General features: G+C 56.7%; 86 protein-coding genes, 4 tRNA genes and 1 riboswitch (2 of these 91 cut by a window edge). Of the genes, 34 read left to right on the forward strand and 56 right to left on the reverse strand.

The annotated features are described in order from the left end of the window. Window positions 1-161 carry the 5' end (the start) of a DUF5074 domain-containing protein gene (locus AC1EKE_RS04840; protein WP_480308486.1) on the reverse strand. It extends 2,017 nt beyond the left edge of the window, so 161 of the gene's 2,178 nt are visible here — the first part of the coding sequence; the start codon lies at window positions 159-161; its stop codon lies beyond the left edge, outside the window. A 149-nt stretch (window positions 162-310) separates the two neighbouring features. Next, window positions 311-527, reverse strand: a riboswitch (cobalamin riboswitch). A 364-nt stretch (window positions 528-891) separates the two neighbouring features. Between AC1EKE_RS04840 and AC1EKE_RS04845 the strand changes: the two genes are divergently transcribed. Then, window positions 892-1,446, forward strand: coding sequence for a tyrosine-type recombinase/integrase (locus AC1EKE_RS04845; RefSeq protein WP_480308487.1), 555 nt, complete (start codon window positions 892-894; stop codon window positions 1,444-1,446). A gap of 8 nt (window positions 1,447-1,454) precedes the next feature. Here AC1EKE_RS04845 and AC1EKE_RS04850 read toward each other — a convergent pair whose 3' ends face one another. From AC1EKE_RS04850 to AC1EKE_RS04870, 5 genes are read right to left on the reverse strand one after another with little or no spacing between them, the layout of a single operon-like run. Beyond that, the gene (locus AC1EKE_RS04850) at window positions 1,455-2,258 is read right to left on the reverse strand and encodes a glycosyltransferase family 2 protein (protein WP_480308488.1); all 804 of its coding nucleotides are present in this window, start codon (window positions 2,256-2,258) and stop codon (window positions 1,455-1,457) included. Further along, complete coding sequence (locus AC1EKE_RS04855) at window positions 2,255-3,079, reverse strand: glycosyltransferase family 2 protein (protein WP_480308489.1); 825 nt, start codon at window positions 3,077-3,079, stop codon at window positions 2,255-2,257. The genes AC1EKE_RS04850 and AC1EKE_RS04855 overlap by 4 nt, the downstream gene beginning before the upstream one ends. Next, window positions 3,076-3,918 carry a glycosyltransferase family 2 protein gene (locus AC1EKE_RS04860; RefSeq protein ID WP_480308490.1) on the reverse strand — a complete coding sequence of 281 codons (843 nt, stop codon included), beginning with the start codon at window positions 3,916-3,918 and terminating at the stop codon, window positions 3,076-3,078. Before AC1EKE_RS04860 ends, AC1EKE_RS04855 begins: the two co-directional genes overlap by 4 nt. Beyond that, entirely contained in the window at window positions 3,915-4,745 is an 831-nt protein-coding gene (locus AC1EKE_RS04865) for a glycosyltransferase family 2 protein (protein ID WP_480308491.1), read from the reverse strand. The genes AC1EKE_RS04860 and AC1EKE_RS04865 overlap by 4 nt, the downstream gene beginning before the upstream one ends. A 1-nt stretch (window position 4,746) precedes the next feature. Next, window positions 4,747-5,883, reverse strand: a complete 1,137-nt coding sequence (locus AC1EKE_RS04870; protein WP_148130700.1) for a glycosyltransferase — start codon at window positions 5,881-5,883, stop codon at window positions 4,747-4,749. 385 nt (window positions 5,884-6,268) lie between these two features. On the opposite strand from AC1EKE_RS04870, the gene AC1EKE_RS04875 reads away from it, so the two are divergent. After that, window positions 6,269-7,225 carry a capsular polysaccharide synthesis protein gene (locus AC1EKE_RS04875; protein ID WP_070466676.1) on the forward strand — a complete coding sequence of 319 codons (957 nt, stop codon included), beginning with the start codon at window positions 6,269-6,271 and terminating at the stop codon, window positions 7,223-7,225. Between the two features lie 2 nt (window positions 7,226-7,227). Here the strand turns inward: AC1EKE_RS04875 and AC1EKE_RS04880 are convergent, their stop codons facing one another. Together AC1EKE_RS04880 and uvrA are read right to left on the reverse strand one after the other, a co-directional pair. Next, a complete protein-coding gene (locus AC1EKE_RS04880) occupies window positions 7,228-8,541 on the reverse strand; it encodes a bifunctional folylpolyglutamate synthase/dihydrofolate synthase (RefSeq protein ID WP_480308492.1) in 1,314 nt (437 codons plus the stop codon). 8 nt (window positions 8,542-8,549) lie between these two features. Beyond that, window positions 8,550-11,453, reverse strand: a complete 2,904-nt coding sequence (uvrA, locus tag AC1EKE_RS04885; RefSeq protein ID WP_480308493.1) for an excinuclease ABC subunit UvrA — start codon at window positions 11,451-11,453, stop codon at window positions 8,550-8,552. A 693-nt stretch (window positions 11,454-12,146) separates the two neighbouring features. Between uvrA and AC1EKE_RS04890 the strand changes: the two genes are divergently transcribed. Continuing rightward, window positions 12,147-12,734 carry a histidine phosphatase family protein gene (locus tag AC1EKE_RS04890; RefSeq protein ID WP_480308494.1) on the forward strand — a complete coding sequence of 196 codons (588 nt, stop codon included), beginning with the start codon at window positions 12,147-12,149 and terminating at the stop codon, window positions 12,732-12,734. A 41-nt stretch (window positions 12,735-12,775) separates the two neighbouring features. On the opposite strand, the gene AC1EKE_RS04895 is transcribed toward AC1EKE_RS04890, so the two are convergent. Then, window positions 12,776-12,922 (reverse strand): hypothetical protein, encoded by a 147-nt coding sequence (locus tag AC1EKE_RS04895; protein WP_480308495.1) that lies wholly within the window; start codon window positions 12,920-12,922, stop codon window positions 12,776-12,778. 101 nt (window positions 12,923-13,023) lie between these two features. Between AC1EKE_RS04895 and AC1EKE_RS04900 the strand changes: the two genes are divergently transcribed. Next, the gene (locus tag AC1EKE_RS04900; protein ID WP_480308496.1) at window positions 13,024-13,476 is read left to right on the forward strand and encodes a YkvA family protein; all 453 of its coding nucleotides are present in this window, start codon (window positions 13,024-13,026) and stop codon (window positions 13,474-13,476) included. Window positions 13,477-13,493: 17 nt separating this feature from the next. On the opposite strand, the gene AC1EKE_RS04905 is transcribed toward AC1EKE_RS04900, so the two are convergent. The 4 genes from AC1EKE_RS04905 to AC1EKE_RS04920 form a co-directional block, all read right to left on the reverse strand. Further along, on the reverse strand, window positions 13,494-13,922 hold the full coding sequence (locus AC1EKE_RS04905; RefSeq protein ID WP_480308497.1) for an A1S_2505 family phage non-structural protein: 429 nt from the start codon (window positions 13,920-13,922) through the stop codon (window positions 13,494-13,496). A 109-nt stretch (window positions 13,923-14,031) separates the two neighbouring features. Then, window positions 14,032-15,720, reverse strand: a complete 1,689-nt coding sequence (locus AC1EKE_RS04910; RefSeq protein WP_480308498.1) for a hypothetical protein — start codon at window positions 15,718-15,720, stop codon at window positions 14,032-14,034. Window positions 15,721-15,768: 48 nt separating this feature from the next. Further along, window positions 15,769-16,944, reverse strand: a complete 1,176-nt coding sequence (locus AC1EKE_RS04915) for a hypothetical protein (RefSeq protein WP_480308499.1) — start codon at window positions 16,942-16,944, stop codon at window positions 15,769-15,771. Window positions 16,945-17,126: 182 nt separating this feature from the next. After that, complete coding sequence (locus AC1EKE_RS04920) at window positions 17,127-19,499, reverse strand: TonB-dependent receptor (protein WP_480308500.1); 2,373 nt, start codon at window positions 19,497-19,499, stop codon at window positions 17,127-17,129. 184 nt (window positions 19,500-19,683) lie between these two features. Between AC1EKE_RS04920 and AC1EKE_RS04925 the strand changes: the two genes are divergently transcribed. From AC1EKE_RS04925 to AC1EKE_RS04960, 8 genes are all read left to right on the forward strand, one after another. Next, a complete protein-coding gene (locus AC1EKE_RS04925; RefSeq protein ID WP_480308501.1) occupies window positions 19,684-21,369 on the forward strand; it encodes an AMP-binding protein in 1,686 nt (561 codons plus the stop codon). A 9-nt stretch (window positions 21,370-21,378) separates the two neighbouring features. Next, window positions 21,379-22,104, forward strand: coding sequence for a lysophospholipid acyltransferase family protein (locus AC1EKE_RS04930; RefSeq protein ID WP_480308502.1), 726 nt, complete (start codon window positions 21,379-21,381; stop codon window positions 22,102-22,104). Window positions 22,105-22,340: 236 nt separating this feature from the next. Next, entirely contained in the window at window positions 22,341-23,660 is a 1,320-nt protein-coding gene (locus tag AC1EKE_RS04935; protein ID WP_480308503.1) for an autotransporter outer membrane beta-barrel domain-containing protein, read from the forward strand. 34 nt (window positions 23,661-23,694) lie between these two features. After that, window positions 23,695-24,879 carry an imelysin family protein gene (locus AC1EKE_RS04940; RefSeq protein WP_480308504.1) on the forward strand — a complete coding sequence of 395 codons (1,185 nt, stop codon included), beginning with the start codon at window positions 23,695-23,697 and terminating at the stop codon, window positions 24,877-24,879. Between the two features lie 9 nt (window positions 24,880-24,888). After that, a complete protein-coding gene (locus AC1EKE_RS04945; RefSeq protein WP_480308505.1) occupies window positions 24,889-26,265 on the forward strand; it encodes a di-heme oxidoreductase family protein in 1,377 nt (458 codons plus the stop codon). Window positions 26,266-26,284: 19 nt separating this feature from the next. Continuing rightward, complete coding sequence (locus AC1EKE_RS04950; protein ID WP_480308506.1) at window positions 26,285-28,393, forward strand: cytochrome c biogenesis protein; 2,109 nt, start codon at window positions 26,285-26,287, stop codon at window positions 28,391-28,393. A gap of 124 nt (window positions 28,394-28,517) precedes the next feature. After that, entirely contained in the window at window positions 28,518-30,185 is a 1,668-nt protein-coding gene (locus AC1EKE_RS04955; protein ID WP_480308507.1) for an AMP-binding protein, read from the forward strand. A gap of 1,175 nt (window positions 30,186-31,360) precedes the next feature. Continuing rightward, a complete protein-coding gene (locus AC1EKE_RS04960) occupies window positions 31,361-32,620 on the forward strand; it encodes an ATP-binding protein (protein ID WP_480308508.1) in 1,260 nt (419 codons plus the stop codon). Window positions 32,621-33,713: 1,093 nt separating this feature from the next. On the opposite strand, the gene AC1EKE_RS04965 is transcribed toward AC1EKE_RS04960, so the two are convergent. The 10 genes from AC1EKE_RS04965 to AC1EKE_RS05010 form a co-directional block, all read right to left on the reverse strand. Next, window positions 33,714-34,973 carry an SIR2 family protein gene (locus AC1EKE_RS04965; protein ID WP_480308509.1) on the reverse strand — a complete coding sequence of 420 codons (1,260 nt, stop codon included), beginning with the start codon at window positions 34,971-34,973 and terminating at the stop codon, window positions 33,714-33,716. A gap of 284 nt (window positions 34,974-35,257) precedes the next feature. Next, window positions 35,258-36,853 carry a RagB/SusD family nutrient uptake outer membrane protein gene (locus AC1EKE_RS04970; protein ID WP_480308510.1) on the reverse strand — a complete coding sequence of 532 codons (1,596 nt, stop codon included), beginning with the start codon at window positions 36,851-36,853 and terminating at the stop codon, window positions 35,258-35,260. Between the two features lie 23 nt (window positions 36,854-36,876). Continuing rightward, window positions 36,877-40,128, reverse strand: coding sequence for a SusC/RagA family TonB-linked outer membrane protein (locus AC1EKE_RS04975; RefSeq protein WP_480308511.1), 3,252 nt, complete (start codon window positions 40,126-40,128; stop codon window positions 36,877-36,879). A 502-nt stretch (window positions 40,129-40,630) separates the two neighbouring features. Then, window positions 40,631-41,974 (reverse strand): DUF4302 domain-containing protein, encoded by a 1,344-nt coding sequence (locus AC1EKE_RS04980; RefSeq protein ID WP_480308512.1) that lies wholly within the window; start codon window positions 41,972-41,974, stop codon window positions 40,631-40,633. 28 nt (window positions 41,975-42,002) lie between these two features. Then, a complete protein-coding gene (locus tag AC1EKE_RS04985; protein WP_480308513.1) occupies window positions 42,003-43,178 on the reverse strand; it encodes a substrate import-associated zinc metallohydrolase lipoprotein in 1,176 nt (391 codons plus the stop codon). 23 nt (window positions 43,179-43,201) lie between these two features. Further along, complete coding sequence (locus tag AC1EKE_RS04990) at window positions 43,202-44,797, reverse strand: RagB/SusD family nutrient uptake outer membrane protein (protein ID WP_480308514.1); 1,596 nt, start codon at window positions 44,795-44,797, stop codon at window positions 43,202-43,204. Between the two features lie 25 nt (window positions 44,798-44,822). Then, complete coding sequence (locus AC1EKE_RS04995; RefSeq protein WP_480308515.1) at window positions 44,823-48,164, reverse strand: SusC/RagA family TonB-linked outer membrane protein; 3,342 nt, start codon at window positions 48,162-48,164, stop codon at window positions 44,823-44,825. 782 nt (window positions 48,165-48,946) lie between these two features. Further along, on the reverse strand, window positions 48,947-51,427 hold the full coding sequence (locus AC1EKE_RS05000; RefSeq protein WP_480308516.1) for a S8 family serine peptidase: 2,481 nt from the start codon (window positions 51,425-51,427) through the stop codon (window positions 48,947-48,949). 4 nt (window positions 51,428-51,431) lie between these two features. After that, complete coding sequence (locus AC1EKE_RS05005; RefSeq protein ID WP_480308517.1) at window positions 51,432-53,138, reverse strand: BACON domain-containing protein; 1,707 nt, start codon at window positions 53,136-53,138, stop codon at window positions 51,432-51,434. A 30-nt stretch (window positions 53,139-53,168) separates the two neighbouring features. Continuing rightward, window positions 53,169-54,896 (reverse strand): BACON domain-containing protein, encoded by a 1,728-nt coding sequence (locus AC1EKE_RS05010; RefSeq protein WP_480308518.1) that lies wholly within the window; start codon window positions 54,894-54,896, stop codon window positions 53,169-53,171. A gap of 398 nt (window positions 54,897-55,294) precedes the next feature. Here AC1EKE_RS05010 and AC1EKE_RS05015 point away from each other — a divergent pair, with 398 nt between their 5' ends. After that, the gene (locus AC1EKE_RS05015; RefSeq protein ID WP_480308519.1) at window positions 55,295-55,708 is read left to right on the forward strand and encodes a transposase; all 414 of its coding nucleotides are present in this window, start codon (window positions 55,295-55,297) and stop codon (window positions 55,706-55,708) included. A gap of 8 nt (window positions 55,709-55,716) precedes the next feature. Beyond that, window positions 55,717-56,733 (forward strand): IS3 family transposase, encoded by a 1,017-nt coding sequence (locus AC1EKE_RS05020; RefSeq protein WP_480308520.1) that lies wholly within the window; start codon window positions 55,717-55,719, stop codon window positions 56,731-56,733. A gap of 979 nt (window positions 56,734-57,712) precedes the next feature. Here AC1EKE_RS05020 and AC1EKE_RS05025 read toward each other — a convergent pair. Genes AC1EKE_RS05025 through rsmA form a run of 4 tightly spaced genes read right to left on the reverse strand, consistent with a single transcriptional unit; the run spans window position 57,713 to window position 62,453 of the window. After that, window positions 57,713-58,690, reverse strand: a complete 978-nt coding sequence (locus AC1EKE_RS05025) for an NAD(P)-dependent oxidoreductase (protein ID WP_070466629.1) — start codon at window positions 58,688-58,690, stop codon at window positions 57,713-57,715. 40 nt (window positions 58,691-58,730) lie between these two features. Beyond that, window positions 58,731-60,269, reverse strand: coding sequence for a glycoside hydrolase family 10-like protein (locus tag AC1EKE_RS05030; RefSeq protein WP_480308521.1), 1,539 nt, complete (start codon window positions 60,267-60,269; stop codon window positions 58,731-58,733). A 10-nt stretch (window positions 60,270-60,279) separates the two neighbouring features. Further along, window positions 60,280-61,638, reverse strand: coding sequence for a magnesium transporter (gene mgtE, locus AC1EKE_RS05035; RefSeq protein WP_480308522.1), 1,359 nt, complete (start codon window positions 61,636-61,638; stop codon window positions 60,280-60,282). Further along, window positions 61,635-62,453 (reverse strand): 16S rRNA (adenine(1518)-N(6)/adenine(1519)-N(6))-dimethyltransferase RsmA, encoded by an 819-nt coding sequence (gene rsmA, locus AC1EKE_RS05040; protein ID WP_480308523.1) that lies wholly within the window; start codon window positions 62,451-62,453, stop codon window positions 61,635-61,637. The genes mgtE and rsmA overlap by 4 nt, the downstream gene beginning before the upstream one ends. Before the next feature lie 144 nt (window positions 62,454-62,597). Between rsmA and AC1EKE_RS05045 the strand changes: the two genes are divergently transcribed. The 3 genes from AC1EKE_RS05045 (at window position 62,598) to AC1EKE_RS05055 (ending at window position 66,103) form a co-directional block, all read left to right on the forward strand. Next, entirely contained in the window at window positions 62,598-63,608 is a 1,011-nt protein-coding gene (locus AC1EKE_RS05045; protein WP_480308524.1) for a lysylphosphatidylglycerol synthase transmembrane domain-containing protein, read from the forward strand. Next, the gene (gene hemH / locus AC1EKE_RS05050) at window positions 63,605-64,546 is read left to right on the forward strand and encodes a ferrochelatase (protein WP_480308525.1); all 942 of its coding nucleotides are present in this window, start codon (window positions 63,605-63,607) and stop codon (window positions 64,544-64,546) included. The genes AC1EKE_RS05045 and hemH overlap by 4 nt, the downstream gene beginning before the upstream one ends. 498 nt (window positions 64,547-65,044) lie before the next feature. After that, complete coding sequence (locus AC1EKE_RS05055; RefSeq protein WP_480308526.1) at window positions 65,045-66,103, forward strand: IS110 family RNA-guided transposase; 1,059 nt, start codon at window positions 65,045-65,047, stop codon at window positions 66,101-66,103. Between the two features lie 1,896 nt (window positions 66,104-67,999). Here the strand turns inward: AC1EKE_RS05055 and rpoC are convergent. From rpoC to AC1EKE_RS05175, 24 genes are all read right to left on the reverse strand, one after another. Continuing rightward, window positions 68,000-72,319 (reverse strand): DNA-directed RNA polymerase subunit beta', encoded by a 4,320-nt coding sequence (rpoC, locus tag AC1EKE_RS05060; protein ID WP_480308527.1) that lies wholly within the window; start codon window positions 72,317-72,319, stop codon window positions 68,000-68,002. 48 nt (window positions 72,320-72,367) lie between these two features. Beyond that, the gene (rpoB, locus tag AC1EKE_RS05065) at window positions 72,368-76,186 is read right to left on the reverse strand and encodes a DNA-directed RNA polymerase subunit beta (RefSeq protein WP_480308528.1); all 3,819 of its coding nucleotides are present in this window, start codon (window positions 76,184-76,186) and stop codon (window positions 72,368-72,370) included. Window positions 76,187-76,304: 118 nt separating this feature from the next. Next, window positions 76,305-76,682: a 50S ribosomal protein L7/L12 gene (gene rplL / locus AC1EKE_RS05070; RefSeq protein WP_480308529.1), complete on the reverse strand. Its 378-nt coding sequence runs from the start codon at window positions 76,680-76,682 to the stop codon at window positions 76,305-76,307. 185 nt (window positions 76,683-76,867) lie between these two features. Continuing rightward, window positions 76,868-77,416, reverse strand: coding sequence for a 50S ribosomal protein L10 (gene rplJ / locus AC1EKE_RS05075; RefSeq protein WP_480308530.1), 549 nt, complete (start codon window positions 77,414-77,416; stop codon window positions 76,868-76,870). Window positions 77,417-77,468: 52 nt separating this feature from the next. After that, the gene (gene rplA / locus AC1EKE_RS05080) at window positions 77,469-78,167 is read right to left on the reverse strand and encodes a 50S ribosomal protein L1 (RefSeq protein ID WP_296165184.1); all 699 of its coding nucleotides are present in this window, start codon (window positions 78,165-78,167) and stop codon (window positions 77,469-77,471) included. A 22-nt stretch (window positions 78,168-78,189) separates the two neighbouring features. Further along, window positions 78,190-78,636, reverse strand: coding sequence for a 50S ribosomal protein L11 (rplK, locus tag AC1EKE_RS05085; protein ID WP_296165183.1), 447 nt, complete (start codon window positions 78,634-78,636; stop codon window positions 78,190-78,192). A gap of 217 nt (window positions 78,637-78,853) precedes the next feature. Continuing rightward, on the reverse strand, window positions 78,854-79,429 hold the full coding sequence (gene nusG / locus AC1EKE_RS05090) for a transcription termination/antitermination protein NusG (RefSeq protein ID WP_480308531.1): 576 nt from the start codon (window positions 79,427-79,429) through the stop codon (window positions 78,854-78,856). Window positions 79,430-79,666: 237 nt separating this feature from the next. After that, window positions 79,667-79,888 (reverse strand): preprotein translocase subunit SecE, encoded by a 222-nt coding sequence (gene secE, locus AC1EKE_RS05095; RefSeq protein WP_296164787.1) that lies wholly within the window; start codon window positions 79,886-79,888, stop codon window positions 79,667-79,669. A gap of 35 nt (window positions 79,889-79,923) precedes the next feature. Beyond that, window positions 79,924-79,996, reverse strand: a tRNA-Trp gene (locus tag AC1EKE_RS05100). A gap of 88 nt (window positions 79,997-80,084) precedes the next feature. Continuing rightward, complete coding sequence (gene tuf, locus AC1EKE_RS05105) at window positions 80,085-81,359, reverse strand: elongation factor Tu (RefSeq protein ID WP_296164784.1); 1,275 nt, start codon at window positions 81,357-81,359, stop codon at window positions 80,085-80,087. A gap of 138 nt (window positions 81,360-81,497) precedes the next feature. After that, window positions 81,498-81,569: transfer RNA gene (locus tag AC1EKE_RS05110), tRNA-Thr, on the reverse strand. A gap of 41 nt (window positions 81,570-81,610) precedes the next feature. Next, a tRNA-Gly gene (locus tag AC1EKE_RS05115) sits at window positions 81,611-81,683 on the reverse strand. Between the two features lie 55 nt (window positions 81,684-81,738). Continuing rightward, window positions 81,739-81,820: transfer RNA gene (locus AC1EKE_RS05120), tRNA-Tyr, on the reverse strand. 639 nt (window positions 81,821-82,459) lie between these two features. Beyond that, window positions 82,460-83,587 (reverse strand): DUF4857 domain-containing protein, encoded by a 1,128-nt coding sequence (locus tag AC1EKE_RS05125; RefSeq protein ID WP_480308532.1) that lies wholly within the window; start codon window positions 83,585-83,587, stop codon window positions 82,460-82,462. After that, complete coding sequence (locus AC1EKE_RS05130; RefSeq protein ID WP_296164011.1) at window positions 83,584-84,252, reverse strand: hypothetical protein; 669 nt, start codon at window positions 84,250-84,252, stop codon at window positions 83,584-83,586. Before AC1EKE_RS05130 ends, AC1EKE_RS05125 begins: the two co-directional genes overlap by 4 nt. Before the next feature lie 7 nt (window positions 84,253-84,259). Next, window positions 84,260-85,150 carry an ABC transporter ATP-binding protein gene (locus tag AC1EKE_RS05135; protein WP_296164013.1) on the reverse strand — a complete coding sequence of 297 codons (891 nt, stop codon included), beginning with the start codon at window positions 85,148-85,150 and terminating at the stop codon, window positions 84,260-84,262. A gap of 4 nt (window positions 85,151-85,154) precedes the next feature. Further along, window positions 85,155-86,399 (reverse strand): DUF4876 domain-containing protein, encoded by a 1,245-nt coding sequence (locus AC1EKE_RS05140; protein WP_480308533.1) that lies wholly within the window; start codon window positions 86,397-86,399, stop codon window positions 85,155-85,157. 22 nt (window positions 86,400-86,421) lie between these two features. Beyond that, complete coding sequence (locus AC1EKE_RS05145; RefSeq protein ID WP_296164019.1) at window positions 86,422-87,639, reverse strand: DUF4876 domain-containing protein; 1,218 nt, start codon at window positions 87,637-87,639, stop codon at window positions 86,422-86,424. Between the two features lie 13 nt (window positions 87,640-87,652). Next, window positions 87,653-89,179: a DUF6850 family outer membrane beta-barrel protein gene (locus AC1EKE_RS05150; RefSeq protein ID WP_480308534.1), complete on the reverse strand. Its 1,527-nt coding sequence runs from the start codon at window positions 89,177-89,179 to the stop codon at window positions 87,653-87,655. Further along, a complete protein-coding gene (locus AC1EKE_RS05155; RefSeq protein WP_480308535.1) occupies window positions 89,176-89,544 on the reverse strand; it encodes a hypothetical protein in 369 nt (122 codons plus the stop codon). Before AC1EKE_RS05155 ends, AC1EKE_RS05150 begins: the two co-directional genes overlap by 4 nt. Next, entirely contained in the window at window positions 89,541-92,327 is a 2,787-nt protein-coding gene (locus tag AC1EKE_RS05160; protein ID WP_480308536.1) for a TonB-dependent receptor, read from the reverse strand. The genes AC1EKE_RS05155 and AC1EKE_RS05160 overlap by 4 nt, the downstream gene beginning before the upstream one ends. After that, the gene (locus AC1EKE_RS05165; RefSeq protein ID WP_480308537.1) at window positions 92,324-92,911 is read right to left on the reverse strand and encodes a PepSY-associated TM helix domain-containing protein; all 588 of its coding nucleotides are present in this window, start codon (window positions 92,909-92,911) and stop codon (window positions 92,324-92,326) included. Before AC1EKE_RS05165 ends, AC1EKE_RS05160 begins: the two co-directional genes overlap by 4 nt. Window positions 92,912-92,922: 11 nt before the next feature. Then, complete coding sequence (locus tag AC1EKE_RS05170) at window positions 92,923-93,510, reverse strand: hypothetical protein (protein WP_480308538.1); 588 nt, start codon at window positions 93,508-93,510, stop codon at window positions 92,923-92,925. 153 nt (window positions 93,511-93,663) lie between these two features. Further along, the gene (locus AC1EKE_RS05175) at window positions 93,664-94,032 is read right to left on the reverse strand and encodes a DMT family protein (protein WP_296119725.1); all 369 of its coding nucleotides are present in this window, start codon (window positions 94,030-94,032) and stop codon (window positions 93,664-93,666) included. 379 nt (window positions 94,033-94,411) lie between these two features. Between AC1EKE_RS05175 and AC1EKE_RS05180 the strand changes: the two genes are divergently transcribed. From AC1EKE_RS05180 to AC1EKE_RS05200, 5 genes are all read left to right on the forward strand, one after another. Then, on the forward strand, window positions 94,412-94,831 hold the full coding sequence (locus tag AC1EKE_RS05180) for a PadR family transcriptional regulator (protein WP_296159553.1): 420 nt from the start codon (window positions 94,412-94,414) through the stop codon (window positions 94,829-94,831). Window positions 94,832-94,861: 30 nt separating this feature from the next. Beyond that, the gene (locus AC1EKE_RS05185; protein ID WP_480308539.1) at window positions 94,862-95,959 is read left to right on the forward strand and encodes a PspC domain-containing protein; all 1,098 of its coding nucleotides are present in this window, start codon (window positions 94,862-94,864) and stop codon (window positions 95,957-95,959) included. A gap of 169 nt (window positions 95,960-96,128) precedes the next feature. Beyond that, on the forward strand, window positions 96,129-96,596 hold the full coding sequence (locus tag AC1EKE_RS05190; RefSeq protein ID WP_480308540.1) for a LexA family protein: 468 nt from the start codon (window positions 96,129-96,131) through the stop codon (window positions 96,594-96,596). 3 nt (window positions 96,597-96,599) lie between these two features. Beyond that, window positions 96,600-97,853: a Y-family DNA polymerase gene (locus tag AC1EKE_RS05195; protein WP_480308541.1), complete on the forward strand. Its 1,254-nt coding sequence runs from the start codon at window positions 96,600-96,602 to the stop codon at window positions 97,851-97,853. Between the two features lie 105 nt (window positions 97,854-97,958). After that, the gene (locus AC1EKE_RS05200; protein WP_480308542.1) at window positions 97,959-98,666 is read left to right on the forward strand and encodes a hypothetical protein; all 708 of its coding nucleotides are present in this window, start codon (window positions 97,959-97,961) and stop codon (window positions 98,664-98,666) included. Between the two features lie 16 nt (window positions 98,667-98,682). On the opposite strand, the gene AC1EKE_RS05205 is transcribed toward AC1EKE_RS05200, so the two are convergent. The 3 genes from AC1EKE_RS05205 to AC1EKE_RS05215 form a co-directional block, all read right to left on the reverse strand. Beyond that, complete coding sequence (locus AC1EKE_RS05205) at window positions 98,683-99,816, reverse strand: DNA recombination protein RmuC (RefSeq protein WP_480308543.1); 1,134 nt, start codon at window positions 99,814-99,816, stop codon at window positions 98,683-98,685. Then, window positions 99,813-100,361: a protein adenylyltransferase Fic gene (fic, locus tag AC1EKE_RS05210; protein ID WP_480308544.1), complete on the reverse strand. Its 549-nt coding sequence runs from the start codon at window positions 100,359-100,361 to the stop codon at window positions 99,813-99,815. Before fic ends, AC1EKE_RS05205 begins: the two co-directional genes overlap by 4 nt. Window positions 100,362-100,450: 89 nt before the next feature. Further along, the gene (locus tag AC1EKE_RS05215; RefSeq protein ID WP_480308545.1) at window positions 100,451-101,566 is read right to left on the reverse strand and encodes a hypothetical protein; all 1,116 of its coding nucleotides are present in this window, start codon (window positions 101,564-101,566) and stop codon (window positions 100,451-100,453) included. 544 nt (window positions 101,567-102,110) lie between these two features. Here AC1EKE_RS05215 and AC1EKE_RS05220 point away from each other — a divergent pair. The 10 genes from AC1EKE_RS05220 to AC1EKE_RS05265 all read left to right on the forward strand — a co-directional run bounded on the left by AC1EKE_RS05220 (window position 102,111) and on the right by AC1EKE_RS05265 (window position 112,336). Further along, on the forward strand, window positions 102,111-102,992 hold the full coding sequence (locus AC1EKE_RS05220; RefSeq protein WP_480308546.1) for a Fic family protein: 882 nt from the start codon (window positions 102,111-102,113) through the stop codon (window positions 102,990-102,992). A gap of 15 nt (window positions 102,993-103,007) precedes the next feature. Beyond that, entirely contained in the window at window positions 103,008-104,381 is a 1,374-nt protein-coding gene (gene creD / locus AC1EKE_RS05225; RefSeq protein ID WP_480308547.1) for a cell envelope integrity protein CreD, read from the forward strand. 186 nt (window positions 104,382-104,567) lie between these two features. Further along, window positions 104,568-104,957: an ISAon1 family transposase N-terminal region protein gene (locus tag AC1EKE_RS05230; protein ID WP_480308548.1), complete on the forward strand. Its 390-nt coding sequence runs from the start codon at window positions 104,568-104,570 to the stop codon at window positions 104,955-104,957. Continuing rightward, window positions 104,926-105,957 carry an ISL3 family transposase gene (locus AC1EKE_RS05235; RefSeq protein WP_480308549.1) on the forward strand — a complete coding sequence of 344 codons (1,032 nt, stop codon included), beginning with the start codon at window positions 104,926-104,928 and terminating at the stop codon, window positions 105,955-105,957. The genes AC1EKE_RS05230 and AC1EKE_RS05235 overlap by 32 nt, the downstream gene beginning before the upstream one ends. Window positions 105,958-106,082: 125 nt before the next feature. Continuing rightward, window positions 106,083-107,645 (forward strand): lipopolysaccharide biosynthesis protein, encoded by a 1,563-nt coding sequence (locus AC1EKE_RS05240; protein ID WP_480308550.1) that lies wholly within the window; start codon window positions 106,083-106,085, stop codon window positions 107,643-107,645. Further along, window positions 107,633-108,637 carry a nitroreductase family protein gene (locus AC1EKE_RS05245; protein ID WP_480308551.1) on the forward strand — a complete coding sequence of 335 codons (1,005 nt, stop codon included), beginning with the start codon at window positions 107,633-107,635 and terminating at the stop codon, window positions 108,635-108,637. The genes AC1EKE_RS05240 and AC1EKE_RS05245 overlap by 13 nt, the downstream gene beginning before the upstream one ends. 5 nt (window positions 108,638-108,642) lie before the next feature. Beyond that, the gene (locus AC1EKE_RS05250) at window positions 108,643-109,704 is read left to right on the forward strand and encodes a polysaccharide pyruvyl transferase family protein (RefSeq protein ID WP_480308552.1); all 1,062 of its coding nucleotides are present in this window, start codon (window positions 108,643-108,645) and stop codon (window positions 109,702-109,704) included. Next, window positions 109,701-110,678 (forward strand): glycosyltransferase family 2 protein, encoded by a 978-nt coding sequence (locus tag AC1EKE_RS05255; RefSeq protein WP_480308553.1) that lies wholly within the window; start codon window positions 109,701-109,703, stop codon window positions 110,676-110,678. Before AC1EKE_RS05250 ends, AC1EKE_RS05255 begins: the two co-directional genes overlap by 4 nt. 6 nt (window positions 110,679-110,684) lie before the next feature. Further along, on the forward strand, window positions 110,685-111,557 hold the full coding sequence (locus tag AC1EKE_RS05260; RefSeq protein WP_480308554.1) for a glycosyltransferase family 2 protein: 873 nt from the start codon (window positions 110,685-110,687) through the stop codon (window positions 111,555-111,557). Next, window positions 111,554-112,336, forward strand: a complete 783-nt coding sequence (locus tag AC1EKE_RS05265) for a glycosyltransferase family 32 protein (protein ID WP_480308555.1) — start codon at window positions 111,554-111,556, stop codon at window positions 112,334-112,336. The genes AC1EKE_RS05260 and AC1EKE_RS05265 overlap by 4 nt, the downstream gene beginning before the upstream one ends. Here the strand turns inward: AC1EKE_RS05265 and AC1EKE_RS05270 are convergent. Further along, window positions 112,259-112,936, reverse strand: coding sequence for an aminotransferase class IV (locus AC1EKE_RS05270; protein ID WP_480308556.1), 678 nt, complete (start codon window positions 112,934-112,936; stop codon window positions 112,259-112,261). The two genes, AC1EKE_RS05265 and AC1EKE_RS05270, sit on opposite strands and share 78 nt — an antisense overlap. Next, entirely contained in the window at window positions 112,933-113,913 is a 981-nt protein-coding gene (locus AC1EKE_RS05275; RefSeq protein WP_480308557.1) for an aminodeoxychorismate synthase component I, read from the reverse strand. The genes AC1EKE_RS05270 and AC1EKE_RS05275 overlap by 4 nt, the downstream gene beginning before the upstream one ends. A 43-nt stretch (window positions 113,914-113,956) precedes the next feature. On the opposite strand from AC1EKE_RS05275, the gene AC1EKE_RS05280 reads away from it, so the two are divergent. Next, window positions 113,957-114,520 carry an anthranilate synthase component II gene (locus AC1EKE_RS05280; RefSeq protein ID WP_480308558.1) on the forward strand — a complete coding sequence of 188 codons (564 nt, stop codon included), beginning with the start codon at window positions 113,957-113,959 and terminating at the stop codon, window positions 114,518-114,520. A gap of 131 nt (window positions 114,521-114,651) precedes the next feature. Further along, window positions 114,652-115,343, forward strand: partial view of a M3 family metallopeptidase gene (locus tag AC1EKE_RS05285; RefSeq protein ID WP_480308559.1) — the 5' end (the start) only. The gene runs 1,453 nt beyond the window's last position; 692 of the gene's 2,145 nt are visible here — the first part of the coding sequence; the start codon lies at window positions 114,652-114,654; the stop codon falls past the right edge of the window.

The following is a 115,343-nucleotide window of genomic DNA, read 5'->3' on the forward strand; positions in this document are numbered from 1 at the left end:
TCTACTACAGTCTGTGCAGATGTGATCTGATCTCTCAGCTGCTTGAGCTCTGTTTTGATCTTGTCGACCTCCTTCCAGAGACCGCTGTCGTCATAGGAGCAACCCAAGGCTATCACGAGGACAGCCAACAGCGACAAGACTCGACCTGTGTTTTTTGTCATACTCTACTCAGTAAGATGATATAAAAGTTAAATAAACTCCTCCTGTGTGGGGTGAGGATGTGGTCGGTGAGCGATTGAGTACAATCAGCACCCTCTACGTCAAAGCGGGAAAAACACACCGATGATGGAGCTCCTCATTCCCCGAAGCTCACATCTCATATACTCGTGGCAGGTCTTCCGGCTTGCTTCCTCCCCCCTCACATCCTTCCCATTACCATAGCGGCAACAGTGGATCTAATAGAGTGTGCGGGGAGCTTCATAGTGAAGCTTACGGCAGTGGGTCTGCTCAGGTTTTGCACCTGATTCCCTTTTCATCGTCTTACCCTTAGACACAAGGCAGACGACACCAAAGTATGTGTTCGCAATATTAGCTATTTTTTTCATTCCCCACAAATGAGATCCCAGAATAACAACCCATTGATGGCTCATCGTAGGTATAAGAGTACCAACTGATGTATTTAGAGATCCCCTCACCTCACTATTCCTCAGATGGGCGAATCTGCACGTGTGGCTAATGAAATGAGAGTAGGTGAGGTAGCCGATCTTACGGGGGAGTAACCGCAACTACACCTCCTCCCACACCTCTACTCATTTGAGGAAAGCTTTGACTTGTATTGACCACAGTCACCCGCCACAACTATCCACCGAGACGTACACAACTGTGCGCATAGCACGTAGGCAATAGTATTCTCTGTCAGAGCCGGTCCGGCGCCTGCCGGAGGTGCTGACGGTGGAGGAGATCGACCGGCTGATCGACAGCATCGACCTGAGTACGGCTCACGGCGTACGCAATGCCGCTATGCTGGAGTTACTCTACAGCTGCGGGCTGCGGGTCAGCGAGTGCTGCGAGCTAAAGTACGAGCACATCTTCCTCGAGCACAAGTACCTCCGCGTGATGGGGAAGGGGAGCAAGGAGCGGCTCATACCGATGTCCGACACGGCGGTGGCGCGGATAGAGGACTACATCCCGATCCGGCAGGAGATCCACGAGAAGCCCGGCTTCCGGGACTACCTCTTCCTGAGCCGTCTCGGGCGACCGCTCTCGAGGCAGATGGTATTCATGGTGATCAAGGAGCTGGCCAAGGAGGCCGGCATCCAGAAGCCCATCTCCCCGCACACCCTACGCCTCTCCTTTGCCACCCACCTGCTGGAGGGCGGTGCCTCCCTCTCCGCCATCCGGGATATGCTCGGGCATGCCGACATCGCCACGACGGAGATCTACACCCACGTCGAGCTGACCGGACTCCGCGACGAGATCCTCACCCACCATCCCCGCAATAAGTAATCCCCCCGTCAGCTCCGTCTTGGTGGAAAAAGGAGATAGCGGATCTTGCGAAGGAGATACGATAGACGCCCCACCTCCAGCCCAGGGATACGGAAGTGGTGGTCTCTCGCAAAGCGACGGATATCGGCTATCATCTCCTGCCGATCTGCCTGAACCGCCTTGTGTCGATCCGGATCTAGCAGGAGTGATCCCTCATTTCGCCTATAGAAATACTCCGCCCCGGGGACGGTGACGATGCGATCGGCGTAGTAGACCGCTCGGAAGGAGAATGGCAGATCCTCGCAGTATCGGCCGAGAGGGAAACTGAGCTCGTGATCTCGGATAAGATCGGTCCTGATCAGGTAGCGCCAGGCGTAGCCCCACTTGCCGACATAAGTAGCGCGCATCTTCTCCTCCACATCAGTGAAGACCCGCTCCTTGGTGAAGAGCTGTGTGTACTGTGGTGCGGCCTCATTGACCATACCGGCAAAAGCCATGTCGGCATCGTGTCGCTCCGCTGCCTCTACGAGTCGCTCGTAGAAGTGACTGCTGATTTGGTCATCTACGTCGAAGAAGTGGATGTACTTCCCCCTTGCCTCCCCGATCCCTCTGTTGCGGGTGTAGGAGCTGCCACCATTCTGCTCATTTCGGAGGACGGTCACCCCGGGATGGCGCGAAGCCCTCTCTACGGAGCCGTCACTGCTGCAGTCGTCGATGAAGAGCACCTCCAGCTCCTCATAGTCCTGCTCGTGGATGCAGTCGAGGCAGCGGTCGACATACTTCTCCCCATTATAGCAGGGGATGATGATCGTGACAAGTGGCTTGGTATTCATTGCTTGAGATCTTCTGTGAGATCGGTCTGACGAGAGGCAAAGAGCCTGCGACGGAGGTACTCGAGTCCGAAGCGGAGGAAGCCGCCATTCACCCCGGGGATGCGCTCCCCCTTCTCCTCCGCAAATCGGCGCACCTCCTCCCGAGACCGCTGCCTGTCTCTCCTTCGCCTCAGCTTATGAGCCTCGTCCCGGGTAGTCAGGATCGAGCCCTCGTTGCGGATGTAGAGATACTCGGCATCGATGGCAGTGGAGACGGCATCAGCGTAGTAGAATGCTCGGATGGTAAAGGGGATATCCTCCATAAGGCGTCCCTCGGGGAAGGTGATCCGGTGCTCCCGTAGCAGAGAGGTGCGGAAGAGGTAGAGCACCGAGTAGCCCCAGCGACCGGGATAGGTAATGCAGTACTTGGATCGCCCGGTATAGGTCTTGATCTGAGTGAAGCGCTGATTGTGGTAGTACCGCCCCTGGAAGACCGCCCCCCCGATCACGATATCCGCACCGGTAGCCTGTGCTGACTCTGCCATCCGGAGGTAGTAGTCGGAGCTGACCCGGTCGTCGACATCGAGGAAGTGGACGTACTGCCCATGCGCCAGCTGTATCCCCCGATTTCGGGTGTAGGCGAGGCCTCTATTTGACTCATTAGAGATCAATGTCACCTCCGTATATTCCGCAGCGAGGGCGGAGGAGTCATCCGTACTGCCGTCGTCGATCAGCAGCACCTCCAGGTCTCGGAAGCTCTGCCGCCGGATCGAGTCAAGGCAGCGATGCACATACTTTGCCCCATTGTAGCAGGGGATGATCACGGTGATGAGTGGAGTCATATATCTATGGATCTGAAGCGCTCGGGGAGTCTGACCACCCGTTTGCGACCGGGCATAAGCGGCTTATTCCAGGCAAAGAGGGGGCGAAAGAGTCTCTGTAGGCGGCGCGCCCTTCTCAGGATTCGATCTGCGTCAATAGGTGTGCGGGTGGAGGTGAAGTGAATGGTCCTCGCACGTCGGGAGAGGTGATTTCCCCAGTCCACACCCCGCTCGCCCTGCCGTGCTTTCACCATCTCGAGGTCGCAGTAACCGGCATGGATAAGGTAGAGATCGGGGAGGATGTGGAGGTTGTGCCCCCTCACTCTGTGGAAGCCGCTTCCCCAGTCGAGAGGGCGGGTGAGGATGCAGCTCTTAGTGTAGCGAGCGGTCAGCACGGCATAGCGACGCTGCTCGAGGAGGGAGCGATCGGGATCCAGAGGAGCCTCCTCGTCAAGCCGCTGTCCCAGGTCAAGTCCCAGAGCTGAAGCGTGGCTCTCCGGTCGGTGCTCCGAGAGGTACTCCCTCAGAGAGAGACCGGTCCGAGGGTCGGGCACGACGAATTCGTCACTATCGGTCCCGAGGATCAGATCGTACCCCTCATCGAGCAGACGATGAGCCAGCCTCGTCAGGAGTCCGATGCGATACTTATCGCCTGCCGAGCGAGAGAGAGACCGATGGGGCAGTTTCGTGATATGGACCTCCTCCAGCGTGTCGATCGGGATCTCCTGATCCTCTCCATCGAGGTAAATGAAGAGGTGATCGTACCCCAGCTCTCGCCCGTAGTAGCGGATCCATCGGGAGAGGAAGAAGGAGTCGTTACGCGCCATCGTCACGGCGGCTATCCGCATCGTGTCACTCATTGCGTCAGTCGCTCTGTCAGGTCGGTCTGACCACCGCGTAGGCGATTGGAGACCTTGTGCAGGAAGTAGGAGATGAGGTGGGAGTCTCGTCCCGGTCGGCGATGCACCCCGTGTGCAGCGAGGAAGGTCTTGACATCCTCCTCCGCAAGATCATATCCCTCGGCAAAGGCTCTCCTCACCTCCGGATCGTCCGACTCCGTCAGAGAGTCCGCCTCGTAGCGGTAGAGATACTCCGCCCGGGGAGCAGTCGCCACCTTATTGGCATAAAAGAGTGCCCGGACGGCAAAGGGCAGATCCTCCACGAGTCGTCCGACCGGGAATCGAAGATCCTCATGACGGCGAATAAAGTCGGTGCGGAAGAGGTATCTCCAGACCACACCTATCTTGCAGACATAGGTGACCCGAAGCTTGTCCATCGTCCCTGTGTAGACCCGAGGGGTGCGGAAGATCTGAGACTTCTCCGGCACATACTGGTAGACGAAGCTACAAGCGGTGACGTCTGCCCCGGTCTGCTCTGCGCGCCGAACCATCGCCTCATAGAAGTTGCTGCTCACCTCATCGTCGACGTCGAGGAAGTGGAGATACTTCCCCTTCGCCTCTTCGATGCCTCTGTTGCGTGTGTAGGAGACACCCCGATTGGTCTCGTTGCGCAGCAGTTTCACAAAGGGATACTTCGCCACCGCATCAGCCGTCTCATCCGTACTGGCGTCATCGATCAGTAGCACCTCCATGGGACTATAGCTCTGCCTCTCGAGGGCGGAGAGACAGCGCCCCACCACCTTTGCCCCATTATAGCAGGGGATCACCACAGTGACTAAGGGACTCATACTACTCTGATAAAATCTGTGTCAGGAAGCGCTCCCACTCATCGGTGATCGCATCTATGTCGTACCGGTGCGACCACTCTCTGCCGGCCCGCGACATCTCCTCCCGCCCGGCATCGTCCTCCATCAGTCGGGAGAGGCTCTCAGCGTATGCTCTGAGGTCAAAGGGGGGAACCATCACCCCCAGCCGCCCCTCATCGGTGACATCCCTGAAAGCGGCATAGCTGTCGAAGGCGATCGGCACCACGCCATACTGAAGCGCCTCGAGGATCACGAGGGGCAATCCCTCGTAGCTGCTCGAGGAGACCAGGACCGCAGAGCGGCTTAGGTAGGGCTGCGGGGAGCGCACGCCCTCGAAGTGGATCCTCTCCAGATGGAGTGTCTCCGCCCGCCTCCTCAGGTCACGCTCCACCCGCTCGTTTCCCCCTCCCACGATGTAAAGCGACCAGTCCGGGAAGCGATCCTGTATCATCCCCCACACATCCAGCAGGCGGTCGGTTCGCTTCTGACCGTAGTCGAAGCGTCCCACATAGAGGAGCATTTTCTCCTTAGGAAGCTCTGCCGGTATTTCGGTCGGGTCGTAGGTGTTGGGATTGGAGATACTGATCAGCTTGCCCTCCGAAGCGTTACCTACCAGGTCTCTAAAGATCGGTACATAGGAGGGCGAGAGAAGCACGATCGCATCGCCGACTCTCGAGATGAGCCGCCACTGTCGGAGAGCCTTGTGGCGCCGGAAGAGGTACTCCGCCCGGTGGAGGAAAGGAGGTGTCCGGCGCTTAAACTTGTACATCGTCGGATCGGTGTGGATCTCAAAGACAAGTCTTGCCCCCAGTCGGTCGGCCACCTCGGCGAGAAGCAGTGCCAGCCGACGGCGGTAGGCATTGTGGCAGACGATCACATCGACGTCGTGGACTCCGAAGTACTCCACCAATGCATCAAAGTTAGCCTTGGAGCGAATACGCTGCTTATCCGGCAGAAGGAGGTTCTCAAATCCCTCTACCGAGGGATAGCCCTCCTCCACGGCTGCCAGACAGACGTGGTGCCCCCGGGCGGTAAGCGCACGGGCAACTCGGGCACCGACCGCTTCGATCCCGCCCATGACCGTATTGAAGGTCCACCAATTGACAAACGCTATATTCAAAACTCTCTACTCTGACTTTTGGTGCAAGTTACTCATAATTACCGAGAGGGCATACGCCGAAGTTCCCCTCAGACCTGCGCCCCCAAACTAAACCCGGTAATAGTGATCACTAATACCGGGTTTAGAATTCACAGACCTCTATCCCGCTCGATACGATACTCCCCGGCGCCTGCATAGGGGATGAATGCGGGATATGTCGGGGGTGTGGTGTCAGAGAGGGGAACCGGCGGAAAAGTCCCTGCAGGATCGATCCGGCGCGTGATTAACGACGGCTCTCAAATGCGTCACCTCTCCTCTTGCCCCGGGATTACCGAGACCAAGAGAGAGATAACCCTTATATTTGCGGTGAAGTATCAGGCCAGCTACTCGCAAAGCCACCGGTGATATGAAGATAATAGACTATTTCAAGAGACTGAATCATCGTCGGCTGTCTCGCCGACAACCACGGAAGCATCAGAGGGCTGCCGCCGTCTGGTACGGACTGATAGACGATTACTACAAGGGGAAGGCTAAGCACTACGAGGTGATGCCGAAGCACCCGGAGTTGGTGGGGGAGAAGATCATCTGGCAGTACTGGGCACAGGGTCTCGACGAGAGTAAGCTCCCGGAGATGATCCGCCTCTGCTACGCCTCGGTGGATCAGCGCAGGGGAGACTACCGGGTGATCCGTCTCTCGGATGAGACGGTCAGCGAGTATATCGATCTCCCTCCGATCGTGGATCAGGTGCGGCAGTCCAATCCTGCGATGATGATCGCCTACTACTCAGATATACTGAGGCTGGCACTCCTCTCCGCTTACGGAGGCGTGTGGCTCGACTCGACGATCTTCATGGCCGGACCGTTTGAGCCTTACTATACGGAGCCGGAGTTCTTTATGTTTCAGAGAGATCCCTCGGAGCCGCTAAAGAAGTACTGGCGGGATCATCTGCCCTTTGCCTTCGACTGGCGAGAGGAGTATCGGACCAATGTGCAGAATGCGATCATCTTTGCGAAGCCACAGTCGGAGGTGATCGGCACGCTGCTGGATATCCTGATCCTCTACTGGGAGAGGAAGGAGGATCAGAAGTTTCCGGAAGTGTACTTATTCTTCCACATACTCTTCGACTGCCTGGTGGGGCGAGAGGATGGTCGGCTCCATGACCACAATTGCCGGAGGATCAGCGATACGAATGTGGAGATCCTGCAGCGGATGATGTTTGACGACTGGCCCGCCAAGTACGGCACGACGGAGGAGATCCTGGAGCGATACCACCTGCAGAAGATGACCTTCAAGGTCGATCACCCCACCTACCTCCACTTAGTGGAGCTCTTAGAGGAGTCCGGTCACATGCCTTACATTTAGACTTAGCGGGCGGTCTCGTCGGTGTCGGAGAGCAGGTCGGAGAGGACGAAGAAGCTGCCGCCGACGAAGAGCGTCCGGACAGAGTGCGCCCGGCAGTAGTCGATCGCTGCACGGTACGCCTCCCGCACATCCTCGATCACCAGCGCCGGCTCGATGCCGTGCGACCGCGCGTGCTCGGCAAAGTCCGCAGCGCTCATCGCGCGCTCCACATGAGCCCGAGTGCAGATGAGGTGCGTCTCCTTCGGCAGCCGCTCCAGCACGTGGTCGACATCCTTGTCGGCCGACATGCCCAGCACCACGGCCAGCCCCCCATCAGCAGCCCACGTCTCGAGCTGAGGACCGAGGTAAGCCCAGGCACCGATATTGTGCCCGGCATCGATGAAGATCCGCGGGTCGCTCTGCCGGATCATCTGTAGCCGACCGCTGAGACCGAAGTCCGCCACCCGGGCGACTCCCTCCCGGACCATCTCCGGGGTGATCCCATACCGATCGCGGATCAGCTTGATCGTCTCGAGGACGGTCCCGAGATTCTGCAGCTGGTATGCTCCCATGAGTGGCAGATCGATGGTGCCAAAGGTCTTTGTCTCCACACGGTACCCTACCCCCTCGATCTCCTCGTGCGACAGGATCTCATCCGACCGATCCGCCAGCGTGAGGGGCGCCTGCTCCTCAGCTGCCTTAGCCCGCACCACCTCCAGCACTGGCTCATCGATGCTCCGCCCCAGCACCACCGGGGTATGAGGCTTGATGATCCCCGCCTTCTCATGAGCGATCTCGCTGAGCGTGTTACCGAGGAATTGCATGTGATCCATGCTCACATTCGTGATCACGCTGACGAGGGGGCTGAGGACGTTGGTACTGTCAAGCCGACCGCCCATACCCACCTCCACCACGGCGATGTCCACCCTCTCATCCACAAAGTAGCGGAAGGCGAGCGCCGTGGTCAGCTCAAAGAACGACGGCTGCAGGTGGTCCCCCAGGTCGCGGAGAAATTGCTCCACAAATCGGGTGATGTACTCCTCCGGGATCATCTCCCCATTGATCCGAATCCGCTCCCGGTAGGTGACGATATGGGGCGAGGTGAAGAGCCCCACCCTCAGTCCGGCCGCCCTCAGCACGGAGGCGAGGAGGTAAGAGGTAGAGCCCTTACCATTGGTCCCCGCCACATGGAGAGCGGTCAGCTCCCGATCCGGACGGCCACAGGCGGAGAGGATCTCACGCGTCCGCTCCAGCCCCGGCTTATAGGCCCTTCCGCCCTCGATCTGATAGACCGGTAGTTGCTTAAATAGAAAGTCCAGTGTCTCCTCGTAAGTCATAGTACTGCTTATTGTTTCTTGGTCGTTGGTTTCTTAGTCTGGGGGCGCCGCTTCGTTACCGGGTGCTGGCGGTCGTAGAGCTGCCGGAGGTACTGCCCGGTGTAGGACTCCTTGCACTCCATCAGCTCCTCCGGTGTGCCGGCAAAGACGAGGTGTCCCCCCTCAAGACCACCCTCGGGTCCCAGGTCGATGACGTGATCGGCGAGCTTCACCACCTCCAGATTGTGCTCCACGATGACGACGGTGTGCCCCGCCTCCACCAGCCTCCGGAAGGTTCCCATCAGCGTCCGTATGTCGTGTATGTGGAGGCCGGTGGTCGGCTCGTCGAAGATGAAGAGGCTCTTCTCCGTCACCCCAGCGAGGTAGGAGGCGAGCTTGAGTCGCTGACTCTCACCGCCAGAGAGCGTCGACGACGACTGCCCCAGATGGACGTACCCCAGCCCCACATCGCTCAGCACCTGCAGCCCCTGCAGGATGGAGGAGACCTCCTTAGCCTCCTCCGTGAGGGGGGTGAAGAAGTCGATGGCCTCCTCGACCGTCATCTCGAGGAAGTCGTAGATATTCTTGTCGTGGAAGGTCACCTCAAGGATGTCGTCCTTGAAGCGCTTGCCGTGGCACTCCTCGCAGAGGAGCCGCATATCGGCCATAAACTGCATCTCCACGGTGACGTAGCCCTCGCCCTGACAATTTTCGCACCGACCGCCCTCGCGATTGAAGGAGAAGTCTCCCGGTCCGAAGCCCATCTGCCGAGCCAGCGGCTGCTGCCCCATCAGCGACCGCAGGTCGTCGTAGAGGCCGATGTAGGTGGCGGGGTTGGAGCGCGAGCTGAGGCCCAGCGCATCCTGATCCACATACTCCACCCTGTCGACGGCATTGAGGTCCCCTCTCAGCCCCTTCATCTCCAGCTTGACACCGGAGAGCCCATAGAGCAAGTACTTGCTCATCCCCTCGTAGAGCAGGTCCTTCATCAGCGTACTCTTGCCGGAGCCGCTCACCCCGGTGACCACGGTGATCACCCCGAGGGGGATGGAGACATCGATATTCTTCAGATTGTGCCGATAGGCGCCCTTGATGTCGATAGTGTGGGAGAAGGGGTGCCGCTCCTCCGGCCACGGGATCATCATCCGCCCCGTCATGTACTCCACCGTCAGGCTCTTGCTCTTACGTGCCGGCAGTTCCGCAGGGCTCCCCTCATAGACGATCTCTCCGCCGAGCCGTCCCGCCAGCGGTCCCAGGTCGACGAGGTGGTCCGCCGCGCGAATCATCTCCTCATCGTGCTCCACGACGACCACGGTATTGCCGGCATCGGTGAGTCTCTTGACGATGTCGATCAGTAGGTGGCTGTCCCTCGCATGAAGTCCTATCGAGGGCTCGTCAAGTACATAGAGCGCACCGATGAGTCCACCACCGAGCGAGGTGGCAAGGTTGATCCGCTGACTCTCGCCCCCGGAGAGGGTCCCCGAGACGCGGTCGAGGGTCAGGTACCCGAGGCCGATGTCGACTAAGAGCCGCACCCTGCGGCGGAGCTCATCGAGCAAGCGCGCGCCCACCTTCACATCCTCCTCCGGCAGTTCGAGCGCATCCAGCCAGTCTGCCAGCTGGCTCACCGGCATCTCCACGAGGTCGCCGATGTCCTTGCCGCCCACCTTGACATAAAACGCCTCCTTCCGCAGCCGCCGGCCCTGACAGTCGGGACAGAGCGACCGACCCCGATAGCGTGCCAGCATGATCCGGAAGTGCATCTTGTGCTGATTTTCTCGCAGGAAGTCAAAGAAGTCATCGATCCCCCGGACCCCTCTCCCGCCATGCCAGAGGAGATTTTTCTCCTCTCTCGTCAGTTCGTGGTAGGGGGTGTCGAGGGGAAATCCCCGATCCCCTGCCTGGGTCATAAAGCGCTTCTGCCAGCGAGACATCTTGGGTCCGTGCCAGCACTGGACACACCCCTCACGGACGGAGAGGGACTTGTCGGGCACCACGAGGTCCTCATCGATCCCCATCACCATGCTGAAGCCCTCACAGGTGGGGCAGGCACCGATGGAGCTATTGAAGCTAAAGAGCTTGTCCGTCGGCTCCTCGAAAACGATCCCGTCCGCCTCGAAGCGGTCGCTGAATGAGCGCGCCCCGCCTCTCCAGACGATCCGACAGTCGCCATGCCCCTCAAAGAACGCAGTCTCCACCGAGTCTCCTACCCGACCCCGGGCAGCATCGGCATCACTCTCCACCCGCAGGCGGTCGATCACCAGAAGCATCTCACCGAGCTGCCGGGCGGAGGGGAGCTCTTCCTTCCCCTCTACGAGATCATTGATCCGCTGGACCTCGTCCCCGACCAGCACGCGCGAGTAGCCATTGGCCCTCAGGATGGCGAGGTGGTCCATCGGCGACCGGTCGCCGGGGATGAGGAGCGGGGCGCAGATCATGTAGGGCGTGCCCTCGCCGAGGGACTGGATAAAGTCGACCACGTCCTCTGTCGTCTCACGCTTCACCTCCTCCCCACTAATGGGGCTGAAGGTGTGCCCCACCCGGGCGAAGAACATCCTCAGGTAGTCGTAGATCTCCGACGAGGTGCCGACGGTGGAGCGGGGGGTCCTATTGGGGATCCGTTGCTCGATCGCGATGGCGGGCGGGATGCCGAGGATATAGTCCACCTCGGGCTTGGCCATCTTAGCGACAAACTGTCGGGCGTAGACACTCAGGCTCTCGACGTAGCGCCTCTGACCCTCCGCGTAGAGGGTGTCAAAGACGAGCGAACTCTTTCCCGAGCCACTCAGACCGGTGAATATGGTGTAGTGGTCCCTCGGGATCGAGAGGGAGACATTCTTCAGGTTATTGACCCGGACGCCATGCGCCACGATATACTCCTCGGTGTCGGTGGGGTCTGTCTGAGGGTCTTCGTGTAAAGTCTTTTTCGCCATAGATGATGCTGCTGGTGAGGCACCGACATCAGCCGGGACCTCCGTAGGTCATTAGCCTGTAAAGGTACCCATTTTTGCCGACCCCCACCCACCCCTTGAGCTCTTGCCTCAGGGGTGACGTTTTTGGATTTGCCCGAGGTCTCCCGGGTAAAAAGACGAGCACGCCTGTCGGGGTGCTCTCCCTGCCGACCTCCTTAGGGTCATCGGACAGGAGCGCATGTGAAGACCGCTACATAGGCGACTCTCCCGCAACCGAAGGATGCACGCTCCATAGGCATCGGTCGAGGCACGAAGTGCCGATGACCGATGTATAAACGTACACATCATCCCTCGCCCCCTTGCGGGTCGCCGGCATTGGAGATGTGTGCTCGGCGACCCACAAGGGGTCGAGGTGGTAGGCTGGGGCTCTGTACATCGGTCACCGCTTCGCGGATGACCGATGCCTATGGAGCGAGCACCCCTGTCGGGGTGCATCGTTCACCACTCTTCACAATGAGTGGATAGGCTTCTGTACCGCTCAAATGCGTCACCCCTGGCTCTTGCCTGTGGCGAAAAACTAATACCGATATTAGTCGAGCCTAATATCGGTATTAGTTTTCTCTTTTACCGGTATTAGATTTCGCTCTCCTCAGGGCGGTGCGGCAGAAATCGTTAACTTTGTCATCCACAGATGACAATTTAGGAAGAGAATCCATGAGAGAGACCAAGATAGACTTCATCCGCCATACCCGCCTACACAACGTAGACGGCTCCTTCTGCTACGGAGCATCCGACCTGGATGTGGCAGAGAGCTTCCGGGAGGAGGCGGAGAGCGTGAGGCGCGCCCTCGAGGGACGTACGTACGATGCCACCTTCACCAGCCCGCTCAAGCGTGCCCGCAAGCTCGCCGCTTACTGCGGCTACGAGACAGCGACGATAGATCCTCGGCTGGCGGAGCGAAACTTTGGCGAGTGGGAGATGAGACCTTGGGATGAGCTCTACAGTGAGATCCGCCGACAGCCCGACCTGCTCCTCCTCGAGGAGCGAAATCCCGAGCTGGTGACGCCTCCGGGGGGTGAGAGCATCGACGAGATGCGTCGCCGAGTCACGGACCTCGTAGAGGAGGTCTGCCTCCATCCGGAGTGGGAGCGGGTCGCCTTCTTCTGCCACGGTGGCGTGATCAATATGGGACGGTGGATCAAGGGGGTGATCGACTTCTCTGACCTCTTCATCGACCTACCTCACTACGGCAGCATCACCACCCTGAGCTTTACGCCCGAGGAGCTTGCGCATACCGAGTAAGCGACACTTTTGGTACCTTTACATCACAGATAACCAATCAATCAATGGGGAGAGATGAGTAATAGATCCACAAGACCCTGCCCGGTAGGCGGCAGCACCGACTGCTCCACGGCACGACCATTCTTCATCGGTATGATCGTCGGTATCGCCGTACCCTGCACTGTGACACTGCTGGTCGATCGGTGCATACGGCGATCTCGGGAGAGTTGCCCGCCTGTGTGCGAGCGACATATGATGTATGACGACGGCTCTCTGGAGCCCGAGCTATTATCAGAGAGATGACTACGAAATGAAAAAGAGAAAGTTCCTCACCCTCGGCGGACTCATTGCCATCGCAAGGAAGCAGATGGGCAGGATGTCCGTAGAGGATATAAAGAGGTATGGAAAGCACTTTAGCGAGCTCGGACTCAAGGATAAGGTCCAGGAGGTGGCACGCCTCGCCGGCGAGCAGATCCTGCTCCCTGTGCTGCGCCTATGGTATGTCTTCCGCGCCGACAGCACCCCGGCGGTCCGCAAGGCGTACATCGCAGGTGCGCTGGGATACTTCATCCTGCCGGTCGACCTGCTCCCCGATGCGCTGGGGCTCCTTGGCTTCTCCGATGACCTCGGCGTGGTGCTGATGATCACGAAGTGGGTCAGCGAGCTGATCACACCCGAGATCGAGGCGCAGGCGCAGGCGACCTACCGCAAGCTTACCCCCTGCCTCCACTCAGCCGACACCCATTTAGTCACCCGCGAGTAGATCCTCCGACCGAGGAGCTACTCACTGTCTACCTCCTGCCGGCTAAAGGCTCGAGGGAGTATCAGGTTGTCCGGCAGCTGAGACTCGTCCCCGATGGACTGCCAAAGCAGACGTCGCACCGTCGCCGGCTCCCACCCGGCTATGCCGCATCCGATGAGAGTGAGGTAAAAGGTGTTACGCGGGTGCTGCCGCACGTATGCGATGAAGCGCCTGAGGCTCTCTCTGAGCTGCTCCTCAGTGACCCGATGGTGGGTAGCATCAAGCGTCGGGATGGCGTAGGTCCTCCCCGAGGGTCCCTCACCCATCCCCCACTCAGCCCCGAAGCGCTCAAAGGCCTGCAGCGCTGCCCCACCGCCGTGATGGCCGAGGACATTGGAGCCAAAGACAAAGACCTCATCCGGACCGAGGGCGGTGATCAGGTCAGGGGTATATCTCACACGATTCATAGGCTACAATTCTTTTTAGGGTAAAAAAAAAGAGCGCACTACGCTGGTCATCAGGACCACACGTAATGCGCTCTTTGCGTTTGTTTGCGACTTGGACTAAAATAGGGGATCAGAAGCGGAACGTGAGTGAAGCGACCATACGATTGGTCACCGTGCTCATCGCTGCGCCCTCAGAGGAGATGCCGGGAGCCACCTTCTGACCCGACTGATCCATCACCTCGCCCGCGCCGGGGAAGGGGAAGACCCGCTCGCTTGCCTTGCCCCTCACGTAAGCGAGGTCAAGGGTGGTCCTACCGAAGAGTCGGCAACCGACGCCGGCAGAGATGGTCTGGTAGCTATCCCGCAGCACCGCGTCGGTGATCGCACCGCTCGCGATATAGTCGTAGTCCATCACATTGCCCTCTTGGGGGCGGATGCCCTCCGACTTGAGCCCCCCATCGGAGTAACTGTAGCCGGCACGCAGGTAGAAGCCGCTCACAGGGCGGATCTCCAGACCGACGCGGTGGGTCATCTGACTGCCGTAGTCCTCCTTGAGGAACTGGTTGGCATCCTGGAAGTCACTTCCCTGCAGGCGAGCAGAGCCGAGGTCGCGCCAGTTGAAGTCGTACGTCACCATACCATAGCCACCGAGGAAGACCATCGCGCTGGCGGTCAGGTCACCGGGAAGCACAAGGTCGTAGGTATTGGTCATGTCGTCCGAGCCATTGGTGTAGAGCGGCTCCAGCTCCCCTTTGCTATTGGTCCTATTATTATTGTACCACTGGGTCGTGGTGGAGAAAACCTCATTGTAGCGACCAAATTGCGGGGTGTTGTAGGAGATGCCGACACGACCGAAGTCGCCCACGGCAGCCATCAGACCAAACGTGGCACCGACAGTACCGCCGGAGACGGTCAGGCTATTGCCGAGCTCGGTATAGTAGACCTGGTCCTCGACATTATACTTAGGCTTGTAGGTGTAGTGGAAGTCCTCCCGATACATAGACGACCGTGCGTAGGTCGACGATGTAGTCCGGAGGGTGGCTCCGAAGTAGACCTTGTCAGCCCAGCTGCCACCGATGGTGAAGTCGTACATCTTTCGCGCCCCCTTCTCCGAGACATTGAGCCGTCCGGCGTCCGGCTTGAGGTACGTCACATTGGACTCGGCATACTTGTCGTGAGCAAAGGGATCAATCGCTGCATAGGTAGCGGGGACGTAGACATTGTCATAGCCCGGTCTCGTCTCAATAAAGCCTCCGTTGTACGCCATCGTGCCGAGGAAGTAGGGCGAGCTCGCCATATTTTCCAAGGTCTTGTAGGGCGCACCGAAGAGGGTCGCCTTATTGGCGATATACTCCGAGAGGCTGTACTCAGGATTGACGGACCTCATCTCGTAGTCCCGGTCGTAGTCGTAGAGGGAGCTCATCGAGGCACCCATAACCACTCTCCAGTCAGACGTAGCGAGGTAGGGATTAGAGATCGGGAAGATGAAGCTGAGGTGGTCGAGGTTGCCGACCCACTTGCTCATATCGGCTCCCTCCTTATCCTGCCAGTTGGTGGAGCTCTTGACGTGACCGACATTGAAGCCAAAGGTCACCTCGCTCGAGCGGTAGAGCCCGATGCCGGCAGGATTGACGGAGACCGCTGTAGGATCAGCGCCCAAGGCCCCGACGGCATTGCTCATACCCTGAGCACGCGCCGTACCGTAGGTCTCCCGCATACTATTGCGGTAGGCATCGGTTGGAGCCTGCGCCTTGGCGACACTCACCCCGAGCAGGAGCGAGGTCGCTAGGAGGGGAAGGGCTATCTTATTGCGTGACATTGTAGTATAATCTATGCTGATGAGAGGGGGGAAGGAGTCCCCTGATGATTAGCGGCGACCGCCTCCGGTGCCATTATTGCGCGTAGTGGTCGTCGTGGTCGTCGTGGAGCGAGACGGCGTATAAGAGCGGGACGGCGTGCTGTAGGTGCTACGTGAGGTATTGTAGCTGCTGTTGCTTGAGCCGCTATTCCACCGCGAGGTGGTGCGATTGGTCGAGTTAGTTCCCCTATTGCTATAGGTATTCGCCCGAGTGGTACCGATAGTGGGACGGCGACCGCCATTGACGTAACGGGAGTTATTGGAGCGGGTATAGCTTACCCCATTGCCGCCATTGCTCCAGCGGGACACATTGCCCTGACCGAGAGCGCGACCATAAGTGGCGGCGTGACGGTCGTAGTAGCTCTCCGTGCGACGTGCACCGGGCGTGTAGCGACGAGAGAAGTCCCTGCTGTACCAGCCATCGTAGTAGCCACCCCAGTAACCACCGCCATAGTAGCCGTAGTCGTAGGGATAGTAGCGATAGTAAGGTCTCGACCACGTGTAGCCAAAGCTATAGTAGCCACCCCAGGGGGAGTACCACGGATCATACCAGGGGTCATACCACCCGGGGTAAGACCAGCGGCCGGCGTACCACGGGTCGTAGTAGCCTCGACCATAGACCCCGCCATACCAGGGATAGTAGTAAGAGGAGTACGCACCACCCCAGCCATAGCCTCTATAGCCACCATACCAAGGGTCGGTATTGATGGTGATGTAGACACTATTGTTGCGATCCCATCCTCTGCCGTAGTAGCTCTGAGTCCACGGGTCGTACTCATAGTCATCCATGACGTACACCCTCTGCACGTCATCGAGGACGATGCGACCATCATCCTCTCCATTGAAGCGTCTCATCCGGGCAGCGTACTTGCCACCATTGCGAGGCGTATCCAGGTTGTCCAGATTACGCTCCATATCCTCGACCGTGACCCTCATGTCACGGCGGTTATACCAGTCTGTAGCCCGATCCCGGGCCTGCAGCTGAGCATCGCGTATGGAGTCGCGCTTAGCCTGGCGCTGTCTCTCCAAAGCCATCTCGCGGGCGTATGCCTTCTTAGCCTGCTGACGTGCTACCCGAGCCTTAGAGGGGGTCAGGTACGCATCGTCCTGCGCTTGTCCGACATAACCCACAGAGACCGCCGCCAGCATTAGCGCGGCAGTTAGTATCCGATGTAAAGCTTTCATATCGCGTCGTTAGTCTAATAAGTTATACTCACCATCTCTTCTGTGGACAAGAGTGTCATGGGATACTCGATCCCATCTGCAAGGTACGAAAAAGTATGATACTTTGCTCCATACCGCACACTCCCTATCTACTACTTGGATCAAATTGTGAGCCAATAGTTTAACCACGCCCGCTCTACAGCTCAGAGACTGATCGAGAGATCTACTCCGAAGGTGAGTGGAGCACCCTTCTGGAAGAGATCCTGACCGAAGAAGCTGAAGTAGAAGGGGTGGTACTCCGTATTGAGCAGGTTGCGGCCCCAGAGGGTGACGTCGACAAGACCGAGCTGGACACCAGCGCGTGCTCCGAGGAGGGAGTAGAAGTCCTCCCGTACCGTATTCTCCGGATCACGGTAGATCGGTCCGACACCGCTGTACTCCACGGAGGCGTGTACCGCCTTGAGGACGCGGCGGTCGAGTCCCTTGTGGTAGCTCAGGAGCGCGGAGGCGGTGTTCTGTGGCATATAGGGGACAAAGTTGCCTGCCATATCTACCTTCTTCTTCTCGCCGGTGGGGCTAGTCACGCTCGCATGCCAGACCTCAAACTTCGAGGCGGCATATCCGTAGGAGGCTGAGGCACGCAGACCCGGGAGGATCTGCCACGCGGCGGTCACCTCCACACCGGTACTGCGACTGCGTCCCGCATTGTCCACATACCGACCGGCACTGGTGGTGACGAAGCGGGTGATCTGCTGATTGGAGATCCGGGTGTCAAAGACAGTGGTGGTCAGGAGGAGGCGGTTCTCGAAGAGCCGAGCCCGGAAGCCCACCTCATAATTGATCCCATACTCCGGCTCGTAGGCGGCAGACTTGGGGTCGGATGGTACGATCGGCAGATTGTCCACGTCGATCGGAGCAGGGCGCCCCGGCTTGGCCCCGGGCTTCGGCATCAGGCTGGCAAAGGCGGCCTGCATAGCCGTCTGAGTCATCACCTGATCGCTGTATCCGCCCGTCTTGTACCCGCGAGAGACAGTGATGAAGGCATTGAAGTCATCAGTCAGATCGTAGCTCAGTGCCAGCTTAGGCAGAGCGACGAGGAAAGTCTGGGAGCCGTGATCCTTCACTCGCCCACCGATCGGCTGGGGCATGCGCATCACCTTGCCCCCGCGGTTCATCTCCATGATGACCTTCGAGGCGAAGTCACTGTCGTAGTCAAAGCCCTGATGCTCGAGGTCGACCCGCAGCCCGGCGGTCAGTGTGAGGTGAGGGATGAGGAAGTCATTGATGCTACCCTCCACGTACGCGGCAACGCCGTAGTCCTTCTTCCAAGACTGATTGTTATTCAGCGCCATCTCCGTGTCAGCAAGCAGCTTACCCGGCATCTTGATCCCCTTCTTCGCCATCATCGCCATAGCGCGATTGAGCTGGGGCTGCACCAGCTTCTGCAGTCCATCAGGGTAAATCTCCACCGGGGAGAGGTGGTCCGAGTAGAGGTAAAAGGCTGAGAGCCCCGTGGTCCAGTGGAAGCGACCCTCCCCTTTTGACTTCAGTGCCATCTCCAGCGTCGTGGCAAGCTGCTTCTCCCGCTGATTGACCGAGAAAACGTCCGCCGGGCTGTAGTCCTGATCCATATGGATCTTGCCGTGGAGGTACTCCACGCCTCCGGTCACATGGAGGTCTGCCTCGTCCCCGGCATAGGTATAGCTAATCCGCTCCTGAGTGGAGAAGCGCTTGTAGGTCCCGGGGCGATTGATATTAGGTGCCATCACCTTACCCGTCTCGGGATCCTTAGGGGCGTAGGGGAAGGCGCCCTGGTCCACTCCGTCGGCATTGGCTGAGAGGATCAGTGCATGAGGTCCCCTTCGCCACTCACCGCGTATGGTCCCGCCTCCCGTGAGGGAGCGGTCGGACTTCTTCCCATCGTACTGATTAGTGTAGTAGCCGCTGAGGTACTGGACATATCCGCCCACAGTCAGTCCCCACTCCGGCGAGAGCAGCGTGCGGTAGATCGCCTGTCCTCGCCCGGTCATATAGCTCCCCCCACGGAGCAGTACCTCCAGCCCTTGCTTCTCAAAGGGGCTGACCGTCCTCACGTGGATGTTGCCGGCCATCGAGTTGCGCCCATAGGTGGAGCTCTGGCTGGCAGACATGACGCGTATCGATGCGGCATCGAGGATGTCTTTCTTCAGCGTCTGAGTAAGCGTCGGCACTCCATCGATGTAGAGGGAGGCAGCGGAGGAGCCACTACGCGAACCGATCCCTCTGTAGTAGATCGGGGCATTGTATCCCGAGCCGTAGTCCGGGATATAGAGTCCGGGGACCAGCGCCGTCAGGTCGGTCATATTCTGCAGGTGAAACTCCCGCATCACCGTCGGTGTGATCATCGTGACACCGCCCGGCACACGCCAGAGCTCATTTGCCTCCTTTACTAGAGGGGTCTGCGCATAGACTCGCACCTCCTCCAGCTGCCTCGTCTCGAGGCTGTCTACAGGCACCTCGTCCCGATCGATAGGGGTTACGGCAAGAGCGGCCTGAGAGACCGCCAGGAGGGACAGAGTGTAGATGAGTTGTTTCATGGGTAGATATTTACCAGCATTGTCAAAATTAAACTCTATTTCAGACTGCAAATATAGGCAAAAAATAAGAGTCCCAAACCACCCAAAGCGCCTGTAAATCGGGGGCAATATGATTAAAAAGTTTCTGTACTTTTGTACGCAGCAGAGCTATCTGCGCATTTTCCCATCACAAGTGAGATAAGATATGATCGAGAAGCCCTTGGTAAAGTTCTTCGAGGAGGCATTCCGTAAGCACTGGATCCGCCCGGCACTCTGCAACTACGACTCCGGGACCATCTATAGCTACGCCGATGTGGCGCGCGGGGTGGCGAAGGTCCACCTCCTCCTCGAGGCCTCCGGCGTGACGAAGGGGGATCATGTGGCGCTGCTGGGCGAGGACAGTGCTGAGTGGTGCGTTGTCTGGCTCGGTGTCGTCACCTATGGGGCGGTGCTGGTACCGATACTGCCCGCCTTTACCCCCGAGGATACGATGCACCTCGTGGACCACTCCGACTCTGTGGTGATCTTCGTCGGACCGGAGCATATCTCCTCACTTGATCCTAAGAAGCTGAAGGCGATCCGCGCCACCTACCGGCTCGATACGCTCGCCCCGCTCCCCGACTACACGTCGGTCAAGGAGTGCCGGGCCCTCGATGCTGACCGGCTGATGGCGGAGCGCTACCCGGATGGCTTCCGCAGGAGTGACGTGGTCTACGACAAGGTGTCCAATAGCGACTTCGTCCTCCTCAGCTACACCTCGGGCACCTCAGGCTTCAGTAAGGGCGTGATGCTCTCGGCAAATAACCTTGCCGCCAATATCAATATCACCCACACGAGGGGCGTCTTCCGCCCCGGTCAGCAGATGCTCAGCTTCCTGCCGCTGGCGCATGCGTATGCGCTGATGTTTGACTTCCTCTCCCCGCTCACCAGCGGCGCTCAGATCTACATCCTCCGCTACAAGCCCACCCCCACGATCCTGATCAAGGCCCTGCAGGAGGTGCGGCCTCAGGTGGTCCTCTCCGTGCCCCTCGTCCTGGAGAAGATCTACAAGAGCATCATCCTCAAGAAGATCAACGCCTACTCCCACGCCGTCAAGACGATCATCGGCATCCCTGTGCTCAACCTCCTCGTCTACAATCGCATCGGAAAGATTATGATCGACACCATGGGCGGGCGGGTCGAGCAATTCATCGTCGGGGGAGCGGCGATCAATGACCAGGTGGAGAAGTTTGTCCTCAATACCGGCTTCCCCCTCACGGTCGGCTACGGCATCACCGAGTGTGCGCCACTCATCAGCTACGTCCCTCCGCGAGAGCACAAGTACAGCAGCTGCGGCAAGGTGCTCCCCGAGATCGAGCAGGTACGCATCAGTCCGGTGGAGGGGAGCTTCCAGAGCGACTCCTCCGGCCACGAGGTGGGCGAAGTGCAGGTGCGCGGGGAGAATGTCTGCCTCGGGTATTATAAGAATGAGGAGGCGACCAAGGCACTCTTCACCCCCGACGGCTGGATGCACACGGGCGACCTCGGCTTCATTGATGCCAATGGCTACATCTACCTCCGCGGGCGGAGCAAGGCGATGCTACTGACGGCAAATGGGCAAAATATCTTCCCCGAGGAGATCGAGTCGCTCTACGGCTCCAGCCCCCTTGTCTCGGAGTGTGTGGTGGTGCAGCGCGACTCCAAGCTCGTCGCCATCGTCGTCCCCGACTACGATGCACTCAAGGCCGATGGGAAGGTAAAGGAGAAGGAGATCGCCGAGGTGATGAATACCCTCCGCGATATGATCAATCAGCGGCTGCCGATGTACGAGCAGGTAAGTGCCGTGGAGCTGAGGGAGGAGCCCTTCGAGAAGACTCCGAAGCAGAGTATCAAGCGCTACCTTATCAAGTAACTTTCCGTTATGAATCCACTACTTAAGCCCCTCTGGGCGATCTACTACTGGCTGCTATTTGTCCCGATATTCGTCCTCGCCACGATCCTCACGTCGATCCTCACGGTGCTCGGCTCCGCACTTGGCTGGAGGCGGGGAGCCACTTACCTCCCCTCCCGCATCTGGAGCAAGCTCACGATGACCCTCCTCTTCTCGCCCGTCACGGTGCGGGGTAAGGAAAACATCCCCGACGAGGCGGTCCTCGTGGCGCCCAATCACATGAGCGCCCTCGATGTCTTTGTCATGGGGGGGTATCTCCACATGCCGTGCCGCTGGGTGCTCAAGGCACCGATCCGCAAGATCCCCTTCGTCGGCTGGGCGTGCGAGAGGATCGGCTTCATCTTCGTCGACCACACCCCGAGTGGGGCACGGAGGGTGATTGATGATGCCAAGGCGACGATTGCCGAGGACTTCAGCATCCTGATCTTCCCAGAGGGGACACGCTCCACGACCGGACGGGTGGGACGCCTGCGTAAGGGCGTCGCCAGCATCGCCCTCTCCACCGGTACGCCCGTGCTACCGGTGACGATAGACGGCACCTTTGAGGCACTGCCCAAGGACCACTACTTCGTCCACCCCCTCCGCATCACGATGACGATCCATCCGCTTATCCGCACCTCCGGCTACAGTGAGGATGCCGAGGGGATGATCCGCCTCACCGATGACCTCGCCACCGCCATCAAGAGCGGCATGTAGCACCGGCTTACAGCCCCGCCTTATACCCTCCGCCACTCCCCGGGTCGTACCCTGAGGAGTGGCGGAGGTGTCTTTCCTACAGCCCCCTACCCTGATCTGAGTAATTGGTGCCGGAAAGGTACTCGGCAGTGGGTATTTTCCTTCGCTTTACGAAAAACGAGGGACTCTATTTCGTATTTTTGCCCCGCTGAGGAGGACTGGTTCACTCCTTTTATGTTATTAGTTCGAAAGTAGATATGAGAGCAATCACCAAAGTCATCATTGCCGGCATCGTCCTCGCGCTCCTCGGAGGCACTAATGTGGTGGCACAGGAGCGAGTCGAGCAGGATCGGGTCTTCCCAAGGACGGGCATCCACGGGAAGGATCTGCTGGATCGCCTCACCCTGTCTGGGTATGGCACGGTCAATTACCAGAATTATCTCACCAAGGAGCGCGACCCATACCTCAAGGATCGCCTCGACCAGGAGCGCTTCGCTCTCTATCTCAAGCTCCGCTTTACGGATCGGATCCGGATGAGCAGCGAGATCGAGTTTGAGCACGGTGGTACCGGTGCCACGATGGAATTTGACGCACTGGAGGAGGCCGGTGAGTACGAGATGGAGATCGAGCAAGGCGGAGAGGTAAAGCTGGAGCACCTCTACCTCGACTTCCTCACCCACGAGATGGCCAATCTCCGTGTCGGCCGCTTCAAGCTCCATATGGGGCTCGCCAGCAGCCTTGACCGACCCAATAAGTACTTCACCGTACTTCGTCCTGAGGGCGAGGATGCGATGATCCCCCTTGGCTGGTACGAGACGGGCGTGATGCTCTTCGGAGGCTTTTTCCACAATAGACTCACCTACGAGCTGGCTGTCAGCTCCGGTCTCGACTCCAGTGGTTTCTCAAGCCGCAACTGGGTCAAGAGGGGGTATCAGACCCGCTTCGAGATGCCGGTGGCTGAGGCGCTCGCCTACTCGCTCCGTATGGACTACCACTTCGGTCGCTTAGGGGAGTCCTTTGTCGGCTTCTCCGCCTATGCGGGAAATACGAATCCCAATCGCCCCCGATACGACATGGAGAATGTGAAGGGCTGGCTCAAGGTCGCCGGTGCTCACCTGGCGGTCAATGAGGGCAACTGGCGCTTCCATAGCTCCCTGCTCTGGGGCGACTTGCAAAATTCGGACAACATCTCCTTCAAGAACGCCCACCTCTCCAAGCACCTCAATGCCAAGCGCACCGCTGTCGGCAAGCAGGCTCTCTCCGTCTCGGCAGAGCTGGGGTACAATATCCTCCCGCTGATTAATCGAGAGACGAAGCAGAGGCTCTACCCCTTCGTCCGGTACGACTACTACGACACGATGTTCCGCACCTCGGGCGATGTGATCAAGCTCGATATGTGGAGCCGCAGCGTCATCACCGCGGGGCTCAATTGGATGATCACTCCCGGTCTCGTCGCCAAGGCCCAGTACACCGACCGCACCTATGGGGACAATTACGTCGACCCGGTCTCCAAGCAGGACATGGGGCGTAAGACCAAGGAGCGGGAGTTGCTGGTCGGCCTCGGTTTCTCTTTCTAATTGCAAAATCAATAAATTATTACATACCCATATTATGCGTTTTTCTAACATCTTTAAGGCAGGTCTCTGCCTGTCCCTGATGAGCACCTCACTGCTGCTCTCCTCATGCGATGGTGACAAGCCCAAAAATCCTGAGAAGCAGTACGACACCTCCTCGGTGATCGCCAATACCATCGACATCGTTACTGTCCGCTCCTTTGCTGACCTCACCGCTGAGGTTACCGCTCTTGACAAGGCTTGCATGGAGCTGAAGAAGAGCCCCACGCAGGCCAATCTAGACAAGGCGCGGGAGCTGTGGAAGGTGGCCCGCAAGACATGGGAGCAGACAGAGGCCTTCGGCTTCGGTCCCGTCGGCGAGCTGGACCAGGACAATAAGATCTCTGAGGGGGAGGATAATTACCCCCTCGACATCGATCCCAATATGGATACCTGGCCGGTCGATGTCAGCCTGATGAACCAGACCATCGCCTCCAATGAGCCGATCACTAAGGAGACCATCGAGAAGCACAATGAGACCCGCGGTTTCCACCTCCTGGAGTTCATCCTGTGGGGTCCGCAGAAGAGCCCCTTCACCATCGAGAAGCTCCAGGGCAATCCCCGTCTCCTGGAGTACCTCGTTGCCGGATCCAACGATATGAAGAGCGTCTGCGACAAGCTGACCACCAAGTGGCCCGCCTTTGCCAAGATGATCAAGGCGGCCGGTAAGGGCAGCAAGGCCTACCCCACCACCAAAGCAGCCATCGAGGAGATGGTAACCGGCATGCAGGACATCGTCGACGAGGTGGGGAAGGAGAAGATCGAGTTCCCCCTCAATGGAGGTGGCCCCACCGGCAGCGTAGAGGGCGGCGATACCAACAAGGACGGCAAGCCCCACTTCGAGAAGGAGGAGTCCCCCTTCTCCAATAACTCGCTACAGGACTTCCAGGACAATCTCCAGAGTGTCTACAACCTCTACACCTGCAGCTACAAGGGTCAGTCCGGCGCATCTATCTCCGACCTGATCGTCAATGTCTTCAAGAAGCCTGAGCTGGATAAGAAGTTTAAGGCTCAGATCATCAAGGCCCAGACGGCGCTCAAGAACCTCCCCGGCACCTTCACCGAATGCATCGAGCACCATCGTCCTGAGGTGAAGAGTGCTCAGGCAGAGGTGATCAAGCTCTCCGAGATCCTCGAGAAGGAGATCGCACCGCTCGTCAGCGACTCTCAGGGCGAGATCTAAGCGATGACCATGGGTACAAAAGAGTGGATAGCCATCGCCTGCGGAGCGCTGACCCTCACCCTTGCGGGGTGTCGTCAGGAGCCGGCGGTGGAGCCCGACCCCTACGACATCGTCGCCCACCTGCGTCCGGGCGGTGCTGCCTCGACCAACATGTCCTCCAGCAAGGCCTACGGACAGCCGGTCGATGGGATGACGGAGGAGCAGACCCGGAAGTTTGATCACGGCGACTACATCTTCGAGCACCAGTTTGTGCCGAGCGGAGACGTCATGTCCGGCCTCGGACCGCTGTACAATAATCACACCTGCGCCCAGTGCCACCCCAACGAAGGTCGCGCCCCCTTCCCTCGCAATCTCAATCAGCCGAGCGGCTTCTTCCTCCGCATCAGTAGCGGCAACGATCCTGTTTACGGGCACATCCCTGTCCCCGGCTTCGGCGCCCAGCTCCAGCAGCTCGCCATAGACGGGGTGAAGCCCGAGGCGAAGTTTCACGTCGAGTGGTCGGAGAAGGTAGAGGTCTACGACGATGGGACCAAGGTGGTCCTCCACCGTCCGACGTTCTCCATCTCTGACACCCGCATCCCCCTGCCTGCCTACTATATGCTCTCGCCCCGTATCGGTATGCCGACATACGGTCTGGGACTGCTGGAGGCGATCCCCGAGGAGGAGATCCTCTCTCATGCAGACGAGTACGACAAGGACAATGACGGCATCTCCGGCAAGCCCAATTATGTCTGGGATAATGAGTATAAGAAGGTGCGCATCGGTCGCTTCGGATGGAAGGCCAATACCTCCTCCGTCATGGAGCAGACCTGTCAGGCCTTTGTCAACGACATGGGCCTCACCAACCGCCTCTACCCCGTGGAGGAGGACTGGGATCGGCAGGGCGACGGTGATCCGACCACCTACGAGGTGCCGGACGATGTGTTGGATGCGGTGGTCTTCTACGGCAGGACGCTCGCCGTCCCTGCGCCGAGGGGGCTCGATCGCCCTATGGTGAAGAAGGGGTACAAGCTCTTCGACGAGATCGGCTGCGCCAAGTGCCACGTCCCCACGATGCACACCGGTCAGACCGATGTGGCGGCACTCTCCGGTCAGACCATCTACTGCTACACCGATATGCTGCTGCACGACATGGGCGAGGACTTGGCGGATCAGCGTCCCGACCACCTGGCCGACGGTCATGAGTGGAAGACCCGACCGTTGTGGGGCATCGGCCTCACTTATCCGGTCAATAGGTACGAGTTTTACCTCCACGACGGTCGCGCCCGCAGTCTGGAGCAGGCGATCCTCTGGCATGGCGGGGAGGCTGACCATGTCAAGCGGAAGTTTAAGGCGCTCTCCAAGGACGATAGAGACGCCGTCCTCGCTTTCCTAAGAGCACTCTGATTTGAGTAGAGACTTACAAATGAAATGGAGGAGAAGAGCCGGTGGGGTCACATTTGCCCTGCTCGCTCTTCTCCTTCTTATCCTCGCCGGCGGCACCGTGATGGAGCGGGTGCTGGGGCACGAGGTGGCGATCCGTCAGGTCTACGGGGCGCCCTGGATGATCACCCTCTGGCTGCTCGCCGGGCTGGGGTTGCTCTTCTCTCTCGTGAGAGGGGGAAGGAGACTCCCCACAGCTACGCTGATCCTCCACGGCTCGCTCCTCCTGATCCTGGTCGGAGGACTCTGCACTGCCCTCCTCAGCCGGCAGGGGAAGATAATGATCGAGCGGGGAAAGCCGGTGGAGCGCTATCTCCTCTCGGGAGGGACAGCGACCGACTCACTCCCCTTTGCCCTCACCCTGAGGGACTACGGCACCACCTACTCCGATGAGGGGGGAGCCTTTCCCTCCGACTACTACGCCGTCGTCGAGGTGGAGGGGGCAGCCCACAGGCTCTCGATGAATAAGATCCTGCGCCATCGGGGCTACCGCTTCTTCCTCCATGCGCTCTCCGAGGAGAGTGACGAGGTCTCCCTCCTCGTCACCTACGATCCCATCGGGATGTATCTCGTCTACGCCGGCTTCGTTCTCCTGATCCTCGCCTTCCTGATGCTGATGCTGCAGAGAGAGGGGCGCTTCCGGCGACTGCTGAGGCGCACCCTGCTGCCCCTCGTCCTCCTCTGCCCTCTCGTCGCCTCGGAAGCGCATGCAGAGGAACCGGCGGTATACTACCGAGGGCGGGTCGTGCCGCTCTCCACCCTGTCGCGCGACATTGCCCTCAAGACCACAGGATCTGCTCGAGGGCATAGAGAGCTACTCCGCCGCTGGGTGACCGACTTCGACAGCTGCAAGAGAGAGCCACTGATTCGGGTCAAGGGGCGCGAGTTGAGAGAGCAGACCCACCTCCCCGGACGGGTGGCGCTGACCGACCTCTTCTCCCCGGAGCGGGGCTATCTCCTCCAGCCTTACCTCAGGGCGTACGACGAGGGGGACGACTCCCCCGCCACCCGTCAGGCTGTCGCTGTGAGCGAGGCGGTGGAGCTTGCGTTCAGCATTCGCATGGGAGAGACCCTCTACCTCTTCCCCACCCGCACCTCGGCGGGTAAGGTGAAGTGGTATGCCGCCGGATCCCCCATAGCACCGGGCGAAGTGGCAGAGCGGGACAGCCTCTTCATCCGCACCTTCATGCCCACACTCATCAGCAAGCGGGACAGCCCGGCTGAGTACCGACAGCTGATCGATGCGCTGATTGCTTATCAGGATCAGGTCCCGGAGGTGAGGGCAAGTCGTCCCCGACTCCGTGCCGAGGTCCTGTACCACAGTGTCCCCTACCCGCTGATCCTCTTCATCACCTACTTCGTCCTTGCATTACTTGCCCTCACGCTTCCGCGGATCTTCTCGGGTAAAGTGGTGCGGTGGGGACTCCTTGCGGGGCTCCTCTTCCTCACTCTCTTTATCGGCTGCCGTGCCTACATCACCGGCAGAGTCCCGCTGGCGACGGGCTACGAGACCTCTCTGGCGATCGCCTGGTCGATCACGCTCCTTGGGCTGCTCCTTGTACGGCGTGTCGCTCCTCTCGGTGCACTCTGCATGGGCGGGGCAGGGTTCTTCCTCCTCGTGGCGCACCTCGGTATGTCCTCCCCGGCGATGACGCCGATCATGCCGGTGCTCCACTCGCCACTGCTGAGCCTCCACGTGAGCGTGCTGATGATCAGCTATGCGCTCCTCTCCACCACGGCGGCGATCGGGCTCTACAGCCTCCTCGGGCGACAGTCGCAGGTGCAGGTGCGGCGACAGAGAGACCTCAGCCTGCTGCTCCTCTACCCCGCACTCCTGCTCCTCATCATCGGCATCGTGATCGGTGCCTACTGGGCCAATGTCAGCTGGGGGAACTACTGGTCCTGGGATCCCAAGGAGGTGTGGGCGCTGATCACGCTGGTCGCCTACTCGGCACTCCTCCACGAGGGGCTGCTGCCGTGGCTGCGGGACCCGCGGCACTATCACCTCTGTATGGTCCTCCTCTTTGCGGTACTGCTGATGACCTACTTTGGCGTCAATACCCTGCTCGGCGGGCTCCACTCGTACGGGTAGGCGATAGTTCCTGAAATGCGTCCCCCCGGAGGTGCTTTTGTACAGGAGCCCTATCTTCAGGAAAATGAGTAATTTTGCAAGAGAGAGGGTACGTGTAATGCTTAGAGACTAATGGATTAAAGACATGATAGAGACACCTTTCATCAAAGCCTACGAGAAGTCGTTTGCAGACTCTTGGGCGCTGGCAGCGCTGACCAATTACGACACCGGCAAGACCTTTAGCTACGCTGACGTGGCGAGAGGGGTGGCACGCACACAACTGCTCCTCGAGGCCTTAGAGGTCAAGAAGGGGGAGCGGGTGGCGCTCATCGGTGAGGACTGCGCTGAGTGGTGCATCCACTGGCTCGGCATCGTCACTTATGGAGCGGTCGTCGTGCCGATCCTGCCCGCCTTTACAGCTGAGGATGTGGAGGCGATCATCAACCACTCTGACACGGTGGTGGTCTTTGCCGACGTCGATCACCGGCAGCGTCTCTCGATCGACCATCTCCCCGAGGTACGTGCCTTCGTCGACATCATGTCGGGCAACATCATTCCCGAGATGACCCGCGAGGAGCGACTCCATGACATCGACGTGGAGGCACTCTTTACCGAGCGCTACCCGGCCGGCTTCACCAAGGAGGACATCCACTACGAAGGGGTCTCCAATGAGGATGTCGTCCTCCTCACCTACACCTCAGGCACCTCCGGCTCCAGCAAGGGCGTGATGATCACAGCAAACAACCTGATCGCCAATGTCCTCGCAGCTCAAGAGAAGAAGGTCGAGATGCCGGGAGACGTGCTCCTCTGCTTCCTCCCCAATGCGCACGCCTTCTCCCTCGCCTTCAACGTCCTCCTGCCACTCTCCGTTGGCGGACACGTCTTTATCCTGCGCTACAAGCCCACCCCATCGATCCTTGTCAAGGCGATGAAGGAGGTACGCCCCCACGTGATCCTCTCCGTGCCACTCGTGCTGGAGAAGATCTACGCCAAGGCGATCCTCCCCAAGATCGAGGGCAATATGATGGCGCGCCTCGCACTGAAGATCCCGCTGCTGAATAAAGCGATCTACGGCAAGGTAGGCGATACGCTGCGGGAGACCTTCGGCGGGCGGCTCAAGTTCTTCATCGTCGGTGGTGCAGCACTCAATGACGAGGTCTCCGACTTCCTGATGAAGGCCGGCTTTCCCCTCACCGTCGGCTACGGCATGACCGAGTGCGCCCCGCTCATCAGCTACATAGAGCCCAAGCGCTACCGCCACGGCAGTGTCGGCAAGATCATGTCGATGATCCAGGAGGTCCGCATCGCCAAGGCGGATCACGTCGCCGAGGACGCCGAGGGGCACGAGGTGGGCGAGATCCAGGTCCGCGGGGAGAATGTCTGCAAAGGCTACTACAAAAATCCGGAGGCCACCACAGCGCTCTTCACCGCAGACGGCTGGCTCCGCACCGGAGACCTCGGCTACTACGACAAGGACGAGTACCTCTACATCTCCGGACGCATCAAGGCGATGATCCTTACCTCCAATGGGGAGAACGTCTACCCCGAGGCGATCGAGGAGAAGTACAATATCCACCCCTACGTCGCCGAGTGCGTCGTCGTGCAGCGAGGTGAGCGCCTCGTTGCCGTCGTCTACCCCGACTACGCTGTCTTAGAGAAGGAGCAGAAGGAGCCCAAGGCAGCACTCGAGGAGGTGCGCAAGCAGATCAATACCCTCCTCAACCCCTACCAGCAGATCGCTGAGGTGGAGCTCCGTGAGGAGGACTTCGAGCGCACGCCCAAGATGAGCGTCAAGCGCTACCTCGTCAAGTAAGTCTCCCCCAAGGGATCCTTAATAGGTATACAGAGGTCGCAGGTCGGGTCGCCAATCCCCACCTGCGACCTCTCTCTGTATGCCCAGTCTCCTCAGACACGCCCTGTGTCACCCGACGCCTATGGAGCGGGCAGCGGATGCCGATTATACTATCAGAGCTTAGTGTATTTGGGTATAACGTCCGACTTATCTGACTTGTCCGACTTGTCCGACTTGCGGGGTGCACCCCGGTAGGGGTGCTCGCTCCATAGGCATCGGTCATCCGCGAAGCGGTGACCGATGTGCCGAGAGCCATCCTTACCACCCTCGACCCCTTGCGGGTCGCCGAGCAGTCATCATCCATCACTGCACCCCGACAGGGGTGCGTTGTTCATAGCCCGGGCGTCGGAGGGGCGCAGCCCCGACGACCCCGGGTAAGCATAGCCCTCTTTCACCCCCACGACCCCGCCAGGGCGTCGCTCGCAATAGAGAGCTCCCGGAGGGAGCGACACCCTGTCGGGGTCGTATATATAAGGCGTACCACAGGTAACCCGGGGTCTTCGGCACTTCGTGCATCGACACCCGGGCTATGCAAAACGGACCCCTACCGGGGTCCCCTACCAAGTAGTCTTTTCGGTATGGCTTATACATCGGTCTTCGGCACTTCGTGCATCGACCAATGCCTATGGAACGGGCATCCTTCGGATGCCGATATTACTATCAGGGTTTAGTGCATTTGGGCAAAACTTCCGACTTGTCCGACTTACGGGCTGCAAATATACCACACTCAGCAGGGGGGATTGTCCCTTTGGGTCTCCCCCGACCCTGATCAGCCACCTTTCCGACACTTCTCCGATGAATAAGACACAACTGATCCACCTACAAATCAGGGGTGACACGCTTAAGTGGCACAGTAGCCATTGATCTCATCGTGATGAGAGGAGGGAGAAGCACCCCTTGTGGGTGCTCGCTCCATAGGCATCGGTCATCCGCGCAGCGGTGACCGATGTACAGCGCCCCACCCTACCACACTCGACCCCTTGTGGGTCGCCGACCATACATCTCCTTTCACGCCGACCCGCAAGGGGTCGGCAATAGAAATTTCAAGCACACTTGAAATTTTTATCAAAAAAGCGATATTTTCAGGTGTACTTGAAAATACCTACATTTGTACAAGAATTTCAAGCACACCTGACATGATTACGTCCATACGAAAATACAACTTCTGGGATGAGCGTCCTATCGGCTTAGGATACCCACGCACATTCTACACGGAGAAGATAGGTCAGTACATTGACAACCAACTGATCAAAGTATTAGTAGGTCAGCGACGTGCCGGGAAGAGCTACATCCTGAGGCAAATAGCAGCACAGCTGATTGCTGACGGCACCCCTCCCCGTAATATTCTTTACATCAATAAGGAATACCTTGAGTTTTCAGACATTCTTGACTATCAAGACCTCGAGGACCTATTTCAGCAATACAAGAAGGAGCTCAAGCCGCAGGGGAAAGTATTCCTCTTCATTGATGAGATACAAGGCGTTAAGGAGTGGGAGCGATTTGTCAACTCACACTCACAAGACTATGCTGAGCCTTGTGAGGTGTTTATAAGTGGCTCCAACTCTAGTCTGCTGTCCGGTGAGCTTGCAACGCTACTGTCGGGAAGGTATGTGGCGTTTGAGATACTCCCTTTTAGTTTTTCAGAGTTCTGCGGCATCACGCACAAGGAGCCTAATAGAGGAAGTTACCTAGACTTCCTTCAGGCCGGAGCCCTGCCGGAGCTCTTCAACCTCCCCAATGATGAGATGAAGCAAAACTACGTCTCCTCGATAAAGGATACTGTTATGCTTCGTGACATTGTCGCAAGGTATAAAGTAAAGGACGTGAAGCTCCTGGATGACCTCTTTGTCTATCTGGTCAACAACGCCTCCAGCATCATCTCCATCACCAACATCGTCAACTTCTTTAAGTCACGAAATAGGAAGACAAACTATGAGACGCTCTCCAACTATATCTCCTATCTCGAGAGTACGTTCCTCGTGCATAAGGTAGAGAGATATAATATCAAGGGGAAGGAGACTATTTTAGCCAATAGCAAATACTATCTGAATGATCTGTGCTACCACAATTATCTATACTCCGGATTTGGCTATGGGATGGGGTACTTACTCGAGAATGCTGTCTACTTAAGCCTCAGGCGGGCCGGATATCAAGTCTATGTAGGCACAAATAAAGAGGCTGAGGTAGACTTTGTCGCCATCAAGGGAAGCAGGAGGCTCTATTTCCAAGTCACGCTACAATTGACGGAGAGAGAGACCATAGAGCGAGAGTACCGATCTCTTTTGTCGATAGAGGACAACTATGCGAAGTATGTCATTAGCTTGGATGACTTCAAGCTTCCAACAAATGAAGGTGTTGATCATATTTCGGCTTGGGAGCTTGACAGCATCCTATAACTCATAAAGTATGGTCTAATTACCGCCCCTTGCCCAAGCCATCCGATCCGCCCGATAATATAGCGTGCCCCTGCGGGATCGGGCAACACCCCTTGTGGGTGCCCGCTCCATAGGCATCGGTCATCCGCGAAGCGGTGACCGATGTACAGCGCCCCACCCTACCACACTCGACCCCTTGTGGGTCGCCGAGCAGGCATCTCCTTTCACGGCGACCCGCAGGGGGTCGAGGTCTTTTGGGTATGGCTATACATCGGTCTTCGGCACTGCGTGCCTCGACCGATGCCTATGGAGCGAGCATCCTTGCGGATGCCGGCGTGCTATGTGAGCCGACAAGTTTGGGCAGGGCATCCAACGCGTCCGACAAGATAGGGCGGACTAAAAGGCTACACCCTGGTAGGGGTGCGTTGTTCTTAGCGTTAAGGTAACGATTAGCCCATCTTGCACGTACAACTTTCTTAGGCACCACCCTGATGAGGCTCAGAAACTCCCATACCGCATTGCGCTATTCTCATTGTGTGTGTGGGGGGGGGGAATCCTCTCGCTAGCTTTAGGACTGATCTGCCTCGTCATCACGATTATCAGCTAAGTCTCAGCAGCACATCATCCACTACGGAGCCTGACGGATGACCCTTATCTGAGTCACACGGTCAGGCTCTGTGCAAGAGCTCAGAGTGGTCTTGTCAGGTGAGCATACTTCGGCAAAGGACCGGAGACTCACAGCACGTCACCAATTCCCTTGACACATCCACTGACAGAGTACACAAAGAAGGTGCGCCGCAACTCGTGCGACGCACCCTCCATCATAGCAAGCAGATAAAACTGCTTTATCAGTAGAGGCTAACTATATCAGAAGACAAACTCCGGATCATTACCCTCAGCATGGAAAGGTACCGGGTTGTTCTCATTCGGATTGTAGTTGACCTCAGTATCAACGATACAGTAGTTAAACCAATCGGGGGTGTGGTCAACATTCCAACAATACTTATTGAGGTGGTTGGTCCCCTTGTAGCATTGAATGACACCACCAGAAAGATGGGCAACCAAAGCCATTGATTATAATCATTATGGATTACATTGAGGAAAAACTCCAAACTCAAGACTCAAGAAACTCATAAATTTCCTGTCTCATAACAGAAGCTTCCTTCATTCCACAGACGACTAGCATAAGATTTCCATTCTTTGAGTACTTAGGGGAGTGATAGTTCGAGGGAAACAAAAAACCTGACAACTCTCCGACATAAGTACATCCGGACATCAACTCAATAAATTCCAATTCGCCTCCGGGGAGTATTTGCAGGTATTTCTCAAGGTCTGTTCTATATTCCATATTCTCACTGGACCATTTATCTATTAACACGATGCGTTCCTTTCCCCTCCAGATGGCATGCATCCTTTTGATAAGATTGTTAACATACAAATCTCCAAAAGAGTACCCTACTATAACCATAGAATTACTACCGACGATAGCTTTGTGCAAATTACCATGATAAAAGTCGTATGGCATACATATAAGTTTCTCCGTCTTACGAAGACCTGTAATGATAGGCCCCGCTATATATTCCTCGTTATTTTGCGAGACCGGGTTACTTTGCCCCCGTCCTATCATTCGATCCTCCACTTCATCAAAACTAGGATACTTATACAAGTCATATATATCCGTCTCAAATATATCATCATTCGAATGGTCCTTATAGTAGTAGTTGATACATCCATGAATATGATTAATAGTGGAGAGCTTATCTTTATTCTCCATTAGCTTTTTAGGGCGGAAGATGGCATCAGCCCTACCTGGAATCTGCTCGAAACCATCCTCAAAGACTCCCAAACTCTGCTCCACCGTAGTATCATAATTGAAGTTGAAAACATCCCACTTGAAATCACTCTCAAAGAAATCTCTATACCAGTTTTCCTTTCCTTTATCATTCCAAAAGTATTCGTTATAGTCGTTTACAATTCTCATAATACGTAAAACATACTCACTCCTTACAGCAGATAAATCATTTCTATCAAACACAAAATTCTGCTTCGTAAAGGGTGCGAAGTAGGGATATATATATGGATTCTTATTGTTACCAGACCATACACTCTCATATGAGAGCAATTGTTCTATAACATGAAACAATATCTCAAAGTTGACATTTGGCTTCAAGTCATCCTCCCACCAGATATTTGGATCTACAGGAAACTTTTTGATCAACTCGTCATAAATATCATTCACCACAGTGATCTCTCTACTATCGTTGAAGATATCACGATAGGGTTTTAATACTTCTTCCGTTATTTTCTTTGTCGTGGGAGTCACTATATTACCAGGGAAATTCATATCCAAAACTGCCCCGGCACCCATGATCATAGTAACCCGATGATTAGTCTCACGCATATTAGCAATGCATTACAATGTGATTAAACCTCCTATTATACACCACTTGTTTTCACAATATACCTATTTCCTTATGGTAATAGCATCTGTTCTCACTCAATGCTCAAGCACACTGTTTTTGCCCTATAGCTCAAAAACCCTTCAAGAGCTACTCAAGCTCACGCAAAGGGGGGTGCGCCGAAGATAATACTCGACACACCCCCCTTAAATAGCGTGAGCTTAACACTCACATATAATGTACTAAAGCAGGATTAGAATTACTGTACCAGAGGATTCTGCTTAATAACACCTCCGGCAGCCTTAATCTCATCGTAAGGAATCGCAAATTCCCAGGCAGGAGAATTAACATCCTTAGGGATATACCTGACGAGGTCTCCGGTATTTCTCTTCCTGAACATCTCAGCAGCTGCACCGCTAAGGTACTTCACATTACTTGCCGTAGAGCGATCAAAGGTAATTCCGAGACGCTTGATATCAAAGAAGCGAAGTCCCTCACCCCAGTGATCAATCCGCTTATTGCGCATAATCTCAGAGATAAGCTGCTCCCCAGAGTACTGAGAGGCATTGTATTCAGGGTCACGAGTCACCATAATTTCTCCCAGCGTTTTCTGAGCCGCAGCATCCTTGCCTTGGCGAGCCTCAGCCTCAGCCTTGATGTAGTACAGCTCTGAGAGTCGGAGGATGAGCATATCACCTCTGGAGCTGTCGCTGGACTGTGCCCAGAACTTCACCTGCTGCCCCGTAGACGACCACTTGCCACCGGCATAGTTACCCAGCGCAAAGAGCTCTTCATTTACTCCGCTTGGGATCTCATCACCAAGATCGGCGCAGACGAACCACTTACGACGGGCATCATTCTTCCCCATAGGATCATAGATGTCACGATTGATCGCGAAGTGCGTTCCTCCGATCTGCCATGCCTTGAAGTTACAAGACACGTGGGCCATATACCCCCAATACCCCTGGTCTTGATCAGAGGCCTGCTTGTAGCCCCAGATCCACTCGGTGGCATTGATATCGTTGAACCCATCCAGCAGGTCTGTACCCGTCTGCAGCTTGATATTGCCATTCTTCTTTGCAATACCCTCTGCAGCATACTTCTCAGCAGCGGCATAGTCTTGCTTAGCCAAAGCCACACGAGCGGCAATGGCACAAGCAGCACTATAAGAGATCTGGTTCTTATCCTGCGTCTCGACTCTTGACAGATGATCCAGAGCCTTGGCAATGTCACTGTCGATCTGATCATAGATCTCCTTGACAGAGGCACGGGGTAGCGGGTCAGTCTTCTCGCCATCAAGCTTCAGAGGCACAGCAGGAGTGTCGTTAGCACCACCCTTTACATACCTCTTTCCGAAGAGCTGAGCCAGAAAATGGTAAGACATAGCCCTGAAGGTGTATGCCTGCCCCAGGAGGTAGTCCTTTTCTTTCTCGGAGACCTTTGAAGCCTCAGCGGAATTGATGATAGTGCTAGACTGATTGATAATGGAGTAGAAAAACAGCCAAGCCCTCTCATTAATTTCACCATAAGGATTTGTGTGATCCTCATAGCGATGCAACCCCATATAGATGGCGGGGACAGAGTTGATAAAGTCGTCGCCCAGGTAGTCCATCTTGAACATTAAGGATCCATAGCCTACCCCGAAGCCCTGAGGATTCCCCATAGCATCGTAGTAGTCATAGTTGTACATGGTGTTGTGTACACCATCCAGCAACGCCTTCATTCCGTTGAAGGAGCCACTCAGCTGGTCGCGGGTAAGTGCGTCTGTGGGAGCCGTATCCAAAAAGTCCTTAGAGCAGGAAGTTAGCGTCAGACCACACAGTAGTAGCACTGTTGCAATAATATTTCTTTTCATAATATAATCGGTGCGTATCTACTTTAGAAGTTGAAAGAGAAGCCAGCCGTTACGGTACGTGCAAACGCATACCCGGCTGCACCTACAACACCGTCAAACTGACCCATTGGGTTAAGTCCCTTTCGCTTAGAGGCGAGGAAGAGATTCTCACCGGAAAGAGAGATACGGGCATTAGAGAAGCCATAATCCTCGAGCCAGCTATTTGGCAGTGTGTAGCTGAGGCTGATATTCTTCAGCATCAGAGCAGTAGAGGAGATAAGGTGCCTTTCGGAAATCATGTTGTCATACTGTCCGTCAGGACCGGCATCAAGACGTGGCACATTGGTGATCTGACCGGGCTTGGTCCAGGCATTCAGCATATCCTTATGCATAGCTTTACCTCCACCAATGTTACGACCCATAAGACTAGCATATCCGCTGTCCAACGTCTTACCACCGAGCTGATAAGCGAAGTTGACGTTGAAGTCAACGCTCTTCCATCTCAGAGAAGTACCAAATCCACCATAGAGATCAGGAATAGAGGAGCCGAAGAAGTCCTTCTTGGCAAACTTTCCATTCTTCGTCCAATTCTCTGATTCAGTACCCTTCTCCCCGAGACCCTTTGCATCGGGGTAGTTCTTACGATCTATCTCGTAGATGGCAACACCATCCTTAGGATCTACCTTTACAAAAGAGTTGAGGTAAAAATCGTAGATGCTTCCGCCCTCCACATACTTGTGGTAATCCAGCTCAATACCATCCTCACGGTTGGCCTCGGGGAGACGAACAATCACGTTGCTCACCTTAGTACCATTAAAGAAGATACTCCAGTCCCAATCGTTGCTGCGGATAATATCGTACTTTAAGTCAAACTCAACTCCACGGTTACGGACCTTTCCAAGATTGGTATTGATCTCAGTCTTACCGGTAGAGATGACCAGAGGCTTACCGAAGATCAGGTCAATAGACTCCTTATTGAAGAACTCTACAGAACCTCTCAGGCGATTAAAGAGAGAGAACTCCAAAGCGACATCAAAGCTGGACTGTGTCTCCCACTTGATCTTAGGATCAGCAATGGTAGTGAGCGCAAGACCTACGGAAGATCCATTGTTGAATCCAAATCCGTAAAGCGACTGATAGGCATAGTAATTGCTCAGATCGTGAGTGAGCAGATCGTCATTACCTGTGCGACCATAGGAAGCTCTCAGACTAAGGTTGTCCAGCCAATCACTGGTGCTCTTCATAAACTCCTCATTGGAAATATGCCATCCGGCACCGACTGCCCAGAAATTACCCCATCGGCTGTCACGAGCAAAGCGCGAGCTACCGTCTCTACGATAGGAGGCTGAGAAATTGTACAGGTCGGAGTAGTCATAGTTGACACGACCGAAGTAACCCTCTTTCCTGTAGCTATCCGTCAAGGAAGAGAGCGCATCCTGACTACTGAAGTTACCAAACTCATCAATCCCAAGGATCAGCATCCCCTTCTTTGTAGCATTCAGGGACTGATACTGATATTTATAGCTCTCGTGACCGAGAAGGGCAGAAATACTATGGTCGCCAAAGGTTTTGGAGTAGTCAAGCAGCTGATTAAATGTCAGCGTTGTATAGCGACCATCTTCGATAGTCAGCAAACCTACAGGCTGATCGCCCATAATATTGTTGAAGCGCTGCTTGTACTTCTGGTTAACCAGATCGTAAGCCACATTGGTAGTAAACTTAAGCTCCGGCAGGATCTTGAAGATCGCACTGCCACGAGAGGTCAACATATCTCTCGTGTAGATCCCAAAGTCCAGCTCGCCCTCATACACAGGGTTGAACTTTTCCATATACTTACGACCTCTATAGTAGTCGTATTGAGGCTTCCCGTCTTCCCCTACGAGCAGCTTCCCGGTCTCAAAGTCATGAGCATGGATGGGATAGTGGGGTGCAATGCCAGCTGCGAAGTAGAATGAATTGGAGCTATAGCTACCGGCACTTCTCTTGGGAGCAGTATTGACGGCCTGTACGAAGGAGACGTTTCCGCTCAGGTCAAGCCACTTGGTAGCGTTGTAGTCTACACTCACACGTCCGGAGGTCCGTTGGTAGCTGGTATAGTTACGATACCCCTGCTCAGAGATATGCCCCAGAGACATATAGCTGCGCACGTTTTCCCCGCTATAGGCTCCACTCAGGTTATACTCACCCCTGTAACCTACACGGAAGAGAGCATCATTCCAGTTCAGGTCATCGCCCCACTTTAGACCGGTGATCTCAGGATTGAGCGATCCGTCAGGGAGGACATAGAGGGGAGCCTCCCACTTAGACTTATCCTTGGAGGCACCGAGGACAGGATTACCACCATCCATACCTACTACGGCCACACCACTCTGGATCCCAGAGTAAGGATTGTAATTCGCAAGATTCTCATTGCTATGCAGCTCATAGTTTGCCCAGTATGCAGCCTGATCATTGTCCAAGCCATACTGATACTGGTACTGATTGCGCCACTGACTCCACCTCAGCTTCATCCAGTCGTCAATGCCTACAGTATCGTAGTACTCTTGTCCACGTGTGCTAAAGCCCTGATTGGTGCTGAATGTGAAAGTCGGCTTGCCACTGCCACCTCGTGAACCACTCTTTGTCGTGATAAGGATGACACCATTACCTGCGCTTGAGCCATAGAGTGCCGTTGCGGCCGCATCCTTGAGCACGGAGAGACTCTGGATATCCTGAGGGTTAAGATCTGCGAGAGATCCATTATAGACCGTACCATCAACGATAAAGAGAGGCGCAGAGCCTGCATTCACAGAGCCAAAACCGCGAATACGAATCGCAGCAGACGAGCCCGGCTGTCCAAGAGCAGAGATAGACTGCACGCCCGGAGCTGCACCTGCAAGTGCATTCGTCACGTTCGTAATTGGACGGGTCTCCAGTTGCTTGGAGGTGATATTACTCTGTGCGCCCACAAGTGACTGCTTCTTGGCGGTACCATAAGCCACAACGACGACGTCGTCAAGCATTTCAGCATCGGGAGCCATCTTGATGGTGAGCTGTGCAGCTGCCATGACCTCCTGGGTCTTGTAGCCGACGTAGGAGACGATAATGGTGGCGCCCTGATTGACAGTCAGCGTAAAGTGGCCATCAATGTCGGTCTGCGCACCATTGGTCGCCACACCCTTCTCGCGGACCGTGGCACCAATGATCGACTGACCAGTCTCGTCGAGGACGGTACCCTTAACGGTCAGCTTCTGAGCAAAGGCGCAACTGATCGATAGCAGAAGAAATGCTAGCAATAGTTCGATTTTCCTTTTCATACTTGCTATTGAAGATTAGTTTTTATGCCCGGCATGGATGCCTCGCATCCGCCGGTTGGTTTGAAAGTTATTAAATGTGTCTTAAGGCAAACTGTCCTCTCCCACGACAGCCGGGGTTATGATCAACAAGAGGACTCGCTCTCCCGCTTGATTAGACGACCTATCCCACACCATCGTATCACAATGTTAAAGTATTCCAACGAATATTCCCAACAGATGAGGAGCGAATGCGTGCAGATTCGCCATTTTAACATTTGACGAAGCGAGTTAAGGCTGTTTTTGCAATCTTCGGGTTACAATATCGTGACACTGAAATAGAATAGTCCTTAAGAAAGCCACCCTGAAGAATAAAAATACTTTCAGAAAAAGCGTGGAGGACATCAGGGGATGAGGAGTCACAGACGATCATGGAGACAGAAACTCAAGGGTCTCCTCTGCCAAGCTTGGCAGGGGAGACCCTTAAAATAAGAAGAGGTCGTATCGTCTACGACCTGAAAGGTCGTTAGTTATTGCTCATATCAAGCAGATAGTGGCTGTCAAGTCCGCTGTACATGGTGACGCCGGAACCATTACCCCACGGGACGAATGAGACATAGGTGGTCTCGTCGAAGTAGGTGGTGAAGTACTTGATCATCTCGTGGATACCTGTACCCTCCTCAAGCGCACCACCAGGAAGATTCTCCCTCTGCCAATCTGTGAGATCAAGTCGATAGATATTACCATCCACCTGAGTGAGCTTACACTCGATATCCAGTCGCTCACCTTGTGCATTGGGCCATACGTATAGGGTGCGAACGCCATTCTTGTAGAGCCCTAACCCTACCTCCTTAACCTTAGTACCTAAAAAGGTGCCGGCAGCTGCGATAATATCATCAACTGCGGGTCCCCACGTCCAATCATTCTTCCCCCAATACCACTTATTCAAGGTGGGTAATGGGCGAATCTTTGCAGGATAATTCCCATTAATATTGAGGACAACGGAGTGGTCCTCTACTGCATGGAAAGGACTCTTGGCATCATCTCTCTCAAACGAGGAGTACTCCTTGTCCTTGATCTTGATCGGCGTTGTAGTCTTGAACCCATTGTCTGTGGGAGAGACAGCATAGGTCTCCTCCGCTCCATCCGGGCTGACTATAACAATGGATGCCTTGTCGTAATTGGCAGAGACGAGATCCCCTATGGGGCCCTGGAAGTAAAACTCCCCAACACGCTCGCCGTCGACCTCCACAGTCCTATAACGATACCCGTTACCGGCCATGAGATAGTTGGTGAAATTCACCAGAGTACTCAGAGCCTCGCCAACACCCTCTGAAGTGGGTGCTGAAGCAAGGGGCTTCAGGATGACGGAGTCATTCATCTGCTTGATCCCCCTCATCACTACGGAGTCAGCAGTAGCGGAGAGCACCTCAAACTCAAGGTCTCCACCAAAGCTCTCGCCCATCTTCTTCTGTCGCTCCTCCGCAGACCCTCTACCATCATAAAGGATGGTGGGGTCGGACAGCATAGACATCATGCCATAGGTATCAAAGCTGAGGACAACACCGCGAGAAGCGGTATACTTATAGGTACTGGTGATCGGATCGGCGCTAAAGTCCGACCAGATGGTTACCTTATGGTCGGGCAGAAACTTGAATTGCAGGTCGGTCTTGAATCCTCTGCTTGTCTTATAGGTGGCACCCCAGCCATTGGTGGCGGAAGTAAGGATCTGATCCACCTGACTCACCCCCTCAAGGACACGCTGCGAAGCGGGCTTGTCGAAGACATCAGCCTCCGTCCTTGAGCATCCGGTCAATGCTAAGGATACGCCCAAGAGTATGGCGCCAAATACTTGTATAGATGTTTTCATATTGCTTTCGTTGTCATCAATTGGTGAATTACTTCTCCTTAACTTTGAGGTCTCTACGACAGCCGTCACAGGAGAACGTACTCAATTGGTCAGCCGGGAAAGCTGCTGCGAGACCCTGAGAAAGAATCTGCTGGTCAAGAGCAGTAGGATGCAGCGTGCCCGAACCATTAACAAGTGCACGAGTATGGATTGTCCCATAGGCCACCTGTAAACGTCGCTGTACAATGTCTCGGAGTTGATCAATGTCGATGCTCCACTTCTCCGCAAGGTAGGAAGCAACAATGGCCTGCTTCCTGATGATGGCACTACGAGCGGCATTCGTCACAGAGACCATGGTGGCATTGTGGATCTGATCGATTTCCTCCTTGGTTTTGTGCTCATTCTCGGCCTTCTCGGCAGCCTCAGCGGCCTTCTCTCTTCCGTCAATGCCGGCGAGTAGCTGCTGCCAGCCGTCGGGAGAGAGGACGAGGTAGTAGGTGAGTGTCTCGACGAAGTCCTCATCCTTATTCTTACGGGCATAGTCGCTCACAAAACCCTCCTCACGAGATATGCGAAAACGCTTGGCATAGTCATCCTTGGGGTTGAACCACTGTCCGGTGTACTTGTCGTCAGTGATCTTCTGGAACTGCTCCGGATAGAGCTTATTCTGATGAAGGATGTGAGAGAACTCATGGAACATCGTGTGGAAGAACTCGGAGAGGTCATCCTTATTCTGCCAGTGATTGATACCGAAGAGAAGGATCTTGCGACCGCCCTCTGCCTGCCCCAGCTTACGCACACCCTCGCCCTCGTACTCGTACTCTCCGAGTAGTAGGATCTGCTTAGGTATGTACGTGCGGATAAAGTCTGCTGGATCCTTATACGCCTTAGAGCCCTCGTAGACCTCTATGTAAGACTGCATGAAGACGTAATCCAGCATCTTCATAAAGGGGACGACATTCTCCTCCATAGGTGGCACAATATCGTATCCGTAGTGCGTCTCAATGTCGGTATATCGCCAGATAGCAGAGACGTTGTAGGGCTTGAGGATGTTCTCGTCCAGCCACTTATCTGTCTCGCTCCTGTTGCCGGTCAGCACCTTGCGACCGCTGTAGTCGACATCCAACGGCTCCTCCTTCTTGCAGGAATTCATCCCCAGAGCCAGGGAAATGGTCATCGCTGAGAGAAGCAGGGAGCGGCAAGTAGTATTGATATTATATTTCATAACGTTCGTATGACTAATTAGTATTACTGATTCTCGGAGGACATCAGTGACTTATCAGACTTCTCATAGCCGGGGTTGGGCTCCAGATTGTATCCCTTGGTCGAAGAGGGGATCTGGAAAGCGTAGCGGGGATCACCTGCCTCAAGGCTCACGGAGCTGCTCTTGGCATCGCGGTGGGAGAGAAGATTGTGCTCCACGGGAAGGTTGTAGTGGCGAATATCCAGCCAGCGCAGACCCTCTTGGAAGAAAGCGACACGACGCATATCGGTAAAGGCCTTGACATATGCTGTCTGCGTCTCATCCAGCGGATAGAAGGGCTTGAATACCCTCTGGTCGGTCTGATAGAAGCTGACAATCTTATCATTAGTAACAGTATAGCGATCATCAGCGGCGGAATAGCCCTTGAAGAACTTGGTGACAAAGAGCTGAAGGGCATCAACGGCCTTAGGATATTCGCCGGTCATTGCATAAGCCTCTCCCATATTGAAGAGCACCTCCTCAGCTGTGACCAATGGCACTGCAATGTATCCTCTGCCGGTACCGGCCTGGACGTTATCGACCTTAAAATACTCCCACCACTTGGGGAAGTTTGCGTAGAGAGTCCCACCGAAATAGGGACCGTTGGGAGTGACCTCGACGCGGAGGAAATTGTAGTGATCTCCGAATCCAGCCTGCGTGCGGATACTGGGCGTAAGGCCATAGCGAGAGTCAGCCACACTACCAACCCACCAGCTCATGGCCACGTTGAGGATGAGATTGGTATTCTCCGTGGGCATGGTGTAAAGCTTTTTCTGCTCGTTGTAGGAGAGGTTGCGGTACTTAGTCATGTCACGGAGCATAATGCCCGGCTCTGTGCCAAGTACAAAGTTTCCAAGCTCCACAACCTTATCCCACTGCCCCAATGTACGGTAGATACGAGTCCCGAGAGCGGCGGCAGAGGTTTTAGTCCAGTGGTACTTAGGCTGAGCATAAGAATTGCCGATGAGAGCATAGCCCTCCTCAAAGTCCTTCAGTATCCGATCATAGGTCTCCTTAAGCGTCCCACGCTTATAGTCCTTGAGGACCACGTCCTCCGGCTCAGTGGGACAGGGGACACCCAGATACTGATCAGCCGTAGTGGGGTCATACGGGCGACAGAAGGTCTGAGCCAGCATATAGATACTGTAGGCACGGATCATAAGTGCCTCGCCCTTACTCTCAGCCACTTTTCTCGCCTGGTCGGCAGTCAGCCCCTTCAGCTCCTCAAGCCCCTTCAGGGCCTGATTGGCTACGGATATGCACTCATACATATTATTCCAGTATCCCGTAGGGGTGTCCTGATACGTAGAGGATATGTACTCCTGGAAGGTATAGATCTCGCGATCGGTGGTAGGATTGGCCCAGGCTCGGATACCCTTGTCTGCGGCATTGTCAGACCGAATCTCGTACATCAGGATATTTGATCTCATCGGATATCCTGAAGTAAGCAGCTCATTAATGGTCTCGACGTTATCCAGCGTGGTACGATCATCAGGATTCTTGTCAAGCCACTTATTGCAACTTACAAGTCCCATGGCGAAGAGGGCGGAGAGCGTAACAGCCGTACCCTTCAATCGTATATTCGTTAGTTTATTCTTCATATTCATTCGATCCTCTATAAGTTCCTTAGAAGCCCAGTCTCAGAGTCAGCGTGTACTGGTGAGGAGTAGGCAGTGCGACACCACCCGCAGCGGAGAATTCCGGATCCACGCCATTGAGCTTCTTGTCAGCATAGATAAGCCAAACATTGGAGGCAACGAACCTAAGCTGTGCTTGGTTTAGGAAGCCAATTTTCTCAAGGAGAGACTGACTTAGACTGTAGGTAAGGGTCACATCCTTCAGGCGGAAGAAGTCTCCCTTGGCGAGACGCACATCGCTATAGTTGTATGCAGAGTAGGCTCTCGCGTAATCAGAGGAAGCCTGAGCAGAGAGACGGCTGTCCAGGATACCCGGGATCACAGTCTTCTCCTCGTCTCCGGCTTTTACCCAGCGATTGAGCATCTCTCGCGGCATGGCATACTGATCGCTATAGCTGCTGTAGAAGTCATACGGCAGACGGATCACGTTACCGGCCTGATAGGTGAAGTAGAGGGAGAGACCCACGTTGCCATAGGTGAAGGAGTGCTCCATACCGCCGGTGATGGTGGGATCCACCGGACCCTCATACTTCAGGAAGTCCAAGTCCGTATTCTGCTGGAAGTCGATACCCTCCATCGTAGCCTTCTTATGCTCGGGGTCGAGATAGAAGAGAGGCGCACCATGACTATTCAGCTTGGCAAAGGGGATGGAGAAGATCGACCGAACCGGATAGCCCTCACGAGGGGAGCCATAGGGGTTCACCAAGTCACTGACACGAGGACGGGTCTGAAGGTTGGTGATCTCATTCTTATTGTACGAGAAGGTCAGATTAGTCGTCCAAGCGAACTTGCCTGCGGTGACGTTCTTGGTATTGAGAGAGAACTCAAATCCGTGGCTGTCCATATTGGCGTAATTGGCCAGCTTGTACATCTGTCCACCAACACCACTGGTCAGGATACTGCCGATCAGGTCAAAGCCCTTACGCCAGTAGAAGTCACCGCTAAAGCTGATCCTATTACTGAAAAGTCCGAGGTCAAATCCTGTATTGAGCTCATACTGCTTCTCCCAGGTCAGCTCCTTATTCTCCAGTTCATCAATATAGGCATAGGTCTCATCATTCTGAGCAATGCCTCGGTAGGTCCGTCCGTTATAGAAGATCGGGAGAGAGTTTCGAGCCGGTCCCATAGAGGCGGTCAGACCATAGGTGGCACGCAGCAAGAGGTGAGAGATCGTCTGGTCAGTCGGGAAGAGCGTCTCCCGGACATTCCATGATCCTGACGCATTCCATGTGGGCAGCCAGCGGGCACTCATGGAGCGTCCAAGCATATTGGATCCATCATAGCGACCGGTGAGATTCACCGTTGCGAGTCCCTTGTACGAGTACGAAAGTGCGGTGAAGAAAGCGACAAATCGGTCGTAGCTATTGTAGAGACCGAAGTAGTTACCACCGCGCTCAAGGATCTGCTTCATGAGCTTGTAGTTGGTAAAGACGGCAGACCCCTTATAGTACTGAATGCCGTAGCCATCGCTCCAGCGATTGACGCGATCAGCACTCTTTACCTCGGAACCGACGAGAGCATTGAAGATGTGCTCATCGTTGAAGGTGTTATTGTAATTGGCAGTGGTACGGAAATAATAACTCTTCATCAGGTCATCCGTATCATAGAGGAAGCCACCGAGAGGAAGGACAACCTCAGGATACGAATTAACCTTGTCCGGATCAGAGTAGAGGTAGGAATTGCTCTGGATGACGGTGGCATTCTGAGTGGCTCGATAGGCCATGGTCATATTGGACCGCTCAGTCACACGGCTCTCTGAGGTGGTCTTCACGAAGCGGGCGCTACCCAGCACATTAATCTCAAGCTCCTTGATCGGCTTGTAGCCGAGATCAACCTGGAACTTTCCATCAATCTGATTGATGAAAAGGTTGTTCTCTTTCAGCTCGTTGAGGATGGAGAAGGGGGCGTAGTTACGCTGATAGTAGAAAGGCGTTACCCCATCATCCTCATAGGCACGCATGGTACGGGTCGTATTGAGTGCATAGCTGAAGGGGTTAATGTCAAAGTCACGAGTGAAGGCACCGGTAAGTGGATTGACTCCCTGGTTTTGAGATCCGGGTGCTTTCTGATCACGATAGCTGGCATTGGTGGAGATCTTGGCCGTCAGCTTGTCGCTAAACTTGTGGCTGACGTTGAAGTTACCGGTATACCGATTCACCCGGTCAGCAATCGTCCATCCGGGATCGTAGAGGAAGGAGAGTGAGCCGTAGAAATTGGTCTGCTTGTTTCCACCCGAGATGCTTACGGAGTGATTTTGCTGAACGGATGGTCTGAAGAGGAGCTTAAACCAGTCGGTATTGCGCTCAGCGGCTTTCTCAAGGAAAGCCAGCTTGGCATCCATGGTATTAGGAAGACCAAAAGCCTGCTTCTCGGGATCCCAAGTATTGATAAGGTTACTCATAACGAAGAACTCGCCCGCATTGCTGGCGCGTCCCGTCCATGAATCATTGAGCCACCCCTTGTCGTACATCTCAAGGAAGATGTCCATCTGGTCGGCAGAGTTGATCACGTTATAGTCAGAGTAGCGAGGACGCTGACGAAGGGTAAACTCTCCCGAGTATGCAACGTTCGTGCGACCGGAGCCACCACTCTTTGTCGTAATTACGATGACGCCATTCATCGCACGTGCACCATAGAGTGCGGTGGCAGACGCGTCCTTCAAGATCTGGAAGGACTCAATATCGTTAGCATTGAGACCGGCGACAGCACTGGCAAGCAGGGTATTGGCATTACCGGTTGCCAAGTCATCTGCGGAGACATTGACCACATCCTCAAGGACAACACCATCAACCACCCAGAGCGGCTTGGAGTTACCATAGATGGAGGAGGCACCGCGGACACGGATCTTAGGTGCCGCACCAAAGGTACCTGAGACGTTCTGCACCTGTACACCGGCGACCTTACCTTGAAGCATTTTAGAGACGTCCGTATTACCATCGACCAGAGCGTCTTTAGCATCCACCTTGGCAGCAGAGCCGGTGAAGAGACGGCGGTCGATCTTGCTGTACCCGGTCTCTACGGTGACGCCCTCGAGGAGCTGTGCATCGGGCTCCAGCTTGATGGTCAGCTCGGCTTTTGCCTTGACCTCCTTGGTCTTGTACCCCACATAGGAGAAGATCAGCGTTGCTCCTTGGTTAACTGTCAAGGTGAAGTGGCCGTCGATGTCGGTCTGCGCACCATTGGATGGCACACCCTTCTCACGGACCGTTGCTCCTATGATCGATTCGCCTGTCTCATCGAAGACCGTACCCTTTACGGTCAACTTCTGAGCAAAAGCGCAACTGATCGATAGCAGAAGGAAGGCCAGTAGCAGTTCAATTTTCCTTTTCATACTTGCTATTGATGATTAAGTAAGTTAGCTGTCGGATGATACAACCCACAGTCTAAGTTCCACTACACGTACAGGGAGATAAGAGGCCGACATTCGCAAAATAATGACTATCGGCCGTCGACTTGGTGCAAAATTTCGAGACTCCGACGGTTACTTCGCAAAGTAATTAACCTCTAATTTCTCGCCTGTATCTATGTACTTCAATGTTAACCCTTTTTAGAGGTAAGTCCAAGTATTTGGAGGTTAACCTTAACCAATCGGTCCATTTTAACATTTCCGGAGGACAAAATGGACAGAATTGTCACCCGCAGATAGCAATCTGAGGTTTTTTTACAAAGGAGATCTATTTTACAATTTTGTATGTTTCTGGTGGATTTTTCTTTTACCGATATTAGAGAAGACTAATATCGGTATTAGTTTTCTCTAATACCGATATTAGAATTTGCCGGTTGACGAGGGGGTGGTGAGGGGGCTGTCTTGTCGGACGAGTCGGACGAGTCGGACGGGGCAGACGACCTGCACAGAGCCCAGACCACCAACATACCAGCATCCGCAAGGGGTGTCACACCCCCGCCCTATTTCACGAGAGGCGATCCAGCAGAGGACCCCGGTAGGGTGTCGCCGAGCAGATATCCCCTTCCACGACATCCCGGAGACCGGGTACCTATAGAGACGAGTAGTCAGGAGGACCTTAAGGAGCTATCTCCTCAAGGTCCTCCTGACGCTTGTGATGCTGTGAGCTACTCTTGGTAGTCCTCAGTAGAATATGTGGATAGCCTACTCTACTTCCGGACTACTCGGACATAGAGACGGATAGTGAGGTGAGACCTTCCATCGGTAGCCGTGATCCGTATAGGTGCTGTGCCGACAGACTTCGGGCTGAGGGAGAGGATCGCATCCTTTAGCGTCACGCCAGCGACGCTCTCTCTCTCAGACGTAGCCTCGTAGGTGAGAGTGGCGCCAGGGGTGCCACGGAAGATCTTGTTGAGGTCCACTGTACGACCGGTCTCACCCTGCTTGACCACCAGCTCAGTGAGGTTAGCAGCGAGCTCAATGGGCGTATAGGAGATGCTCTTGAAGGGGATCTCCATGCTGGTCGACTTGCCATACTCATCCGTAAGGATCAGTGTGAGGGCATAACTCCCGAGGTGCTGAGCTCCACTGATAGTGATCACAATGGTATCATCCTCGCGGACGGCAGTCACGCCGGAGAGGTCACCCTCGAGACGATAGGTCCACTTGTGGCTATCCGCATCAGTGACCTTGAGGCGAAGCGTATAGCTCGCCGTCCTGTCAAGTGTAAGAGGGCTCTCAGGCATCCCCTCCGTAATGACCGGGGCGTTATTGACACTCGTCTTAATCTCAGAAGTAGCCAGTCCGGAGGTGTTGCCGAAGCGGTCTACTGCCACCACACCCACGTAGTAGATGGTTCCATCCTGGAGCCCTGCAATCCGCCCGGTGATACTCTTCCCGAGAGGTAAGCCGCTGCCATAGACCTCTACGAAAGGAGTCTTCTCAAGGTCGGATGCAGTGATGGGGCTCTGGCTGTAGTAGAGTCGGTAGAGAGTTGCCGTCTCATCCAGCCCATCCTCATCCTTGGCGACGGGCCAAGTGAGAGAGGCAGTAGTATAGCCGACCTCAGCGGTGATCTTACCGGGAGTCTCAGGCGCAATCTTACCATCGTCAAGCAGTGCGGCCGCAGCATCAAGGTAACCGGAGCCGAGTAGTCCACGGAATTGACGATTGAGATCCCCGATGCTATAGGGCTTGACGGCAGAGATGAGCCGTTGCTTGAGCATCTCGGAGGTGTAGCCCATACGACCATACTTAGATACGATCAGTGCAGCGACACCGGATACGTGAGGGCAGGCCATAGAGGTCCCCTGCATATAGCCGTACCCACTCTTGTCGTACGCAGTGGGGACCGTGCTGAGCACCCCACCCCGATCAAAGTGGCGGTTTTGGTCTCCACCCGGAGCCGAGATGGACACCCAGTCACCACTATTGGAGTACGAGGCACGCTGGAAGTCCCAGCCGAAGGAGGCGACGCTGATGCAACCCTCATACGAGCCGGGGAGGCTGTGGAAAGTAAGTCCGTCATTGCCTGCAGCGAAGATGACCACACCTCCTGCCATTGGGCTCTTGGGATCCTGAGTGCCATCCTCCAGCTTGCCGGCATTGCGGACAAAGTAATCGATCGCCTCACGGTCCTGCTGCGGGAGGGTCCTGGGTCCCGGGGCTCTGTAGCCCCAGGAATTCTGACTGATGACAGCCCCATGGTCTGCACCGTAAACAATGCCTGCGGCACCACCGAGGGAGCGCTCCGTGTCGTAGCCGAACACCTGAGCATTGATCAGGGTAACACCGGTACCGGGAGTACCATCACCTCCGGCAATACCGCAGACACCGATGCCATTGTTATTAACGGCAGCGATGGTGCCGGCGACGTGAGTTCCGTGACCGGATGCATCGTAGATATTTCCCTTACCCTTGGGGTGATTGTTCTTATCAAGCACGAAGTTGAAGCTTCGCTCTACATCGACATGACCTGCAAGGTCGGGATGCTTGTAATCAATACCGCCATCGACGACACAGACGATGACATTGGGCTTTCCGGTCTCCATCTGCCAAGCCGGAAGGAGGTTAATATCAGCACCAGCGATGCAATTGGGGTAGTGATGACCATCGTTGTAGTAGTGCCACTGAGCGGGAAGCAAGGGGTCATCAAAGCGGTCCATCGCTCTAGTGGCATTTCGCTCACTAAGCTCTCTGAGCTGCTCAGCCGGGACCGGTGTGATCTTAGACTCCGGTGTGGCCATTGCCCACTGGAGCTCTACCGCCTCAAAGCTCTCAGAGGCCTCTACCAGAGCCTTAGCCTTATGCGGCGGGACCTGACCCGCATAGGTAACGATCATCCAGCGATCCAGCCCTGCCTCGTGACGACGCGCCCTGAAGGCGTCCTCGTCGAGGAAGAGAGGGGTCATAGTGATCTCGCCTAAGGTCTCCGGCCAGTACGCGGCGTCTGAGGAGAGTGCTCTCGTGACAGAGGCAGATCCGCCTTGGCGGTAGGTAGTCAGCTGCTCAGGAGTGAGCTTAACGACCAGTGTCCCCGGGATGACATTGGTGTAGTTCTCCCCATGGTTGCTCTGCTGCTCCACGATGGGTGCGCTCTCCTGGTCAGGCTGATCCGTCGAGACACAAGAGGAGAGCCCCATGAGGGCAGGAATGAGCAGGGAGGCTGATAAGTAATGTATATGTTTCATCTCATTAGTGTCGGTTAGATAGGAAAGTGTCGGACGCTCTCACACCGGTAGCAACAGCAGCCTCCTCAGGCACTGCGGCAGACGTGAGAGATCGAGTGGCGGGAGTCATCTTCTTGTAGTAAAGGACTGCCATCACGGTATCATCTCCCTCGACGACGCCCTTGAAGTCCGCCAACATCACGTAGACCTCCATGCCCTTCTGAGCATTTTGGTACCTCATGCCGAGGCTGGGGGCGACACCATGGTACTCGTAGCCATTGGCCTTGAGGAGGTCAGAGAATTCCTTGGTGGTCTTGAACTTCAGCGTCCTCTTGTCGATGATGAATAGGATCTTGGACTTGTCACGGAAGACGAGCTTGCAGTCGGTGACACTCTGGATCTTATCCCCTGGGTTGATATTGCGTGGGGGATAGGAGAAGTAGAAGGTGTACCACCGCATATCCTCGGGAGTGCCCTCGGCAGCCTGATAGAGCGCCATATAGACATCATCCGGACGACTCGGATCGGTATTTGCCTTCTGCACGAAGAGCTGCTTACTCTTGAGCGTCTCCGTCTCCCACTTATCTATGTCGGGGAACTTGACATCCTTCTTATCCACTCGATCGAGCATCCCCTCCGGTCCCAGGGGTAGGGTCTCAAAGGTGGAGAGAGGACCATCCTGACGGTACTCGGGAGTAAACTCGAAGTAGAAGTTGTCATCCTGCCTGCTGTAGGCTGTGCGGACAGAGAAGTAACCATCGGGGCTGACCAAGTGGACATCATCCTCATGGTGGTCATACCTCTTGGTATACCCCTGAGCGAGGAGATACTGCACAAAGGGGTGGTCCTCCCTTGGCATCTCATCGGTCTCTACAGTCACTCTGGCTGACTCATAGATGTTGTCGTAGTCAACAGCACGGAAGTAGCTAATCTGGGGGAGGAGGTCGCTGGTGGTCTTGAAGGAGAGCACATCCGGTGAGCCCATAAACCCGTCCTTGGATCCGATTTGCATAAAGGTGAAAACGAAGCCTCTGCCCTCCTCAAAGTCGATTAGATCCCTGTAGACGAGCTCCTTGGTATCATCCTTGAAGGGCTCAAAGAAGAGTAGTGGAGCAGCCTGGGTGACCGTCACCTCTTGCGCCTCCTTACCCTCGTAGCCAAGGATAACCTTAGCGCTCCGCTCCTCCTGTGTGGTATTACGGGTGGCGCGGATCAGGAGCAGTCCCTTCTCAGGCACAGAGCTTACTGAGAGCCAGTCGGCTCCCTCCTCTGTGCGGACTGCCCATGCGGAGCTATTGCTCTCCACGCGGACTACGCTCTCTCCACCCATTGCGGTGAGACTGATCTCCTTAAGATCAGTGGATAAGGTCATATCAGCTGCGGACTGGGTCACCTGGATCCTGCCTGCCCGATGACCGAGAAGCAATTGCACCGTCGTATGGCGATCTTGCGAGTCGTTATTCTCTTGTGCGGTTAGGACGACGTCAGAGCCCTTTCGGGTCACTTGGAGCCAGTCGACATCAGGCGTAAGCATATAGTCCCAGTCCTCCATCTCACTCTCATCCATCTTCATGGTGACCGTCTCTACAGAGGCGCTCTTGGGGAGCGTGATCTGTGAGGCTGAGAGCGGTATGGTGACGGGAGTCTCATCCGGAGCATCCTTGCTGCAGGCCGTGACCAGCAGGACACAGAGTGCAAGGAGGGGGAGGATCGTGTCTCTATATAGTCTCATAAGTTATGATCTCTATGGGGTCCGACTCTCTTATCGACGGGGAGCACGATGGCTGTATCTATTGTAGCCGAGAGACCCGATACGGCTGTAGTCTCCCTTCTTAGCCTGGCGGATGGCGATAGCCGCCTCAGACTGAGCCCCGGAAGCCTTCTCATTGTAGAGCATATAGTAGCCAAGCTCCAATGCCTTAGCGTTGTCAAAGACATCAACGAACCTGACGGCACTGACATACAGTACCCGTACCCACTTGCTGTCTACTCGCTTGGCATAGTAGTATACACCTTTGTCGTTACGTCCGTCGTACTCAAAACCATTGGTCTTGAGAAGGTCCTCAAACTCAGAGGTAACAAACTGATTTTTCCCCTCCAGGCGAATAGCGAGGCTTGGGTCACGGAAGTAAAGGCAGACCTCACCAACAGACTGCAGGAGACCGGATACCTGAGGATGGTCCTTGGTGAAGAAGAAGTAGGTTCGGATCCCTTCCTCTTGTGCGCCGGTCAGGTTGGTCTTAAAGGAGACCATTCTGTAGAGGTCAGGATTATCCTTATCCATCACCGGCCACTCACCGCCCTTATTGAATGTACTGCCGGCCTTGGTCTCAAAGTCGAGTACCTCCTTGTACTTCACGGCTGGATTATTGAGCAGGTCCATTAAGCCCTTGGGTCCCTCAGGCAACTTACTGAAGGTAGGGTAGGCCTTTGTCTGAGGATACGTTGGCTTGAAGGAGATAACGGAGCCACCTTCCGTGATATTGATCTGGGCAAATACGAGATCGTCCTTTCTGAAGTAAGACTTCACAAGATCCTGAGACAGATCCTTATCCAGCTCGTAGCCATTAGCCTCGAGGAGCTTCATATAGGCCTCGGTCTCAGCATGACTGACGTTATCCTTCTCATAGATCAGCGTCTGAGCGACGGTATACTTGGGGTCTCCCATCTCCTGTACATAGACGAGTACAGGCATCACGTCACTGGAGGTAATATACTGCGCAATGCCATTGATAGGCTCTTCCCTCAGCTTATCGTAGCCGGGCTGCTGGTAGGCTTGGAGGATATTACCTCTCTCCCTCTCAAAGTTCATCATATCGATGGTCCGATAGGTCTCTCCCGGCACATAGGGAAGGATGTACTTCTCTACACCCTTCTGCGTCACCTTGAGAGCAAATTGCTCTCCGCTCTCCGTCTTAGCAATGATGGTCGCTGTACGATCATCGTAGGAGTTGTTGGCAGACGCCTTCAAGACGAGGATATTATTATCTCCGGAGGCGGTCACCTTGAGCCAGTCAATCTCTGCTGGGAGAGGCTCGAGACTCCAGGACTGGGTATTAGTCTCGACGGTAACCATCCGGCTCTCTTCCTTATTCGTAAGGGTTATCTCGTCCGTATTTCCGAAGCTTATCTTGGCCTCTGCGGCAGATTGGATGACGGAGATCTTCTTATTATTCTTGCTACCAATGATGACGATGGTGGCAGTCCGCTGAGCTCCCAGCTGATTGGGTGCCACCTTGACGGTAAGCTTATCCTCGCTCTGTGTCAGAGTAAGCCACTGCCCCTCAGGAACGTTGGAGATATAGGTCCACTCCTTGGATCCGGTGACGGTGATGTCCTGTGAGCCACCGTCATTGGCAAAGGTGAGTGCGGTATTGCTGACCGAGACATTGCCGACTGAGCTGTCATCGGGTGTATTATCAGACTTACAGCCGCTTAGAGTAAGGAGGCCTACAATAGTAAGCCAAAGAAGTACTTGTTTTGTCTTCATGACAATGGTTGGATTAAGTGATTATTGTCTCTCTCGTTTTGTCTATGGCCTTCCACATTGGGTAGGAGTCGCCTACCGCCTTGGTTAGTCACTCGCTATAGACAAACTTAATAATTCTTCACACCGAAGTAAATCTTAAATTACCGAAAAAGCACTTCGGGGAGAGAATTTGATCCATTTCGTAGCAGAATAAGGGCATTTCCGTTAACTTGGGTTTACAATTCGCCCTATAGGCGTCTGGTTTACCATAGAGAGAAGGCAAGGGCGATGACATATCGCCCTCATCGGACCACTCAAAAGCTCTCACCACACATGATGACTCTAATGCGTTGTCGCAAATTGGTAGCGCTGTATATTCCCGGGGTGTCCTAGAAAAGTACACACATAGAGGAGCAGAAATGAACAACAAGAAAGAAGCGAAAAAGTCGGGAGAGACCTCTCGGAAGAGCCAAAAAACGGGTCTGAAACAGAGGAGCTACGACGACAAGTTTAAATTAAAAGTCATGCGCGAAATGGTATGTACGGGCGAGACTCTTGCGTCACTAAGTAAGCGTCACGATGTGCCGATTACAACGATATCCCGCTGGATCAGTACCTTTGGGGTCACAACCCCAAAACAAATCAGAGAGCAGGTTATGAGTAAGAATATCAGCGACATCGAGCGTAAGCTTATCGAGAAAGAGCGTGAGTGTGAAGAGCTTAAAGTAAGACTTCGAGAGGCACAAATTGAGTGCGAGATCAAAAAAGCGTCCTTGGACTACCTGTCCTCGAAGTATCACATTGATCTAAAAAAAAAGAACGATTTAGACTAGTGGGTGAGATGAAAGATAAGAACATCAGTGGTCGCTCAATCGGTGTAAGCAAGTGTTGCAAATACCTCTGCGTCAGCAGAAAGGGCTACTACAATAGAGTGAGGGCTCAGGCTGCTCGTCTCGCCAACGAGGGCTACGATGAGTCCACCAAGGCAAGTGCAGTACTCTACTTTTGCCGACGACAGCGAGATCAGCTGCCAAGGGCGGGTGTGACCGTACTCCACAAGCTGTCAAATGAATACTTCCGTGACATCTTCACTGTGGGTCGAGACTGGCTGTCCAAGCTTCTGGATGCCAACAACATGCTCTTGAGAGAAGCCAAGAAGAAACGCCCTCCTCGGACGACAAGAGGGGTTGTGAATCATGGCTTTGAGGATCATGTCAATACGATCCCAAAGTACATCGCCCCTGACAATTGCCGTCTCTTGGTCTCCGACATCACCTACGTAAAGACGTCAGAAGGCTTTGTCTATCTGTCACTTACGATGGATGCCTACAGCAGGATCATCACCGGATTTGACCTCCGCAAGACTCTCTCGACAGAAGGGCCCCTCAATGCTCTAAAGCAATCCATACTCTTCTTTACAAAGCACGGATATCCACTTGAGGGACTGATCTTCCACAGCGACCGCGGATGTCAGTATATCTCAAAGGAAATGACCGAGTTAGAGGCGAAGTACGGTATCATAACCAGCGTGACCCAGACCGGAGATCCTCTCCACAATGCCATGGCAGAGCGGCTGAATGGGACACTGAAGAACGACTTCTTGTACGACACCGAAAAACTTGATTTTGAGCATACTAAGTCAGCAGTAAAGACGAGTGTTATGACCTACAATACAGCTCGTCCTCATCGGGCAATAGGGATGAAAACGCCTATGCAAATGCTACTGCCCGACTACCCTAATCCCCTATTGTCCAATGGGAAGGAGGCGGGAGAGGCCCCTCACCCCCAAAGAGGGGGTGGGGGGCCTCTCCCGCCTCCAACGGAGAAGTCCTGCGACCATGAAGGACTTGCAAAATAAGTGTGTACTCATTAGTAATAAATGGGTATATTTGTATACGAGTTGACACCTAACCCATTCCGGGTGTGTACACTCTCAGGTCTTAATCCAATGACCGGTATACAGTCCTAGTAATATTCAGTCAACTGTGTACTTTTTCCAGGAATCGCATATCCCGGGGGATTTTTCTTTTACCGGTATTAGAGAAGACTAATATCGGTATTAGGAAACTCTAATATCGGTATTAGTATTCTCTAATACCGATATTAGAACATCGCTTGTAGGGAGGGGGCTTTTCAGAGACCCTCTGGGGGTCGAGATCGTTGAGGGCGACTCTGCACATCGGACACCGCTCCGCGGATGACCGATGTCTATGGAGCGAGCACCCCTGCCGGGATGCCTCGCTGTCCGATCCCGAAGGGCGCGCTATATTATCGGACAAATCGGGCAGGTCGGACAAGTGCGATGGACACCTAAGTGCTCACCCGCATAAGACTCACCCCGCCTGCCGATCCCGAAGGGGCAGAGCCCCGGAGGGATCGTCGGCTTTTAGCCCGGGTGTCGAGGCACGAAGTGCCTATAACCCCGGGTAACGGTTGATCATCTTAAATAGATACGACCCCGATAGGATGTCGCACTTACCAGTCAGGCTATCAGTGCGACCCCTGGCGGGGTCGAGGGGATTTCTCCCTGCCAAGCTATCCCGGGGTCTTCGTCGGGGCTTACGCCCCTCCTCGACACCCGGGCTAAAAACCGTGCACCCCTGCCGGGGTGCAACCCGTTCCCGAAGGGCGCGCTATATTATCGGACAAGTCGGACGGGTCGGACGATGCGATAGACACCTAAGTGCTCACCTGTATAAGACTCACCCCGCCTGCCGACCCCGCAGGGATCATCTTTGGGGAGAGGGCTGTAGTAGGCAAAAAAAAGGACTTGTGCCGGGGAGCGGTGGCTCTCGGCACAAGTCCTTACTATGTGTGTGCAACTCCGGGTCGGGCGGTTACTTGGGGTCGGAGGGGTTGTAGACGTAGGCGACACGACGGTCCCCGAGGAGGAAGCCGAGGATATTGTCCCGGTGCTCGTACTCCATAGAGAGGCGGGACTCGGTCGTCTGGGTACCCACATGGGGCGTCATCACCACGTTCTCCATATCGTAGAGGGCATCGAGGGGCTTGTCGCTATGCTCAAAAACATCGAAGGCCGCCCCGGCGAGCTTGCCACTCCGGAGGGCGTCGACCACCGCCTGCTCGTCCATCACCGCTCCTCGGGCGACATTGACGAGGATAGCACCGTCACGCATCAGGGCGATGGTGTCGGCATTGATGAGGTGCCGGGAGTCAGCATTGAGCGGGGTGTGGAGGGAGACGATGTCGCTCTCTCGGAGGAGGGTCTCCAGGTCGGCATAGGTGACGCCGAGTGCCTCCTCCTCAAGCGGGTCGAGCCGGTGACGCTTATTATATAGTATGGTCACACCGTAGGGGCGGAGGAAGTCGGCGACACGACGGGCGATATTGCCAAAGCCGACCAGCCCGATAGTTTTTTTGCCGAGATCAGTCCCCATAAGCCCGGTATTGACCGCATCGCGATCGCGACGCAGGCGGCTGTCCCATACGGTGATGCGCCGGGTGAGCGACAGCAGGAGCGCCATCGTCAGCTCCGCCGTCCCCTGGATCACCGACCGAGGGGTATTGGTGACGGCGATGCCGCGCTTCTTTGCGGCGTCGAGGTCAATGTTATTGAAGCCGACACCGTAGTTGGCTATCAGCCTGAGGTGAGGGAAGTGGCTCATCACCTCCTCGGTGATCGGGTGGGTGAAGCTTGAGGCGATTACCTCAGCATCCGCCGGGAGGGCGGAGAGGTCCTCGGGGTCATAGACAAATCCGGGCTCAGGCATGAAGACCTCACAGCCCTTCTCACTCAATTCGTCGTAGCCCTCGGGCTTAAAGGGAGGGAAGGTAAAAGCAATCTTGTGGCTCATGGCTATTCTTCTTTTTTTCTCTAAAAAAAATGATCTCAGATCATAGGACCGCTTTGATCTCTCGAGCGATCACGTGCTCGTGACCGAAGCGATCGATGCGGGTGATGGTGAAGGCGACCTTGAAGGTCCCCCCTAAGTCGAGCGGACGGAAGCGGGTGTCGTGAGTCCGCCCAACGATATTCTCGGGGTCGAGGGCCTTGCGGAGGGATGTCCCGCGCTTGTGGCAGTAGACTACGTAGTAGGCGGTCTCCTGACCCGGCGGGAGGGGCAGGTCGTCCATCCAGACCAGCTCCTGCCTGCCGCTCCCCCGGAGGACTGCGGCGTCGCGCTCCGGCTCCGGGAAGGGCTCCATGGTGGCGGGATAGGGGCGCTCAGGGAGGAGGGCGGGGAGGGGCCAGTAGTCCCGGTGGAGCTGATCGGCAATCCCCCTGTAGGAGACGCCCCAGAGGTCGTCCCCCGGCCAGATGGCGTTGCCTGCGGTATGCTCGGCGGCGAGGACCAACTTGGGGTGGAGCTGCCCGCCATCCATCGTGCGGCGCACGTGCTGACCAACTACCAGCTGCGCGTGGTGGATGTGGCGCGACCACCAGAGCACCAGCTCGGTGTAGTCGGCCACCTTATTCCCCATATTCCAGTAGATCTGAGGGACGACGTAGTCGATGAGCCCCTCCTCGTCCCAGAGGAGGAGGTCAGCGTAGAGATCGTCGTAATTCTGCAGTCCTGCCGTTCTTGACCCTATGGGATGGGTCCGCTCATTGCGGTAGATGCCGAAGGGGCTGATGCCGAGCTGGACGTAGGGCTTGACGCTGTGGATCGTGCGGGACAGGTCACGGATCAGTCGGGTGACATTGTCCCTCCGCCAGTCGCCCTTAGAGGCAAAGGCGGCACCATAGCGGCGGTAGGTCGCGTCGTCGTCAAAAGTCTCCCCGGCTATCGGATAGGGGTAGAAGTAGTCGTCGAGGTGGATCCCGTCGACATCGTAGCGGGTGACGATGTCGCGCACCACCCTGCAGGTGTAGGCGCGCACCTCGGGGAGGCCGGGATCGAAGAGCAGCTGCTTGCCGTAGCGGACAAACCACTCGGGATGCTTGCGGGAGGGGTGCCCCGGGGCGACGGCGGAGCCGACGTCGGCGACAGCGCGGTAGGGATTGATCCAGGCGTGGAGCTCGATGAAGCGCTCGTGGCAGATCTTGACCATAAAGGCAAGCGGGTCCCAGAGTGGCTCCGGTGCCCTACCCTGCTCTCCGGTGAGGAAGCGGCTCCACGGCTCATAGGGTGAGTAGAACCAGGCGTCTGCCTCGGGTCGGACCTGGAAGTAGATCACATTGACCCCCAGCTCCGCCAGTCGGTCGACCTTCTGCCGGAGATCGCTCTGCAACTCTGCTACGGTCATCCGCGCATACTGGGAGCGGTAGATGGTGGGAAACCAGACAGCCCGTACCTCCCGCCGAGGGACCTTGTAGTCCGCGTCGTAGGCCTTCTCTGCAGCCTTCTGAACCACACTCTTGCGGGGACCGCAGCCGGCGGAGAGGAGGAGGAGAGAGAGGAAGAGGGGAAGGAGGAAGAGGGGGCGTCTCATAGCAGGGAGATCAGCGGAAGTGACCATAGAGGGCCTGGGTGATGGTCATGTAGACAAACATACCGATGAGGTCATCTAAGATCGTGATGAAGGGGCCGGTGGCGCGTGCGGGGTCGATCTTCACTGCATTCATCAGGAGCGGGATCACCGAGCCGAAGAGGCTGGCACAGATCACCACGACAAAGAGGCTGAGGGAGACGCTTGCCATCACCAGCATATCCTTGATGTAAAAATAATTGTAGACAAAGACGACCATACTGATCACGCTGGCGATGACGAGGGCGACGCAGAGGTCATTGAGTATCGTGCGGGGGATGCGCTTCAGGTCGAGCGAGCCGCGAGCGAGGTCCTGCACAACGATGGTGGAGGACTGCATACCGACATTACCGCCCGTACCGCCGATAAGGGGGATGAAGAGGGAGATCTGCGGGATCATCGCAAAGACGCTGTCGTAGATGCCGAGGAGCTGACTATTAAAAATCCCTCCGATCATCCCGATCAGGAGCCACGGGAGACGGGCACCGGTCTGCTTAAAGATATTGTCGGACGTGTCGATGTCGGAGGAGAGACCGCTCGCCATCTGGCTCTCAGCCTCGTGCTTCTCACGCATCTCATCCACCACATCATCGATGGTGATGACGCCCTTGAGCCGCCCGAGGGCATCGACGACCGGTATGGCGACGAGGTCGTACTGGTCAAAGGTCTTGATCACCGTATCCATAGAGTCGCTCTCGTGGAGGATGACGGGATTGGGGAGCATCACGTACCGGATCTCGCTGATGGAGGGATTGGTGATGACGGTCTTCGTCGGCAGGATGCCGATCAGCCGCTTCAGGTCATCGACGACGTAGACGTAGTAGATCTCGTCCAGCTCCTCGGCCTGACGGCGCATCTCATCGAGGCACATGGGCATGGACCAATTGGCATTCACCACGATCATCTCCTTCCGCATCACACCACCGGCGGTGTCCTCATCGTAGTGGAGGAGGTCGACGATATTGCCCGCCTGCTCCAGGTCGGGGATATGGGCAAGGATCGCATCCTGCCGCTCGCTCCGCAGGTCGCGGATCAGGTCGGCGGCATCGTCGGTATCCATATTCTGGACGATCTTCGTGGCGATCTCCTGCTCCGGCACGAGGGAGAGGATCTCACGTCGCCGATCCTGGTCCATCTCGGTGATGACGTCCGCCACCTTGACATCGGGGAGCACCCGGAGGGCACGCGTCGCATCCTCATCGGAGAGGTCGTCGATGAAGGTAGCGATGTCGGTCGGGTGCATCGCGTGGAAGGTGCGCTGCAGCTTAGCCGCATCGTTGGTCTCGAGGTAGTGACGGAGCTCTTTCGTCAGTTCGGGGGTCAATTCGATCATCTCAGCGTTTCTTCATCATTAGGGCAGATCGTCTTTTCGTCCACAGCACGGGTGAGGGCAATGAAGTCCTCGACGTCGAGCTGCTCGGGGCGCATCGTCAGGTAGCGCTCAATCTCCGGCGGGACTGACTCCGGGAGCAGTCCCCTCAGCGAGGAGCGGATCATCTTACGTCGCTGGGCAAAGGCCGCCTTGACCACCCGCCGGAAGGACTGCTCTCTCACACCGAGGGAGGTGCGGTCGTTGCGTGTCAGCCTGAGGACGCCACTCTGCACCTTGGGCGGTGGGGTGAAGGCGCCAGGTGGGACCGTGAAGAGGTAATCCGCATCGTACCAGGCGCGCAGAAGCACCGTGAGTATGCCGTAGTCCCTCGTGCCCGGCTCAGACGTCAGGCGGCGTGCCACCTCCCGCTGCAGCATACCCCCCGCCATCGGGATCAGGTCGCGGTACTCCAGCATGTGGAAGAAGATCTGACTGGAGATATTGTAGGGGTAATTGCCGATGAGGAGGAAGGGCTGCCCCTCCGGGAAGATCCGATCAAGGGGGAGCGTCAGGAAGTCTCCCTCAATGAGCCGATCGCCCTCCAGCTCGGGGAAGGTCTCCCGCAGGTACTCCACGGACTCCCCGTCCAGCTCGACGACGACGGTATCCCGATAGATCGAGAGGAGGTACTTCGTCAGCACACCCATACCGGGCCCCACCTCCAGGATCGGCAGATCCCGACGGGAGACCAGTATCTCAGCGATACGCTCCGCCACGGACTCGTCGTGGAGGAAATGCTGTCCGAGGGCTTTCTTGGCCCGTACGCGCTTTGCCATGCTATCAGTCGGTCGGATCAAAGGTGAGGAGGAACGGGGTTAGGGTGAAAAAGGCTACCTTTGCCCCATCACTTGATAGGGATCCCCGCTTCTCTCACCCCATTACGTACAAAAGTACCAAAAAGAGAGCGGACCCGCGCACTCATGACAGGTAAGCTACCAAAGAGTCTCCGGATCATCCTCCCCCTGCTGATAGGGGTGCTCCTCATCGTCCTGCTCTACAGAAAGGTCGACTTCGACGTCGTTCAGGAGACGCTCCGGGAGGACGTGAGGTGGTGGGTGATCGTGCTCTCCTGCCTCCTCGGACCGCTCTCCGTACTCTTCCGTGGGCTGCGGTGGGACCTACAAGTGGCACCCCTGCGTGCCGGCAGGTACGGCTCCACCCTCACCGCCTCGGTCCTCCACGTGCAGGGAAGCTACGCAGTCAATATGCTGATCCCTCGTCTCGGAGATCTCTGGCGCTGCAGCTCGATGCAGGGCTACAGCGGGCTGCCCTTCTCCCGGCTCTTCGGGACGATGATCGCCGAGCGAGCGGTGGATATGCTCACGACGCTCTTCCTGATCCTCCCCGGTCTGGCGCTGAATGCGACCTACTTCACCGCATTCCTCCGTCACCACGTCCGCATCCCCTCACCCACCGAGGGACCCGCCACCTCTCCCCTCACCTGGTTGCTCCTGTTGCTGGCTGTGGGGCTGGGGGTCTACCTCATCGGGAGAGTGGCGAGGCGACTGCGGCTCCGGCATAAGATCCGCAAGGGGTGGCTCAACTTCCTCGTTGGACTGCGGACGATAGTGGAGATGGACCGCCGAGCGAGGTGGCTCTTCCTCCTCTACACGGTCGGGATATGGGCGTGCTACTTCTTTGCCTTTTACCTCACCTTCGGGGCATTTAGCTTCACGGAGCAGCTGGGGCCGGGGGTGGCTCTGGTGACCTTCTCCCTCATCACCCTCTCATCGATCCTGCCAATACAGGGCAATATCGGGCCGTGGCACTTCGTCGTGATCCAGTCGTTGATCTTCTTCGGTGTCGCTGCCGATCCCGCCGCCTCCTTTGCGCTGATCGTCCACACCACTCAGACGGCGACGACCACCATCTTTGGTCTCGCAGCGATCCTGCTCCTTCCCTTCCTGAGAGAAAAGAGTAAAGAAAAATGACACAGGTAGGCTACCTCCTCACCAATACCGGCTCCCCCCGCTCGTGCCTCGTGGACGATGTGGGGCAGTACCTGCGGACCTTCCTCACCGACCCGGCGATCATGGGGATGCCCTACCTCCTCAGGCAGCTGCTGGTGCGGGGGATCATCGTGCCGAGGCGGGCGCCCAAGTCGGCGAAGCGGTACCGGCAGGTCTGGCTGCCCGAGGGGTCACCCTTAGTGGTCTATAGCCGTCAACTGGCGGAGGAGCTGAGCCGGCTCTCCGGCTGCCCCACCTATCTCGCCATGCGGTACGAGGAGGGATCGGTCGATCGGGCGCTGAGGCAGGCTGAGGTCGACGGCGTGACGGAGCTGATCTCGCAACCGCTCTACCCACAGTATGCCTCGAGTAGCTTCGGCTCGGCAAGCGACTTTGTGCGGAGGAGGTACGAGGCTCTACGACCCTCCTACAGACTCACGGAGCGGGGTCCCTTTTACGACCACCCGGACTTCATCCGCTCTCTGGCGGAGCAGGTGGCAGGAGCCGAGCTGTCACCGGAGACGCATCTCCTCCTCTCCTTCCACGGGCTTCCGCTCTCTCAGGTGAAGCCCTACCTCAGGGACCCTGAGCGGGACTATACCTACCAGTGCCGGCGGACGATGGAGCTGCTGCTGGAGTGCCCGGAGGTGTCTCCACTGCGGAGCTACGAACTGGTCTACCAGTCGCGCTTCGGTCACCGCTGGCTGACGCCCGAGCTCACGAAGCGGCTCGCCGCACTGCCGGGCGAAGGGGTCAGGAGGGTGGCGGTCCTCTGTCCCTCATTTGTCGCCGACTGCCTGGAGACGCTCGAAGAGGTGGGCATCGATGGGCGAAGGATCTTCCACGAGGCGGGTGGCGAAGAGCTTACGCTCATCCCCTGTCCCAATGGCTCCCCCACCCTCGCCCGCGCTCTCCTCTGAGCTCAGGTGGATGCGAGGGTGCCGGACGAGTCGGACAAGTCGGACGGGTCGGACAAGTCGGACAAGTCGGACGGCGAGGTGCACCCCTGTTGGGGTGCCACCCCGCCCTATTTCACGAGAGGCGATCCAGCAATGGACCCCGATAGGGGTCCCTTCTGCATAGCTGTAAGTTTGTCACATGATCGTTGAGGGGCTTTTGAGCCCCGCTCAAAAGCCCCTCAACGCCACTCAAACAAAGGAGATAACTCTTTTGGGAGCTGGTGCTCCTGACAGCAGGGTTAGTATCGTATCTTTGTTGTATGAAGAGCGGCACTAACCGACTGAGAGGAAGGTAAACCATCTGTTTAGCAGGGATTGAAAAATCCATCCCGGGCTATGGACCTCCTCTCGGTCAAGCTGTTAAAAGCCAGATAAATAGATAGGAAGAACCTAATTACAGCTTTTGACTAAAACAGCTTTTGTCGCTTAGTACCGCTCAAACAAAAAGCAATCAAAGTTATGAAGAAAACTCTATTTATCGGCATTGACTTTGCCAAAGCGAATTTTGTCGCTTCTGCTCTTCTTGGTGAGGATCCGGATCCGGTTTGCCTGAACAAGTCCTTCTCCAATGATGATAAGGGCGCTAAGGCACTCATATCGTGGATCGTAAAGCTCCTCCCTGAGACGTGCTCACTCTCCGACGTGCTGGTCTGTGGGGAGCATACCGGGAGCTATAGTCTCCTCCTGCCAAGGAGACTTTTTGACGCCGGGATCGACTGCTGGCTGGAGAACGCCGTCTGTATCAAGAACGGCTCCGGCAGGATCGTCCGAGAGAAGTCTGACTCGGCGGACGCAACTATGATCGCCGAGTATGCAAGGACTTTCTATCAGAAAAGGGTCAGACTCTTTGTCCCCGAAAGTCCGATCCTCTCGGAGCTCAGGGAATGCAACGACATCAGACGACGTCTCGTGAAGGAGCAAGCCGGACTGATGTGCAAGAGACATGATGCCGAAGTCCGTCTCAAGGCTAAGCCCGGCAGCAAGGCCATCGTGATGAATATAAAAATCCTGGACAGACAACTGGCTTACATCAAAGAGCAGATTGCCAAGGTAGACCGACAAATGTGCAGTCTCATAAGGGCTGACAAGAAGCTCACCAGGATCAATGATATCATCGTCAGCATCAACGGTGTGGGACCGGTAACTGCTATCGCATTGATTGTCCTCACGAGCGGCTTTACGACATTCGGCTCCAAGAGGTCTCTAGCCTGTTTCCTCGGGATAGCCCCCTTCAGAAGCGAGTCCGGCACGTCCATACAAAACGGCTCCCATAGGAGCAGGCAGGCTGACTCCTACTACTCGGGACTTCTGTATATGGTCGCCGTCTCAGCTATGTCTTGGAATCCTGAGATCGCCCTCTACAAGGAAAGGCTGCTCAAAAAGGGCAAGCCGAGGCTCGTCATCATCAATAACATTAAGAATAAGCTGATCACTATAATATGGGCTATGGTGAAGAACGATACCTTATATGATCCCGATCACCACCTCAAAGTAGCTCAACAAAATCAGACCGCATAAAATTTCTACCCAAAAAGTTTGGTGGTTAGCATAAATAGCCCGGGTGTCGAGGCACGTAGTGCCGAAGACCCCGGGACTCCTGTGATACGCCTTATATATACGACCCCGTCAGGGTGTCGGTCCCTCCGAGAGTTCGCCATTACGACCGACCCCTGGCGGGGTCGATGGAAGAATGATTCCCCGGGGTCGTCGGGGCTTGCGCCCCTCCGACACCCGGGCTACGCAAAACGCACCCCTGCTGGGGTGCCACGCTAGCCGATCCCAGAGGGTGTGCTGTCTTGTCGGACGAGTCTGACGGGTCGTACGATGCGATGGTCACCTAAGTGCTCACCTGCATAGGACTCACCCCGTCTGCCGATCCCGGAGGGGCAGAGCCCCGGAGGGATCGGCAGGCGATAGCGGCAGGGCGGGATTCGGTCAGCGAGATTGCACAGCGACAGAGGTTAGCACTTCTCTTATTGATAAGCTCAAATGCGTCATCCCTGCCCTATATTTGGAGGTATTACCTATTGTCTCTATCTTTGCCGTATAGAAGGAAGAGCTTCTGAATTGCCCCGACCGATGTTAGGCGGGTCACCCTTTCAGGAGTTCTTCTTTGTTTTTCCGGTTCGCATCCTCGCCCTCGAGTCAGTCTGTCCTCCTGGCAGTCCGTCGCCACACGATGTCTCTGAGGACCAAAGATTTGGTGGTCATACCAAGAGTTTGTACATTTGAAGCGCAGTCAGAGAAATAACTGCAAAGTGGTCAATCAAGTTGACTGCTGGTGCTTTCGGAAAACGTTAGATACCGATTGCATCTTGGGGGGGAAGCTCAGTGCTTCCCCCTTCTTATTGCCCTAAACAGGTCTGCATCGGCAAAGGTGGCAGAGATCAAAAAAAAGGTCGACTCCCGGCAGAGGTGACGCTTTAGAAGGATCGTCGCCCATTAACCATACATTGAGGCATGAGGTGTCGAAGATCGCCAGAGACGCCATTTTAGTCAGAAAGAGACAAGAAGAGACAGGTAAAGACTCTGTGAGATAACCCCTCCAGTGGGTGTGCTATATTTGCAGCGCTGGAGTTTCCGGACAAATGAGGGGATCTCCGCCGGGTGCGGGCTGTCTCATCGGACGGGTCGGACAAGTCGGACGCCCTGCACAAAGCTAGCGGCTCTCAGCATACCAGCAACCGTAAGGGGGGTGCCACCCCCGCCCTATTTCACTGAAGGCGATCCGACAGAGGACCCCGATAGGGGTGTCTTCTTCATAGACCGGGTGTTGAGGCACGAAGTGCCAAAGATCGCCAGAGACTCCATTTTAGACAAAAAGTGACAAGAAGAGACACAGAGAGACTCTGTGAGATAACTCCTCCCAGGGGGTGTGCTATATTTGCAGCGCTGGAGCTTCCGGACAAGTGAGGTGATCTTCACCGGGTGCGGGGAGATGGGGGGCAGCCTCTGCTTCTCCTGCTTTGCGTATGCCACATCCTCTATCTTGAGTATAAGCATAGGTATTTTGACTCGACCCCTTGCGTGTCGCCGGGACGGGAATATCTGCTCGGCGACCCGCAAGGGGTCGATGAGTAAGGTGGAGGGCGCTACACATCGGTCACCGCTTCGCGGATGACCGATGCCTATGGAGCGGGCACCCCTGCCGGGGTGCCACCTGCCGGATGCGCTCTCTTGTCGGATAAGTCGGATAAGTCGGACGGCGAAGACTGACGACCATCGAGGTGTACCCCGGAGGGGTGCCTACTCCCCCCGCTGGGTACGGGCTTTCTTGGCGGAAGGGACGATTGACACAGAGCAACCCGGTCGGGGTGCGATGAGGTAGAGGGCAAAAAAAAAGGTCGGCTCCCGACAGGAATAAAATCCTGTCGGGAGCCGACCTTACTTAACTCAAATGAGACTGACCGGACGTCAGTCCTCAGGCATAATATCCTCTAAGGGTGTCTCGTCCAGCGGGGCGGGGGCGGTAGCCTTTGCGGCCTCAAGGAGACGCTTGGTCTCGAGGTCTGCCTTATTGGCTACAACGAAGCCCTTGCGCGCTGCCAAGCCGGTACCGGCGGGGATCAGGTGACCGACGATGACGTTCTCCTTGATGGAGTCGAGCGCATCGGTCTTGCCCTCGATCGCAGAGTTATTGAGCACCTTTGGCGTCTCCTGGAAGGAGGCGGCGGACATGAAGCTCTTGGTCTGCAGGGCAGCCTTGGTGATACCCTGGAGCATCTGACTGCTGACTGCCGGCATGGCGTCACGTACCTCGATCGTGCGGAGGTCCTTGCGACGGAGCTGGCTGTTGGCGTCACGCAGGCGGCGCAGGGTGATGATCTGACCCTCGCTGTACTCCTCGGAGTCTCCCGGGTCGGTGATCACCTTCTTGCCCCAGAGGGCGTCGTTGGCGTCCTTGATATCCTGCTTGTCGACAATGTCCTGCTCGAGGAGGTTGGTGTCGCCGGCATCCTCTACGAGGACCTTGCGGAGCATCTGGCGAACGATGATCTCGAAGTGCTTGTCATTGATCGCCACACCCTGCTTGCGGTAGACGTCCTGGACTCCATTGACGATGTAATTTTGCACCGCATTGGGGCCGAGGATGGCGAGGATGTCCTGCGGAGAGATCTGCCCGTCGGAAATGGGATCGCCGGCACGGACGAAGTCATTCTCCTGCACGAGGATCTGCCGAGAGAGTGGCACCATATACTTGCGCTCCTCACCGGTCTTGGAGGTGACGATGATCTCACGATTACCGCGACGGATGCGCCCGAGGGTCACCTCACCATCGATCTCAGAGACGACGGCAGGATTGGTGGGATTGCGTGCCTCAAAGAGCTCGGTGACACGGGGAAGACCTCCGGTGATATCACCGGTCTTCACGACGACGCGGGGGATCTTGGCGATGATGTCGCCGGCCTTGAGCTTGGCACCATCTCGCTGTGTCAGGAGGGCGCCGGCCGGGAGGTCATAGGAGGTGGCACTCTCCTCGCCCTTGCGGATCACGCTGTAGGCTGGGGTAGTGTTCTTGTCCTTACTCTCAATGATGACCCACTCACTGCGGCCGGTGGCGACATTGGACTCGCTCTGTACCTCGTAGGTGACGCCCTCCTTGAGTCCCTCGAAGTGGAGGGTACCGTCGGCCTCAGCGACCATAACGGCATTGAAGGGGTCGGACTCGTAGATGGTGTCGTCGGCCTTGACTGCCGTACCGGGCTCCACGAAGAGGTGGGCACCGTAGGGGATATTGTTGCTGATGAGCGACATGTGGGTATTGGGGTCGACGATGCGCATCTCTGCCTGTCGGCCGATGACCACCTTGTAGCTCTTGCCGTCCTCGCCCTTGGAGTCGACGGTGCGGAGCTCGTCGATCTCAAGGATACCGTCGTACTGAGCCTTGATGTAGCGCTCGACCGTATCGGAGGAGGCGACACCACCGGCGTGGAAGGTACGGAGGGTCAGCTGTGTACCCGGCTCACCGATCGCCTGTGCCGCTACGACACCGACTACCTCGCCCATCTGTACGGGGCGGTTGTGTGCCAGATCACGACCGTAGCACTTGGCGCAGACACCCTCCTTGCTCTCGCAGGTGAGGACGGAGCGGATCTCCACCTCGGTGATGGGGGACTCCTGGATCTTGGTGGCGGCGGCCTCATCGATCTCCTCATTGGCACGGACGATCAGCTCACCCGTGATCGGGTGGATGATGTCGTGGACTGAGCAGCGGCCGAGGATGCGCTCGTAGAGAGAGGCAACGACATTCTTTCCCTCCTTGATCTCACGACGGACGATACCGCGGAGGGTACCGCAGTCCTCCTCCGTGATGATGACATCGGATGAGACGTCGACGAGACGGCGGGTAAGGTATCCGGCGTCGGCAGTCTTGAGTGCCGTATCGGAGAGTCCCTTACGGGCACCGTGGGTGGAGATGAAGTAGTCGAGCACGGAGAGGCCCTCCTTGAAGTTGGTCAGGATAGGATTCTCCATCGTCTGGGCCCCCTCACCGCTGCGGACCGGCTTGGCCATCAGACCACGGATACCGGAGAGCTGCTGGATCTGGTTGGCGGATCCACGCGCTCCGGAGTCCATCATCATGTAGATGGAGTTGAAGCCGTCCTCGTCCTCCTTGAGCTGCTGCATGAGCACCTGGGAGATCTTATTATTGACGTTGGTCCAGACGTCGATGATCTGATTGTACCGCTCGTTGTCGGTAATGATACCGAAATTAAAGTTGTCCATGATCTCATCGACCTGGCTGAAGCCGTCGGCGATGATCTCCTCCTTCTCCTTAGGTACGATGACGTCGGAGAGGTTGAAGGAGAGCCCTGCCTTGTAGGACATGTAGTAGCCGAGGTTCTTGATGCGATCGAGGAAGGCGGAGCTCTCTGCGATACCGCAGTACTTGATCACCTCACCGATGATGAGGCGGAGGTTTTTCTTCCCCACCACGCCGTTGTAGAAGGGGAGCTCGCCCTTGGGCATCATCTGATTGAAGAGCATACGCCCGTAGGAGGTCTCGATGACGTGGGTGATCGGCTGACGCTGATCGTCAAGGTCATCAACACGCGCCTTGATGATGGCGTGCATATCGAGACAGCCCTGGTCGTATGCGACCTGCACCTCCTCAAAGTCACTGAATACCTTGCCCTCACCCTTGGCCCCGGTGCGGGTCTTGGTGATGTAGTAGAGACCGAGGACCATATCCTGCGTAGGTACGGTGATCGGTGCACCGTTGGCGGGGTTGAGGATGTTCTGTGAGGCAAACATGAGGAACTGTGCCTCGAGGATCGCCTCATTGGAGAGGGGGAGGTGGACCGCCATCTGGTCTCCATCAAAGTCCGCATTGAAGGGCGTACAGGAGAGCGGGTGGAGCTGGATCGCCTTACCCTCGATGAGCTTGGGCTGGTAGGCCTGGATACCGAGTCGGTGGAGCGTAGGGGCACGGTTGAGGAGGATGGGGTGTCCCTTGATGATATTCTCGAGGATGTCAAAGACGACCGGCTCGCGACGATCAACGATGCGCTTGGCACTCTTGACGGTCTTGACGATGCCGCGGTCGATGAGGCGACGGATGATGAAGGGCTTGTAGAGCTCGGCAGCCATATTCTTCGGCAGACCGCACTCGTACATCTTCAGCTCAGGACCGACGACGATGACGGAGCGGGCGGAGTAGTCGACGCGCTTACCGAGGAGGTTTTGGCGGAAGCGTCCCTGCTTACCCTTGATGGAGTCGGTAAGCGACTTGAGGGGACGATTGCTGCGACTCTTGACGGCAGCTGAGCGGCGGCTGTTGTCGAAGAGTGAGTCCACAGACTCCTGGAGCATACGCTCCTCATTGCGGAGGATCACCTCAGGCGCCCTCGTCTCGATGAGTCGGCGGAGACGGTTGTTGCGGATGATGACCCGGCGGTAGAGCTCATTGAGGTCCGAGGTGGCAAAGCGACCACCATCGAGCGGCACGAGAGGACGGAGCTCCGGGGGGATCACGGGGATCACCTTCATCACCATCCACTCGGGACGGGAGTAGCCATTGGAGGCACGGAAGCTCTCGACCACCTGGAGGCGCTTGAGGGACTCCTTCTTGCGCTGCTGGGAGGTCTCCTTGGAGGCACCGGCACGGAGCTGGTAGGAGAGCTTGTCAAGGTCGACTCGCTCAAGGAGCTTGAGGATGGCCTCACCGCCGATACCGGCGATGAACTTGTCGGGATCGCTGTCGGGGAGGTCCTGATTGCCCTCGGGGAGACGATCGATGATGTCGAGGTACTCCTCCTCGGTGAGGAAGTCGAGATCCTCGACGTCCTCGGCTACGCCCTTATTGATCACCACGTAAGACTCGTAGTAGACAATCTTCTCGAGCTTCTTGGAGGGGATGCCGAGGAGATAGGCGATCTTATTGGGGACAGAGCGGAAGAACCAGACGTGTACGATCGGCACCTCGAGCTTGATGTGCCCCATGCGCTCACGACGCACCTTCTTCTCCGTCACCTCCACCTGGCAGCGGTCGCAGACGACCCCGCGATAGCGGATCCCCTTGTACTTACCACAGTGGCACTCGTAGTCCTTGACCGGACCGAAGATACGCTCACAGAATAGTCCGTCGCGCTCCGGCTTGTAGGTACGATAGTTGATCGTCTCCGGCTTGGTTACTTCACCGTGCGAATTCTCGAGGATCTCCTCCGGAGAGGCGATCCCGATGCGGATGCGGGAGAAGTTGGGGTTGATCTTGTTTGTTATCTTGAAAGCCATAAGCTATGATTTTCTCTACTTTATGCGTCTCAAAAAATCACCGATCGATCACTCGAGATTGAAACCCAGCCCGAGACCACGAAGCTCGTGGACAAGGACGTTGAGTGACTCAGGGATGCCCGGCTCCGGGAATGCGGAGCCCTTGACGATCGCCTCGTAGGTCTTGGAGCGACCTACCACATCGTCTGACTTGACGGTGAGCATCTCGCGCAGGGTGTAGGCGGCACCGTAGGCCTCGAGGGCCCATACCTCCATCTCTCCGAAGCGCTGACCACCAAACTGTGCCTTACCACCGAGTGGCTGCTGCGTGATGAGCGAGTAGGGACCGATGGAGCGGGCGTGCATCTTGTCCTCGACCATGTGGTCAAGCTTGAGGAAGTAGGTGACGCCGACGGTGGCGGGCTGGTCGAAGCGCTCACCCGTCTCTCCATCGTAGAGGTAGGAGACACCGTAGCGCGGGAGACCGGCCTTGTCGGTCCACTCGTTGAGGTCATCGAGTGAGGCGCCATCGAAGATGGGGCTGGAGAACTTTACGCCCAGCTTATAGCCTGCCCATCCAAGGACCGCCTCGAAGATCTGCCCAAGGTTCATACGCGAGGGCACACCCATAGGATTGAGACAGATGTCGACCGGCGTACCATCCTCGAGGAATGGCATATCCTCCGTGCGGACGATCTTGGAGACAATACCCTTATTGCCGTGACGTCCTGCCATCTTATCGCCCACCTGGATCTTACGCTTCTTGGCGATAAGCACCTTGGCATTCTGGATCACGCCATTGGGGAGCTCGTCACCGATTGTGGCGTCAAATTGCTTACGGTAGTAGCGGCTCTCGATCACCTTGGACTCATGGAGGTAATTGATGATCAGGTCAGCGATCAGCTGATTGTCATGCTCGTCAGAGGTCCAGCCCTCGGGCACCACCTCCTCGTAGATGATCTGCTTGAGCACAGGACCGGTGATCTTGACTCCCTTGGCGACCACAGTGGTGCCGACGTAGTCCTTGATCCCCTGGCTGACCTTGCGATTGGTCAGCTTGCCGAGCTTGGTGAGGAAGAGCTTCATGAGCTGGTCCTGCTCCTTCTCCTGCTCCTCGTCGAGCTGCTGCTTGAGGTCACGGATCGTCTTGCGGCTGTTGCCGGTCTTGACGGCACGTGAGTAGAGGTGGGTATCGATCACGACGCCACTGAGTGAGGGATCCGCCTTGAGCGAAGCGTCCTTCACGTCGCCCGCCTTCTCTCCGAAGATGGCAAAGAGAAGCTTCTCCTCCGGGGTGGGGTCGCTCTCGCCCTTAGGGGTGATCTTACCGATCATGATGTCTCCCGGGTGGACGTGGGCACCTACGCGGATGATACCATTGGCATCCAGCTCGCGGGTGGCATCCTCACTGACATTGGGGATGTCGTTGGTCAGCTCCTCCATGCCGCGCTTGGTGTCGCGAACCTCGAGATTGTACTCGTCGACGTGGACGGAGGTGAAGAAGTCCTCGCGGACAAGGCGCTCATTGATGACGATAGCATCCTCGTAGTTGTACCCCTTCCACGGCATATAAGCGGCGAGGATATTACGTCCCAGGGCGAGCTCACCACGCTCGGTGGCGAAGCCCTCGGTGAGGATCTGTCCGGCAGTGACGCGATCGCCCTCCATGACGATCGGGCGCTGATCGACGGTGGTACTTTGGTTCGTCCGACGCCACTTGGAGAGGTGGTACTCGGTCACCTCGTCAGCGAAGCGGACAAACTGCTCGTCCTCGGTGTAGTCGTAGCGGATGCGGATCGTATTAGCATCGACATACTCGACCACGCCATCCCGCTCGGCCATCACCTGAGAGCGACCATCGCGCACCATCGGTCCCTCGAGACCGGTGCCGACGATAGGCGACTCTCCGTGGAGAAGCGGCACAGCCTGACGCATCATGTTACTACCCATGAGGGCGCGGTGCGCATCATCGTGGTCGAGGAAGGGGATCAGTGCGGCAGCGATGGAGCAGATCTGCATCGGCGCTACGTCGATGAGGTCTACATCCTCGGCATCTACAACGGGGAAGTCCGACCCGTGACGGCTCTTGATCTGACCGTCGAGGAGTGTCCCGTCGTCACCGATATTGGGGGTGAATTGCGCCACCGTCATATCCTCCTCCGCCTCGGCGGTGTAGTACTGGACACCGCCCATGCTGAAGTCAACCTTGCCACCATCGACCTTGAAGTACGGCGTGGCGAGGAAGCCCATGTCGCTCACCTTGGAGTAGACACAGAGAGAGGAGATCAGACCGATATTGGGACCCTCAGGGGTCTCGATCGGGCAGAGGCGCCCATAGTGGGTGTAGTGGACGTCTCGCACCTCAAATCCTGCGCGATCACGGCTGATACCGCCCGGACCAAGAGCCGAGAGACGGCGCTTGTGGGTGATCTCTGCCAGAGGGTTGGTCTGGTCCATAAACTGGGACAGCGGGTTGGTCCCAAAGAAGGAATTGACCACGCTGCTGATCGTCTTCGAATTGATCAGATCGACAGGGGTGAAGACCTCATTGTCCCGCACATTCATACGCTCGCGGACCGTACGGGCTATGCGAGCGAGGCCGACGCCAAATTGCTGATAGAGCTGCTCGCCGACGGTGCGGACGCGGCGGTTGCTCAGGTGGTCGATATCATCGATGTTGGCACGACCATTCTTCAGCTTCACAAGATAGTCGATGATGGCGACAATATCCTCATTGGTGAGGATCTTCGTATCCTCGGGGATATCGATATCCAGCTTGTGATTGATACGGTAGCGACCGACATCGCCGAGGTCGTACCGCTTGTCAGAGAAGAAGAGGTTGTTGATGACCTCTTGAGCGGACTGCTCGTCCATAGGGTCCTGGCTGCGGAGCTGGCGGTAGATATGGTAGACCGCCTCCTTCTGAGAGTTGGAGGGATCCTTCTGCAGCGTATTGGTGATGACACTATAGTCGAGTCCGGACTCAGACTCTCTCTCGAGGAGCATCGTCTTGGGCGCATTCTTGAGGTCAAGGATCGCCTGGATATTCTCCTCCGTAAGCTCTTCATCTCGATCGACCACTACATTGTAGCGCTCCATGGAGACTACTTCACCCGTTTCCTCATCCACGAGGTCCTCTACCCACGTATCGAGGATACGTGCGGCTACTTTACGACCGATATTTTTCTTCAGGTTGGTCTTGGTCACCTTCACCTCCTCGGCGATGCCGAAGAGACTCAGGATGTCCTTATCAGTCTCGTAGCCTATGGCTCTCAGCAGAGTGGTCACGGGCAGCTTCTTCTTGCGATCGATGTAGGCGTACATGACGTTATTGATGTCTGTCGCAAACTCGATCCAAGATCCCTTAAAGGGAATGATACGGGCGTTGAAGAGCTTGGTGCCGTTGTTGTGCACGCTCACCGAGAAGAATACTCCCGGGGAGCGGTGCATCTGCGACACCACCACTCTCTCAGCGCCGTTGATAATAAAGCTACCTGCAGGCGTCATATAGGGGATCTGCCCCAGGTAGACGTCCTGAATAGAAGTATCAAAGTCCTCATGCTCAGGATCTGTACTATACAGCTTGAGCTTCGCCTTGAGAGGGACAGTATAAGAGAGCCCCCTGCTCAGACACTCCTCAATGGTGTACCTGGGAGGATCCTCGAAGTAATCCAAAAACTCGAGGACGAAGTTATTTCTCGTGTCGGTGATTGGAAAGTTTTCCAGGAATGCTTGGTACAGTCCCTGGCTCTTCCGCTTACCGGCAGGCATATCCAGCTGCATGAAGTCCTTGTACGACTTGAGCTGAATGTCGAGAAAGTCCGGGAAGGGTAATGGATGCTTGGAAGAGGCAAAGCTGACTCTCTCAGGCTTATATTGTGAGGACATAAAATTCTTTAATTCAAGGAGTAGTAAAAGACACGAAAAGGTTAAGAACCTGCCGGTAATGGCCGGTCCTTAACCCTTCACCCTACTCTACGAGAGAGTCAGGGGTAGTAAGTGAGGATTACTGAAGCTCAACAGTAGCTCCGGCCTCCTCAAGGGTCTTCTTAAGAGCCTCAGCGCTAGCCTTGTCCATATCCTTCTGGACAATAGAGGGAGCACCGTCGACAAGCTCCTTAGCCTCCTTGAGACCAAGTCCGAGAGCGGTCTTGACAGCCTTGATGACCTGGAGCTTAGATGCACCGGCATCCTTCAGGTTTACGTCAAAAGAAGACTTCTCGGCAGCTGCCTCACCGGCACCTGCTGCAGCGGGACCAGCTACTGCTACAGCGGCAGCAGCAGGCTCGATGCCGTACTCATCCTTCAGGATAGTCTTCAGCTCAGTTACCTCCTTGACGGTCAGATTGACCAGCTCCTCAGCGATTGCTTTTACGTCAGCCATATCGTTATTATATATATAAAAAAGTTGTAAACGTATTAATGGATTGTCTTACATTGATCTGTCGCTTAGTCTGGTATGCCGGGCACATCCCGCAGTAAGGGGGAGGGCAGATCAGGTCCCGGCATAGACGGTCACCGATGGGGAGAGTCTCAGCCTCCGTAGAGGGCGAGGCAGTCCCAAACGCCTTACGCCTCGGCTCGCTTCTCGAGAGTCTCCAGGACACCATGGATGGTGTTGCCTGCAGAGCTGGCCTGAGAGATGACGTCCATGATCGGAGACTCGAGCATGGAGATGATATCTCCGAGGAGCTCCTCCTTGCTCTTGAGGGCAGCCAGCGTATCGAGCTCGGCAGCACCCAGGTAGAAGGTATCATAGACGTAGGCAGCCTTCAGGCTCGGCCTCTCGATATCGGTACCGGCACTCTTGAGCTCCTTGTGGAAGTCCTTGAGCACACGGGCAGGGGCATTGGCGGTCTCAGAGAGCATCAGCGCGCTGGTGCCCTTGAGATAGGGGTGGAAAGGCTCATACTGCTCCTCGTTGATGTCAACGAAGGCGCGGTGTAGGAGCGTATTCTTCACGACCATCATCTTGACACCATGCTGGAAGCACTGGCGACGGAGGGCAGTAGTCTGCTCAGCGTCGAGAGCCATGGCGTCGACCAAATATGCGTGGGGATAAGCCTCGAGGAGCTCCTTGAGCTGCTCGATGACTTTCGCTTTATCTTCTTTCTTCATACTTATCTATAGGACAAAAGAGGGATGGATATATCTCCGAGGGAGACATACGTTACGCCTCAGTCAATGCTCGGGTGTCGATCTTGATACCCGGACTCATGGTACTGGAAAGATAGACGCTCTTCATGTACGTACCCTTGGCAGACGTGGGCTTCAGGCGCTCCAGTGTGCGAAGGAATTCACGTGCGTTATCAGCGATCTGCTCGGGGGTGAAAGAGACCTTACCGATGGAGGTGTGGACGATACCGGCCTTGTCGACACGGAAGTCGATCTTACCAGCCTTGACCTGACGGACAGCATCACCGATGTTGTTGGTCACCGTACCGCTCTTGGGGTTAGGCATCAGACCTCTCGGACCGAGTACACGGCCAAGGGCACCGATCTTACCCATGATAGCAGGCATAGTGATGATCACATCGATCTCAGTCCATCCGCCCTTGATCTTCTCGATATACTCGTCGAGGCCCACATAGTCGGCACCGGCATCCTTAGCCTCCTGCTCTTTATCGGCAGAGCAGAGGACGAGGACACGCACCGTCTTACCCGTGCCGTGAGGCAGGGTGACGGTACCACGTACCATCTGGGTGGACTTACGAGGATCGACGCCAAGGCGTACATCCATATCTACGGAGGCATCAAACTTCGTCGTGGTGATCTCCTTGACGAGCTGCGAAGCCTCCTTGAGAGAGTACTCCTTCGTGCTGTCGACCTTAGTCAGAGCGATCTTGCGATTCTTAGATATTCTACTCATAATCGTATTCTACCTTCTGATATTACTCGACATCCTCGGGGAAGTCTCCCTTAATGGTAATCCCCATGCTCCGTGCCGTACCGGCAACCAGGCGCATGGCGCTCTTCACGGTGAAGCAGTTGAGGTCGCTCATCTTATTCTGAGCGATCTCCTTCACTTGGTCCCAAGTGACGCTAGCCACCTTGCTACGATTGGGCTGTGCGCTACCCTTCTTGACCTTAGAGGCCTCGATGAGCTGAGCGGCAGCGGGCGGCGTCTTGATGACAAAGTCAAAGGACTTGTCCGCATAGTACGTGATGACGACAGGAAGGAGCTGTCCGCCCTTGTCCTGTGTCTCAGCATTGAATCTCTTGCAGAAATCCATGATGTTGATCCCCTTTGCACCAAGTGCAGGACCAACCGGAGGGGCAGGATTAGCTGCTCCACCGCGGATCTGAAGTTTCAACTGACCGGCAATTTCTTTTGCCATGATTCATTCAGTTTATTGTCAAACAATAATTTGGCGAAAAGTACACTCGAGGAACCGCCACCCTTAATGACATCAGACCCACGTGTGGAGCTCCTTCCTCTGTCCATTCCTCTCGCGAGGAGGGGAGGGGTGACTCCTGGGACCTATGATGCCGGGATACCTGTGATCGGCTCACGCCGGGACGACTGCCCGGGCTCACCTCTCACAGATGAGACGGCTATGACTCACTCTCCTTTTCTACCTGTGTGTAATCCACCTCCATCGAAGTGTCTCTCCCGAAGACCTTCACCAAGATCTTCAGCTTCCTACTATCCGGGGATACCTCAGTCACGTCACCAAAGAACCCTGTGAAGGGGCCCTCATTGACCTTCACACGATCGCCGACCGAGAAGCTCATATCGAGATCCTCCGGACCCTCTGCAAGACGGTCGGAGATCTCCTTGATGCGCTTCACGTCGAGGTCAGACAGTGGCTCCGGGTGGACGTCACCACCGATGAAGCCCAGCACTCCGGGGACGCGACGCAGCTTATGCGTCGTCTCGCCCGCCAGGCGCGCCTCCACGAAGACAAAGCCACTGTAGTACGGTCTTACCCGCTCTACACGCTTGCCTGATGCGGTACGACGCTTAGTGATGGTCGTCTCCATAGGCACCAAGATCTCCCCGACATTCTTGTCGAAGAACGGCTCTACATCACGCATGCCGTTGATATAGTCCTTCACAGCCTCCTCCTTGCCGGAGATGGTCTGGAGGACGTAGTACTTGAATACCTGATCTTGATCGTCGTGAGACATTGTCAAAGCATCTGCCAGTCCGACAGTCCCGAGGGACCGCACTCACGGACTTGTGTGAAACTAAAGTAAATCGGACTAAATAGGAAGCCCTAAGGGGAGCGAGCAGGTGCAGGAGAGACCTATCGGTCTCGCACCTCACTTCGCAAGGGTTGTCATGAAGCCTATCATATAGGGAAAGACTGCGGCACGCGATGAGTCCTCATCTCGCCCGTCAGTCCTTGACCTCCAGCTCGGCTATTAGATGATCAGACGGTAAAGTCCACTCATCGCATACTCGAGGATCTGGTCTACACCAAATATGAGTAGGGATAGTATGACGGAAGCTACCAATACAATCACCGCGCTCTGGGATAACTCCTTGGGCGTCGGCCATGACACCTTATAACGCAGCTCGTCGAAGCACGCCTTGACGTAGGCGCTGCTGCGCTGGAAGATGTTCTTGCTCTCAGGTTCAGCCATAAAGCCTAATATCTACTTACACATTTTAAATTGAGCAGGGGATGCGAGGCTCGAACTCACGACACCCGGTTTTGGAGACCGGTGCTCTACCAACTGAGCTAATCCCCTATAGATAAGCCGTCTCCTGAGGCGTTAGCGTCCCGAGGGACGGCTTATCATAGTCTATTGACTTGCTTGGGTCTTACAGACCGTGAGATCAGTCGAGGATCTCAGTGATCTGACCTGCACCGACGGTGCATCCACCCTCACGGATGGCGAAGCGAAGACCTGCGTCGCAAGCAACCGGAGAGAGAAGCTTCACCTTGATCTCTACGTTGTCACCGGGCATCACGATCTCCTGACCCTCAGGCAGCTCGATGTCACCGGTAACGTCAAGCGTACGGATGAAGAACTGCGGACGGTAGTGGTTACGGAACGGCGTGTGACGGCCACCCTCCTCTTTCTTGAGGACGTAGATGGAAGCCTTGAACTCAGAGTGCGGCTTCACGGTGCCGGGAGCGCAGACGATCATACCACGCTTCAGCTGATCCTTGTCGATACCGCGGAGCAGGATACCTACGTTGTCACCTGCCTCACCACCGGTGGACATATTCTTCTGGAAGGTCTCCACGCTGGTTACGGTAGACTTCAGGCCATCAGCACCGAGACCGATGATCTCTACAGCGTCACCGGGCTTGATGCGACCAGTCTCTACACGACCGGTAGCTACGGTACCACGACCGGTGATGGAGAAGATATCCTCGACAGGCATGAGGAACGGCTTGTCCAGCTCGTGCTCGGGAGTGGGGATGTACTGATCGACAGCGTCCATCAGGTCCATAACGGTGTCGACCCACTTCTGCTCACCATTGAGAGCACCAAGGGCAGAGCCGTGGATGATGGGGGTATTGTCGCCATCGTAGTCGTACTTAGAGAGCAAGTCACGAGTCTCCATATCTACGAGCTCGAGCATCTCCTTATCCTCGACCATATCGCACTTGTTGACAAATACGACGATGCTGGGGACGTTCACCTGACGGGCGAGCAGGATGTGCTCACGGGTCTGGGGCATAGGACCATCGGTAGCAGCTACTACGAGGATGGCACCGTCCATCTGAGCGGCACCGGTGACCATGTTCTTGACATAGTCGGCGTGCCCGGGGCAGTCTACGTGAGCGTAGTGACGTCCTACGATGTCAGTACCGCGCTCTGCACCCTCTACAGCATCGGGATCCAGCAGATCATCAAGGGACTTACCCTTGCGATCCATGGTCTCATACTCCACGTGTGAGGAGTTGATGGTGATACCTCTCTCCTTCTCCTCGGGAGCGTTATCGATCTGGTCGAAAGAGCGAGCCTCAGAATCCTTACCAGAAGCCTTGGCAAGTACGTTGGTGATGGCCGCCGTCAGAGTCGTCTTACCGTGGTCTACGTGACCGATGGTACCGATGTTGACATGCGGCTTCGTTCTCTGGAATTCTTCTTTTGCCATAATACAAAAAATATAGTTGAGTTAAGTAATTCTCTACCCACATAAGGGCAATAGTAGCCGGCAATACTCCCATTTCTCCCCCTTAAGGAGACCAACGGAGTAACGCCGTCTCATCTACTCCCTCACACTTCGTATAAGAGCCGCTTCCGAGAGTTGAACTCGGGACCTCATCCTTACCAAGGATGCGCTCTACCACTGAGCTAAAGCGGCATTTGTTGCCATGATCGCAGCCCCGGAGGGACTGCACTAAGAGCGGAAGACGGGACTCAAACCCGCGACCCTCAGCTTGGAAGGCTAATGCTCTATCAACTGAGCTACTTCCGCAGATCCAAGAAGAGAATCAATGCCCGCACCCGGGCACCTCCTTCCCCTTGTCGTGTGCGCAGAGGCGGATTCGAACCACCGAAGGCAAAGCCAGCTGATTTACAGTCAGCCCCAGTTGGCCACTTTGGTATCTGCGCGTCTTCTATCACATCCGCTATGCCGACCTCCGCCCGCATATCTCTCGAATGTGGTTGCAAATGTACGACAAAAATCCAGATCCGGCAAGTACTTCTGACCCTTGAGTGTCACTTTGTCGCAAAAAATAGGCTAAGACCCTATATATAGGGTATAGTAGGAAACCCCGGCAGGAGTGGAGGGGACCCGGTGACTTACCCCGCTGAAGCAGGCTGATACCTCAGGGGTATTTCTAATACCGATATTAGTGATCTCTAATACCGATATTAGACTTCTCTAATACCGATATTAGATCAGCGCTTGTGGGGACGGGTCAGGGGATGACCTTCTCTGCAGCAGGTCATGCACCATTCGACACTTTTTCTCGAGCACTATTGCACCCGAGTGAGAGGGACCTAATAGACGAGGTCGCCCTGCCCGTCAATGAGAGAGCAGAGCGACCTCGAGTATCTATATGAGAATGTTGCACGAAGTGCCATTCTCGCACATTTGTTTCAAATGTGCAGAGACTTTGCACGAAGGATGAGATGCAAGACGCTGAGGATGAGGTCGAAGGGAGCGTACTCACGTACGTGACCGAGACCGAATTCCGAAAGCAACGCAGCAGATCGCCTTCGTGCAATAGTATCTATATATGGTCCTTACTTCCTTCGGCGATACCAGACGATGCCGCCGATGGCGAGGAGCCAGACGAGTGTGCCGATCCAGGAGAATTGGCTAACAGTCGGGTGGAGGTAATTGTACTCCCCCGACTCGAAGCGGAGCTGGAAGGGCACGACGTAGTCCGCGAAAGTTCGTCCACCGGGGGTGTCGAAGTGGAGGCTCTTGACGCTCGCGAGCGTCTGGGCATCCAGCGCAGTGTACTCTGCCCCCTCAGCATTACTCTGGATCACCGTCCAAAAGAAGGGGTTGCCGAGGATGGTCAGCTTCTCCTCTCGCATCCGTAGCGTGGGGAGATCGGCCCGCTGGAGCCGATACTCCGGCAGGTGGATAACGTAGAGCGAGCCCTCCCGGTCGACGACGAAGCCGAGGAACCGCTTGGAGGGGTACTCCGTGACGAAGAGGTACTCAGGCCGCACGTCCTCCGGCAAGTCGATCGGCCGTACGAAGGGACGACCGACAGTCTGTCGTAGCTGGTAGAGATGGTCCGCAGCGTCGACGAGGAGGTAGCCATTGTCATACGCCTTGCGGGTCGTCGGATTACCTGCCACGAGGCGGATGGGGAAGGTGACACCCTTCTCCTCCAGTGCCCGCTGGTAGAGCGCCGACTTATCCTCCTCGATCGAGTTGGACTCCATATTGACAAATTCGATCCGCCGATCTGAGAAGCGGAAGACATCCTCCGGCATCTCCAGATTGACTCTCTTGGACATCGACTCCAGGAGGAAGTAGAGCGGGGTCTCGTGCGTATTGAGACTCGCGGGGTGAGAGACGAAGATAAAGCTCTCACGCTCCAGCAGTCCCTGATCCACAGCGATGCCCCGGATGCTATCCGGGAGACGTCCATCCATCACCAGCTGGCGGTAGTAGAAGGAGGGGAGGATGCTATCAAACTCGCTGTCGGTGTACTCCCGACCGGCGTAGTCGTAGTAGCGGGTCCCCTCTCCATTCCGATTGTCGAGCGAGGCGAAGTCCTCCACCACCTCACTGTAGAGGGTGAAGGGGACATAATCCCCTTTGGGTGCCGTCATATCTCCGAGCGAGGTAATGCCCCAGACCAGTGCCAGTGCGGCAAGGAGGGTAAGCAAAATGGTGTATAGTGGCTTCATTGCACTCCTTCCTTAAAGCGTTGGATCGAGAGTATCGAGACGTAGCAGAGCAGCAGCGTCACCAGCCCCATCGGGAGAAGCGCCCCCTGGTAGAAACGAGGGGTCGTGCTGATGAAGTAGAAGTGGACGAGTGCGTAGCTGAGGAGTATGTAGAGCACACGTCGGCGCCAGGTGGACTCAAGCACCACGAGGGCGGTGAGTCCATAGGCGGTGAAGCCGGCCATAAACCACGGGGCGATGCTGACGAGCAGATGGGTCACCAGCTCCGGGGCAAGGATGCTCCGGAGGTAGAGGGCAAGCATCAAGTGCTGCGTGAGGCAGAGGAGCCCAAGGACCCCTACTCCATAGGTAAGCATGGTGAGGGCAATGGTCCCCTGGCCCATAGGCAGATGGAGGGTGAGCTTGAGTCGCTTCTGGATCATCTCAGGAGCAAATTGCGTCACGGCGAGTATCAGGCCCGTGAAGAGGGGCTGATACTGTAGTACATTGAGGAAGAGCACATCCTTGGAGAGAAGGATCTCCCAGAGGTGTGCCGCTCCTCGGAGAGTGATGACCCTCTGGAGGGTGAGGAGGGCGTAGGCGGTTATGGCGAGCCCTACGATGTAGAGCACTAAGAGCGCCCAGCGGGTCTTGATCCACTCCTTATATAGTAGTCCCTGTATCATATCCGACTCAGTACTTACCGGTTAGTCCGATGAAGGCGTCCTCGAGGGTCATCGGCTCCTCCACGAGCTGGTCGTAGGGGATCTGTGCTCTCTGCAGGTAGGCCTGCACATACTCTCTCGACTGGAAGGTGTGGAGCTCTGCCGCACGACCGATGACGGCGGTGTAGTAGAGATTCTCATCCCCCGGCAGAGCAGTAACCCCCTCACCGATGGTGAAGGTGTAGCGGTGGAAGGTCTCCATCAGCTCCCTCACCGGCATCTGGACAAGGATCTTCCCGTAGTCAAGGATGATACAGTCGTCAATCAGCCGCTCCATATCCTGGATGATATGGGAGGTGAGGAAGACCGTCTTGTCACGCCCGCTGGTGTAGTCCCTGAGGTAGTCGATGAAGAGACGCCGGTAGCCGGGGTCGAGCCCGAGGGAGAAGTCGTCAAGGATCAGGAGGTCGGCATCCTGAGCGAGGATCAGTCCGAGGGCGACCTGGGAGCGCTGCCCGCAGGACATCTGGCTGATCCGCTGCCGTGGAGCGATCTTGAGCTTGCTGACGAGGTCGTAGTAGATCTCACGCTTCCAGCGGGGGTAAAACCGCGCATAGAAGCGCTCGATCTCCGTGACGGTCATGAAGCTGTACTGCACATGCCCCTCGATGAGGAGAGCGATCTGCGCTTTTACGGAGGGAGGCATGGCTTGGATGTCGTAGCCGAGCATCCGACAAGTGCCTCCGGCGGGGCGGAGGTAGCCCGCGAGGATATTGATCGTGGTGGTCTTGCCGGTGCCATTCTTCCCCAAGAGACCGAGGATCCGTCCCCGAGGGACCTCGAAGGAGAGGTCCTCGTAGATGAGACGCTTCCCGTAGTAGTGGGTCAGGTGGTCACACTGGATGATGCTATCCTGCATGGCGTCACTTGCCTGCCTTCAGAGAGGGCTGTACGCGAGCATTGAAGTCCTCGGTCGAGTTATTGGTATCCTTGAGGTACTTCCGGCCATTCACCTCGCGCTCCACCTTGCGGATCACAGCGGTACCCTGACCGCTATTGTCCTGAAAACTATCGCGCCAACCGGTAAAGCCAGCATCGATGGTGTCAGGAATATAGCGCCAGTCAATCTTATCCTTAATACCCAGGAAGACAGCATCGACGATCCAGTCGAGGGGGACCTTGTAGGCCTTAGTCTCCATCTCCTTGACAAAATCCTTGAAGCGGAAGACATACTTCGCTGACCACGCATAGTCCTTCTCATAGGTAGCGGCATCGACCGGAACCCTAACGAGGGCAATGGTGGTGCAGCCCGCCTGATGGAAAGAGGAGACAGTGAAGGAGGACTTGTAGTAGGATACCAGATTAGGCACCTCAGGATTGTCTGTATCCTGGATTTGGGGCATGGAGGAGCGATCGTAGATCTCGAAGTCGGCGTGCTCGAGATTGACCGCTCCGGGGAAGAACTTGGAGTGGTCCAGGGCGTCATTCGCTACGATGATCGAGGCACCGGGCTTGACGGGATAGGTGGTCCCATCGCCGGAGATGATGGAGAGGAATCCGACCGGGAGGATATCCTTGATCGCATCCTTATCCACATAGTCCTGCTTCATATTGCACAGGAGGGCAGACTGCGCAATACCGAGCCCATCGGCATAGAGAGTCACATCGGAGTTGTTGGTGATCTTGATGTACTGCTCGCCGTACTTATAGGACTTCTTCGTCTCAGGATTGTAGGTAGGGCTGATGAAGAGCTCCTCGATGACGAAGCCGGAGCTGACATTCTCCGTGTACTGAGGGATAAGGGTGAAAGTACTCTTCTCGCCCTTCACGACGATGCTCTCCTCCATGGAGACGATCGTCTGGACCTTGCCGAGGCGATCGGACTGATAGGCGATCCCCGCAGTGAGGGAGACCTGGTACTTGCCCTCGAGGAGCTTCTGGTGGAAGGTAGCGGACTCCGGCTTGAGGGCGATCTCTTTGCCGTCCTGGCTACCCTTGATCGTCACCTGGAGGTCGCTGTAGGTAGCGTCCTTGAGACCGACAGGCGCCTCAATGGTGAAGGTACACTCGCTCTCGATAGCGGGCTTACGGGTCTCCTCAGGCTTGCAGCCTACGAGGAGGACGGAGAGGAGGGCGACAAGGGCCCAGAGGTGATGAAGTTGTTTCATGATCATTTTATACTTGAGATTATTATTTCAGGTTGACAGCACGGAAGTCCTCGGAGGAGTTGTTGGTGTCCTTGAGGACCTTACTGCCCTCGGAGAGGAGCTTACGGACAACTCTTTTCCCATAACGGGTGTCGTCATTGAGCGCTGGCGCGACGGAGGAGTAGCCGGCATCGAGCTTCTCGGAGACGGGGAGCCACTGGAAGTCATCCTTCATACTGAGATTAACCGCATCGAGGATCCACTCATTGGGAATCTGGAGGGCTGGTTCGCCCGGCATCTTCATCGGATCCATCCCCTCGATGATCATGACCTCCTCGTAGGGGTAGCTGTACTTCTTAGCGAGCTCCTCTGCGGTGAGCCCCTGGAGGTCAGCAAGCGCATAGGTGTGCTGACCATTGGTGCTCATCGCCCAATTCTGCACGCCATCACCGTAGGGATCGCTGATGAAGATCAGCCTCATGTCGGGTACTTGGGGATTGTCTGGCGTCTCGGAGTCGGTATAGCCCTTCTCGCTCATCCACTCAAAATTTGCCCCGGAGAGGTCGATTGAGTTAGGATTTGCCTGTGCATGATTGATCGCCGAGTGGCAGAGGATGATACTCTCATACGGCTTGACGGGATAGCTGGTCCCATCGCCGGGGATCTGCATCACGAGACTGACCGGCATGTGAGTCGAGCGGACATCCGGCTGGATCTGCTCCTTCTTGTCGTCCGACTGGAAGGTGGAGCGGACCAGCGCCAGGCCGTCGGCATAGCGGGTCACGGGGCTATTATTGGTGATGCGGATGAACTTATCCTCATCATACTGCTCACCATTCTTATTGAGCGTCCCGGCAAAGAAGATCTCGCTGATGACGAAGCTCTCCTTGGGCAACACAAAGGTAAGCTGACAAGTATGGGTGTAGCTCTGCTCACTCTTCGCAACAAGGTCCTCGCTGTACTCCAGCGTCGTGAGGACTCCCTTCGTGGCGAAGTCACCGGTGAGATGGAGGGTGTAGGAGGCACCCTGAGAGAGGGTGACCCTCGCCTTATTTTGCTCAAAGGTGAGGGACTGCTTCGTCCCCTTAGCCTTGGAGACGACCTCACCGCGGAGGTTAGTAAGTTGCCCCTCGATGCCAAGCGGGCTCTTCACCTCGAGGGTGACGAGAGCCTCACTCGGCTGCTCAGGAGCGTCCTCACGGCAGCCCGAGAAGAGGACTGAGAGGAGCAGTGCAAATGCGATAAAAAGAGTTTTCTTCATATACAAAATGGTTCTATAGAGTTAGCTGAATCTCCGCCAGCAGGGTGTGACGGAGTGAAGAGGGGAAGTGGTCGAGCCGATAGCGGCCGCCCACCTCGAGTCCCCAAGAGGGCTTGAGCGGCATAGGGAGGTGGTACTTGGGTGCAATGCTGAGGCTGAGACAGCTCGCTGTAGCGGACCGATAGCTCTGCTGGAGATGAGCCGTCACCGACTCCTCCATCTCTGCCATAGGGAGCGTAAGCAGGCCGACCGCCTCAGGGGCATAGCCCACCTCAAGGGAGAGAAGGCCGTAGCTCCGCTCGCTGCGATGGGAGACCTCTCCATAGAGGACCGCACGCCAGCGGTCAAGACGGAGCTCCTTCTCCGGCTCGAGCACTCTCGTCCGGAGATGAAGATAGGTCACCTCGGGCTGCACAAGCCAGTGCCAGCCCGGTCGGCGATAGTCAGCGTCGCCGAGGGAGAGTGAGAGCTTTCCCTCCACGGTGCCACGGTGAAAATTGGCATTGTACCCCACAACGGGATAGGTCCCGGCCTTAGGCTCGCCTACGATATGCTCTACACCGGAGCGTCTCTCGACACTTGCCTCGAGATCAAGTGCACCCATAAGTACCCCCACCCGGTGCTGGTAGCCGACACTCAGCCTCCCCTGATGATCGGTATAGTGGTGGATCGGCACCTCATTCATATCACTCACCGCCTGCTCCAGCCGGCTATACTGATAGCCAAGAAGAGTTCGCACCCCCTCGTCGGAGGTCCGAGGCAGGAGATGGAGCGCAGCCCCGAGCGACCGACCACGATAGTGGAGAGAGGGCTCATTGGTGTCAAACCTCCGGAAGCTGCCCCCGAGACCACTCATCAACCGCTGGAGACTGCCTCCGATAGGGCTATAGATCGCCACCCCACTCCGCTGCTTGTAGAGCCCATAGTCGAGCGAGAGTCCCACTTCGCAGGAAGCCACCGGGAGAGAGATCCCGGTGGAGAGACGTAGGTCAGAGACGATACTCCGAGGTCTCGGATCCACCGCGCGGTACTCCTGCTGAGAGCGGTAGTACATCTCCCCCGATAGTCGGAGCCAGGAGAGCTGATGGCTATAGCCGCCACCGAAGGCATACCTCTCCAGCGACAGGTCTCCGCCCTTCTCGTCAGCCATAATATAGGGGTAGAGCCGATCGTAGTCAGAGGTGCTGCGCCACTTCACCTCCTTCACACATCCATTGGCATAGTCGGCATAGCCCCAGAGGTGCTCCTTTGTCGACGGGAGGAGGTAGGTCTTCGCTTGGAGCCGTGCGATGCTCTCACCCCGCCCTTGCTCCTCATAGAGCGACTCTGTCTCGTTTCGTCCCTCGTATCGAGCAGCAAAGGAGGAGAGGGAGTTGCGGTACTGCCGATGATGGAGCGCCACCTGATCGGTGTAGCGGAGCCACAGCTTCTGCCAAGCGATCGAGCGCTCGTAAGATCGATCGACCACACTGAGCGTATCCGCAGCGTGGGCATTCATCACGACCATTAGGACGAGGAGAAGAAGGAGAAGGCGTCTCATAGCATCCGGAGCATTTTGATCCCACAGGTCTCCTCCTTGTCCAGAAAGAGCCGCTCGGTAGCCGACCCTCTGATCCAGACCGTCTCTCCGCTCTCCAAGAGGAGCGTTCCCTCCACCCGGACATCATAGAGTCCGCGGTAGAGCTCGTCCGTATAGGTAGAGGTGGTGACGGAGTTGCGGGTGGTGGTACGGCGGGTATTGATATTCTCCCACTCGATCTTATAGCTCTGGCGGACCACGGGAGAGGGGGCGCTGTAGTCCAGCTGGAGCGTCACGTGGCTCATCACGTCCGGACGCTCCGGCTGGTGGCAGGCGGACAGCCCCACGAGGAGCAGGAGTGCGATCAGGGTCAGAAACTTTGTCATAGATTGATCATCATTTCCATACCGAAGTAGGGGGTCTGATTGCGCCGGATCACGAAGCCCTTTCGCTCTATGTCCGGACTGTAGTCGAAGATCTTATTGACGAAGAGCGCAACCCGCAATTTACTCTCAAAGAGGGACTTCGTCGCCTTCAGATTGGTGATCATCATGAAGGGAACCACGTACCGCTCGAAGGAACTCTCGGTGTAGGTTCGCTTGAGCCACTGCAGCTGAGCATCGCCCTTATCCGCCGCAGTGAAGGGGCGTCGCTCTCCATCTGAGAGGGAGATGAAGTAGTCGGGATAATTGGAGAGAGGCATCTTCTGCGAGGAGGAAAACCAATTGGACTGAAAGGAGAGCGAGAGTCCCAGTCCGATCTTAGGGAGGTAATTGTCGAGCCTAAGGTCGGTATTGAGTATCTCGCGGACCAGTATCTCATTATCCTGATAGATGCCCACATAGGGGACCTCGCGCCCGCCGAGGACAGCTCTCGGGCGCTCATACTGCGGGAGACTATTCCGATAGGTGGTCCTAAACCACGCTCCCGATAGCGTCACGCGGGTATTGAGGAAGCGGTACCTCGGCGTACTCATCACCCACTCCACGCCACTCTTATCAGTCTCGCTTCCATTCGTATCAAGAGGGAGCAGGCGGAAGTCTCGTGTATCCCTGTACTTGAAGTCCCTGATGTCCGGCTTAGCTGTCAGGGTAGCATAGTCGACCGACTGCGGATCGTAGTACCGGAAGTCCGCGATCCGTAGCTCAGTATCCTTGCGGAAGCCACTCCGCATCCGCTCCCTGAAGCAGGTCAGAGTGGCGGAGTAGCCGGCATAGTCGAGATCGAGACGGAGCTCACCCTTGACGTTCTTCGCCGGTGCCAGCTGCTTATTATCCGGATCATAGATATAGGTCCGCATATAGACCAGGCGATAGTCCGGATTGCTGTGGTAGTAATTGAGCTCCACAAAGTCGTCGTAGATCTTGTCCGGATAGAGCTGCTCCATAGAGGGAAACATACTGAGGCTCCCTACCCCACCATTCAGCTGGACCCTCAGAGGTCGACCGGCTACCTCTATCGGGGCGAAGCTCCAGCGGGCGTTGAGTCGGATGTCCGGATACCACCGACCAGACATCCGGTAGGAGCGATCGAGGGCGAGGAGGCTATTGGCCACCACCCCGGCCATCAGGGTCAGGGCGTGCTCCCGGATCGGCAGTGTCATCTCATCCTCCACGAAGAGGGAGAGGACCGACTTACCCGGGACATCGTAGAAGGGTCGGGGGCGGCTGCCGGAGAGCCAGAAGAGGGGGCGATCGAGATCGAAGATCGCCCCTCGTCCGATATTCTTACTGTAGCTCCAGTCAGCTCCATACTTCAGCCTATGCCGGCTGGGGCCAAGGTCGAGACGACTACTGCCCTTGAGCTTGAGATAGAGGTAGAGCGGTCTGCTATCGACGGTGTGAGAGGCGAAGTAAGTGCGGGGATAGTACCGCCCCTCATGCTCTCCCTCCTCGCGGGTAGTCAGGTAGGGGACATCGCGACTCATCAACATATCCTTGGTGATGTCGGTCCGGTCCCAAGTGTGGGAGAGTGACAGAGTCAGATCCACGGCACTGAGCCAGGGATTCTCAGTCGGGAGGAAGGAGAGACTCTCTGAGAGAGCGAGGCGATGGTTGCCCGACCGATAGGTATCCAAGGGGGTGACGTCAAGGTCCTGATCCCGCTTTCGGTCATTGAGCGAACCGGTATAGTCGATGCTGGAGAGCGAGGAAAGGCTGCCTATCGTCCCCGACCATCTCCCGGAGAGACGGAGCGAACCGGTGATGCGCTCGTAGCAGTCGCGTACGCTCCGGGGGTCGGAGTAGGCACTGAGGTAGCCGATGCTGCTGATGAGATTGAGTCGGTGGGGGAGGAGGTCTACCCCTTTGGAGATGAAGAAGAGCTTGCTGGACATATCCGACTTGAAGCGCCCGGTGAGCTCATCGGTCCACTGCTTACGCTTCACTTTGATGAGACCGCTCGTCAGGTCGGAGTGCTCCACGGAGGGGATCCCCTGCACCACCTCGATGCTCTCCACGTCATCGGTAGAGATGGAGCGCATATCCACGCCGGCATTGATCGGCACCTGAGTCGAGTAGGCCCCATCGCTCCCATACATCCCCTTGAGCCCGGCATCCATCTGCACCGGGACGCCATCGATGAGAAATCTCGTCCCCATGGAGGAGGTATTGTACTGCGACTGATTGACCCTCGGGAGCAGATTATGCTGCCCTACGATGGGGAGTGTCGCCTCCCGCAGCCGGACGATATCAGGCGAGGTGAGGAGTGGATCGGAGGAGAAGCCTCCCGGGAGAAGCTCCAGTACATCGCCGATGCTGGAGGGCTGGAGCAGCGTCATCGCCTCACGCCCTATGAGAGACGAGGTGACCATACCCTTGGAGGGCTTAGCCGTCACCACCACCTCCTGGAGTTCGTCGGTGCTGACTTGGAGCTTGAGAGTAAAGGTGTGCTGCTCCGGTGTGACCTGTACCCGTCTCTCGTAGGGCTGATACCCGACGTAGGTCGCACGGACCAGGTACTCCCCAGGCATCACCCTCTGGAGTGCCAGGACACCCTTCACGTCCGTAGCCCCCTTGTACTCCCGCTGTCCTGCTATCATTTTCACGATCGCCCCGGGGAGAGGCATCCCATCACTCGAGTCTACGACCGTAAGTGTCACAGCCGTCTGCCCCTGCGCCACTAAGAGCAGAGAGAAGAGGGATAGGAGAGTCCAGCGGAGTCGCCTCATAGGAGTAGGAAAAGGAGGGGAATGAGTATCCCTAAGACAAGCTCCAGTCCGCCTACCCCTCTGAGCCCTTTCTTGCCACGAGCGAGGAAGAGACCCGAGAGGGTGATGACGATGAGGGCTATCGCGAAGAGGTCAGAGAAGTAGGTCCACCAGCGACCGGGATTGTAATGAAGGCGTACAAAGTCGCCGAGGATCGGTCGCTTCCGTAAGCGGTCATACACGCCGGCACCGGTCTGGAGATCCACCTCCAGAGTGGAGCCACCCTTGAGGAAGACCTTCATCGTCCTCTCATCCGGATAGTAGTGCTTCGTATAGTGCCCTTTCTCTCCGATCTCGTCGAGGAGGTTCTCTATCTCCGCCGTGGTGACTGACCCCTTCGTCCGAGGGGTCTCGGCGAGTGTACTAGGCAGCTCTATCCTCCTCGCGGAGTAGGCAGGATTGATCTCATCCCGATGATTCATCAGGATGCCGGAGAGGGCGTAGATAATGACGATCCCGGCAAAGAAGAAGGAGAGATGCCTATGGATCCACCGGCACGCCTTCACCAAACTCTTAGACCGGTCCCCTCTGGGACTGTATGCCATAGTGCGAGGGATCAGCGGATTTCGTAGGAGAGCCCCTCCATATGGTAGAGGCTGACGTAGGCCTTACCCTCCCTCTCTGTACGCTCTGCAATGCGGGACCGGAAATTGGCAATCCGCTCTCGGACGCTATTGGCCTCCGCCTCCGCATTGGCCTTCATATCGGCAGCACAGCCACCCTCGCCCTGAGCCTCCTTGGCCTGATCGGCGATCTGAGCCTCCCACTGAGCGAGGTAGCCCTCATCGATGCGGTCCTCCACGAGGACACCGGTCACCCGTACGATACTATTGACAGTCTCCTGAGGGAAACTGCCGATCGACTCACCCGCCTCTACACGGAGGGTCTTGGTATCATCGCTGCCCATGAGGAAGATCTTTCCTCCTCCATGCTTGCAGATATGGGTACAGACCCCCTCTACCTTGATGGTATCACCGACCAAGCTATCCGGGTCTGCCAGCACCTGATCCACCTCGAGGGCGGCAGGGTTCGCCTCCTCCGCGGAGGCCTGTGCCTTACTCTTATTATTATCACCCCCACAGGATGCGAGGCCGAGGGTCATACCGAGGAGCAGCATAAGGCTCCACTTGTTGATCAGAGTCATCTTTCTTCCTTAATCTTTAGTGATGCAATTAGGGACCACTCCCTATATAGCTGCAAAGGTGACCCAAATCAAGGCGTAAGCCCATCCTCACAAGTAGGTATTTTATCACTCAATACCTACCTGCCTTCGTGTATTTTTGGTCAGTCCCGATCCTTACCGGAAGACAAAGTAGACTGCCAGGACCAGGCAGACAAATGCAGCGAGGTGATTCCACTGCAGGGGCGTACCACGGAAGAAGACGACTGTGAAGAGCGTAAAGACCGTGATCGAGATCACCTCCTGGATCACCTTGAGCTGCAGGAGCGTAAAGGCTCCTCCATTACCCACAAAGCCATACCGATTGGCCGGCACCTGAAAGGCATACTCCATCAGCGCCAGCCCCCAGCTGAGTAGGATCACCACATAGAGCGGTGTGCTGTCCCGGAGTATATGCAGCTCCTGGAGCTTGAGATGCCCATACCAGGCAAAGGTCATAAAGACATTAGAGACCATCAGCATCGCCACCGTCAGCCATCCATTCATATCAGCACGTACACATTAAATATATAGGGTAAAGAAAAAGCCGCCCTCCCATCGAGCTCACGAAGGTACGAAGTAATGCCCCCTCGGCAATGGAGCCCAAAGACGAAATACACTGGCTTGGCTGTCAGCTCATAGCACAGGCGCAGATCTAATACCGATATTAGTCTGACGGCACAGCCACATGATCCTAATGCGATTTCCCCAAACTACGAGCCTATCCGCTCTTTGCCTCATTTCCGGCCCGTCCGACCCGTCTTACCTGTCTGACCCTCGCCATCGACATCGTACTACCTTACATTTGCAAGGTACTAAGATTATACGTATCTTTGCCGTACAATATAGAGATAGAATCATTTTCACTAACTACAGTAAGAGCATCATGGCAAAGACTGACTTGGCGGACAAGTTCCGCTCACAGATGAGACGAGGGCTCCTGGAGTACTACCTGCTCCTCCTGCTTGACAGTCGCCAGGCCTACTCTGCAGACATCATTGATCTGCTCAAGGAGGCCGACCTGCTTATCGTGGAGGGCTCACTCTACCCTCTCCTGAGCAAGATGCGTCGCGCCGGCATCATTGGCTACACCTGGGCGGAGAGTACTCAGGGTCCTCCTCGCAAGTACTACACCCTTACGGATAAGGGACGAAGTATACTGGATAAGCTCAATCAGAACTGGGCTGAGATGAATGCTCAGGTCGATCTCATACGAGCTGCCAAGCAAGAGAATAACGGTCCGCAGATCACCCCCGCTCCTATGCAGGAGCCCGTCGATGAGATGCGACCGACAGATAAGGAATAGAGAACCATAAGGGCAAAAAAACAGAGCATCATGAAAAAGAACCTTTCAGTCACCCTTGGCGGCCGCTCCTTCACGATCGATGAGGACGCCTACTTCGCCCTTGACGCCTACATCGAGGGCATCCGATCACACTATGCCCCCGAGGACCCCGATGGGGAGATCGTCTCCGACTTCGAGAGCCGCATCGCCGACCTCTTTGCCGATGAGATCCGGCAGCAGGGTCCGGGAGCCACCATCACCATCGATGCCGTCCGCCGCACGATAGAGCGGGTCGGCTCCTTAGATCGCCTCTTCGACGACGAGGAGGAGCAGCAGTCGGTCGAGGAAGAGCTGCTGGCAGACGACGAGCCTGCCCAGTCCGACACCTCTGCCCCAGAGACCGAGACGGAGCAGAGGAGGACCCCCACGCCACCGATCCCACCGATCGGCATGGAGGGACCACGTCCCCGACACATCTACTACCGCTCCACCGTGGACCGCTGGCTCGGTGGTGTCCTCGGCGGCCTCGGGGAGTACCTCGGCATGGACGCCCTACTCTTCCGTCTCACATTCATCCTCCTACTCTTCACCCCCGTGGCACCTGCGATCATCCTCGTCTACCTGGCGATGGCACTCTTTGTCCCTAGGGCGAGGACCGTGACACAGCGGCTGGAGCTCCACGGCAAGCCGGTCTCCCCCTCGACGATCTGGCAGAATATCGACGAGACGATCACCAAGAGCGAGGCGGAGGGCAAGGAGCCGGGAGAGCGGAGGAGTACCTTCCCCCGCCCCTCCGACTTCCTCTCCCCCGCCTGGCGTAAGGGACTACTTTGGGCAGGGGTCATCCTGATGGTCATTGCCATATGTGTGGCGATGGTGGGTGTGATCGCCGGCCTTGCCGACGGCGATCTCTTTCAGTACGACTTCTTCCACGATGGGCAATACTTCATCAATACCGCAGCAGGCATCCTCTTCACCATCGCGATGAGCTTCGCCGCCCTACCGATCGCTGCCCTGCTGATCTACGTGATCGGAGTGATCCCGATCGGGATGATCCTCCGGAGCAAGCACAGCAGCACGACGGTCAAGGCCGTCAGCATCGCCCTCTGGGTCATCATCCTGCTCGCCCTCTGGCACATCATATTCTGAGGTCTCTTCACTGAGGCACAGATCGATTATCTTTTCATATAAGCTAAACCCTATTTAAGACTGCGCCCGCCCTCCGATGCGACATCGAGGGGCGGGCTTCCTTTTTACACACCACAGCAAGCCTCCTCCCGGGGAGCGAGAGGTGAAATATCGCTACCTTTGTATTGCTATGGATAAGGGAGTACAGAAGAGTCAGAGGAGCGGACAGACGCTCCAGTTTTACGAGGTGGAGATGGGCGAGGGACTCACCCTGCCCTATGCCGAGGAGGGAATCTTTGCCGGCTTTCCCTCGCCTGCACAGGACGACCGGCTGGAGTCGATCGACCTGAATAGAGAGCTGATCCGTCACCCGGCGACGACATTCCTTGCCCGCATCGTGGGCGACTCTATGGAGGGGGCCAATATCTACGAGGGGGACATCGTGGTCGTCGACCGCGCCCTGGAGGTGCATGACGATGACGTGGTGGTCTGCTGCGTGAATGGGGAGTTCAATATCAAGTTTGTGGAGCGACGTGGCGATGTGGCCTACCTCGTCTCTGCCAATAGCGCCTACCCGCCTATGCGGGTCGACCCCGAGGACGACTTCATCCTCTGGGGCGTGGTCACCTACGTCATCCATCGGCCGAGACGGACCTGAGCCGTGTATGGTCTGATCGACTGCAACAATTTCTACGTCAGCTGCGAGCGGGTCTTCCGACCCGAGCTGCGCAACCGACCCGTCGTCTGTCTCTCCAATAACGACGGCTGTGTCGTCAGCCGGTCCAATGAAGCCAAGGCGCTCGGCATCCCCATGGGCGTGCCACTCTTCAAGATCCGGGACTTGGTGGAGCGCGAGCATGTCGCCGTATGCTCGAGCAATTACATCCTCTACGGCAATCTCTCCCGCCGCGTGATGAGCGTGGTCCGATCGATCATACCGGAGCAGGAGGTCTACTCCATAGACGAGTGCTTCGTCCACTTTGCCCCCAATGAGGAGTACGAGCGGCTGGCGCGGGAGATCCGGCGAGCCGTCCTCAGGGGCGTGGGCATCCCCACCGGCATCGGTGTCGCCCCCACCAAGACCCTCGCCAAGATCGCCAGCCACTACTCCAAGAAGCACCCCGAGACCGGCGGCGTCTACACCCTTGACAGCCGGCGGGACATCGTCAGAGCGCTCGAGGGGACACCTATCGGCGACGTGTGGGGCGTCGGCAGGCGAAACCTCCGCAAGATGGAGAGTTTCCGCATCGAGACCGCCTACGACTTCGTCCAGCGGACACCGGAGTGGGTGCGGCGAAATTTCACCATCGTCGGGTTGGACACCTACTACGAGCTGCGAGGGGTGCCGAGGATCCCCTTCGGTGAGGAGACGCCCACCAAGAGCATCGGCCGATCCCGCTCTTTCGGCAACGCTGTCTCGGACAAGAAGCAGCTGGAGATGATCCTCCTCGAGTTTCTCGACATCGTCTGCAGCGAGCTGGAGCGGCAGCACCTCGGCACGCTCAATCTCGCGATCTACCTCCGCACCAATCGTTTTCGCTTCGACATCCCGCAGTACAATCCCTACGTGCAGAGCTCCTTCACGATGCCGACGAGCGACTTCTCACAGCTGGTGCCGGTGGTGCGGCAGTTGCTCGACTCGATCTGGCGACCGGGGTATGACTTCAAGAAAGGGGGGATCCTCGTCTCCGACCTGGTCCGGATGGACCGGGCGCTGCCCTTTGAGACCGAGGAGGAGCAGCGACGGAAGCGCCTACGAGCCATCGAGGGGCGCATCCGGGAGCGGTACGGGGACCACGGGCTCTTTGTCGCAGCCCGCGACCCCGATGCACTGCAGGGCGTCGTCCGCCGGGAGCACACCAGCCCCCACTACACCACCGACCTCCGCGACATCCTGTGCATCACCCCCCACTGACCCCTTTGTCGTGAATAATCCTTACCTTTGTCGTTAACCGTATAAAAACCACCAATTACAGATGGACAAACCGCTAACTGTAATCATCAAAGGAATAAGAGTAAAATGAGAACACGTACAATCACGATAGGAGCCTTCGTGGCTCTCATACTTGCCTTGGTGGGCTGTCAGTCTAGTAAGGAAGACTTGATTGACAGATCCTTCTACAAGTGTTGTGTCACAGAGTATATCACTAATCCTTCCTTTGTCGCACAATTTAATCCTGAGAGGATCATCCTGTCCTCACATCCGGAAGGCGATTTTGTAGCGTTCACTTGCAAAGCGGTACCCGGCTCTCACTCTACGGTATCTTACGATGATGAAGGAATAGATCGTAAGCGAGGGCTCTACTATTCGCTTAGCAAGAGATATAATGACCTGTCTTATAACGACTACTACATGACAACTCCCGTAATGGCAATCGCATTGTCGGAGCCGCTTAGTCAGTTCCGGTGTTATGAAGTAAAAACATCCGGGGAGGAGGTAGACATCTCGGACAGATTGTATGCCACAACCCACAGCTTCCTGCCTTTCATAGAGAGTGGCTACGATAAGACGCTCACAGGGCGAGATGCGGCGAATAATTACGTCACGAGCACCAAGCTTGTCTCGGAGCTGACTGAGAAGAATCTCACACTCCTGACCTGCAACTGGATACCTGCCGTTATTCTAAGAGCCAAGGCTCCATATAGGCTACCGAATACCCTATTGATCCATACCTCATATAAGGGAGAGAAAATTGAGCTAACTGTACAGAGACCAGAAGAGAAGTAGAGAGCGGAACGAGCCCTCACCGGATGCGCCGGCGGATCTGGTCGGCGTAGCCGGTCAGCCCCTGGCGGCCATTGAGGTGGGTGAGGGCTTCATTGTAGGCACTCTTGGCGTCGTCGAGCTTGCCGCCGACTCGGCGGAAGTCCTCCATCATGTTATCCACCTGACGGAGCAGCTTATCCGCCAGCGCAATCACCTCGGCGATGTTCTCCTCCTGCCGGCGACTGATCCACGCCTCGCTGATGATCCTGACGAAGAGCATCAGCGGCTCAGGTGTGACGATGAAGACCCTGCTCGCGAGAGCCTTGTCCCCAAGGTCACTGCTCGAGAGCAACTGCAGCACGGCAGGCATGGGGACAAACATCAGGGTGTAGGGGAAGGTGCTCCGTCCCTCGAGCGACAGCTCGTGATAGCGTGCCTTTGCCAGTTCGCTCACATGCGCTCTTAGATCTCGCTCCATATCCGCAAGAGCCGCCTGTCGTCCCTCCTCATCGCCGGCATCGTGGTAGCGCAGGAAAGCCCGTAGCGACACCTTAGCATCGACCATCACGTCCCGCCCGTCGGGGAAGTGAAGGACAAAGTCGGGGCGCAGCACCTGACCACCCCGCCGCAGCACCACCTGAGCATCGTACTCCGTCCCTCGGATAAAGCCCTCCCGCTGCAGGATCTGCTCCAGCCGCTTCTCGCCCCAGTCGCCCTGCACCTTACCACTTGTCGACATCGCACGGGCGAGGCGGTCGGCCTTGTCGCCTACGGCAGTGGTCTGCTCGATCAGCATCCGGATCTGCCGGTCGAGCTCACCGGAGCGGCGGGCATTGGTCTCACCGGTAGACTTCAGAGCAAGGACCATCTTGTCAATGCTCGCCCGCAGCGGTGCCAGCACCAGGTCCAGCTCCTGCTTATTTGCGGAAGTGAGTTCGTCCGCCCGCCTCTTCGTGATCACCTCCGAGAGAGCCTCGAAGCGCTCCGTCATCCGATCAAGCTGACGATCAAAGAGTCCCTCCTGCTCCTCCCTCTTCCTCTGCTCGCTCTCGAGGGTCGCCTCCGTGCAGGCAGCGGTCGCCGTGAGCCGCCCCATCCGTCCGACGAGGAGCAGGACGAGGAGCAGCAGCCCACCGACCACCACAAGCAGTATGATCTCCAGCGTCGTCATCGCTCGTACCCCTCGTAGTAGTAAGACTGCTCCAGCCCCTTGAAGAGTATCTCCCGATCATCCACCCTCTCCGTCAGTGCAGGGAAGAGGAGGTGTCTCAACTCCAGATCATTGACGGGACTGCGCTCCATGGCCTGCAGATAGGCACTCCTCGGCACACGCTGCCAGTCGACCACCTGCCCCAGGCTACGCTTTAGTATCTGATCGAGCCAGATCCTTGTGGCACGACCATTTCCCTCCATAAAGGGGTGTGCCACATTCATCTCCACATACTTGGAGATGATCTCCTCATAGGTACTCTCCGGCATGGCATCGATGATCGGCAGGATCGCATCTAAGTAGAGTGCATTGGCAACGCGAAAACCTCCCTTGGAGATATTCAGCGAGCGAACCTGACCGGCAAAGTCATACAGTCCGCTAAATAGGTACTCGTGGATCCGGCAGAGTCCGCGGGTAGTCCCCACCTCCACCTGATCGATCTCCCCGGAGTCGTAGAGCCTGATGGCCCGCTCCAGGCTCGCTCTGTCTATCTCTTCCTGCTTCATCATCTACTATCCTTTCCACAAAAGTACTCAATTAGCGGATGCACGTCATTACTACTGACAAGGCTCCCGACAGCCGGATAAAGCAGTCATTAGGGCCTAGGGTAGGTCTTGATTTCAAAGCCAAGCTTTCTCGCATGCTCCACAAAGTCAGGTATTGGATCATGGATCCAGAAACCACTCACCGCCACCTGCCCATCGGAGCATTGTAGTATACGATCATCGCGAACATCTTGCTTATATCCCGGCGGACACTCAAACTCTTTAGTCTCCGGATAGTCAATCAGTATGTCAAAATCTGCGTTGTCGTCTGAAGGGAAAACCTCTTTCAGCTCACTTCGTGTGATTCCCTGATGCTCCTCCATATAGTCCTTGATCACTTGGAGGACAAGACCTTCCTCAGTGTATAGGATCGTATCGGTAGAGTTAAGACTCTCTCTGTAACGATAGACCCTACCAGACTGGAAGCCCCCCTCGTAAACTCCCAGCTGAGAACGATCCAGTCGGGCTCCCGAGAACACATAGTCGCACCAGTCATCATACAGAGGCTTACACAGCCTATCCCTACGTTTGGTTTCCATCCAGCTGAAGACAGCCCACTTCAAGAACTCCTCGTCTGCATAGTCAGCCCCAAGTCGATAGGGCAAGCTGTTTTCTCGGGTATTGCTTAGCAGGTAGTCCCACATAGGCTCGGTGACCACCTCCCGCACCAGCACCAGAGAGAGCGCCTCCGCCAGAGACTCCTCTCTCAGTCTGTAGAGCTGTGAGGTGTCATAGCTAAAAGGAGATTGTGCGCGATACTGCCAATCGTACGGACGCAGGGACAGACGTGTATCCATAAGGGCATGCATCAACTCATGGAGGACGACCTGATCCAGAAGGGCGTAAAACTTCTCCACAGCCAAACGTTCATCCGGCTCCTCTTTATGAGTATAGTTCCAGATTTTGTCGACCCAAATGAAGATATGCGGTTCGTAATCAGCGAGGCCACCTGATCCATGGGGGTAGGCACTCACATAGACTCCCAATAGATCCAATATCGGATGGACACATACGATCTTATTTCTCTTGCGAGCCTCCTCTACCTCCTTGATTTTACTTTGATCAAAATCTTCCTCCCTCTCAAGAGGTAGCTCCGGAATCTCCTTTAGGCCCTTAAGGGTCATCTCGTCGTAGGGCATCTGATGGTCGGGGATGGTTATCTCCATCTCCCTACCCACCAACGGGATACTATCTCTCTCTCCGACCTGATCAGTGGTTACAAAGAAAATGGGGATTTGACACAGCAAGGACTGAAGGTCAGGATGACAATGATCGTAGCGGTAATAGTCAAAAAAAAGTGTACAATAATAGTGCCATAAACTCCTACACCCCAGAGCCTTCTGTATGTCAGCTCGAAACTCAGGTGTAAGAAACTTCCTCAGAGCATAGGGCTGGTCATAATTATCAAGTGTCAGGTTTACAAACAACATAGCAATAGTATATTACGAAGGTAAATGAGAAACTTTCAGTCGCGGGGGCATGGTCAAACCAACCTCTTGACTCCTCAAATGTAAAGATAATTCTCTACCTCATAGCATCTTTTTTCCCATCCCCTCCATAGTTCCTAAGGACAAGATTGGGCAGCAGGTCTCACCTCTCCCGCCGGACCCACCTGCAGAGACAGCAACCCCGAGGCGTCACCCCTGCCCCTATAGAGAGTAGCTTTACTATCGGGGCGAAAAGGATATATTTGCAGAGGAATAGTAGTGTATGGATATGAGACTTGTCCCGGAGGAAGAGTATGCCGCCAATCATGGCCTGACAGTGCAGGCCGTGAGAGGTTACTGCGCCGAGGGGAAGCTGCCCGGCGCCGAGCAAGAGGGGGAGATGTGGCGTATCCCGGCAGATGCCCCCTTGCCTGCCGAGACGGAGCACTCGCCTCTGCTGGTTGCTCTTCGAGAGCAGATGGAGAGCAAGATGAGAGGGGGCATCTACCATCGGACGCAGATAGACCTTACCTACAACTCCAACCACATCGAGGGAAGTCGTCTCTCTAAGGAGCAGACGCGCTACATCTACGAGACCAATACCATCGGCGTCACCGATGAGGCGGTCAGCGTCGACGACATCATCGAGACGACCAACCACTTCCGCTGCATCGACTTCATCATAGAGCATGCGGAGGAGCCACTGACGGAGGAGATGATCAAGAGACTGCACGCGATCCTGAAGGCGGGCACCTCCGATGCGGACAGACCGTGGTTTGCCGTCGGCGAGTACAAGCGGTTGCCCAACGAAGTGGGAGGAAAGGAGACCGCAGCCCCTGAGGATGTGCCGGCAGCCATGAGGGCACTTCTGCAGGAGTATTCCGGTAAGGGAGAGGTCTCCCTCGAGGAGATCCTCGACTTCCACTACAGACTGGAGATGATCCACCCCTTCCGGGACGGCAATGGCCGCGTAGGCAGGTTGATCATCTTTAAGGAGTGCTTAGCACACCATATCGTCCCCTTTATCATCACTGAGGAGCTCAAGATGTACTACTATCGGGGGCTTGATCGGTGGGAAGAGGTGCGGGGGTATCTCCTCGACACCTGTCTCACCGCTCAGGATCGGTACAGAGCGATCCTCGACTATTTTCGCATCACCTATTAACATCATATTATCATCATGGAAGTCATACCACCGCAGAGGGAGCTTAAGCACTCCCTATCCTTTGTCGCCAAGACGCTTATCATCGGGCTGGTCGCCCTACTGCTCCTGATCCCTCTCCTTATGGTGGAGGGGCTGGTCTCCTCGCGCCAGTACGAGGGGCGCAAGGCTACGCAGGAGATCACCTCACGCTGGGGCGAGAGCCAAAACATCCTTACCCCCGTACTGGTCGTCCCCTACACACCCGACGTGAAAGACGCCCAGGAGAGCGCCCTCTACCTGATCCCCGAGGAGGTCTCCGCTGATGCCGTGCTCGATATTGAGAACCGTCACCGAAGCATCTACGAGGTCGCTGTCTATACGGCACACGTAGACCTATCTGGCACCTGGCGGGCGGAGGAGATCCGTCGCGCCCTCTCGGAGGTGAAGGGGACATACGACCTCAGCCGGGCGAAGGTCGCCTTCTCCACCAGCGATGCCACCGGCTACCGGGACATCGTCAGGATCAAGGTCAATGGGAAGGAGTATAAGATGAAGAACGACCCCTCCCTCTCCACGCTCACCACCTGCATCGATGACAATTACGGCGATCTCATGGAGGTGAACTACCCCTACCTGAGTGACGGGAATGTGACCAGTGCCCCGCTCTCTGCCGACCTGCCCCTCTCCGACGATGAGGAGGGGGCGCTGAGAGACCTCTCCTTCAGCCTCCAGACCGACATCGCCGGGAGTGAGCACTTCGGTCTCCTCGCCGTCGGTGTATCGGCCAAGAGCTCGATCAAGGGGAATTGGGCCGACCCCTCCTTCCGGGGCAAGAAGCTGCCGGACGACTACAGCATCACCGAAGGGGACTTTGAGGCTCGCTGGAGCACCTTCGCCGAGGACAATCTGATCGCCGCCGAGGGTCAGTCCACCCTCCTCCGCAACAGCCACTTCGTCAGCCTCCTCCGCCCGGTAGACAACTACGCCCAGACGGAGCGGAGCGTGAAGTACGGCATCCTCGTCATCGCCCTCACGCTCCTCTCGGTCTACCTCGTGGAGCTGACACTACGTCGTCGCGGCGGGAGCATCAATCTCCTCCACTACGTCCTCACAGGGCTCTCGCTGGTACTCTTCTACACCCTGCTCCTCTCCATGAGTGAGGTGATCGGCTTCGGGCTCGCCTACCTGATCTCCGCCGTGATGACGATAGGGCTCAATACCATCTACTTCCGCATGATCCTCCCAGAGACGAGGAAGGCACTCCTCCTCGGGGGCATCATGACGCTCCTCTACCTGACCATCTACGTGCTGATGCAGCTGGAGAGCTACGCCCTCCTCATCGGGAGCTTAGTCCTCTTCGTCATCCTGGCAATCGTTATGTACATCTCCGCCAAGACCCTCCGCGACTGAGGAAATCTAATATCGGTATTAGAGAAATCTAATATCGGTATTAGAGAAATCTAATACCGATAAAAGAAAAAGCCCTCTCGGATGGCTCGGCTAATTCGCATTTTGATGTGCTGGGACGGGAGGGGAAAAGAGATTACCTTTGTTGAGGAGACAATGGATAATAGATGAGGAAGTTGTTAAGAGGCTATGGAAACAGCAGAGATAAGGGAGCTGGTATCGGCATTTGTTCCGGAGGAGATCCTTCGCGACTTTGAGCTGAGAGAGGTGAAAAAGGAGTGCGGGGTCTACCGACTCTATATGGACGAGAAGGACGATGAGAGCCATTATCCTCCGGAGCTGACGGAAGCCAAGGAGGTGGTCCGATGTGGCTACATGAATCCCTGCGAGATCCAGACTTTTCCCATAGCCGGTCGCGAGGCATTCATCTACATACGCCGCCGTCGGTGGAAGGAGAAGGGCGGTCGAGAGTCCTATTTCAACACCTACAAATACACGATCGAAGGGATCAAATGCACTCCGAAATTCGGTGCTTTTTTAAAAGAAATTGGTCGAGGGGAAGCCGATCAGCATTGGTAATATCGCTTATGTCCTCGGGACGGATGCGAAGCGTCTTGACCGGTGGTACAAGGATTACCTGAGTGGCTTCCGTGAGGCAGAGCGGGACGGCAGGATCTATCAAGATGATATCGAGGTCCGGCGAGAGGGAGGACGAAAAAAGATAAGGGTGCCGATCCTCAAGGAGTCAAACGTAGGCTCCTATATGGCAATCGACGAGAAGACGATCGACGGCGTCTGCTACACAATCATCAGCAACCGAGAGACGAGCAGGATCGCACTGATGGCTGACACGCTCAGGACCTCCGAGCTTCGGCAGGTCCTATCAAGGTTTGCGGTCAAGACCAAGATGAAGGTCAAGAGTGTGACTCGGGACATGGCTCCGAATTATGATTGGCTGGCGAGGACGACCTTTCCCAATGCCTATCAGGTGGCGGACAAGTTTCACGTCCTCCGCGAAATTCTTGAGCAGCTCCAGAGTGTCCGAATCCGCCACCGACAAGCGATCCTTGCCCTTGAGCGGAAGAAGAATAAGACGGTAAAAGAGAAGCTGACCCTGCAGGAAAAGTTTTCCAACGAAGAGACCCTCAAGCAACTCCTACACCGCTCGAGGGGTCTCCTTTTCAAGCGCAAAACGGAGTGGACCGACGACCAAAAGGAGCGGGCGAAGATACTCTTCAAGCAATTCCCTGAGATCGAAGAAGCCTACAAATACTGCCTAAGGATCCGGAAGTGGTACGAGCCGATCCGACCGCGGTACAGCGATCGGAAGTACAAGATAAAGGAGGCAGATCTTATGCTCATCACCAAGGAAGGAATGGAGAGCAAGGTGGAGGAGATACGCAACATCGCCAACTTCCTCAGGTCAAACTCCACCCCCATCCTGAGATACTTCTACCGCAGGGAGAGCAATGCCAAGGCGGAGGCTCTCAATCAAAATCTGCAGCGCTTTGTCAGCGTCAACTACGGAGCCAGAAACACCGACTTCTTTCTCTACCGAGTCGCCCTCCACTTCTCCTGACTCCCTCCCCTCAACCAAGGTGATTTCTCACCCCTCCCCGTCCCAGCACATCAAAATGCGAATTAGCCGATGGCTCAAATGAGGGTAGGCGTCCTAAAGCAGGAGAAAGGGGGTATCTTTGTCGTATGAAACCAACCCTGCCTGAGGAGGAGCACCGAGGGAGCAACAGCCGTATCGCACGCAATACGCTGATGCTCTACGTCCGTCAGCTGGTCGTGCTGCTGATCGGGCTCTATACCTCCCGGGCGCTCCTCGCCGCCCTCGGGGTGACCGACTATGGTCTCTACAACGTCGTCGGTGGCGTGGTGACGATGCTCGGCTTCCTCAATGGGGCGATGATCGGGGCGACGCAGCGCTTCCTCGCCGTCGACCTGGGGCGGCGGGATGAGGCGCACCTGAGGATCACCTTCAGCGCCACCCGGTACCTCCATATGGCATTGGCTCTCGTGATCGGGCTACTGGCGGAGACGGTGGGACTGTGGTTTGTCCACCGCTACCTAATCATCCCACCGGGGCGTATGGCGGCGGCGCTCTGGGTCTACCACTTCGCCGTGCTCTCCTTTATGGTGACGATCGTGCAGGTGCCCTTCAATGCCCTCATCGTGGCGGATGAGCGGATGGGGGTCTTTGCCCGGATCAGCATCCTCGAGACGCTCCTCAAGCTGGGCGTCGTCCTCGTGCTGGTCTACGCTACCCTCGAGGTCGACCGACTCGTCGCCTACGGGGGGATGCTCCTCGGGGTGAGCCTCGTCATCGCGCTGATCTACAGGCTCTATGTGCGGCAGCACTTCCCCGGTGCGCAACTGACGCGGATAGAGGACAAGGGCTACTTCCGGACGCTGCTCGGCTATATGGGATGGAATGTCTTCGGCAACCTCGCCGGGGTGATGAAGGGGCAGGGGGCCAATGTGCTGATGAACCTCTTCTTCGGACCGACCGCCAATGCCGCCCGCGCCATAGCTATGCAGGTGATGTCGTCGGTGCAGACCTTTTATACCAATTTTCAGGTCGCGTCCAATCCTCAGATCATCAAGCGGTACGCTGTCGGGGAGACGGAGGAGATGCTTCGGCTGGTGACCCGCACGGGGAAGTTCTCTCTCTATCTCCTGACGCTCGTCTGCGTGCCGGCGATACTGGAGATGGACTTCCTCCAGACGGTCTGGCTCGTGACGCCGCCGAGGGGGGCGGTGCTCTTTGCCTCCCTCGCCCTCATCGACTGCATGGTGGAGTGCGCCTCCGGTTCGCTCGCCATGGCGATGCAGGCGACGGGGCGCATCGCCAAGTATCAGGCGCTCGTCGGCACGCTGATTATGCTCAATCTCCCGCTCACCTATGTGGCGTACAAGGCGGGGATGGCGGTGGAGACTGCTTTCTACATCCACATCGGGATCGATGTGGTGGCACTCGCTCTGAGGCTGATCCTCGTGCGGGAGAAGATCCCGGCGCTCGGCATAGCCACCTATGTGCGGGAGGTGGTCGCCAAGCCGCTCCTCATCATCGCCCTCTCGGCGGGCGTGACGCTGATGATGCGGGATGCGCTGGAGCCGTCGTGGGGGCGGCTCGTTACGGTAACTCTGTGTAGCTTTGTGGTATCCGGAGGGCTGATCCTCTGGATAGGGCTCACGACCGGTGAGCGGAGCTATCTCCGCCGTGTGGTGCGGGAGCGAGTAGGATCATGGAGAAGGTGACACCAAAGGAGAGACTAAAGAGACTGCTGGGACCGCGGCTGATGTCGTGGTACAATCGGGTGCGCCTCCGCCTGCAGGTGCCCCGGATCTTCCTCGCCGACTATCGGCGCTACCGCCGTCACTCCGCCTACTTCCACCCGGAGACTCCCTCGGCTCGAGAGCTGGAGATCACCGTGCTCTACCACTCGCTCGAGAAGGGCTTCCTCCACGAGGGGGGCGACCTGAGGTTGCGCTTCGGACGGGCAAAGGTGGCGCGCCTGCTGCAGCTGCTCGAGGCATGGCGCGAGGAGGGCCTGCCGGAGACCTCGCAGATCATCGCCGCCGAGGAGATCCTGAGCGCCTACTACAGCTACCACCGGGAGCAGGAGGCGGACATCTCGGACTACTTCCCCGACGCCACCTACAGCGCTCTCACCCACCACTCGACCCGGAGGGCGGTGGAGGTGCTACCCGAGGAGGCACGGCACGGAGACTTTGCCACCTTTGCTCCCTCCCGCCATAGCATCCGCCGCTTCAGCGACCGCCCGGTACCGGACGAGTTGCTCAGGGAGGTGATCCGGCTCGCCAATACCGCCCCCTCCGCCTGCAATCGGCAGGAGGTGCGGGTCCACTCGGTCTCCGACCCTGCCATAGTCCGTGAGATCCTCGATCTGCAGGGCGGCTTCCGAAGCGAGAGCGAGGGGATCAGGCAGCTGCTCCTTATCACCGCCGACCTCACCTTTACCTATATGGAGGGGATGGATCGGCAGCAGCCCTACATCGATGGAGGGATCTATCTGATGAACCTCCTCTACGCCCTCCACTACCACGGCGTGGGCGCCTGCGCCGGCAATGCCTCGCTCCTCCCGCGGGACGAAGCGAGGATCCTCAGCCTCACCGGCTGCGGGGAGTCGGAGGCACTCATCGCCATCGTCCCGATCGGCTTTCCCGCCACGCCGATCCTCACCACCCCCTCACGGCGTCGACCGCCCGAGGAGACACTTTTAGGATAACACTTATGTACGGGATCATCACCTTTGACGACGTCACCAATTACGGCACCGTACTCCAGCTCTACGGACTCACGCGGGTCCTCCGCCGCCACTTCGGCATCGAGGCAAGGGCTCTGGGGTATGAGGAAAATCACGACTTCGCCCCTCAGGAGGGGTCCGATGCCGGCGGTATCTCCATTGACCGCCCCGAGGAGTGGCTCTGGAGGGGCGACCGCTTCCTCTTTGCGCAGCGCAAGCGGACGGTCCTCCGCCGATTTGTCCGGGACAAAGGGCTGCGCGGGGGACGTCTCGCAGACTACCGTGACCTCGAGGGGGTGCTGATCGGTAGCGACGAGGTCTTTACCCTCCATGCCGGGATCACGCCCGCGAGGTGGGGCTTCGGCGTCCCCTCAGACCGGGTGTCGACCTACGCTGCCTCCTTTGGCTCCACCACCCTGAGCGATATCGCTGATCGGCATTGCCTCCCGATGGTCCGGGCGGCACTCTCGGCGATGGACCACATCTCCGTGCGGGACGCCAACTCCGCCGACATCGTGGAGGAGCTGACGGGGCGTCGACCCATCCGGACGCTTGACCCGGTGCTGCTGGACGGCTTTGACGCCGAGCGACAGATCGCCCCACCCGCACCGGCACGGCCTTACCTCCTCGTCTACGGCTACGACTATCGGCGGGAGGACCCCGTCATCGTCCGGCAGATCGAGACCTACGCCGCCCGCGAGGGGCTGGAGATCGTCTCCGTCGGCTTTTACCACCCCTGGGCCCATCGCAACCTCGCGTTGGAGCCGGAGACGCTCATCGGCTACTTCGCACACGCTGCCGGGGTGGTGACCAATACCTTCCACGGCACGGTGCTGGGACTGCTGGCGGGAGTGCCGATGACGGTCTTCCCGACAGACTTCAATCGGATCAAGGTGACCGGTCTCCTGGAGGACTTCGGGCTCACCGGCTGTCTCGGCGAGGGGGCTCCGCTCCTCTCCTTCAGCCCCGACTACGAGGCGGTCCGGCAGCGGCTCGAGGAGCAGAGGCACCTCTCCCTCGACTATCTGGCAGAGGTGGTGCAGCGATGACAAGAAAGCTCTCCATACTGGTCCCGATCTACAACGTTGCGCCCTACCTGCGGCATTGTCTCGACTCGCTTCTCGCTCAGGGGTTGGATGTCGGGAGCTACGAGGTGATCCTCATCGACGACGGGAGCACGGACGAGTCGGGAGAGATCGCTCGGGCGTATGCGGAGCGGGAGCCACACTTCATCTATCACCATAAGGAGAATGGCGGGCTCAGCTCTGCCCGCAACGCCGCCCTTGCCCTCGCCTCCGGGGAGTACCTCCTCCATGTAGACTCGGACGACTGGCTCGAGGAGGGCGTGCTGCAAGGGTTGCTCGCCGATGCTGAGGCTCGGCAGCTCGACCTCTGCCTCCTCGACTGGGCAGACCGCTTTCCCGACGGCACCACCCGACCCAATATCGACTTCTCCGCCCTCGGGGAGCGGATCGTCACGGGGCGCGAACTGATCCACCGGCACCGCTGCTACGCCACCTCCTGGTCCTTCATTATGCATCGATCGGTGGTGGAGCGGGGGCAGCTCACCTTCATCCCCATACAGCCGGGGGAGGATGTCGCCTTCTTCATCTCCGCCATGCCTCACTGTCGGCGCATCGGGTACTATGCAGGCGCGGTGGTGTACAACTACCGGCGGGAGCGCCCCGGGGCGATCACGCAGGGACCTAAGGCCTCCAAGGAGCTGGAGGCGGCACGACGGCTACTCAGATGGGTCGACGAGACCTATCCCTATCAGGGCAAAGGCGAAGACTACGCTGCACTGCTGGCTCCGTGGTACGATGACATCCTTGCCGACATGGCGATGAATAAGATCTCCCGTGCGGGGGAGGAGAAGTCCTTTGCGGAGATCATGAGCCACTTCCGCTACCGCTACCCCTCCGAGCGGGGTGTGCGGCGCATCGCCTTCCGACTGATGGACTACGCCCGCAGCTCCTACCGGCTCTCCGATCTGCTCTGGAGCATCAAGCGAAAGATCCGCTGACCGCGTATGCTGACGATTTTTACCCCCACCTACAACCGCGCCTACATTCTCCCCAAGCTCTACGAGAGCCTGAGGGAGCAGAGCTGTCACGACCTCGAGTGGATCATCGTCGATGACGGCTCCACCGATGACACGAGGTCGCTTGTGGAGGGCTGGACTCGGGCGGTCAACCCCTTCCCAATCCGCTACCACCGTCAGCCCAATGGCGGCAAGCACCGAGCGATCAACAGAGGGGCCGAGCTGGCGAGGGGCGACTTCTTCTTCATTGTCGACAGCGATGACCGGTTGCCGTCGGATGCGGTGGAGACTGTCTTGAGAGAGACGGAGCGGATCAGCGATGATGCCACCTTTGCCGGGCTGGTAGGGCTGCGAGGAGCCCTCGACGGCACCCCCTCGGGAGACCTCGGGGAGGATACCCTCGATGACCACCTGCGGACGATCCGTCACCAGCGGGGGATGATGCAGGATATGGCGGAGGTTTTCCGGACCGACTACCTGCGGAGATACCCCTTCCCCGAGCCGGAGGGCGAGCGCTTCTGCACCGAGGCACTGGTCTGGAACCGCCTCGACCGGCAGTACCGCTTTCGCTTCCTCAATCGCGTCATCTACCTCTGCGAGTACCGAGACGATGGTCTCAGTGCGAAGTATATGAGCCTCCTCTACCACTCGCCCCGGTCCGCCCTCACCTACCACCTCGAGCTGGCGCAAGACCGGGAGGTGCCACTCAAGACCCGCCTGCGGTCGATCATCAGCGTCTGGCGCTACTACGACCTGATCCCGCCGGCAGAGCGACCGCGGATGCCGCGCACGTGGACGCTGCTTCGCCCCATCGGGCGATACTTTAGGAAAAAAGATCAGCGGAGATACACCCCACGATGATACCCAAGATCATACACTACTGCTGGTTTGGTCCCAATCCTCTGCCCCCCATGGTGGAGAGCTGGCGGGCGAAGCTCCCCGGCTATGAGCTGAGGGCGTGGACGGAGGAGACCTTCGCCATCGACCGGCTCGACTACACCCGGGAGGCTTACGAGGCGGGGAAGTACGCCTTTGTCTCCGATGTGGCACGCCTCTACGCCCTCGAGCGAGAGGGCGGGATCTACCTCGACACCGACATGGAGGTGATCCACTCCATAGACGACCTGCTGGACGACACCGCCTTCGTCGGACTGGGCGAGGAAGTGGGGCTGCACGTGCTGGCGGGGATCATCGCCGCCGAGCCGCACCATCCCTTTATCCAAGAGCTACTCACCCACTACGAGAGCCGTCCCTTCCGTCTGCCCGATGGGACACTCGACCTCACGCCCAATCCGCAGCTACTCACCACGACGCTGCAGGAGAAAGGGCTTCGGCTCCAAGACCGGCTCCAGCGGGTGGGGGACGTGACGGTCTACCCCGCCGACTACTTCTACACTATGGACTTCGTCAGCCACCGCGTAACGCTCACACCCCGCAGCCGCACGATCCACCACTACGCCGCCACCTGGCAGAGCGACGACCCCTACGCACGCCACCTCGGGACGATCTTCCGCATCAAGCGGGTACTCTATCGGATCCTGGGTCAGGAGCGGAGCGAGCGGCTACTCAATGGGCGCCTCGTCCAGACTCTCAGGCGGCTCGTCTGGGGAGACAAGAAGCGTCGCGGAGGTGATCGGTAGGATCATCCGACCGAGCGGATTCATCGCATTGATCAGGGAGATCTCCCTCCAGCGGCCGGCGAGCAGCTCTGAGACCGAGACCGGCACGGCACTGATCGCCCCCGCATCGAGATAGGAGCGACGCCTCGTCCCCTCCAGGAGAGGTCGGTCGGGCGTCTCCCAGCGGCCGTCACGGCGGAGACAGACATTGGTGAAGGTGGTGTCGGTCACTCGCCCGCCTTGCGTCAGCAGCGCCACTGTCTCGTGGTCCGGCAGGGAGACGGTGATGCGGTCGAGGAGCTCCCGGTCGAGATACTTCCGGTCGTAGCGATAGTCGCTCGGCAGCTCCACTAACTGAAGTCTCCTCACCCGACTGATGTCGTACGTATAAGGGGTGACCGACACCTCCTCGATGCCGGCAGCGGAGTAGACGAGGCGGAGCTTATACTGCTCGGCCTCCTCAGCGGGGCGGTTTGCTCGGAAGAGCCTGACCAGCTGCCCCTCCGACCGGAGGAAGTCCGGCTCCTTCCCCAGCGTCTCCCGCACCCGCCGGAGGTGATACGCTGCGAGAGGGATCGCCTCCCCCTGCTCCACGCTGATGGTCTCGATGTAGCGGATCATAGGGGCAGGTATATCTTCTCGATCACCTCCTCATACTCGCTCCGGCAGTCGCTATTGATCGTGATACCCCCGCCGGCGTGGTAGAAATAGTGCTCCCCATCCCGCTCGATGAAGCGGATCATCACGCCCGTGTCGAGGCTCTTCCCATCGAAGCGACCACAGATGCCGGTGTAAAATCCCCGCTCATGCCTCTCCGCCTGCTCGATCAGCGCCCGGGTCGCCCCCTTAGGCGCTCCGGTGATCGACCCGGCCGGGAGGAGCCGATCGAGCAGGTCGCCCAGCCTGTCGCGCCACCCCTCGCGCAGCTGTCCCGTCACCTCGGAGCTCACCTGCAACAGCGCCCCGCCGCGCGTCTCCACGCGATCCAGATAGCGGTAGCGCCGCACCCGGACCCCCTCCGCCACGGAGGAGAGGTCGTTGCGGATCAGGTCGACGATCGTCGCCGACTCCGCCTGCTCTTTCGGGTCAGAGAGGATCCGCTCCGCCGCATCCGGCAGCGTGGCGTCGATCGTCCCCTTCATCGGGTAAGAACTGATCTCCCCCTCCTCAGAGATACGGACGAAGATCTCCGGGGAGAAGCAGAGAAACCGCCCCGGCACCCAGGCGCAATACTTCGCCCGCACCCGCCTCAGGAGCTCCCTCGGGTCACCGCTGAAGTCCACCGCTGTCCGCAGCGTCAGATTGGCGAGGAAGGAGTCCCCCCGCAGCTGCCCCTCCCGGATCACCCCGAAGCGCTCCGCATACCGCTCGAAGCTCTCCGGATGAGCTGAGAGAGAGAGGGGCGCCGATGATCTATCGTAGGGGAGGCTCTCCAAGGACCGATTGGCCTGCCCCTCTACTGAGAGGTAAAAAGCCTGCCCACTCGAGCCGTCGCCCGTGTCGATGTAGCACTCGTCCCCCTTATAACTCAGGAGGAAGTAGAAGGGGGTCCCGGACGCCCCCAGTCGATTGAAGTCCCAGACTATATCACTAAGCATAACCAAATGTACTACCTTTGTGGGAGAATCAACCCATCGACCAATGAAAAAGCTCTATCTCATCGACCAGCGTGACTCCTTTGTCTACAATCTTGCCCGGATCCTCCGCGAGGAGTGCCGGGCCGAGGTCGAGGTGCTGCCCGAGGAGGTGCTCAGCCGGCCGGGTGTCCTCGAGGGGGCAGACGGGGTGATCCTCTCCCCGGGCCCCGGTGTCGTGGAGGAGCACCCCGATGTACTCCACTTCCTCCATAGGCGACCCGCCGGACTGCCGGTGCTGGGGATCTGTATGGGACACCAGGAGATCGGCACGCTCTATGGCATGGAGCTCTACCGGCTGGATCACCCGCAGCATGGCGTCGGGTCGCTCATTGAGTGGCGGGACGGCACCTACCCCCCGATGTGCGTGGGGCGGTACCACAGCTGGGCGCTTCGCGAGACCGAGACGAGCCGACCGCAGATCACCGTCACAGCAGAGACGGTAGAGGATCGGGTGGTGATGGCGATACGGCACAGGGAGCTCCCGCTCGTCGGGCTGCAGTTTCACCCCGAGAGCATCCTCTCTCCCGACGGTGCCCGCCTCCTCAGCGACTGGTGCCGATCTCTCTGAGGCTCTCCGGCAGCCGGGTCAGCGTCCCACTTTTTACTATCCGGACAGAAATAGCTACATTTGTCCTTGGTTGTGTCACCGACACACTCACTCCATAGATGGACTTCAACACCTTATCAATACGAATCCGTATGAAAAAAATTGTAACCCTCTTAGCAGGCATTGCATGTATGAGCCTGATAGGTATTACCGGATGCGACTCCAAGAAGGAGAAGCCTCTGACAGACAACCCCTTCCTCGAGGCGAGCACGCTGCCCTTCCAGGCACCCGACTTCGCCAACATCAAGGATGAGGACTTCATCCCCGCATTCAAGGAGGGGATCCGCCTCCAGCGTGAGGAGATCAAGGCGATCACCGACAATAAGGAGGCGCCCACCTTTGAGAATACGATCATCCCGCTCGAGAAGAGTGGCGCCATGCTGGGTCGTGTCAGCAGCGTCTTCTTCAAGCTGGTCTCCGCCGACGGCACCGATGCTCGCCGCAAGATCGAGACCGAGGCATCCAAGATGCTCGCCGACTGGGACAATGAGCTCAACCTCAATCAGATGCTCTTCGCCCGCATCAAGACGATCTACGACACGCAGCTCGATCAGCTCCAGGGCGAGGACCGCGCCCTGCTGGAGTACACCTACAAGGGCTTTGAGAAAAACGGCGCTGCCCTCCCCGAGGAGAGCCGCGAGGAGTATAAGGAGATCAGCTCTCGTCTCTCGGAGCTGACGACGGAGTTTGGCCGCGTCATCGTCGACGCCCTCGCCGCTCAGACCGTCTGGACGGACGATGAGGCAGAGCTGGACGGACTGAGCGAGTCTCAGCTCGCACAGGC

This window comes from Porphyromonas sp. C0041D3 (assembly GCF_056590575.1).

What these genes read in the sequence shown, in the direction of transcription:
- AC1EKE_RS05265 (WP_480308555.1), top strand. Translation starts at nt 111,554, where the DNA reads ATGATACCCAAGATCATACACTACTGCTGGTTTGGTCCCAATCCTCTG.
- AC1EKE_RS04960 (WP_480308508.1), top strand. Translation starts at nt 31,361, where the DNA reads ATGATTACGTCCATACGAAAATACAACTTCTGGGATGAGCGTCCTATC.
- AC1EKE_RS05260 (WP_480308554.1), top strand. Translation starts at nt 110,685, where the DNA reads ATGCTGACGATTTTTACCCCCACCTACAACCGCGCCTACATTCTCCCC.
- AC1EKE_RS05170 (WP_480308538.1), bottom strand. Translation starts at nt 93,510, where the DNA reads ATGACTCTGATCAACAAGTGGAGCCTTATGCTGCTCCTCGGTATGACC.
- AC1EKE_RS05030 (WP_480308521.1), bottom strand. Translation starts at nt 60,269, where the DNA reads ATGAGACGCCCCCTCTTCCTCCTTCCCCTCTTCCTCTCTCTCCTCCTC.
- mgtE (WP_480308522.1), bottom strand. Translation starts at nt 61,638, where the DNA reads ATGATCGAATTGACCCCCGAACTGACGAAAGAGCTCCGTCACTACCTC.
- AC1EKE_RS04945 (WP_480308505.1), top strand. Translation starts at nt 24,889, where the DNA reads ATGGGTACAAAAGAGTGGATAGCCATCGCCTGCGGAGCGCTGACCCTC.
- AC1EKE_RS05000 (WP_480308516.1), bottom strand. Translation starts at nt 51,427, where the DNA reads ATGAAACATATACATTACTTATCAGCCTCCCTGCTCATTCCTGCCCTC.
- creD (WP_480308547.1), top strand. Translation starts at nt 103,008, where the DNA reads ATGGAAGTCATACCACCGCAGAGGGAGCTTAAGCACTCCCTATCCTTT.
- AC1EKE_RS04940 (WP_480308504.1), top strand. Translation starts at nt 23,695, where the DNA reads ATGCGTTTTTCTAACATCTTTAAGGCAGGTCTCTGCCTGTCCCTGATG.
- AC1EKE_RS04955 (WP_480308507.1), top strand. Translation starts at nt 28,518, where the DNA reads ATGATAGAGACACCTTTCATCAAAGCCTACGAGAAGTCGTTTGCAGAC.
- AC1EKE_RS04925 (WP_480308501.1), top strand. Translation starts at nt 19,684, where the DNA reads ATGATCGAGAAGCCCTTGGTAAAGTTCTTCGAGGAGGCATTCCGTAAG.
- tuf (WP_296164784.1), bottom strand. Translation starts at nt 81,359, where the DNA reads ATGGCAAAAGAAGAATTCCAGAGAACGAAGCCGCATGTCAACATCGGT.
- AC1EKE_RS04905 (WP_480308497.1), bottom strand. Translation starts at nt 13,922, where the DNA reads ATGAATCGTGTGAGATATACCCCTGACCTGATCACCGCCCTCGGTCCG.
- AC1EKE_RS04910 (WP_480308498.1), bottom strand. Translation starts at nt 15,720, where the DNA reads ATGTCACGCAATAAGATAGCCCTTCCCCTCCTAGCGACCTCGCTCCTG.
- AC1EKE_RS05145 (WP_296164019.1), bottom strand. Translation starts at nt 87,639, where the DNA reads ATGAAGAAAACTCTTTTTATCGCATTTGCACTGCTCCTCTCAGTCCTC.
- AC1EKE_RS05190 (WP_480308540.1), top strand. Translation starts at nt 96,129, where the DNA reads ATGGATAAGGGAGTACAGAAGAGTCAGAGGAGCGGACAGACGCTCCAG.
- AC1EKE_RS04890 (WP_480308494.1), top strand. Translation starts at nt 12,147, where the DNA reads ATGAGAGAGACCAAGATAGACTTCATCCGCCATACCCGCCTACACAAC.
- AC1EKE_RS04980 (WP_480308512.1), bottom strand. Translation starts at nt 41,974, where the DNA reads ATGAAAACATCTATACAAGTATTTGGCGCCATACTCTTGGGCGTATCC.
- rpoC (WP_480308527.1), bottom strand. Translation starts at nt 72,319, where the DNA reads ATGGCTTTCAAGATAACAAACAAGATCAACCCCAACTTCTCCCGCATC.
- AC1EKE_RS05135 (WP_296164013.1), bottom strand. Translation starts at nt 85,150, where the DNA reads ATGCAGGATAGCATCATCCAGTGTGACCACCTGACCCACTACTACGGG.
- AC1EKE_RS05250 (WP_480308552.1), top strand. Translation starts at nt 108,643, where the DNA reads ATGTACGGGATCATCACCTTTGACGACGTCACCAATTACGGCACCGTA.
- secE (WP_296164787.1), bottom strand. Translation starts at nt 79,888, where the DNA reads ATGGCTGAACCTGAGAGCAAGAACATCTTCCAGCGCAGCAGCGCCTAC.
- AC1EKE_RS04900 (WP_480308496.1), top strand. Translation starts at nt 13,024, where the DNA reads ATGAAAAAGAGAAAGTTCCTCACCCTCGGCGGACTCATTGCCATCGCA.
- AC1EKE_RS05125 (WP_480308532.1), bottom strand. Translation starts at nt 83,587, where the DNA reads ATGAAGCCACTATACACCATTTTGCTTACCCTCCTTGCCGCACTGGCA.
- AC1EKE_RS04850 (WP_480308488.1), bottom strand. Translation starts at nt 2,258, where the DNA reads ATGAATACCAAGCCACTTGTCACGATCATCATCCCCTGCTATAATGGG.
- AC1EKE_RS05255 (WP_480308553.1), top strand. Translation starts at nt 109,701, where the DNA reads ATGACAAGAAAGCTCTCCATACTGGTCCCGATCTACAACGTTGCGCCC.
- rsmA (WP_480308523.1), bottom strand. Translation starts at nt 62,453, where the DNA reads ATGGCAAAGCGCGTACGGGCCAAGAAAGCCCTCGGACAGCATTTCCTC.
- AC1EKE_RS04855 (WP_480308489.1), bottom strand. Translation starts at nt 3,079, where the DNA reads ATGACTCCACTCATCACCGTGATCATCCCCTGCTACAATGGGGCAAAG.
- rplK (WP_296165183.1), bottom strand. Translation starts at nt 78,636, where the DNA reads ATGGCAAAAGAAATTGCCGGTCAGTTGAAACTTCAGATCCGCGGTGGA.
- AC1EKE_RS04920 (WP_480308500.1), bottom strand. Translation starts at nt 19,499, where the DNA reads ATGAAACAACTCATCTACACTCTGTCCCTCCTGGCGGTCTCTCAGGCC.
- rpoB (WP_480308528.1), bottom strand. Translation starts at nt 76,186, where the DNA reads ATGTCCTCACAATATAAGCCTGAGAGAGTCAGCTTTGCCTCTTCCAAG.
- nusG (WP_480308531.1), bottom strand. Translation starts at nt 79,429, where the DNA reads ATGTCTCACGACGATCAAGATCAGGTATTCAAGTACTACGTCCTCCAG.
- AC1EKE_RS05230 (WP_480308548.1), top strand. Translation starts at nt 104,568, where the DNA reads ATGGAAACAGCAGAGATAAGGGAGCTGGTATCGGCATTTGTTCCGGAG.
- AC1EKE_RS04995 (WP_480308515.1), bottom strand. Translation starts at nt 48,164, where the DNA reads ATGAAAAGGAAAATTGAACTGCTACTGGCCTTCCTTCTGCTATCGATC.
- AC1EKE_RS04950 (WP_480308506.1), top strand. Translation starts at nt 26,285, where the DNA reads ATGAAATGGAGGAGAAGAGCCGGTGGGGTCACATTTGCCCTGCTCGCT.
- AC1EKE_RS04915 (WP_480308499.1), bottom strand. Translation starts at nt 16,944, where the DNA reads ATGAAAGCTTTACATCGGATACTAACTGCCGCGCTAATGCTGGCGGCG.
- AC1EKE_RS05185 (WP_480308539.1), top strand. Translation starts at nt 94,862, where the DNA reads ATGAAAAAGAACCTTTCAGTCACCCTTGGCGGCCGCTCCTTCACGATC.
- AC1EKE_RS05045 (WP_480308524.1), top strand. Translation starts at nt 62,598, where the DNA reads ATGACAGGTAAGCTACCAAAGAGTCTCCGGATCATCCTCCCCCTGCTG.
- AC1EKE_RS05205 (WP_480308543.1), bottom strand. Translation starts at nt 99,816, where the DNA reads ATGACGACGCTGGAGATCATACTGCTTGTGGTGGTCGGTGGGCTGCTG.
- AC1EKE_RS05140 (WP_480308533.1), bottom strand. Translation starts at nt 86,399, where the DNA reads ATGAAACAACTTCATCACCTCTGGGCCCTTGTCGCCCTCCTCTCCGTC.
- AC1EKE_RS05240 (WP_480308550.1), top strand. Translation starts at nt 106,083, where the DNA reads ATGAAACCAACCCTGCCTGAGGAGGAGCACCGAGGGAGCAACAGCCGT.
- AC1EKE_RS05175 (WP_296119725.1), bottom strand. Translation starts at nt 94,032, where the DNA reads ATGAATGGATGGCTGACGGTGGCGATGCTGATGGTCTCTAATGTCTTT.
- AC1EKE_RS04875 (WP_070466676.1), top strand. Translation starts at nt 6,269, where the DNA reads ATGAAGATAATAGACTATTTCAAGAGACTGAATCATCGTCGGCTGTCT.
- uvrA (WP_480308493.1), bottom strand. Translation starts at nt 11,453, where the DNA reads ATGGCGAAAAAGACTTTACACGAAGACCCTCAGACAGACCCCACCGAC.
- AC1EKE_RS05215 (WP_480308545.1), bottom strand. Translation starts at nt 101,566, where the DNA reads ATGGAGATAACCATCCCCGACCATCAGATGCCCTACGACGAGATGACC.
- AC1EKE_RS05055 (WP_480308526.1), top strand. Translation starts at nt 65,045, where the DNA reads ATGAAGAAAACTCTATTTATCGGCATTGACTTTGCCAAAGCGAATTTT.
- AC1EKE_RS05280 (WP_480308558.1), top strand. Translation starts at nt 113,957, where the DNA reads ATGAAAAAGCTCTATCTCATCGACCAGCGTGACTCCTTTGTCTACAAT.
- AC1EKE_RS04935 (WP_480308503.1), top strand. Translation starts at nt 22,341, where the DNA reads ATGAGAGCAATCACCAAAGTCATCATTGCCGGCATCGTCCTCGCGCTC.
- AC1EKE_RS05270 (WP_480308556.1), bottom strand. Translation starts at nt 112,936, where the DNA reads ATGATCCGCTACATCGAGACCATCAGCGTGGAGCAGGGGGAGGCGATC.
- AC1EKE_RS05010 (WP_480308518.1), bottom strand. Translation starts at nt 54,896, where the DNA reads ATGAAGACAAAACAAGTACTTCTTTGGCTTACTATTGTAGGCCTCCTT.
- AC1EKE_RS04990 (WP_480308514.1), bottom strand. Translation starts at nt 44,797, where the DNA reads ATGAAGAATAAACTAACGAATATACGATTGAAGGGTACGGCTGTTACG.
- rplL (WP_480308529.1), bottom strand. Translation starts at nt 76,682, where the DNA reads ATGGCTGACGTAAAAGCAATCGCTGAGGAGCTGGTCAATCTGACCGTC.
- AC1EKE_RS04895 (WP_480308495.1), bottom strand. Translation starts at nt 12,922, where the DNA reads ATGCACCGATCGACCAGCAGTGTCACAGTGCAGGGTACGGCGATACCG.
- AC1EKE_RS05165 (WP_480308537.1), bottom strand. Translation starts at nt 92,911, where the DNA reads ATGGCATACAGTCCCAGAGGGGACCGGTCTAAGAGTTTGGTGAAGGCG.
- fic (WP_480308544.1), bottom strand. Translation starts at nt 100,361, where the DNA reads ATGAAGCAGGAAGAGATAGACAGAGCGAGCCTGGAGCGGGCCATCAGG.
- AC1EKE_RS05275 (WP_480308557.1), bottom strand. Translation starts at nt 113,913, where the DNA reads ATGCTTAGTGATATAGTCTGGGACTTCAATCGACTGGGGGCGTCCGGG.
- AC1EKE_RS05155 (WP_480308535.1), bottom strand. Translation starts at nt 89,544, where the DNA reads ATGACAAAGTTTCTGACCCTGATCGCACTCCTGCTCCTCGTGGGGCTG.
- AC1EKE_RS05150 (WP_480308534.1), bottom strand. Translation starts at nt 89,179, where the DNA reads ATGAGACGCCTTCTCCTTCTTCTCCTCGTCCTAATGGTCGTGATGAAT.
- AC1EKE_RS05180 (WP_296159553.1), top strand. Translation starts at nt 94,412, where the DNA reads ATGGCAAAGACTGACTTGGCGGACAAGTTCCGCTCACAGATGAGACGA.
- AC1EKE_RS04930 (WP_480308502.1), top strand. Translation starts at nt 21,379, where the DNA reads ATGAATCCACTACTTAAGCCCCTCTGGGCGATCTACTACTGGCTGCTA.
- hemH (WP_480308525.1), top strand. Translation starts at nt 63,605, where the DNA reads ATGACACAGGTAGGCTACCTCCTCACCAATACCGGCTCCCCCCGCTCG.
- AC1EKE_RS04965 (WP_480308509.1), bottom strand. Translation starts at nt 34,973, where the DNA reads ATGATCATGGGTGCCGGGGCAGTTTTGGATATGAATTTCCCTGGTAAT.
- AC1EKE_RS05020 (WP_480308520.1), top strand. Translation starts at nt 55,717, where the DNA reads ATGAAAGATAAGAACATCAGTGGTCGCTCAATCGGTGTAAGCAAGTGT.
- AC1EKE_RS05220 (WP_480308546.1), top strand. Translation starts at nt 102,111, where the DNA reads ATGGATATGAGACTTGTCCCGGAGGAAGAGTATGCCGCCAATCATGGC.
- AC1EKE_RS04865 (WP_480308491.1), bottom strand. Translation starts at nt 4,745, where the DNA reads ATGAGTCCCTTAGTCACTGTGGTGATCCCCTGCTATAATGGGGCAAAG.
- AC1EKE_RS04985 (WP_480308513.1), bottom strand. Translation starts at nt 43,178, where the DNA reads ATGAAATATAATATCAATACTACTTGCCGCTCCCTGCTTCTCTCAGCG.
- AC1EKE_RS05130 (WP_296164011.1), bottom strand. Translation starts at nt 84,252, where the DNA reads ATGATACAGGGACTACTATATAAGGAGTGGATCAAGACCCGCTGGGCG.
- AC1EKE_RS05025 (WP_070466629.1), bottom strand. Translation starts at nt 58,690, where the DNA reads ATGAGCCACAAGATTGCTTTTACCTTCCCTCCCTTTAAGCCCGAGGGC.
- AC1EKE_RS05160 (WP_480308536.1), bottom strand. Translation starts at nt 92,327, where the DNA reads ATGAGGCGACTCCGCTGGACTCTCCTATCCCTCTTCTCTCTGCTCTTA.
- AC1EKE_RS05245 (WP_480308551.1), top strand. Translation starts at nt 107,633, where the DNA reads ATGGAGAAGGTGACACCAAAGGAGAGACTAAAGAGACTGCTGGGACCG.
- AC1EKE_RS04860 (WP_480308490.1), bottom strand. Translation starts at nt 3,918, where the DNA reads ATGAGTGACACGATGCGGATAGCCGCCGTGACGATGGCGCGTAACGAC.
- AC1EKE_RS04880 (WP_480308492.1), bottom strand. Translation starts at nt 8,541, where the DNA reads ATGACTTACGAGGAGACACTGGACTTTCTATTTAAGCAACTACCGGTC.
- AC1EKE_RS05005 (WP_480308517.1), bottom strand. Translation starts at nt 53,138, where the DNA reads ATGAGACTATATAGAGACACGATCCTCCCCCTCCTTGCACTCTGTGTC.
- rplJ (WP_480308530.1), bottom strand. Translation starts at nt 77,416, where the DNA reads ATGAAGAAAGAAGATAAAGCGAAAGTCATCGAGCAGCTCAAGGAGCTC.
- AC1EKE_RS04975 (WP_480308511.1), bottom strand. Translation starts at nt 40,128, where the DNA reads ATGAAAAGGAAAATCGAACTATTGCTAGCATTTCTTCTGCTATCGATC.
- AC1EKE_RS04970 (WP_480308510.1), bottom strand. Translation starts at nt 36,853, where the DNA reads ATGAAAAGAAATATTATTGCAACAGTGCTACTACTGTGTGGTCTGACG.
- AC1EKE_RS05200 (WP_480308542.1), top strand. Translation starts at nt 97,959, where the DNA reads ATGAGAACACGTACAATCACGATAGGAGCCTTCGTGGCTCTCATACTT.
- rplA (WP_296165184.1), bottom strand. Translation starts at nt 78,167, where the DNA reads ATGAGTAGAATATCTAAGAATCGCAAGATCGCTCTGACTAAGGTCGAC.
- AC1EKE_RS05015 (WP_480308519.1), top strand. Translation starts at nt 55,295, where the DNA reads ATGAACAACAAGAAAGAAGCGAAAAAGTCGGGAGAGACCTCTCGGAAG.